Genomic DNA, 115,343 nt, shown 5'->3' with positions numbered 1-115,343 from the left:
ATTTCTAGCTTTGGCACCCAGCCTTTCACGGAGGAAGAATGTTTGATATTGATGAAGAGAAAATGGCAGCGGTAGTATCGAGCTATCAAGTTCCGGTAAAACCTAAAGTATTAAGTGAAATGCAAGAAATTATGGAAAGTGAAGAACCCGACATCAATCAAGTCGCAGATCTCATTTCCAGTGATATCGGTCTATCATCCGCCATATTAAAAGTAATTAATTCACCTTACTATGGGATGAGCCGAACAATATCAGAAATAAAACAGGCAGTGATGATTATAGGCTTGACCACGATTAATAGCCTAGTTACATCACTGTTATTAAAGTCATCTCTTCAAGGAAAAGCCTCTATTTCGTTAGAACGTTTCTGGGATGACTCATTAGACGTGGCAAATGCAATGTTGTTTATTGGCAATAAAGTAAAAGATAAAGTACCGGTTGATATGCTTTATACGGTTGGCTTGTTTCAAAATTGTGGTATTCCTCTCTTAGCGTTGAAATTTGAAGATTATAAAGAGGTACTCATTGAAGCAAATAACAAAGGATGTAACTCGGTTTACTTCGAGGAAGAAAAATACAATACTAATCATGCCGTTCTAGGTTATTACATTGCTTCTTCTTGGCACCTACCAAAGGAAATATGTGCAATAATTTTGCAGCATCACAACAAGGAGTACTTCGACACTATTTTAGGAGGAAATGAAGAACAAATTGCACTCGCAACGCTAAAAATGGCGGAGAATATGGTCGAACGAGTTAAACGTCATAGTGTTTCTCCTGATTGGGCCGATCTTGAATCAAAAGTGTTAGATGTGCTCGGTATTTCAACAGAAGACTACAACGATTTAGAAGATGACTTTTACGATCTATATGCTCAATCAAATAGTGATTTATAGATATCTGAGCTTCTAAGCCTCACACACCTCAGCTTACCCATGCTAATACTGCATAACTTGTTATCTTGGTTCAAGTTAATAGGAATATGATTAGCACTACAAATATTAAAATAATAGGCAGTAGCCCCCGGTAGTAGAAATCGGAGTTACTTGCCTTGTGTTCGTAATCTTCTTGATATGTTTTTTTGAGTAGTTCCGGTATGTAGTCGTGATAATTGTTCATTTTAGCCTCCTTACGTTTGTTTCTAGAGTCTTAAATTGATACTTTGATATCAATGAATAAACTCAATTGGTCAATATGTGATACTTGTTGGATGCGATGTTGATACTGAGGGAATATCGAGAAGCTAGATCAGGCCATTTGTTCTTTAATGAAGACACGATTGAAGGCGGCCGGACTCTCTTATAGAGATGTTGCGAAGCAGTTAGGGGTCTCGGAAGTCAGTGTAAAAAGGCTATTGAATATGAACCAACCTCTTTCTACTAGCCGGTTAGTTAAGTTGGCGGACTTGGCACAAATACCACTCTCTCTAGTCGTAGCTGAGGCAGAAAAGTTAGTTTGTCAGATATCGACATTTACATCTGAGCAAGACAAAGCCTTTTGTGATAAGCCAGAGCTTTACACAATATTTTCAGAAATATGTAGTAATAATGCGCAGTCATCTTCTCTGATGACTAAATATCAACTCGATGAAGCTTCGATATATCTCTATCTACGAGCGTTGGAAAATATTGGTCTTATTGAGATATTAAGGGGCAATGAGTTTAACTTGTTGGTTCCAAAACATATATGCTTTTCTGATTCGAATAAGTTTCCAATGTTCTTTAAAAATCAAATTATTGACAGCTTAAAGGATCAAGTACAAAACATTAACTCTGAGGATGCCTATTTTGTTACCGTTAAATTCAGACTGACTGCAGAAGAGTTCAAACAGTACAACGTAAAACTTGAAGAGCTGATGCTTGAGTATCTCAAAATCACTTTCGATAGAGATCAAACAACGATGAATACATGCGAATATACGATTGTGGATATGGGAGCAAAGGGGGCTTTTCATCCTGAACTTAAACAACCGAAGAAGTATCAAGGAGCTGGATAAATCTTAAGGGCGAATTGTCGGAGGACAATAAGATTGATCCGTTACTATACCTTGATGCAGGTGAAATTCAGTACCAGTTACACATAAAACGTGTATTTACGAAGCCTATGCCGTTAGGAGTGGCCGATGGCGAGTGATCCATAATGGCAATATGATTTACCTAAAAAGCGTTTTCGCAGATTAGGCTACTCTGTTAAGCACCGAGCACCTTTTGCCCTACAAAATGAGTTAATGTAATTATCCATCCAGTGGATATCAATTATCGGATCACAACAACACTCTTCCTGCCATCACAACGGAGCCAGGAATTATAATTATTAAACGTTTGATGGATAATTAATTGGAACCAATATAACGATATTTAAAATATAATCTAACTATTGGTATTGATTGATGCGATTTTATCTTTGCTATGTTTAGAATAGATTGCTGGAGACATGTTATGACATCAACTTTAGATTCAAGTTTTAGCGAAAATAAAAACCTAATAAAAAAAGAATTGGTGCCTTGTTTAATAAGCAACGGTTCTTACAATGGAACTATAAAAGAATCAATAGGAGCTCATATTAAGGAGATTAAGTATCCCGATGTAGATGTCTGTTGTACAATAACCATTCTTTATAGTAGTAAATTGATTGGATTACATTTATATCCTAGCAATCCGGACATGTTTTTTGAGGAAGCGTTCTCTGAGTTAAAAAAATTAGCACCAACTACAAATAAAAAAATCATTGATATCCTAGTTATAGGGAACACAAAGGCAAAGAATAAGATGTACTCTTATATGTCTAAGGAGGTACCAGATATTTATGGTTCGATAAAAATGCTCAAGAATATCTTCGAGATAACCAGTAAAGTTAGAGTAATACATGACCAAGGATGGTTCTCAGTTTTTAGAAGCAATAACAAACTTAACTATAGAAACTATGATACTGGAAATAATATAGAGGATTGGACAGTAGTTAAATCATCCTCACAAGAGATAAAATATGTATGAACAACTAACGATTACATAAATCTCACAAGTAAGAGGTATGTGACAAGATGTCAAAGGGTTTTGTTGAAGAAACGTAACAGTCGGAGGAGCAATTCCGTGGCTTTTACCTGAACCATCCACTAGAAATACCTTAGCTTGGATTATTGAATATGTAATATAAATCAATCATATATTAAGCTAGTCACCTTCTTTTTTCGATTTTCCCTCAATAAAACGATTCGATTATTTTGGGGGCCAGAGAGAGCTTGGTCAAAGGTGCTGGCTCAATATGAACCTTTCATACTTGCAATCAGATATGCTCAAACGCTCGTTTATGATTTAGTATGAAACGTTATTCCCCTTCCTTTCTTGATTAATAAAACTATAAAGGAATAATTTCTCCTAGAGAAATGGGAGGTGCTATATCTAACCTATTCGAGAATAAAAAGATCTTGAGCGAAAATGCAACCATGTCTGAACTAGCAAACGAAACTCTAAATACAGTTTATGCGCGCTTTTCATCTCGTGACATTGATAACAACGGCACGATAACGGTTGCTGAGTTTAAAGAATATTTATGCGACTGCCTATCAACAAAAGAAGTGGAAAATACCATCAAATGTATGGATAAAAACGATGACAAAATAGTTTGCTTTGCAGAATTTTTTACGCTAACAGTCTGTGACTGTTCGCCCTTCTAATTGAACGATGCGTCTTATTTCGACATCCGTATCACAATAAAATATACGGTAAAAACTCAGCATCTTTATAGGTGTTATAAATTATTTTTGTCAAATCTTTACAAAACCTCTGATAGAATCGACCAAATAAAGCTTGGTTTCTGGTACGGGAGTCATACCCAATTTTTTGATTCTCGCCAGAAAAAGTAAGTGCCCTTTGAAAGCCACTACAAGCACCTTTGAATGTTTAATCAATCAAAACGTTGGTTCTCAATTGTTTTTTCAGCCTCACACACCATTTCCCTACCTTGATAGGCGAGAACGAATAGTCTAAATCTGTATCGGCACAGTATTCAACGCCAACGCAACCTACTTTGGCTGTTGGTTGCTCCTCAAGGCTGATTACGTGGGTAACCATATTAAATAATCAATTCCATATCACAAAAATAGGATTGTTTTGCTATTTAATTCATTCATAGTTTTCATATTGATTTTATTGAACGCCGTCCTGTCTATCTATTTTTGATAACCATTAAACTTAAAAATAATAAAATAAATTGATACTTTCATTGGCTGTTTATTTAATTTTTGAATTATATTCAAATACATCATATCATAATCAATACATTATTTTATGTTATACTAGGAATTTAACATGACAACTCTTCTTGATTCTGTTGAAGATAATATTCAAGACATTCAGACATGCCCTGATTTTAATGATATTAAATCCTATAGAATAACAATTAGAAAAAATATTAACCTTCAATTTTGCCAACAAGTAGCAAACGTGATTACTCATAGGATGTCGATAGATAAGGATATCGACAACAATAACAAATCAAAACTAACAACTAAAACTACGAAGCCTAAATTAATTAATAGGACAAAAAAATCAAATATAAATAATATCAACAAGACTTACATTCAACATTATAGAAGAGATAAAATTAACAAAGTACTCAAGAAGTCATCAAGCATGATCTATGACAAAGACAAGAATAAAAGAAATGCAATTATTGATAGACAAATAAACGACATGAATGTCAAGTCAAATAAATTATATAGACAAAAGTTGAGCAACAATGAAGAAGGTTATTTTCTAGAAATCTTGACTCACGGAAGGCTAGTTTTATTAGAAAAGATTGGAAATTGCTATGATTTGAGCTGCGCAGTTATCTATTACATTTTGAGCAAATCTTACCACCCTATTTGCAATAAAAATGACGTTGCATTTTTTATTGATATCGTACAGTTGGGATCGGAAGACGAGGAGTATGATCATTGCTTTGTCGTACTTAACCAGCCATACAAAATTATATATAACGAAGAAAATAGTAATTGTTATGATGATTTGAGTGACTACAACTCTGACAACTATCAAGATAAAGATTACAACTCCGGGGATTATAAAATAGATTTTAATAAATGGAAGAAAAGTGCAATCATTATTGATATATGGCTTGGGATTGTATGTTCAGCGAAAGAATACCCTAACGAATATCAAGTCGCTTTGAAGTCTTTGAGTGAGAAAAAGTTTGTACCAAAAGACCAAAAAAATACTATGCCCGATGATGTACGTAAAGTAATCAAAAGGTCTATTATCTGGAGTTCATGAGGCATTGCTTTACTTTAAAATCGTATTTGTTTCAATTCACGGTTAAGCAAACGGACAATGCATGATGAAAAAATCACACTACACTGAAACACAAATCGTTAAGATCCTGAAAGAAGAATCAGGCTGGAAGGTTAATGAATCAACTTCATTGTGTATCTGGGGCCTCCCATTAAACAGCATACCCTAGAATTAATAATTCGACCATCTGGGAAATATATAGAATTCCTATGAAGGTTTTGTCCAAAACGAACTTAGAAGTGATCAATCTTTACTGCCACTGGCTAGGGTAAGTACGGCACGAAAGCCGTCATAAATGATCAAACTTTACCTATGAGTTTGTGACGATTCCCTACAATATGCTGCAAATTCTGATCAAACATTATTGTCCTCCGACACGAGTATACTCGATAAAAAATTATTAGTTGATGTCTCACCAGCAATAAATACCGTAAATGGCATTCTAATTTGTGCTATCGCGGCATCTTTCTTGTAAAATCTGACTCCATTTTCACTTCTTTAAACACCGGTGAGGAGAAAAGATCGTGAAATCAGATATGTACTCAACATTTGCGACGGAGTACGACGAAGCTATTCAGGATAATATTTACAACGCAAACTTGGAACGTCCAACTCTTCAATCAATGCTGCCAACGTTGGCAAATCTGAATGTTATCGATCTTGGATGTGGCTCGGGTGTTTATGCTCAATATCTTTTAGCTCAAGGTGCAACCAAAGTAACTTGTATTGACTATGCAGAAGAAATGGTCGAGCTGGTGGCAAGAAAAGCTCAGCAGGCTGGTGTGAGCGACAACGTTCATGCTTATGCTCAGGATTTATCTAAGGGGCTGCCAAATGAAGTCGACGTCAGTGCCGATTTGGTTATTTCCCCGCTAATGATACATTACCTCGAAGATCTAAATCCGCTTTTTGCCGATATTCATCGCGTGCTCAAGCCAGGAGGATCCTTTGTATTTTCTACCCATCACCCATTTGCTGACTTCGAGACCTCCAAATCAGGCAACTATTTTGAGCGTGAGTTAGTCCAACAGGTGTGGAATACCGTAGGCAAACCAGTGCAAGTTAGGTTTTATCGTCGCTCACTAACAGAAATCACCAATGCTCTGACACAAAATGGTTTGGTCATAACACAAATTTCTGAAGGTAATGTCGATGAAAAAGTAAAAGAAATGGACAGTGAGGTATACCAGTACTTATCAACGCACCCTAACTTTATCTTTTTCAAATGCCAGAAGAAGTAAGGCTTGAAAAGAATTGCTAAAGTAAAAAACGAGTTAAGTAAGTAACTTTTATTGCGGATCTAGCAGAACTCTAAAACCCAATAGCGTTCGCTCATAGGCTTAGCTAGACTTTGATTTGAACGTTGTGTTCATCGTGTGAATTTGCCTTATATTTTATCCATCTAGCGAATTCTACTAATCGGGGCTTTAGCCGTCATTGTGCGACATTAAGGGAATATAAAGGGTGCTACTAAAAAGCCGTTGGATTGATCGCTGGTTTGTTCCGGTAAATGCGAGTGCTTTGGCTGTTTTTCGTATCGGTTTTGGTCTTATTCTGCTCTGGGATATGATCCGCTACGGGTTCTTTCTAGATATAGACCGTTACTACCAGCAACCTGAATTTCTATTTTACTACTGGAACTTAGATTGGATACAACCGCTTCCTTCAGCAGCGATGCGAATTTTGTACGCCGCATTGGCGATAGCATCTGCTTATATTGCTATTGGTTTTTTCTACAGGGTCAACCTTCTAATCTTTATTCTTGGATTTAGCTACTTATTTTTGCTTGATGAAGCGCGATATCTAAACCACTTTTACATGGTTTGGTTGTTTGCGGTGCTAATGCTGTTTATGCCTGCTAATCGCCTTTGGTCAGTAGATGCTTGGCGTAAGCCTCCAGCAAGCCAGCTGGTTCCAAGCTGGTGCTATTGGCTACTAATTTTTCAGTTAGAGATCATTTTAATCTACGCGGGTTTAGTCAAGTTAAATCCCGATTGGCTAGCGCTGGAACCACTTAGAACATGGCTTTCTCGCCGATCAGATATGCCATTTTTGGGACCTTTATTTTTGCAAGATTGGGCCATAGCCAGTGCAGCTTATGGCGTCATTGTTCTGCACCTCATTGGTGGGCCATTGTTGTTGTGGAAACGTACCAGAATGTGGGTTTTTTTAATGTACGCTGGCTTTCACATCCTAAATCACTTTGTTTTTAGTATTGGTATTTTCCCTTGGATGACGCTTTTCACCAGCCTACTGGTATTTGGCCCAGATTGGCCGCTACGCGTTTGGGCGAAAGTGAATAGAGGCTTCAATCTGGCTCAAGTCGAGAATTTGTCGATTAGTAAAGTGCAAAGAGATAGCAAGTATCGCTGGGTCGTAGCGGGCATCGTATGCTGGTGTCTATTGCAAGTGTTGATTCCTTGGCGACATTTGGCTTATCCCAGCCGTGTTGCATGGAGCGAAGAGGGACATAGATTTGCTTGGCGTATGAAACTGCGAACCAAACGTGGTGATATCCACTACGTATTAAAATTTGCCGATGGTCACTTTAGAAGGGTAGATATACACTCGTACCTTAATCGGCGTCAGATTCGGAGTCTACCTTGTCAACCGGATATGATTTGGAAGTTTGCTCGTTTTCTACAGCAGCGCTACCAACAGCCAGAAAACGCGGTGGTCGCAGTCTACGCTAACGCATTTTGTTCACTTAATGGCCGTCCAGCTCAGCGAATTGTTGCAGCTAATACTAACTTGTTAGCAGTAGATTATGGTATTCAGCCCACCGAGTGGATTCTACCGCTGAAATACCCACTTCCAAGTAGAGACTAAATAGGCGAGGGTATCTACCTTATGCAGCACCAAGCTAAAAGCCAGCCAATTATCATCGTTTATGATGGTGAGTGCTATGTGTGTCAGTACTTTGTCCGTGGGATTCGCCTGCGTCAACTGAGTGGTGAATTGCGTTTGATTAGCGCTCGCGATCAGCAAAATGAACAAGTTCTATGGCTTAAATCTCAGGGGGTAAATCTCAATGACAATATGGCGGTCATTTATGGTGAGCAGGTTTTTGAGGGTGCTGCTGCAATGACTTGGTTGTCTGCAATGACCAGCCCATTGAGTGGGCTAAATCGGTTGCTTTTTGTACTGTTTAAATCGCCCCGCTTGGGAGCAATGATATATCCAATATTGCGAGCGGGAAGGTTAGTCCTATTGAGGTTACGAGGTCGCCTTCCAATAGACTAGCACTCTATTTTTCATGTGAATTGATTCGACGTTCAACACATATCTATTTTTGATAAAAAATTTCTCTACTCACAAACTTCTAATTTAACTTGGGATCTTGCTCACTTTTTATTTGCTACATGCAAATTGACACAAAAAAACACACGTGTGTATTATGTGTAAAACAAAAAATGAATCAGATAAGTAAAAACTTGCTGACTTGTAAAAAACAATAAAACCAATAACATAAGGAACCCTACAATGCTAAAAGGTATCTCTCCACTCATTAGTCCTGAACTGCTATCTGTATTGGCTAGAATGGGACATGGCGATGAAATAATTTTGGCTGACGCTCATTTCCCCGCAGAGTCGTTTAACGATCATGTGATTAGAGCAGATGGCTTGAGAATCCCCGATTTACTACAAGCCATACTTCCTTTATTTGAACTTGATGAGTATGTACCAAATCCACTTGTCATGATGGCAGCAGTCGAAGGAGATACGCTTGACCCTGATGTAGAGAAGAGTTACCTAAATTCAATTCATAAAACGAACCCCGATGTTGCTCCGATAGACAGAATAGATCGTTTTGACTTCTATACTCGAGCTGAAAAAGCGTTTGCTGTTGTTATGACAGGCGAAACGGCTAAATACGGCAATATTTTGCTGAAAAAAGGCGTCACTCCAGTAGAAACTGAAAAGTCGGAAATCAGCTATAAATTTTAACGACGCAATACGAGAGAATATGATGTTGTAGGTAGATATAAGTAATCAAAGCACGTTAAATCCGTGAGGAAAGCAGTGTCTACCTGCATCTATCGCTATCAAAAATATATCCAAATTACCTAGATTCCTTATTTTAGAGCTTTGGGTATATAGAGAGGATTATATGAGTTCGTTAATAATAGAAGAATCGGGCAAACCGAAATATTCGTCTGCCAGTACAACCCGTTTTCTGCCATTTATATTACTTTGTACACTGTTCTTTTTGTGGGCGGTGGCGAATAACTTAAATGATATACTTCTTCCCCAATTTCAGTCGGCCTTTAACCTTAACAATTTTGAAGCAGGCTTGATCCAAAGTAGCTTTTATTTTGGTTATTTTGTTGTTCCAATCCCTGCTGGGATAATAATGAATAAATTTGGTTATAAAGCTGGACTATTGTTTGGTCTGATGTTTTATGCGCTAGGTGCAGCAATGTTTATACCTGCTGCTCAACTTATCAACTACAGCTTATTTTTGTTTGCACTATTTGTTATTGCAGCAGGGCTAGGTTTCTTAGAAACAGCAGCTAACCCGTTTGTTATGGTACTAGGTCCAAATAAAACACAAGCTTTTCGTATTAATGCGGCTCAGTCTTGTAATGCGTTTGGTTCTATTATCGCTGTGGTATTTGGTCAATCGCTAATTTTAAATTCTATCCCACATAAAACCACTCAAGAGCTAGCTCAAATGACAGCAAGTCAAGTTGAGCATTATAAAGCATCTTTAGTCGGAGCAGTGGAGCTACCTTATATCATTATCACTGTTGTTGTTCTAATTATCGCGCTGGCAATTTTGGCAACAAAATATCCGGCTATTCATGAAAGTAGCCATGGTGATGATACAGAGCAAGAAAAGATCAAAGTTAAGCACGCGTTATCTAAGTTAGTTCATGCGAGAAACTGGCGCTGGGCAGTGGCTTCACAATTCTGTTACTGCGGGGCGCAAACGGCTATTTGGTCTTACATGATTCGTTACGCCATTGAAGAGATCTCGGTGTCACCCTCCAAAGGCGCGAATTTCTTAACGGCAACAATGGTATGTTTCTTTATCGGTCGTGTCATTGGTACGATGTTAGTAAAACGCTATAAGGAAGAAAAAGTTTTAGCGGCTTTTGCGTTAGCTTGTATCTTGCTTACAGGTATCTCTGCGATTGCTGGTGGAATGGTTGGCTTGCTTGCCATTGTTGTGAGTAGTGCATTTATGTCTATCCAATATCCAACAATTTTTGCTATCGGAATTAAAGGATTAGGTAAATACACTAAACTCGGCTCATCCTTTATTGTAATGGGTATCATCGGTGGTGGAGTCGTCACACCTTTAATGGGTTACGTGAGTGATTTGGCGAATCATATTCCTACGGCAGAGATTATTCCTCTTATTTGTTTTGTTGTAATTTTCTTCTTTGCCAAATTTAGAGCAAATCCAACAGTATCTTACTAACAGAGAAAAATTTAATAAATAATACACACGTGTGAAAAAATGTATTAGGAAAGAAAAATGAGTGATGTACGTGAACTAGAAAAAGTAAAAGCTATTGATCCAACGCTTGTACCATACAAAACCCTGCGCACCGGAGCAAAATTGCCAGTCGTCGGCCTTGGTACATTTGGCTCTGATCATATCTCCCATGAGCAAGTTGCAGACACCGTGAAACAGGCAATACGTTTAGGCTATCGTCACATTGATTGTGCTGCAGTTTATCAAAATGAACAGCAAATTGGTCGTGCTATTCGCGAGGCTATTGATGAGGGCTACTGCACTAGAGAAGAGCTTTTTATCACAGGCAAAGTGTGGAACGACTGCCACAGCGAAGTAGAAAAAGCCTGTCAAAAAAGCCTCGATGATCTGGGGTTAGAGTACTTAGATATGTACCTGATGCATTGGCCATTTCCTAACTACCATGCGCCGGGTTGTGACGGTGATGCAAGAAACCCAGATTCCAAACCCTTTAGCAAAGAAGCATTTCTTAATACATGGCAGCAGATGGAAAACCTTCACAAACAAGGAAAAGTGAAAGCGCTGGGTACGTCCAATATGACTATTGCCAAATTTGAAAAAGTTCTGCCTGAGATGAGTGTTCTGCCTGCAGTCAATGAAATGGAACTACACCCTTGTTTTCAGCAAGAAGCTTTATTCAACTTCTGTGTCGACAATCAAATTCAGCCTATTGGTTACAGCCCAATTGGATCGCCGGCAAGGCCAGAGCGCGACAGAACAGAGACTGATGCGGTAGATACTTTACATCCAGTGGTACAAAAAATTGCTCAACGTTTAGATGTTCATCCTGCGATTGTTTGTATTAAATGGGCAGTTCAGCGCGGTCAAGTGCCCATTCCTTTCTCAGTAAACAATTACATGAAGAACCTTGAAGCGGTAACTAAAGATCCACTGAGTGAAGAAGAAATGGAGCAAATGAAGTCTGTTGAATGCAATTCCCGATTAATCAAAGGTCAAGTTTTCCTTTGGGAAGGAGCAAATAGCTGGGAAGACTTGTGGGATCTCGACGGCGATATAGCGCAATAATAGGGCTTAAATAGGCGTTAAAATCAACAGTAAACCAAATGTGTGCTGGCTTACTACAACAGATAGAGCCAGCAAAATAGATTAAAGTAAACGAATACAAAGGGCTATGATTATGGCAAGTACAATGAAAGCAGCGTTCTTACCAGGTAACAGTACTGTAGAAATGAGAGATGTAGAAGTACCGACTCCGGGGCCAGGGCAAGTGTTGGTCAAAACAAAAGCATCGACTATTTGCGGTAGTGATATCCGTGCCATCTATCGCGAGCACTTAGGCAAAGGTCCTGAGGCATACCAAAATAAAATTGCCGGGCATGAACCTTGTGGGCAAATTGTCCACTGTGGACCAGACATGAAGCGCTTTAAAGAAGGCGATCGTGTAGTGCTATATCATATCTCTGGTTGTGGAGTATGTAATGATTGTCGCCGTGGATATATGATTTCTTGTTCTTCCCCGACTCGTGCCGCTTACGGTTGGCAACGTGATGGTGGTATGGCGGAGTATATTCTTGCTGATGAAAAAGACTGTATCTTATTGCCAGATGAATTGTCATATGTCGATGGCGCTCAAGCAGCGTGTGGATTTGGTACCGTTTATGAAGGTCTAGAAAAAATCGGAATCAGTGGTAATGATGCTGTATTAGTTGTGGGCTTGGGGCCAGTGGGCTTAGCAGCGCTCATGCTATGTAAAGCGTTGGGTGCAAACAAAGTTGTCGGTGTCGACACGGTCGAAGAACGTTGTAATGTGGCGAAAGAGCTTGGATTGGCAGATGCGGTCTTTGTTTCTGGTGATGATACTTTAGAGCAGGTTTTAGCGGAGACTTACCAACAAAAAGGCTTTGAGAAAACGGTTGACTGTTCAGGCCATACATTGGGTAGACAACTTGCTATACGCGCCACTCGTCAATGGGGCAAAAATGTCATGATAGGTGAAGGGGGAACGGTTGAATTTAATCCGTCACCAGACATTATTCATGATCAAATCTCAATTCATGGTTCTTGGGTAACAAGCAGCTATAGAATGGAACAACTTTTAGAACTGATTGTACGTTGGGGGATTCGCCCTGAAAACTTAGTGACTCACAGATATACGTTGGACCAAGTCAGCGAAGCTTATGAGCTAATGGATTGTGGTCAATGCGGTAAAGTCGCCGTGGTATTTGACGAAGAGATAAAGTAGTTCGTTAAGAACACATTTCCTCCCATAGTTTAATGAGTATAGATTAAGGGAGCGCAGTGTTGCGCTTCCTTAAGAACTCCTTTCTGTTTTTATTCCGAGAGATATTATGCGCAAAGTCAACGTACAACCTTTGACACTTGAAGCTTATAAACCGTTTGGTTCTTTTTCTAACTTAATCGATCCCAAGGATGAAAAATTGGGTGAGTCCCCAGTTGAGTTCTATCGAGATCAACTGCAATTGGATGTTGGCCTGAATAATTTACTGAGCTATTCCTGTTGTAGGGTAGAACACCGGCCCATGATCATTGATGTCCTTGAATATCACTCCAATTGTGCAGAAGTAGTATTGCCATTGGATAACGATATCCTACTTCAAGTTGCTCCAGCTACTGTTAGCAAAGACGATATACCATTGGATAAAATCCAAGTGTTTTATGTTCCTAAAGGTACAGCGGTCACTATTCGGCCAGGAGTGTGGCATTGGGGGCCGTTTACGGTGAACGATCAGCCAGTAAATATTTTAATTAATTTGCCAGAGCGCACGTATGCTAATGATTGTGAAGTTATAGAACTTACTGCTGATGAGCACATTGAAATTTGTTACTAGGATGTAAACCGAGCATTTTTTATTATCTACAACTTCCTCTTTGGCTCCAGCGAATAGATTCATGACAACGTTTTCGCTGGAGTATCCCTCTTTTTAATTAAACAACTCGTTAACATCTATGCTTATATTAAGAATCAAAGCACATATAATTCTACAAAAAATATAAACACTCTCAACGCTAAGTAGTGAAATTAGCTGCATTTTATCATATGCAACAGCTGTCTATTTTTAATCTTTTTATGTTTAAATTTTGTTAATTTTAAAATTTATCCAATTTTTTTTCAGAAAAAATTGAGACCGAAAATTTCAGATTAGCACCTTCCATATCTGTTTCTAAAACAACAAAATAGAGCAATTAAATCACCTAAACTTTGGAATGAATATTTGATAAATTTGCAATATGAAATAATGAAAAGTTATTTTGTGTGATGTTTATCACATCGCATTTTGTAAATTTACTGTTAGTATTTACCTCGAAACGTTTCACGCTTGTTACAAAGTTTTAACGAATCACACACAACAGAGGTTTTAGAAATGTTATCTAATATAGTGCTTAAGTTAAGAAACACTATGGACGGATATAAAAACACATTGGATGAGTTTATTAATGATCAACGTGGCGTAACTGCCGTTGAGTATGCAATTATCGCAGTAGCAATGACTGCAATCGTACTGGCTGTTTTCTCAGCAACAGGTGACGGATCTGTACGCGGAGCATTAGATGATGCAATGACCGCGATTACCACAAATATCGGTTCAGCTAATACGACTAACTAAGTCGTAATAGTCTGACACTAGTGATATGGCTATCTGGTATATGAAATGGTGGCTTATTTTAGCCGCTATTTCACTTTGGATTTGCTATCAAGATATTACTAAGAGGAAGATTACCAATAATTCATGTCTTGCAGTTTTATTTGTAAGTTCAATGATTGTATTGGAATTTGGAAACTACGGATCAATTAAACATACAGCAATAATATTTTTAGTGGGAATATTTTTATTCTTAATGAAGATTATTGCAGCTGGTGATATTAAATTAATTAGTGCTTTTTCAATAGCGATTTCATCAAAATACATATTACTGACTGTTATCGTTATTTTGTTTTTAGGTGGAGTTTTGGCTATTGGCCAAGTGATATGGATTAAGTCGAGCGGAAAAAGTATTAAAACAAATAACGGTGTTCCTTATGGAGTACCCATTTGTATAGGCTGCTTATTCGGTATTGCTGCGTCAATATAGGAACTGCTTGTGAAAACGAAAGTTATTATTCTGTCAGCAGTCATATTAGTTCTTTTAGGGTTATATGGCTTAGCGGGCAGCTTATCTAAACCTTCGGGTACTACAGCTCAAAAAGTGGTTAAACCCAAAATTTTGGTTTGGCGCTTAAAAGAAGATGTAGAGCCTGGAAAAATCATAAATCATAGAATGTTAGCTGTTGAACGGTTATCAGAGTCTGACGCTCACCAATTGGGTTTTACTAAAGATGTGAATCTTGATTGGCAGCAAGGTGCTGTATTCCGAAATAAGCTTGTAAAAGGAAGCTATCTTTCTAAACACGATCTTATACAGCCAAATCAAGACGGTTATGTTGAGTATGTGATCAGCGAAAACCGAATTCCTTATCCAATTCAAGTAAGTCAAGAATCAGTGTTAGGTGGTGTCATTAACCATGGTTCTTTGATTGATGTATTGGCGATGGTTGGTGCAAACAAAAAAATGCCCAGTGACTTGCGCAACAACGCTGTAAAAAGATCAATTTATATTAAGCCAGTCATTACGGCTGTAAAAGTACTACAGGTCAGAACAGCGAAGAAAACTGAGGCTAAACCGTCTTTTGAAAGAAATAGTAAAGAAAAAGTAACTCTCATTTTAGAGTTGACAAGAAAAGAAGCCGTCACACTTACTGTGGCAGAGAATATAGCGGACATTGAGGTCCATAAATCAATAGGGAAATATGATGCGTCAGAACTTCAAGCGGATTCTGGCGATATTCTACAAGGATTTAAATCTGTAACGGAATATCGTGCAACTGAAACGCTAATTAGGTAGGAGCTCTGAAATGAATCGTAACCTATATAAATTTTATTTAACTTTGATATTGTCGATATTTTCATTTTCGACGTATGCAGCAGGCGTAATTAATATGTCTGAAGGTGCGGCGAGAACAGTGTCAACTGATAACGACATAGCAACTGTTTTTGTTTCTAATCCTAAAGTGGCCGATTATCAAGTAATAAGCAAAAACAAAGTGGTTGTTTATGCCAGAGAAGCAGGCCAGAGTTCTGTCATTGTATTTGATAAAGATGGAAAAACGCTTGCAAGCAGAAGGGTTGTCGTTAACAAAAGCCTGCACAGAATTCAACAATATATCGCGGTAAATTACCCTGACACAAATGTGGATGTATTTAATGTCGGCGAACAGGTTGTGTTGAGTGGTGTTGTGTCAACGGAAGAGCAAAAAGACGAAATCAACGATATCGTTGGTGAGCTGCTTGCGAAAAAATATGAGAAAGGTGTTTTTGAAGTAAGAGTTGGCGCTAAAGATATCGAAATGGAATTTATGGAGCGTCGCAAGTACAAGAATATAGTTAACAACATTCAAGTTGCCGATACCAAACAGGTTAATGTAAAGCTTTCGATTGCAGAAGTGACTCAAACATTCTTGAAAGAGATTGGTGTTGAATATGGTACTGACGCAGCAGGTGTGTTCGTTAACCCAATCAATGATTTCCGAGCTTCAAATATCCTATCAGTTATCAATGCGGTAGACGACGACTCGATCGGTCAAATCCTTGCTGAGCCTAACCTATCGGTTATCTCTGGAGAGAGTGCGAGCTTTTTGGTCGGTGGTGAAATCCCAGTTGTTACGACAGTCGATGACGGTACTAACGTTATTTATAAAGACTACGGTATTCAATTGGATCTGATGGCGAAAGTAGAAAGAGATGACAAAATTACTCTAACTATGATTCCTTCAGTGAGTTCGATTGACCAAGTTTACAGTAATGACAACTATAACTTGCCTTCATTAAAAACTCGTCGCGCTAGAACTACGGTTCAATTGGGTGATGGTCAAAGCTTTGTTTTAGGTGGGTTACTGAGTACAGAAGATATCGAGAGTTTAACCAAACTTCCGTTTATCGGTGATATTCCAATTTTGGGTGCATTATTTAGAAACTCTGCGACAAACCGTAAGAAAACTGAGCTGGTTATTGTCGCGACAGTGAACCTAGTTAAGCCGGTTCATCCATCTCAAGTGCAATTGCCAATGATGAGACGAACCACGACCTTAGACCGCTTCTTCGGATTTACTGATGACAATAAATATCCTAAAGCGAGTGAGAAATGGTCGAAAGAGTTGTTAGCAACTGGAGGGTTTAAAAAATGATCAATTGGAAAATTTTATTACTAGTACCTCTGGCCGCTCTAACTGGCTGTACTGAAAAGGTTGGAGAGCGCGAAGGTTCATCGGTTGATATTTACCCAGTGACTTACTCAATTGCATTGGATAAACCGGTAAACTCAAATAAAAACAAGCTATTGGATGAGTTTGTTGCTGAATACGAACAGCAATTGCTAAACCATGGCGCTGAGATTCAATGGTTCACAAATTCAGGTAAAAGCTGGGCGAAGACTGTTCGCAAGACATTACTTTTAAAAGGTGTTCCAACACATCTAGTTGAAGTGACCAAAGGTGTTAAAGCTGATCAGCGTTTTGACTTGATGGTATTAACCACAACATACAAAACTCAAGTGGAGTTTTGCGATTACGCCGATGTGTATGACTCTGCGAAGGAAAAGCTTATGGTCGGCTGCTACCCAGAGAATAATCGTTGGATTTCAATGGTAAATCCTCAAAAGATGCTTGTTAATTTACCTGAGGCGAATATGCCTGAAACTCAGGTTACGACTGAGCCGAAGGCTGAAGTAGAGGAGTAACCTCCCCATGTTTGATTTAGTTGGTAATAAAGATTCAAAGCCGACTAAGGATGGTCAGCCAATCAAAGGAGATAGAAAGGCAACGGCACTATTTTATCAGACTGATAAATGCAAAACCTTCGTAGAAGAAGCATTTAGGTTTGAAGGTGTTGAACTTTCTAGTGCTCTTGAAGCTTCTGATGAGCTTATTGGTCAGTTTGTACGTGAAAATCGCTGTGAAACCGTTCTTCTCGAACTGACAGAAAGCGAAGACGTAGCTAAAGATATGAAGCGCATCTCTAACCTTTTGCCAAATGGCTTATCGGTCATCGTAATTGGTACAGAAGATACGATCCATACTGTTCGAAATCTTAAAGATATGGGTTTTTATTACCTATTCTGGCCTTGCTCTAAACAGGAAGTGATTGATTTTGTAAATAGTGTTGTTAGTGATGCGAATAACGAGAGCCTAAGCCCTGTTCGATTTGCTAAGCGTGTCGCAGTGTTAGGTGTAAAAGGAGGAGTAGGGACCTCCTTGATCACTGCCGAATTGGGTAAAGAGTTGTCAGAAAAGTACAACAGCTCTTGTCTAATTGTCGACCGCAATTTTGTTGGTGGCAACGTAGACATCATGCTTGGTCTTAAGCAGTTTAAAAAGCGTGAAGTAAAGTCGAGCGAAGTAAATACGAGCTTTGATGAAAGCTACACCATGAGTATGACTCAGCCAGTCAATAACTTGCTATCGCTGTTAGCTATCGAATCTGATGATTTAACGGATGTTGATTTAAAAGATTACATTGAGATTCAGCTCGAAACATTAGCCACTAAGAATAACTTTATTTTGGGTGACTATTCCGGTTCAGCTGCAATCAAGCAGGATATTAAGCACATCGCAAAATACGCTGACATGATTTTGTTGGTGATAGAGCGCAGTGTATCCGGACTGCGTGAAGCGAAACGCATTATGCAACTTTTAGAAGATAAGAATGCAAAAGGACGTGTTTTATTCATTGTGAACAATACTCGCCCTCAACGAGTGGCGAACGTAACAATGGAAGAAGTGAACAAGCACCTAAAACGTAAAATTGATGTCGTTTGCCCGTTTGAGCCAAGCCTAAGTTTAGAAGTTCTGAAAGGAAAAGGTATCTACAACTCAGGTCTCAACATCAGTGAAAGTATTAACCAAATAACCGCTTTGCTACTAGGCGAGTCCAGGGAACCAGCGAAGAAAAACTTATTGAACAGATTGTTTGCCCGGGGGTAGACCATGCTTAACCATAAGTCGATCTTTGTAAAGATCCGCGAACAGATATTTGATGCACTGGAACCAGATGCGGTTAATTCGTTAACCAAAGAGCAACTAAGTGAACAGTTGTCTGATGCTATCGATATGTTGGTAGCTCGCGAAGGCTGGTCTGTAGGAACGATGATCCGTTCTGAATACGTCAAAAGTTTAGTCGATGAGCTACAAGGCTTAGGTCCGCTACAGCTTTTGATGGATGATGACACAATCAGCGACATTATGGTTAACGGTCCAAATAAAGTATTTATCGAGCGCAATGGTCTCGTAATGGATACGGACGTCACTTTTATAGATGAAAAACAGCTACTTAATATCGCTAAGCGCATTGCATCGCGAGTTGGACGTAGAGTCGACGAGTCTTCCCCAACTTGTGACGCACGTATGGAAGATGGCAGTCGTGTTAACGTTGTTATCCCTCCAGTAGCGGTAGACGGCACATCTATTTCAATTCGTAAGTTTAGAAAAGATAGTATTTCCTTAGACGAGCTAGCAGAGAAGGGAACAATGACCCCTGAGATTGCGAAAATACTCAAGCTTGCTGCTAGATGCCGCCTTAATATTCTTATCTCGGGTGGTACCGGTTCAGGTAAAACCACTATGCTAAATGCTCTGTCTCAATACATAACAGAGCGTGAGCGTGTCGTTACGATTGAGGATGCAGCAGAACTAAAGCTGAATCAGCCTCACGTTGTTCGTCTAGAAACCAAAACAAACGGTACAGAGGGTAGTGGTGCCGTTACTCAGCGCGACTTGATGATCAATGCATTACGTATGCGTCCTGATCGAATTATCGTCGGTGAGTGTCGTGCTGGAGAAGCGTTTGAGATGCTTCAAGCAATGAATACTGGCCACAATGGTTCTATGTCTACTCTTCACGCTAACTCGGCGAAAGATGCATTAGCACGTGTGGAAGCGATGGTGATGATGGCGTCTGTCAATCTACCACTTGATGCTATACGAAGAACGATTACTAGTGCGATTGATGTTGTTATCCAAGTCAGTCGTCTATACGACGGGAGTCGTAAAATTGTCTCTATTTCCGAAGTCGTTGGAATGGAAGGCAGCAACATTGTCATGGAGGACTTATTTAAATTTCACCCATACGCGGATCACGAAGGCGGTAAAGTTCATGGTCACTATACCTCTTCTGGTCTTTTGCAGCGCTCAGCGCTTGTAGAAAACTCACGTTACTTTGGGTTGGAACAAGAGCTAATCGAAGCGTTTAAGATCAAGGAGGCAATATGAATCACTGGTTTTGGATTGGACTTATTGTTGTGGGCTTGCTGTTGTGCATATTTTTGCCGAGCAGAAAGAAACATACAGATTACTTACAAGAAGAGATGGGAACCTCTGGTTCTCTGGGCGCTAACCAAGCGGTTAACCTAAAATCTTTTACTGAAGAGTCCACGTTCGACAAGTTAAAAACTTTCTTCAAGAATACTCGTAGCCAAATAGGTAGCTATGCACCTTTAAAAGTATTGGTTTTTCTTATCGTGGTAGCGGCTTTAGGTGTATACATCAACCAGAACTTTGTACGTGGTAATCAAGTATTCATCGTCGTTTTCACTGAGATTGTTGGAATCATTATTGGTATCAAATGGTTGCGTAATAGAGAGCGCAAACATTTTGAAGATGCGTTTCCAGATGCACTTAATGTACTCGCAAGTGCAATGAGTACGGGTGAAAGTATTAACCAAGCGATCAAGTTTGTTGGTAACTCATTAGAAGGCCCAGTAGGTAATGAGTTTAAGTTGATGGCAGAACGTATCCAACTTGGTGAAGCCCCAGAGAGCGCGTTTAAAAAATCCCGCACCCGTTTCCCTTATCCAACGTTTCAGTTTTTTGTGATTACTTTGACTGCGAACATCAACCGAGGTGGTCAGTTAAAGGAAATCATTACACGATTAAATCGTATTATGTACAACAATCGAGCGATGGAAAAGAGAAAAAAATCAATGACTTCTGAGTCTAGGGCGTCTGCAAAGATCGTTGCGGTAATTCCTTTTATTTTCCTTTTCATACTGCAATACCTTAGCCCTGAAAACTATGAATTCGTTATGTTCAATGAATCTGGTAGACCGATTTTGTATTACGTATTAGCGAGTGAAGCGTTTGGCTTATTTCTGGTTTGGTGGCTGATGAATGGGGTAAACAAATGATGACTGGTCAAAATTTAATTTTCCTTGCAATGGCAGCGGTTTTCTTTGGAATAGTATTAGTTGTATGGATAGCTTATATCGTCGCAAGCCGTAGACAAGTTTTGAATCGCTATTCTTTGAGTGACGGTAGTTCTTCAAGTTTCTTTGATCAGGTAGAACAATTTTTACCAAACGCAGTGTCTACAAACACTGAGAAAATTGAAGCTAAATTCTATGCGGCTGGTTTTTACAACTTCCAGTATGCGCATCTTTATTTGCCTGCAAAATTCCTTATGGCGGTGATTGGTATTGGCCTAATTGCTTGGTTTGGTATGGGGAACTGGTCCACGATGATTGTCATTGTGGTTTGTGCTGGATGGCTTATCGTCTGCATATCTCTACCAGATATTTGGTTAGATAGCAGAACCAAAGCGCTTCGCGCCAAAATTTCCGATCAACTTCCATATCTATTAGATCTACTAGCGATGTGTATCCAGACAGGTATGACGATTGAGTCGGCTATGTCTTATGTAGGTAAAGAGTTGTATGACTTCGATATCGACCTCGCTCATATGCTAAAACGCACCAATGAACGAGCGCGTATTGTTGGCATAGAACAAGCGCTTGACGAACTTTACGAACGAGTGCCTACCAATGAAGTTCGAAGTTTTGTTATGACATTTAAGCAAAGTGTTAAATATGGTAGCTCAGTGTACGAAGTATTAACCACACTAGCTGCTGACATACGCGAGCTAAAAATGCTCGAGCTGGAAGAGAAGGTCGGTAAGCTATCGGCGAAGATGTCCGTCCCTCTTATTTTATTCATTATGCTACCAATCGTTATTTTGATTGCGGCTCCTGGCGTTATGAGGATGTTACAAGGTGTTTAAACAATATTTTACAGGTTTATTCCTGATTACAATACTGAGTGGCTGTGCGACAACGAGTCAATCTTCATATGACAATGAGTCAACTCGTGAGCTGGTGATGAAAAATAGTGGGAATTTCCAAGACTTAATTTCTCACTATAAAGAACTGCTTAAGCAAAAGGACACTCGTGATACCCGAGAGAAATTGGCGAATGCGTATATTAATTATGGCGATCCAGAGTCAGCGCTGTTTACCATTAGTGCGCTAAACCAACAGTCACCACATGTGAGTTCGTTGCTTATTCAAGCTTACGCTGAGTTTGAACTAGGTGATTTACCTAACTCCAAGCAATCGGCTGAGCAAGCTTATGCAATGGACAAGCAAAATGCGGAAATTGAAAACTTACTTGGTGTGATTTATGCGGCAGATGGCGATTTAGACCAAGCTCGAACTTTCTTTAATTTGGCGCGTACTCACTTTTATAGCGATATAAAAATTAAAAACAACCTCGCGGTGCTAGATATCATCGAGGAAAACTACTCGGGTGCGATCGACAAATTATTGCCTATCTATACCAACGATGAAGCAGATGAACAAGTGGTTGCAAACTTAACACTTGCGATGGCGAAGTCTGACAACTTTGAGTTAATGAAGCAGGTGTTAAAACCTAAGTTTAGCGACAAAGAAATTAAGCAGCGCTACATGTCACTACAGAAATTGCAAATGACAAAGCCCGAGAAAGTAGCGGTTCAGCCAGCTAAAGCGACAACAACGAATCAAACGGTGTCTGAAGGTGCGTTATGAGGTGGAGTCGACGAAAAAAGCAACAAGGCACTGCTGCTGTTGAGTTTGTGGGCGGTTTTATGGCCTTTTGGATATTGTGCATGCTTTGGGTAGAAATGAGTTTCATGTCCTATATATCAGCAATTAATGATTTTGTTATTACTGAAGCGGCACGAGAGGTTAAGACTGAGCAGGCTGGGTATTTACTAGCATATGAACAAGCGATTAGAGACAGCTCTGCACTTTGGGGTACGCTCATAGAGCCAACCAATTTTCGCTTATCAATCAATTATGTGCAGAATATTGCTGACTTAGAAGGTTTCATTGACCCCTGTGAAGTACCTGATGGTCAAAACGTGGCTGAATGCGGAAATGAGACGAACAGTGCGATTGCTGTTTACAACATCAACTATGATTTTAATCCGATTTTCACTTTCTTTATGGATGCAGACAACATTCTTAGACGAGAAGTGATTGTTATTCAGGAGAATCAACGTGACCAATTTGATTTCTAAACAAAAAGGAAATTTTACCGTTGAGTTTGCTGTGGTTGGCGTGGTGCTTTCACTGCTGTTGGTATTCAGCATGGATGTCATTCTTAAGCTGTCTTACAAAGGGAAATTGGACAGACTTTCATACTCTTTAGTTAATGTTGCGAAAGAACGTACGCAGTTATACGGAGAAGATTTTTCGATGACACAACCTGATGCTGCGGCATTGTTTAATATTGCTAGCAATTCATTACGCCGTACAACAGATGGCTTTGAACTTGATCGGCTAGGTATGGTTGTTGAAGGGCTAACTTTTGCTGGCATTGGTCAACCGAACGCGGCCAACATATTTACTATTGGTAATTACGATTGTGACTTACCAGAGAATATTGATGCGTTGGATGGCTTGTCTGTCGTGACAAGTTGGGGGCGCCAAGCAAGGTTATATCGAGTAACCCTCTGTTATGAAACAGATAATTTGTTTGGTGATGCATTAGGAGGAGAATTTACCAGGGTTAGGTCATCATCTGTAATAGTAGGTAGGTGATTATGAGCCTTACAAAGAGAAAAGTTCAGCGTGGTCACGCAATGATACTGTTTGTGATGATCATTCCTGCTTTATTCGGGATATTTACGTTGGCAAGTGACGGTACTCGAGCAATGCAAACACGTGCTCGTATTGCCGATGCGACTGAAGCAGCTTCTTTGGCAGTCGCGGCACACAATAGCGATGATGCAGACTTTAATGGCGAAATAGTGGAGGAGTACCTCATAGAGTACGATCCTTCGATTATAGCGATAACGAATATTCGAGTAGTCCGCTTAACCTGTGAGGAGATCCCCGAGTGCTTAGAGGGGTTGGAGCGTGGTGAAAGCCGGTATTTTGAATTTGATATAGATGCAACAGCGAATTTTCAAACTTGGTTTCCGGGTAATAATTCGATTGAAGGGTTTGGTGAGACGTTCTCTGCTAGTGCTGGAGCGAATTCATTAAAAATTGAGAGTCAGGGCATTGACGTTCTTTTAGTGGCAGATTTTTCCGGCTCAATGCGCAATGGCTGGTCGGGCAGCAACCAAGCTAAATATCGAGATCTTATTGAAATAATTAAGAACGTGACCGATGAGCTTAAAACCATGGATCAACTGGCCGACGATGATGTGGAGAACAGTATTGGTATTGTTCCATTCACTGGTAATACGCGCAGTTGGTCAGGGACAGAAAAAGATTATTGCTTCATGCGCCAAGAGGAAGTAGACATTGTAGGGAATGAAATTCAAACCAACTATGTGTTAACTCTTGAGAATCTGTTTGTAGAAAAAGATGACTGTGCCATGAAGTGGGACCCAAATCCAACGCGATGGCCACCGAATCCTTACCCATATTTTTATGATATTCCTCTAACCAGTCAATATGACGCATTTGATTTTGCTATTTCGACTTTTGAGCCTGGTGGGATCACTGCTTCTTACCAAGGGTGGATTCGCGGGGCGCAATTGTTAAATGAAGGGGAAAATGCTAGACGATTGATGATTCTGTTGTCTGACGGGCGCGATAATAATTTCAAAGCTGTCGATTCCGATTCAGCAGTAAGTGTGGCAAGAGGTGAAATATTACCTTCACAGCTGTTACGTTATCAAGACTCAAATAGGCAGACTTCAAACAATTTAGTTGATTTGGGTATGTGCGATTTAATTCGTACCGGGTTAACAGGGACGACACCATCAGGGCAACCTATAGAAGTGAGTCTTGCAGTTATTGGTTTTGATTATGACCCGAATTCTAACCAAGCATTAGTGAATTGTGTCGGTGAGGATAATGTGTACACCGCACAAAACCCAGATGAACTTTATAGCAAAATTATTAGCTTGATTTCTGAAGAAATTGGTCACCTTAAATAATAGATTTAATGACAGAGAAAAATATATGAACAAGTTTTATCTTTTTGGAAGCGCAATAATGGTGAGCGTTTCATTAATAACACTTATTCTATTTAGTTAGATATAGAGAGCGATAACTATGAATAAATTTTACCTTTTTGTGAGCGCAATATTTGTTAGCGTTTCTTTTATGACGCAAGCGCAAGATAATTTAAACCAGTCGATTGTGTTTTATTGTGGAACATCTGATGGTGAATATAAAAAAGAGATCCATGTGAGCAATGGTACTCGTGTACAGTTAAATCAAGGCGCATTCAATCAGATCCAAACCTTTGATAAATTGGAGCCTGACTCAAACTTGGTACATAATTTATTTGATCAGATGGGCGTCGACAAAAACTGTTCCGAGCTTCTATTAAGCCGCAGTAATACCAAGATGGTTGATGAAGGTCACGTACTGGCACGAGTATATTTTGACTTCGGTAAAGCAAATTTAACTGACCGTTCACAATATGTCCTTCAGGAATTGTTTAAAAAAGTTCAAGAACATCCACAAGTGTTGGATGTAGTAGGCCATGCTGATTCCGTTGGCTCAGAGGCCTTCAACTATGAATTAGGTCTGAAGCGTTCATACGCTGTTGCAAAGTATCTAATTGATCGTGGTATGAAACCAAAACAACTCCATATGACAAGTAAAGGTGAGATGCAGCCAATTGCTAGTAATAGTACTAGTGAAGGGCGTGAGAAAAACCGCCGAGTAGATATTCAGTGATTCGTTGTCTACTTACATCTCTTCATTTGATCGGAGGCGAGAAGGAATCTCCCCTCAGGTCGTCCTACTTTAGAAGCGTCCTTGTACCGCTAGCATTACACCATGAAAGACGGTGTACTGAGTAACCAATGCGGTGCCAATAATCCCAAAGCCAATATGTTGTTGCCATGGGTATATGAAAGCTTGCAACTCTAGTGGAATACCAACAGCATTACGGTTATCGACTGGGAAATTTGTGTTCCCAATTGTCCATAAGTCCTGCTGGCCGTCGAAATAACTTATGCCCGTAGAAGCAGATATATAGCCATTGGTCTTCCCAATAATTGTCCCGCGGTTAATCCAGCCATATTCCAGCGCATATTCTTCGCCATATAGGCTAAATTTACCGGTTCTATCAACCCCTATTGAGCTATCAGCATCCCAGCCTTGAGATTTAAATGTCAATAAACGATGTGGTTTTAACTGATAGTTAACTTCAAAATCAGTTGCTGGGCCATCACCTCTTTTGTTTTGTTGCTGATGGCTATTTAGTCCTCGATATTGGTAACCGTTAGTAACGCCCCAACCAAATGTCACCCATGTTTTTTGACCGGTGGTCAACTGATCGAATGGCTTAGATGGCGAATTGTTATCGATGGTTTTAGCTTGAGCATGAAATGCAACTAACAAAATACTGGCTAGTACCAAAGAAAAATAATTTCTGTTTTTAAAGGTGTGGCAGAATGAACTGGATTTAGATATTCTCATAATGGCTATTTCTTAAGTTTAATCTTATCTTATTGAATAATAAAGCTTCCTTGTTACTATCCTCTATCTTGGGCGCCATTTTATAGATTGATTTATCTTCACTCCACAGTAGTAACTACTCATTTATATTTTGGAAAATAATTCGTTCATGTCTATTGATATTTTTAATTTTAAGTCATTGATATAAATATAATTAGTTTTTATTAATTATTTTATGGCTAGTGATATGTGCTCATAAAATATCAGTAAAGAGAAATAGAATATCATTCCTTAAGTTTGTCTTAAGTTTCGCTCTTTAACTTTTCACATAATTGTTAATAGAGGGCTGAACAGTGAGTAAAGACTTCATAAAACACATTCAAAGATTGGAAGTGGTCGACCCAAGTCACCCTCAATGGAAGGAAGTGACTTATCAAATTCGTATTCGTTATAAACATGCATTTGGAGCAGAACTATGTTCTTTCATGCCAAAGTTTTTGGTAATGATGAAAGGCACTAAGGTTATTTCTATTTGTGGTTTTCAGAGTGCGGGAAATAAGCACTTATTCCTGGAACAATATTTATCTAAGCCTGCGGACATTGAATTAACAGAAGTATTTGATGAGAAAGTTCAGCGTTCGGAATTAGTTGAATTTGGTCAGCTTTCTCTATTTACCAAAGGTACATCGCCTCTTCACTTTTACATGATTACAGAGCTTTTAGTTTCTCAAGGATACAAATGGGGAATTTGGACGGCGACCGATCCACTGCATGCCTTAATGACGCGATTAGGTCTAGAGCCTCAAATAATCACAAGTGCGGATAAAGACTGCATTCCAAATGCTGACAAGATCTGGGGTTCTTACTATCAAACCAATCCAAGAATATTGGCTGGAAACCTTCAAGTTGGTTTAGAGCATTTGAAATCAATCTATGCCGACAAACAACGTAAGTTAACAGGGAGTTGATATGAACAAAATACTCGATGCATTGGATAAGCTGGCATCAAATAAACCCAACCACATAGCATTCATCGGACAAAATAGCCTCGGACACTACCAGTCAATGAGCTATTTCGCGCTGCAAAAAGAAGTGGAGACTGTTGCCAGCACATTTCGTGCGATGAAAGCGACTTGTATCGCTCTGAAGGCTGAGAATAGTTTGGATTGGCTAGTCATAGATTTAGCTGCGATGAAAGCGAAGGTAGCAATAGTACCCGTGCCGACTTTTTTTACCGCCCTACAAGTTGAACACACGTTGAAGCAAAGTGGTGCGGACACTCTGATTGGGGACTGGGCTAGCGATAGCGATGCTATCACTTGCGTGCGCAACTTATCGGTCTATCAACGCCAAGGAAGTGGGAAACCGAAATACTTACCGGGTACCAGCAAAGTCACTTTTACTTCGGGCTCCACTGGAGAGCCAGAAGGTGTATGCCTTAGCGAACAGAATATTGAAAAGGTGGCGTTAGCACTTGCTAGCTCTATGGAAGCGGATGGTGATATTCAGATGTCACTGCTACCTCTATCAACACTATTGGAAAACATAGTTAGCATATATGTGCCAATTTTACTCGGAATATCGGCGCAGATACACAACCCGGAATCCATGGGATTGAAGGGGTCGAGCCAACTTGATTTGAAGAAATTTGCAGGCGTGTTAGCTGAGTTGAAACCGAGTAGCATGGTTATCACGCCGGCTATATTAATAGCGCTAATTCAAATGGTTAATAAAAACCCATCCTTGGCCAAACCGTTTAAATTTATCGCTGTTGGCGGAGCAAGAGTAGCACCTGAATTAATTAACTTAGCGCACCAGATTGGGATACCTGCGTATGAGGGGTATGGACTGTCTGAGTTAGCGTCAGTCGTTAGCCTCAACACGGTAAAGCACTCAAAAGCAGGTACAAGTGGCCGCTTACTCAGCCACCTACAAGCAAGAGTTTCTAAAGATAACGAGCTGCTAGTAAAGGGCAATATCGCACTAGGGTATATCGATGAGCCGTTTGAAAATGAATGGTTTGCTACAGGAGACCTCGTTTCTATTGATAGTGATGGATTTATTACTATCGTTGGCCGTAAGAAAAACCAGATTATCACTGGGTTTGGCAGAAACATTTCACCTGAATGGATTGAATCACAAGCACAAGTATTTGCTCCAGGCTGTAGATTTATCGTCACTGGAGATGCGCAATCATCGTTGACAGCTGTTGTGGGTAACACGCTTGGTATAGAAGAAAAAATAGAAAAGCTAAATGAATCGCTACCAGATTATGCGCGCATTAAGCATGTGTTAATCGTAACCGATTTAAGCACTCGAGTGAGTTGGTTTACCTCCAATGGCCGACCCAAACGAAGCATCATCGAATCCTGGGTGAGTTGCTTGCGAAAGCAGTACATCTCTGATCCATGTGTTACCTCTAGAACCTTAGAAACCCAGTTTGAATATTAATTTTTTAGGAGACTCCCATGAACAACTTTTTTTTGCAGTTGAAACAGCAAACGTTACCAGCACAAAAAGCGATGTTAGAAGCACCAATTCTTGAGGTTTGTTTACGCGGTGATATCAACTTAGAGATGTATACCCGTTTCTTAACTCAAGCTTACCACCACGTTAAACATACGGTACCACTGCTCATGGCTTGTGGCGGAAAGCTGTCTCAACAGCAGGAGTCGATACGAGAAGCTATTGCAGAATATATTGAAGAAGAAAAAGGTCATCAGGAGTGGATCCTAAGCGATTTGAGAGCGTGTGGTGCGAATGCCGATTTGGTCAAAGCGAACCTTGGAGAAGGAAAAGCATGTCAAGCCATTGAATTAATGGTGTCTTACTTATATCACCAAATCGATCGAAATAATCCGATGGCACTATTCGGCATGGTCTGGGTTCTAGAAGGTACAAGTGTAGGTATAGGTGGGCAAGTTGCGGAAATTGTCAAACAATCACTCAATTTGCCTGATGAGGCAATGAGTTACTTAGTCTCTCATAGCTTGTTAGACCAAGACCATATCAGCTTTTTTGAAGATCTAATGAATAAAGTGACCGACGAACAAGATCAAAAAGCGATCATCGACTCAGCAAACACCGTGTTTTCTCTATACGGCGAGATGCTGAGAGGGTTGACCGCAGCACCTTTAGATGATGTGGCTTAGGAGAGAGAAAATGGATTTGAACAATGAGTTTGTTTTGTTGACGGGAGCGTCCGGGGGAATTGGCCAACAGATCGCTTTAGCTTTAGAAGCTCAGGGGGCACGGTTGATACTGGTAGCACGCGATGAAAAAAAGCTTGAAGAAGTTCGTGGTGCAATGGCTAACCCAGAATTGCATGACATTTTAGCGGTTGATTTACTGAGTGAAGAAGGCCGTGAACAGATAAATGTTTTTGCAAAGGATCAAGTTCGACAAAACAAGCAAATCAGTGTCGTGATAAACAATGCAGGTAGTAACCAGTTTCAATTTCTTGCCCAGAGAAGTGTTGAGTCGATCGAGCGTGAAATTCAACTGAATTTGGTCGCACCTATCGCCATTAGCCAAAATGCTTTGGGCTGGTTGAAACGGCCAGGAATCATTTTAAATATTGGATCTACATTTGGTTCAATTGGTTACCCCGGATACACAATATACTGTGCTTCGAAAGGAGGGTTGCATCGATTCAGTGAGGCGTTGGACAGAGAGCTAGATGGAGCGGCGATTCGAGTTCTCTATTTGGCACCGAGAGCAACGGATACAGAGTTAAACCCAAGGCAAGTTGTTGAGCTTAACCAAAAGCTTGGCAATCGTAGCGATGATCCTCAAGTGGTTGCGAATCACGTTGTTGATATGTTGCAAAGTGAGCGTGCAGCTAAGTGGATTGGCTGGCCAGAAAAGCTCTTCGCTAAAGTGAACCAACTTTTCCCTAAGGTGGTAAGTAACTCTATCCGAAAGCAGCAAGAAACCATTCATTACTTTATTAACCATATGGGTAAATAAAATGAGGGACAGCAACATGAAGATAGTAATTGTAATCGCTTTAGTTGTCGTGACTTTCTCGGTTCTAGGTTACCTAACACTGCAACTTTCTTGGAGTGGTGATACTCCCGGACATTTCTATGGCGCACATATTATCGAACATCTAAAACACAAAGGTGATGTTTTTAAATGCGCTCGCTTTTTTAGACATTGATTTAAACTTCGGAGTAAATATGAAGAACACAACAAACATCAGCATATTATTAGCAGCAGCAACTCTATTTAGCAGTTCGGTATTTGCCAAGGATGACTCGTTACTTAAGGTGCAAAAGGATTGGGCTGTTTGCCAGTACAAAACCAAAGGTAGCGATAAGCAAACTACATGTTTTGAAAAGGTGATACTGCAGAATAAAAGCGACCTACAAAGTCGTCCGAATGATCCCAAGTTAGAAGTCTGGCTGGCGATTAACAAAGCCTCGTTGGCTGGTGCCGAAGGTGGGCTAAGCGGCTTATCTCAAGCTAAGCAGGCTAAAAAGATTTTAGAGCAGGTGATTGAAAAGGCGCCGAATACTTTAGATGGCTCAGCGTATACAAGTTTAGGTTCGCTTTACTACAAAGTTCCTGGTTGGCCAATCGGATTCGGTGATGATTCCAAAGCAGAAAAACTACTTAAGAAGGCGTTAGAGGTGAACCCCAATGGCATCGACTCAAACTACTTCTACGGAGATTTCCTTGCTGAACAAGGGAAAAAGAAAGAAGCGATTAAATACCTAACCCGAGCGAAAAATGCTGCGCCAAGACCTGAGCGCCCAATTGCGGATATGGGGCGGCGTCAGGAAATTAGTGTGCTGTTAGAGAAACTAAAAAAGTAGCACTTCAGCGTAACAGAGTACACCTAGTGCTACTATTTTAGAAAGATACATGGACAAAATACCTTTGTCTATTTCTATTAAATTAGATATTGTTAAACGCTAAAAAGTGGTCATAGGGTACTGACTTTATAAGGAAATGAGGCGAATAAATGCGGTTACTGCTTGTCGAAGATGATGTTTTACTCGGGCAGTCCATGATGGAGTCCTTGACTCGTCATGGATACACAGTGGACTGGCTGGAAAAAGGCGGGGGCGTTGTCGCTGCCATGAACGTTGAGCAATTTACCGCTGTGATTCTAGATTTAACATTGCCAGATATCGATGGGCTCGATGTTTTAAAAAAAGTTCGTCAGGCGGGCTATGATTTACCAATAATGATCTTAACTGCACGAGACGATATCACCGACCGGGTTAAGGGCCTCGACTTGGGCGCAGATGAATATATTGGAAAGCCCTTTGCGTTGGAGGAGCTTTTAGCTCGATTACGGGTCTTAATCAGGCGTCAATCAGGTAGTGCAAATGAAATTATCCAAGTGGGTGATGTCTCGTTGTGTTTGTCAGAGCAGAGCGCAATGTATAACAATCAACCTCTAAAGCTGACTCGTAATGAGTTCAAAATCTTGTCTCATTTGATAACCAATGCTGGCCGGGTAATCAGTAAAGATCAATTGCAACAGTCGTTGCACGGGTGGGATATAGGCAGTAGCGACAATGCTATTGAAGTGCATATTCACAACCTTCGCAAAAAGTTGCCGGGTAAAGTAGTCAAGAATATTCGTGGTGTGGGGTATATCATTGAAAAGCAGTAAACCATTTTCAATAAAACGCCGATTAACTGTTTCTGTTATCGCTTTTTCGTTCGTATTGATCGTGGTGTCCCTTCTATTAAATGTATTTTCCGCAAAGCATGAAGTGGAAGAGGTGTACGATGCACGGCTAGGGCAGTCGGCAAAACTACTTCTGATTACAATTGCTTTCGAGCCGAATGATAAAACATTTTCTAAGCATCAAAAAATTTTCCAGTCTTGGATGTCCGAACTAAGAAAAAGTGCCCCGGGTGATGACGATGCTCCTACCGCCTATGGCCATCCGTACGAGGAAAAAATGCTGTTCCAAATCTATCAAGATGGACAGTTACTATGGAGCTCAAACCCGTCAATTGGGGCTTTTGATCATGACAAAGAATATTCTGGCTACGGTGATGTAAATAAAAATGGTACAGATTGGCGCTATTTCCAGCTACATATGCCGAATCAGTTTAAGCGCTCTGAATATGTCATAGTGGCAGAAAAACACAGTATTCGTACCGAGATGGTGGAAGAAATGGCATTTTCTAACGCTATTCCTCAGCTACTTATTATTCCTTGCTTGGTTATTTTGATTATTTGGTTAATCAACAAAAACTTTAAACCTGTTAAAGAGCTAAAATTGGCCATTGCTCAGAGAAGTGCGAATAAGCTTGATCACATATATGTATCGAACCAAACCGTTGAATTATCTCCTTTGGTCGACGCACTGAATGAGTTACTTAGTCAGTTAGAACAAGCATGGCAGAGAGAAAAACGGTTTACGCGAATGGCAGCTCATGAATTGAAGACTCCGCTTACGATTTTGCGACTCAACGCTGAAAATGCCATTCATAGCCAAAGCCAAGATGAATTAGCCCAAGACTTGAACAATATACTAAAAGGAATTGATAGAACCGATCGTCTGCTACATCAGCTACTAACGTTAGCCAAAGTAGAAAGCCTTACCGAAGTAAACAGGCAACATGTTGAGATTTCGTCATTAATACGGAATATTGTTGCTGACTTAGCCCCTCTTGCGTTGCGAAATCAACAAGATATCGGTTTTGAAGGCAGTGATGCTTTTATCGAAGGTGATGAGACCTTGCTTAGTATCTTATTCAGCAATTTGATCGACAATGCAATTCGTTATTCTGGTAGAGATAGTCAGATTAATGTGGAAGTTGTAGATGGAGATATGGAGATAGAAGTTCGTGTTTCCGACAATGGTCAGGACATAAGTGCCGAAGCACGAGAAAAAATATTTGATAACTTCTACCGGGCAAACTCTGAAAAAGGAGATGGAGCAGGGCTTGGAATGTCGATTACTCAAGATATCGCAGGGCTACACAATGCTAGGGTTGTGCTCTTGCCTAGAAACAATGACAGAAATACATTTGTCGTGTCTTTCAAAAAATAGTATCAAGATAAATACGTCTCGCAGAAACCTCTGATGATGAGCAAATTGTAAAAATGCTGAGAGGGAAAAGGTTTGAAGTCGCCATTATTATTGATGAAGGAGCATTCGAGCACTCAGCTAAAAAACAAGGATTCGATAATTGGGCTTATGCCCCTTATGAATTTGTTAGACGTTTGCCAAACTACTATGGAATGTCAAAAAAATCTCCCAATGCTTCGCAATACGACGCACTAAACAGCGCAATTAAGGAGATGGTTTCTTCGGGGCGTGTGAAAGAAATCTATATGAAATATAATGTTAAGCCCCCTGTGCAATAAACAGAGCTTTTACTAAAAGCGCAGTTGAGTCTTCGGTAAGGTAATACCTATATAGTATCTCTTAAAGTATAAGTATTACTTTGCTCCTTTATCATGATCCTCTGATGCATTGCGTTACCGCTAAAAAATCAATCAGCAATATTGCTGTAAAAGTCACCGAAAAAGGCCAACGTCCCCTAGTTAAAAGTATGCGTTTTGTTAATTATGGTTACGGATGTCATTGTTCCGTAAATCACTGTAAAAACGTTTTTTGCCTCAACGAATTAATTGTAAGCTCTAGCCTAGAATTCAAGCGTCTCACATCTGCTTCAACATAGAAAGGTCATGGTTGGAGCTAAACTAGGAGTTGGTATGAAGAGTTTTAAGCTAGGTTTAGGAGCTGCTTTTGTTGCGCTCGCGCTTTCAGGTTGCCAAACTGATTTACTTAGCCACGGTGAATCGTCGAGCAATAAAATCATTTATGTTGATCAGCATGCAACCTCTGGCAATCATGACGGAACAAGCTGGAATAACGCGTATGTAAATATACAAAATGCGTTGGCAGCAGCCAAATCTGGCGATCAAATCTGGGTAGCAGAAGGGACTTATTATCCAACGAGTGGTACAGACCGTTCTGACAGTTTTAAAATGGTCGATGGTGTTGAGCTAATAGGTGGTTTCTCTGGTACTGAAACCCTAGTGACGCAGCGTAATTGGCAGAAAAATAAAACCATACTAAGCGGTAATATTGGCGATAAAAACGATCAGAAAGATAATAGTTATCATGTCGTCATTGGTGCAAACAATGCTGTGCTAGATGGTTTTGTGGTTGAAGATGGTTACGCATTAGGTGGCTTACCCAAAATGCCACCACCAACAGGGGGTCAACAACCCATTCCCGGTAAAGGTCCAGCTAATCATACTTCACCTGCCGCGATTACTTCTGGTCCATCCAATGGTGTCGGTGCGGGATTATTGAATTATCAGGCTTCACCCATAGTTAGAAACACCATATTTGAAAACAACTACGCGATGAAAGGTGGTGCTGTTTACAATATGACTAACGTTGGACAAAGACCGAGAATAAATAATCCTAGCCCAGTATTTATTAACGCGACGTTTAGCAACAACTATGCTCAACTTCGTGGTGGGGCAGTATCGAACGACTTATCAACCGATCCAATTTTCATTAACTGCCAATTTGTATCAAACTCTACACCAGATAAAGGTGGGGCGATGTACAACGATTTCGGCAGCTCACCTATTATTTTAAACGGTAAGTTTACTCAGAACAAAGCCATGCGCGCTGGGGCCTTTGGTGTAGACGGTTCTTCTAGACCAGTATTGGTAAACGTGACCATTGAGAACAATCAGGTTTCCGATATTGGAGCGGGAATTTACCAAGGTTCTTACAATGCGGCAGATACCAACACGCAGAACATTACCTACGTTATCAAATCTAAAGTCATCAACAATCATTCATCAACCAATGGTGCGGGTAACTGGATGAATTGGGGTGATGATGATATCAAAACTTGGGGCTCAGATATCGGAAACTGGAATTATGGCAACACTATGAGTGTGCAAAAACAGAAAGAGTTTGCACCACTCGTTCAGTTGAGTGACACACTGGAAAAACTTCCGGCAGACGCTATTGCGCAGGGTCAGATTGCGCAGATCAAGAAGTATTTCCAGCATATGCCTATCCCTAAAGGGCCCCATAAAGCCGATGAAAAGCATACCTTTGGTATCGATTCACCCGTGATTACTCAGGTGAATATTTCTTCCAACATTATTTATGTCAATGCGAATGCAACCAATACGCTCCAAGATGGTAAATCTTGGAAAACGGCATTTCACACACTGCAAGCTGGTATTGATAGTGCCAGCAAGGATGGTGGACAGATTTGGTTAGCTCAGGGGACGTATTATCCAGCAAAAACAGATAGAACTAAGTCTTTTGTTGTTCCTTCTGGGGTAGCAATTTACGGTGGCTTCAAAGGTAATGAAACGCAATGGAACCAACGTAACTGGCGAGATTACCACTCAATCTTAAGTGGTAATATTGGAGACAAGAATACGGATACTGACAATAGTTATCATGTTGTGATTGGTAGCAAAGGTGCTCTAATCGATGGCGTGACCATCCAAGATGGTTACGCTAACGGGCCTGCTCGCCAAGGTTATGGTGGTGGCTTGCTAGCTTGGGGCTATGACCATTCAGTATTAGTGAAGAACTCAACCTTCAAAGACAACTATGCACGCGAGGGTGGTGCTGCATTTTTCTTTGAAAATAGTCGCAGCGATTTAACCAACGTGATATTTGAAAATAATAAAGCTGACTTTGGCGGAGCCGTTGCTGCACGCTTTGGGTCAAATATTGAAATCGACAACTCAACCTTCAAAGATAACTACAGTTCAGATAGAGCAGGTGCACTTCTTATAAACTATGGCTCTGACGTAAAAGTGAAAAACTCCCTTTTCACAGGAAACTACACGAAAGGAAATGGTGGAGCGGTATGGGTTGACGATCAGGCTTCCCAATATGGCGGAACTTTCCCAGTGATTACGGGGACGGCTTTTGTCAAAAATCATGCAGATTATTACGGCGGCGCTATTCATAATTTCAATAAAAGTACTTTAACCATCAAAGAGTCATTCTTTGATGGCAATACAGGCCAGTTCGGCTCATCAATAGCAAATACTGCAGGGGGTGTGCTGACAATGAAAGATACTCAAGTACCCGCAGGAACAGTATACAAAGCAAAATCTAAAGGCTGATTCGTCGTCTTTAATCTTTAATTTTTAATAGGTGTGCATCACGCTAGGTGGTGCACATTTTTTATTAATTCTTGTAGTACAAATAAACTGTGTTTAAATCATCTTTTACAAAAATACACTGTAAGTGACCAATTTTTCGAATTACTTTATTGGTGTTACTTCAGAGCGGTGATATATTGAGGCTTAAATATTATTTAATCTAGATATAACGTTGATATGACAAATTCTTTTAGTTCAATCTCTGGATCTAAGCGTAGTTTACATGTTCAAGTTGCCCGAGAAATTGCGCGTGGGATTTTATCCGGTGAGCTTGCAGAAGATTCTATTTTGCCTGGTGAAATGGTTTTATGTGAACAATTTGGTATTAGCCGTACTGCATTAAGAGAAGCGGTAAAGCTTCTGACTTCAAAAGGCTTGCTAGAATCAAAACCAAAAGTTGGGACGCGTGTTGTTAGAAGAGAATATTGGAACTTTCTTGATTCTCAATTAATTGAGTGGATGGATGGCCTAGCAGATAAAGATGCATTCTACTCTCAGTTTCTTGGCTTGCGCCGTGCCATTGAGCCTGAAGCTTGTGCGCTCGCAGCAAAGAATGCTACGGTTGATCAAAGAATCGCTATTTCTGCCGCTTTTCAAGAAATGTGTGATATTTCTTCCGCTGATGTGTTTGATCAGGATAAATGGATGGAAGTGGATATCCAATTCCATTGCTTAATTTTCAACTCTACTGGGAACGATTTTTATCTACCGTTTGGCAATATTCTAAATACGATGTTTGTTAACTTTATTGCACATTCTTCGCAGGGTGGAAGCACTTGTATTGAAGAACATAGACAGATATATGAAGCCATTATGGCGGGAAATGCAGAAAAAGCCCGCGAAGCATCTCGAAATCATCTTATCGAATCGAAACATAAGCTTGCATCTTAAACTTCATTCCTAATTTCCTTTCATTTTTTTCTAAATCGCAATTGCAATTGATCTGAATTTTCAGCTCAATTGCTAAATGTGATTCACTCAACGGAATTTATCTTTTCCTACTTTCAACTATTTCCATTGTTTATATTCGTTGATAGTCTACTTGTATTATAAAACTACCATATTAGTTTTGTGATATAGGAACTACGAGCAGGGAAAGGTAGTGATAAGAATGCCATGCAGTATTCCCTATTAACCAATAACGACATATAGAGGTGTACGATGGGACACGGAAAGTTAGCAGCAGTGGGAATCGCGCTTGCTTTGAATTGCTCAATGAGCGTAGCTGCGACAGTAGAAGTGATTAACCCTAGTTTCGAAACAGATTTCTTTGGCTGGACGGAAGTGGATCCTGCTGCTGTGTCATCAGTGGCTTATAGTGGTAGCAAATCGGCCAAGCTCCAAGGCTCAGGGGCCGAGCTAAGCCAAACTGTTGCGGTAGAAGCGGGTCAGGACTACAAACTAAAAGCGTATGTTAAAGGTGGTGCTTCAGTGGGCGTGATTGTTGGCAATCAAACCTATTCCAAAGCAGTCTCTTACAATGAATGGACGCCAGTAGAAGTTGACTTTAACGCAGATACTTCTAGCCAAGTAACCATTTATACAAAATACACAGATGAAGAAGGGCGCCTTGATCTGTTTAGCCTAACGTCTGACTCTTCTGGGTCTGTAGAACCACCCACGACTACTTTACCCATCGCTGACTTGAAATCTGGCGTTGCTCCGTCGGAAAACTTTGATCTTCTAGATTGGAAACTAAACCTACCAGTTGATAGTGATGGCAACCTATCAGGCAAGTCTGCAGAAGTGAAAGAAGATAGCTTGTCTAACGGATATGTTGATAGCCAATTCTTTTACACTGCAGCCGATGGTGGTATGGTTTTCCGTTCGCCAGTGGTGGGTGCAACTACATCATCCAGCACCAAATACACCCGTTCAGAGCTTAGAGAAATGCTTCGCAGAGGCGATACTAGCTATTCGACTACAGGTGTCGGTAAAAATAACTGGGTATTTTCTACCGCGCCATCCTCTGACCAAACTGCCGCTGGAGGTGTGAATGGTAAGTTGCAAGCCACTCTTGCCGTGAATGCTGTGACATCTACAGGGAATTCAAATCAAGTCGGCCGAGTTATCATTGGTCAAATTCATGCGAATAATGATGAACCAGCACGCTTGTACTACAGATTGTTACCAGGACATACCAAAGGCTCAATTTACGTAGCTCATGAGCCAAATGGAGATGCATCGAGTGATAGTGAAGTCTTTGTCGATATTATTGGTAGTCAGGCCGACAACGCTAGCGAGCCTTCCGATGGTATCGCACTAAATGAGTTATTTTTCTATGAGATTAACGTAACAGGAAACTCTTTAACTGTAACGATTAAAAGAGATGGGAAGCAAGACGTCTCTAAAACGATTGATATGACAACCAGTGGTTACGATGTCGGTGGGCAATATATGTACTTTAAAGCGGGTGTCTACAACCAAAATAACTCTGGTGATGCAGACGACTACGCACAAGCGACGTTCTACTACCTGAACAACACGCACACCGGATACAGCTACTAAGTTATAAAAATATAAGGCGGCTTAGCGAGAAGTTAAGCCGCTAACACTACATTCGAAATAAGCAAAGGTAAGCTCTGCTTTTGCAATTTACATAAAGTCAGCCTTTCAAAACTAAATTCATAGTTGTGAAGTATATGAATTGATCATTAGTCACAATATTCCAAAAACAATACGTTGAAATCAAGGGTTAGAGGTTTCCATGAAACTACGTAATTTACTAATAACTTTACCACTTTTATCTATGGGTATTGCCCATGCTCAGATGACAGACTATCAAAAACAACTTTCTAGTCATTTGGACCCTCATAAGGCTCCAGCGGAAAACTTTAACTTGACGATGTGGAAGATTAATTTACCTGACCAAGATAAACAGCCAGACAGAAAAGGCAAGACCATGGAAGTGTCTTCTGTGTTTCTTAATTATCCGAACAACCCTTATGTCAATCCGCATTGGTTCTACACTGATCCAGAAACTGGAGCAATGGTATTCTCCGCTCCAAACGCTGGGCAGACAACAATCAACAGCAAAAATACTCGCAGTGAACTAAGGGCGATGCTCGATCCTAAGCACCCGAATGCGTACAACGCACCTGCCACAAACTTTGTTGTGAAAGCGCACAAAAATGCCAACCAATACGGCGCAATCGGTGGCGAAATGAAGGCTGCTTTAACTGTCGATGCTGTGAGTACAAGTGGTAACGAAGATAAACAAGGGGCGTATTCAGTCGTTATTGGTCAAATTCATGGCTCGAATAACGAACCACTTAAAATTTTCTACCGTAAGCTTCCAAACCATTCCCATGGTAGCGTATTCTGGAATTACGAGATCAATCCTACAAACAAGAATGATCGATTCGATATCTCTCATGATGTGTTTGGAAAACATGATTTAAAAGCATCAAGCGCGGATCCTAAAGATGGTGTTAAGCTAGGCGAGCTGATCGAGTACGATGTCAATGTTGTCGATAATGTTATGTATTTAACATTTAAGAAAAACATTGGTGAGAAGAACGAGCTAGTCAAACAATATCAAGTTGATCTGAGCAAGCCGTATCCAGGAGAAGAAAAACTAGATACAAGCTATGCGCAAGACTGGATGTTCTTTAAAGCTGGAGCATACAACCAATGTAACCTTAAGACGAGTGGCTGTACAAATCGAGGTGTAGATTCAGGTGATTATGTGAAAGTTTCTTTCTATAAACTTGCTTTAAACCAGTAGGCTGTATCAGAAGCCCTTTCTTTTATCCCTCCTTAAATAGCTGCCTATTTAAGGAGGGACGTCAAATTTTAAACTGATTGACTTCTTAAAGTCCTTTTTAGCTTTTCATTATAGTCTTCTATATCTAACCATTCTTATCAGCAATAGATTAACAAAGTCGTTTGGCAAGTGATAAACGTGACGTATGCATTGAATTTGCAACATCTAATTTTATTTGTATTATTTATTAACTATATGTTAGTAGTCTGAATTTTCTATATCTGAAGCTTTTAGTTGCTTGGTTATAGATAAACTGGGCTTTCGCTATAAAATAAATTTATTCACCGATCACATTAAAAGTATATTGTAGTACAAATGAGCCTTGGGTGAGGGTAACCTTGGTGGCAGTTCAGGATGTACATAAAGGGACAATAAATGACTATAAATACTCTCGTCGTCTTTGCCTATTTTTTATTTTTGATTGCGATAGGTTGGATGTTCAGAAAGTTTACCACTAATACCAGCGACTACTTTCGCGGGGGTGGTAAGATGCTTTGGTGGATGGTTGGCGCAACTGCTTTCATGACTCAATTTTCTGCGTGGACGTTTACTGGAGCGGCTGGGCGCGCATTTAGCGACGGGTTCGTCGTAGTAATTCTATTTTTGGCGAATGCATTTGGTTATTTCTTAAACTACGTTTATTTTGCTCCAAAGTTTCGACAGTTACGCGTTGTCACGGCAATAGAGGCCGTTCGCCAACGTTTTGGCAAAACAACGGAACAGTATTTTACCTGGGCTGGTATGCCAGACAGTTTGATATCTGCAGGTATTTGGCTCAATGGTTTAGCTATTTTCGTTGCTGCAGTCTTTGATATACCAATGCAAGCAACCATTATAGTAACTGGTCTTGTACTAATGGTGATGGCGGTTTCCGGTGGTTCTTGGGCCGTTGTAGCATCAGACTTCATGCAGATGTTGGTGATTATGGCCGTGACCATCACTTGCGCCGTAGCTGCGTATTTCAAGGGTGGCGGTGTCACCAATATTGTGGAAAACTTCCACGGCGATTTTATGCTGGGTAATAATCTTAACTACGTCAGCATCTTTATTCTTTGGGTCGTCTTTATTTTTGTGAAGCAGTTTGGGGTGATGAATAACAGCATCAATGCGTATCGTTACCTATGTGCGAAAGACAGTGTCAACGCAAAAAAAGCGGCCGGTCTTGCTTGCGCACTAATGATTATTGGTCCATTGATTTGGTTCTTACCACCATGGTACGTGAGTGCATTTATGCCAGACTTCGCTCATCAATATGCCTCAATGGGCTCTAAAGCGGGAGATGCAGCATACCTAGCATTTGTAGAAAATGTAATGCCAGCGGGGATGGTAGGCTTATTAATGTCTGCTATGTTCGCGGCGACAATGTCTTCTATGGACTCTGGCTTAAACCGCAACGCTGGTATCTTTGTTTGTAACTTCTACAACCCGATTTTACGAAAAGAAGCCACTCAAAAAGAGCTAGTTGTTGTGAGTAAATGTACCACGATAGTGATGGGCTTCCTTATCATTGGCATTGGTCTGTTTATTAACTCTCTACGTCACCTAAGTTTGTTTGATATTGTACTCAACGTTGGTGCACTGATTGGCTTCCCAATGCTTATTCCTGTTTTATTAGGTATGTGGATTCGTAAAACTCCAGATTGGGCAGGTTGGGGTACATTGATTGTGGGCGGAATCGTCTCTTATATCTTTGGTATTGCACTTGGGCCACACAATATTGAGCATTTCTTTAACCTTCAGCAACCACTAAGCGCACGTGAGTGGGCCGATCTTAAAGTGGGTCTAAGCTTGGCGGCACATGTTGTGTTTACTGGTGGGTTCTTCCTAGTCTCAATGTTCTTCTACAAGGGCTTGTCTCCAGAGCGTGAGAAAGAAGTAGAGACATTGTTTACAAACTGGAATACGCCTGTGGTCGCTGAATCTGAAGAGCAGAACCAACTTGATATTAAACAGCGCCTTATGCTTGGTAAGTTAATCGCTGTAGCTGGGTTTGGAATTTTGGCTCTAGCATTGATTCCAAATGAACCTACGGGAAGGCTTCTGTTCTTACTTTGTGGCTCGATTGTTCTGGTGGTTGGCGCATTACTTATCAACGCGGCAAGAGAGAAGAACACCGTGGAGGACGCCATTTCCCAAGGTTGAAGTTAGTGCCACTTTCTAGGGTAAACCTATCCTAGTCAATGAATGCCGGATCTTCTTTTGTTAGAAGATCTGGTTTTGTGTTTCCTACGTCCACATCGCCCATATTCTGTCGTTTGGCGAATTGGATACTGAAGTCAAGACCTCCCAATAACATTGTAAGAATAGGCCAACTATGAGTGCTATCGATGGCGCAATCATCATAATCTACTTTTTATTTGTTGTTGTCGCAGCGTTTGTGTTTAAACGTTTTGCGACAACGTCTTCTGGATATATTCGAGGTGGCGGTGCGATGATGTGGTGGATGGCAGGTGCTACTGCATTCATGACTCAGTTTTCAGCGTGGACATTTACAGGAGCGGCTGCCAAAGCCTATCAAGATGGCTTAACAGTGCTTTTCCTTTTTTGGGGAAATGCGTTGGGCTTCTTTGTGGCAGCAGCGTTTTTTGCAAGAAAATATCGACAGCTTAGAGTCGATACTGCGATGGAAGTCATTCGCGTTCGATTTGGTAAATTATCTGAGCAAGTTTACACGTGGCTCAGTTTTCCTTTGGGGATTATTTCAGCAGCGATTTGGTTAAATGGCCTAGCTATTTTTATTGCAGCGGTATTTGATATCGAGCTCTACGTAAGCATTTTGGCAATAGGTGCAATTGTCATAATGGTTGCCATGAGCGGTGGATCTTGGACAGTATCGGCGACCAATGTTATTCAGTTAATTCTGTTGGTGGCGATCACTGTGACAGTTGGGGCTTTTGCCTTGGTTCACATAGGTGGCCCAGTTGAGCTCTATCAGCAATTTCCTCGTAACCCTGTGATGGGGGGAGAAATGCAATATCGGCAAATCTTTGCATTTTGGGTGTTTATGATAATGAGTAAGCAAACCGTAACAACGAATAATGCGCTTACTTGCTATCGATTTTTAGTGACGGTTAACGATAAAGAAGCAAGAAAAGCGGCACTCGTCGCAGGCTTCTTGTTTATTGTTGGGCCTGTTATGTGGTTTATTCCGCCATGGGTTGCAGCTACACAAAATATAGACTTATCTAGTTTCTATCCTAATTTGGGGCAAAGTGCCGACAACGCAGCCTATTTGTATTACATCGAATACTTTATGCCAAAAGGAGTGCTGGGCTTGGTGTTGGCAGCAATGATCGCTGCGACTATTGCTCCTATGACAACAGCACTTAATCGAAATGCAGGCTTTTTTGTTCGCAATGTCTATCAATCGATACTTAAACCCGCAGCAACTGATCGGCAGCAGCTTTTGGTAGGCAAGTGGGTGACATTGGCCTCAGGGCTGCTTTCTATCCTTGCAGCGCTTGCGTTTGCTTCCATCAATTCTTTCAGTTTTTTTGATCTGATGATGTTATTTGGCGCTTTACTGCAAATGCCACTAGCTATCCCTTCTCTATTAGCAATTTATATTCATAAAACGCCAGATTGGTCTGGTTGGGCTACAGTTGTTGTTGGACTCGCTGTCTCGTTGTTTATGGTATTTATATTTGATGTGAATTGGTTACTGCCATTATTTGATACGGCTCAGTTTACCCATCGTGAATCTGTTGATTTAGATGTGGCAGCGACTCTGCTTGCTCAAATTGTCGTTACGGGAGGTTTCTTCCTATCAACTAAGTTTTTCTATAGAGATCCCGTTGGCCAACGAAAGCAAGAGTTAGACAAGATGAAACACCACCTCAAAACACCCATTTCCTTGCAAGAACAAGCCAAGGTAGACGAGCGACAAGGTAAGTACCTCGGGCGTATCGCGCAAGTTATGGGTGCTATTATTGCAGCTTTAGGCGTTTTTTACAGCCGGCCGTCGGAGCAAAGCGTATTTTTCATTATCGGAGCAATGATTTTTTTGGCTGGCACGCATTTGTATAGAACTCGCAAGATAAAGCAAAGACAAGTGACAGAGTAACTTTCTTATCCAAACCTGAGGTTAAATTAGTTGCTGCTTAAGTAGGCTCTTAAGCAGCAGAAAGGAATTAAGCAAAAATATAGTTGTAAAGTAGGCCAGCTCCAATAGCCATGCCTAAGATAACCGTTAAAAATGCTGCAATCATCTGATTTTTAAAGATGGATTTCAACAGAATAACTTCAGTTAAACTTGCTCCAGCACTGCCAATAATTAACGCCATCACAGAGCCCAGCGCCATGCCTTTTTTTACTAAAGCGGCACTGAGTGGAATGACCGCTTCAGCACGAATATAAAGAGGAATGCCGATAATTGCAGCAACAGGTATCGCATACCATTTCCCATTTCCGGTAAATTCGGCTATGAGATCGGCAGGGATAAAACCATAAATGAATGAGCCAATCAGAATTCCGACCATAAGGTAAGGAAAAACTTGTTTGAAATCCTTCCATGTTGAAAACCAAATACGTACCCAGCGATTTGGCTGTTTATTGTCGACCATCACTGCCGCTCCTACACCTTGGTCACAGCAAGATATTTCAGCGGATGTATCTTGAGCAGCACTAGTATTTAGCGCGACATTAAGGTCTGCGTTAGTAGCACACTTGCTTGTATTTTTAGTCCCACAAGTTGATGCTTCTGTTGTTTGGTAAGCTTCCGGCTTGACATAACGCTCGAAGCCCAGCCTCTCTAAAATATATCCAGCGGTGACTGATACGAGCATGGCGACCGAGAAGTAAAATAACGCGACTTTCCAACTAAATGTGACCACAAACAAACCAATGATAACTGGGTTGAGTAGAGGACTACTAAATAGAAAAACCATCATCGGGCCAAACCCAGCTCTAGCGCGTAGCAACCCCTTTAAGAACGGTATTGTAGAGCAAGAACAAAACGGGGTGATGGCTCCAAGTAGAGCTGCGACTAAGTAGCCTTTGCCATTACGCGAACTCAGAATGGATTGGATTTTTTCAGGCGTAAGGAATTCTTGCAAAATACCAACAAGGTAACTGATACCAATAAAGAGGATGATAAGCTCTGTTGCTAAAAACGCGAACATGTTTAAAGCTTCTTTGCTCATAGCGATAATTTCACTACTCATAATGTTGTTCCCAATAGTTAAACAGCAACCAAAAGCTGCCTTAATTTCTGTATTTCGAAAAATATAGAAATTAAGGTGAATGATCAAGCTTTATTTCCATAAATGCAGAAATATAAGGCTAAGTTATTGATTGTTTATTGTCAGTTGAAGAAATTAATACACGGTGGCAATCTGGAGTGATGAAATACGGTTCAAAGCTGTATAAGAAGCGTTATATGCTCGGAGGAAAATGATGCGTCTGGGGAAGTTGTTCTTTTTCTGCGGGAAGATGGGAGCTGGAAAGTCCACAAAATCTAGGACCTTAGCAACGGAAAATAATGCCGTCCTAATCTCAGAAGACGATTGGCTATCAGCACACTATCCAACACAAATTCAAACGTTTGATGACTATATTAAGTACTCAAACCTCATTAAACCTTTTGTTAAAAATCACGTTCAAAAACTGCTAAACACGGGAGTTAATGTTGTTATGGACTTTCCTGCGAACACCATAAAGCAAAGAGCTTGGTTTACATCACTATGTCTTGAGGTAAATAGTGAGCATGAGCTTTGGTATTTAGATTTAACCAATGAGAAATGTTTGTCTCACATCGCGAGACGCAGGGTTGAGTGTCCAGAAAGGGCTCAGTTTGATACGGAAGCAGTTTTCCACCATGTAACTCAGTATTTTGAGGAACCTACCGTTAATGAAAGCCTAAATGTAGTGCGCGTGGAAGAGAGCACCCATTTGGGCGATAAGTATAGTTCTAATCTGGATGGAACGGTTTAGAACTATACAATTAAATCGTTTTTGTTCGTATTAAGTCGAAATAGGCAGAGCTTCTAACGGCATCGTTGGTGGAGGTATTGGCGGGTATTACGATAATGTGTATGCTTAGTGACTGGTAGTGTCACTTAAAAGTATCGGTTGTAATAAATCCCCACTAACTTGTCATAGCTTTTCTGGATACTTATGCGGATGTCTGCTTTATTACTGATGTGAAAGAGCGAGTCCCCATATAGGTTGTAGTTCCAGCCACTACCGTTCAAACTTAGTGAAGGAACGATTTTTAGGTGCGTTTTCCAACGATCAGACCCGCTATAAAGCACTCCGAGCGGAAGCTGAAAAGCGGAATCATCAGGGTAGGCGAGATCGACCTGTCCGCCGATCATAGTGTAGGCTGAAAGGCGATTAGATCGGCGTTCAGCCAAACCTAAATAGCCTTTGAAATATGTGCGGTAACACTCATCGCTAGCGCATTCGCTATGTTCAAGTGAGAGAGTTAATTGCCATGCTAAGCGATCGTTCTCAAACAGGTCCACATCATTAGTGTTGAGTGATGCAACATTTAGGAAATCTAGCTTTTTAAGGCGTAGCTTCTCTTCAGTGATGTGTAACTCAGTATCCATAACCGTAAGAACAGAATCTTTTAGCCGTGCCGCGTCGATGGACAAAAAATCGTAATACGCACTATAACCCCTTAGGCTGACATACTCACCATAATCGTCGCTATAACCTCCACCTATACCAAGATTAATGGGTAGCTGAGACATATGAGGGGGGGAGGCTTTACTCTTCGGCCAGTCCACGCTAAAGCTGTCCAACTGTAGTCTTGCCAGCAACAACTTGTGCTTTTGTTCCTTGTAGCTGTTATTAGGCTCTTTTCTTGTGACCAATAATAATTCTGTGTACTCGGTTAACACATCTAGAACCTTTGCTTTTTCGTAGTCAGAAAAATCACCGGACTGCATGAATGTCTCCAGTTTTGAAACATCTTTGGCAATGGAGAGTGCCTGCTGTTTTTCTGCATCACTGAGGGCAAGGTACTTATTTTGAATGCGGCTATACTTCGATTGACGTTGATTGACCCTTTTAACCAAAGGTTGTCCATGATGTTGAACGTCAGGGATAGCATGGAATATATCAATGGGCATGTCCCAAGGCTGAAGTCCGGTATCGAGCGGCTGCTCCAGAACAATATTTAAAATGTCTTTAAACGCTGTAGAGCAGTTATCGCTTAGGAAGTAATAATTGAATTCAATGTCCTCTAGCTCAAACAGATGCGCCTGTATCAGCGCCACTTCTTGTTTTGTCAGGTTAAGTTCGTATTCCCATAGCTCCCTCTGCTCGTTCTCAGCATAATTGCCAGTATGAAGATAGTAAGTGGCAGTGGTGTAAGTGGCACTGTAGCCACCAAATATTCCGTACAAAACATACTTAACGGGGTTGTCGTCAGGATGCGCATCTGCCCCAAAGTTAATACCCGTATCGAGCAGTTCGATATCCGTGCTGTGGTCGCCCTGACGGTTAAATTTCATCATCAGGTGACCAAAAAAAGAGGCAGGGTTTCCAAGATACCCGGTTACATAAACAAGGCTGACCGACTCAGTCTTGCTGTGCTGAATCCATTGTTGATAGTCTTCGCAGTCTTGTAAAGACAGCGCTAAATTTGAGTGGACGTTGTCTTTAACCCATATGTAACGGGCAGGGTAGCGACAATGTGCCATTGACGATGGTGTAGAAAAAGCGTTGAGAGTCGCAGTTAATTCTGCTGCTGCATTAACGCTGCCATTTTCGGAAAGGAAAAAGTCAGGGCTGGAGATAGTACTGCTGCCATGTTTAAAATGCAGCAGTTTGGACCACTGATCTATTTGTTTTTCACTAAGTGAAGCTGAACCTGACGCTGGCCAAGAATACATTAGCGCGACAGAGAAAAATATTCCCAAACAAGGTGACACGCCACAGCGTATCATGAGTTTGTTGATGAGAGCTAAGACGCCAAGCACTGCTGTGAAGCATGTTTTGCCACAATACGGTAATAACTGTCAGCCTTCTCATGATGAGGCATGTCAGCATAATTATCATTTGCCAGTACTTTTGCAAAATCACTTCGGATGCTTTGACGTACTGCCTGTTGATCTTTTTGTCTGCATTCAAGGATATTCAGCATCGCAAGCATATGTTCGCCTTGACCTTGTACTGTCTCTTGTTCCAACTCTGGGTAGGTTCTGTCGATAAACTGTGCCGCCGCATAAAATGGGCCCTTGCAAGAACCAGGTGTGGAATAATAAGAGATAGATGCGGTAGTACCTAAGTCGAACGTGACATTGGTGGTGACGGCAAGCCAGCCATTCGCATAGCCGTTGGCAATCCAGTGCCCTAAACCACACCCCTTATAGATACCATCTAGAGAAGCGTTGGCAGTTGGCAGATAAGCAACAGCTATTAATAGCAAAGCAAAGATTCTGCTTTTCAAAATAGACTCCTTGTCTAAGTTGTTTTGAGTAGAGCAAATTAATAATCCACCTCATGCTTTAAACTCTAGAAGCAAATGAGAAAAAGTAAAAAAAGAAACTTATTTAACCTCAGGTTTGGATAAGAAAGTCAACAACACCCAATATTTCAATTAAATATAAAGCGGAATGGCTCAGTACGGTTATTTATGGCGGGTTATTGCTCTGAAAGCATAGCTTTAAAACATCGATGAGCTTCAACTTTGCTCGCTATGCAGTTAACAGCTCAGATTAATGCTGATAATATTACGGCTTAAGCGAATACTAAAAAATAATAACTTAATGACACAAAGCAGTGTGCAACGTAAGGCTAGAAATAGAAAAGTTGCTGGAATAACCACTATCACAACCCTAAAGATCATTTTGGCTATGCTACTAGTCATATTGGTTGCTGTGGGTGCTGTGCTTGCAAAAAAAGTCATGCATCGCAATAACGTAAAACATGAGAGAGTGTATGGCTCTTGGGTTGAAGTCGGTACTCCGGCTTACAACACCGACGTAATTAAAATCAACAAAGTTGGGGTATATAAAAACTCACATCTAATTACGACTCACTTCGATTTTAATGGCCGTCAACTGTCACTCAATACTGGTAATGGTCGTGTCGTGTATGTGCTGGACAAAAAAGATCCGCATGTACTGAAGAGAATTGAACCGCGCTTGCCTCAACAACAGTTGGTGAGAAAGGGTTATGAAGGTACCGTTGAGGTTGACGTTACGGGTTATATGAGGCAGAAAAAGGTGAGCCGCTATTTTAGTGACGACAAGCACCCAGTCGATGAGCAGTTAAAGCAACTGCATCAGAGTAAATTAGATAGCGCCGGTGAATAATATGAATTCCGGGCTAGTGCATAGTAGATAGGGCTTACTAAAACCCCCGACGTTTCCAAAATTGTCCTTCGTCGCGGGCGACAACGTTAAATTTCTTTTCCGCGATGACTTTACCGTCCAGCTCAATGTGCATATGCCATTCGCCGAAGTTACTTTCAAGGCCATTCATTGGGTCAAGTAATTGGATAGTGTCGCCTAGATAAAATTCCCAATCATTATTATTGATGTGCTCTTCTCCATCAAATGGTGCCAGCACTTGGCCTTTTTTGCCTAGCACACCGGGATGGTTGATGCAGTAATAAATTTTGCTACCTTTTGCTTTTTTAATATTTACGATGAAGCCGAACTCAATGTCTTCATCTGCGGGGACAGTATTCGTAAATTCTTGAACTTTAGGTAGGTCCTTAGACTTTGAATCCCAAGTTGAGTAGATACCATACGACAGAATTTCGACGACAGGAGAGCGTTTGGCCATGTTGGTGAAGCCTCAGTTGAGAAAGCGACTAGCGGTAACCTCATTCGATTAGGTTACCGCTGTTTAAAGAGATTCTAGAAGGTTGTTTCGTCCAAAGTCAAAATACCGGAAGTGGCATCGTATTCAATGATTTCAGCGTAACGAGCCCATTCGATAAAGGTTTCAAATACACGTTTTGCTTCATCATCACTAAAGTGATCTTCAAGCTCAGTAAGGAATCGCGCTTCATGAACCGTGTGATTTGGACGTTCTTTCAAAATACGAATGACATGGCGAGCTAACGGAATATTCTTCACTAACAATCTTGAGAAAGTCACTTTACGATCTGTGATTTCGGCTTCTACAAACTGTTTACCCAGAGCAGTCATAGTGATATCACCGTCTGAAACTTGAGCAAGGCCAAGTACTGATAATATCTCTAGAATCGGGAATAGGTCATCAACGTCGAGGCGAATATGGTCTGCAAGCTCAGGTAAGTCAAGAGCGGTGCCTTGCTCTTGGATTTCTAGCGCTTCTGCTAAAAGGCCAGTTAATTCTTCAATATCCGCATCTGGCAGGCGATAAGCGATGGTTAACGCTTTGCGTCTGTTCATACGCTCACGCAGCTCGTTGGTTTCGGCTGTAGTCATCATACGATATACTTCATCGATGAGTTCCGTCACCGCAGAGTCCTGACTGTTACGCGGGTGAGGGAGGTCAACCGACAGTTCACCTCGAATAAAGCCCGGGTTGCTACCAAAAATGATAATTCGATCAGCAGTTAACACGGCTTCCTCAATGTTGTGGGTTACATAAAGAATGCCTTTCATCGCACTGTTCTTTTCCCACAGCTCTAGCAAGTCGTCGCGCAGGTTCTCTGAGGTTAAAACGTCTAGAGCAGAGAATGGTTCATCCATCAGCAGTAAATCAGGCTTCAATACTAACGCTCTGGCAAAGCCGACACGCTGGCGCATACCACCAGAGAGTTCGCGAGGGTAGGCGTTTTCAAAACCGTCCAAGCCGATCATATCGACAGCTTCAAGTGCTAGCTTGCGGCGCTCTGAGCGAGACATATCACGAGCTTCTAATCCAAGTTCTACGTTTTGTAATACTGTTAGCCATGGCATCAATGCAAAGCTTTGGAACACCATAGAAATATCGCGCACAGGGCTGCGAACAGGTTGATCACGATAAAGGACTTCGCCGCCACTTGGCGCTGTTAAGCCCGCGATGATTCTCAACAAGGTCGATTTACCAGAACCCGACTTACCTAACAGAGCGACGATTTCACCCTCTTTCATAGTGAAGTTTACGTTTTCTAAAACCAGTAGCTCTTGCTTGTCTGGCTTTTTGAATGCCTTTGAGATTTGTTTGACATCAACAATGATGTTGCTTTTTGACATCGTTAATTCCTTACAATTTATTCGAGCTAGTAGCGGAAACGTGTTTCAGCGTAGCGGTATAGCCTGCGCCAGAATACTCGGTTGAACAGTGTTACCCAAACGCACATTACCAGTACGCCAAGCGCTATTTTTGGTAAGTTACCCGAGCTCGTATTTTCTGCGATATAAGCGCCTAGACCGGTTGCAACCAACTTAGTGTTACCCCAAACCATGACTTCGGCAACGATACTTGCATTCCAAGAACCGCCAGCCGCCGCGATGGCACCAGTGACGTAGAATGGGAATACCGCAGGAATAAGATATTTAAACCACTTGGAAAAACCGCTGATTTGCATATTCTGAGCTGCAAACTTAAGCTCTTGAGGGATGGCCGAAGCGCCAGCAATCACATTAAATAAGATGTACCACTGCGTCCCCAACACCATTAAAGGGGCAGACCATATTTCAACATTTAGGTTGAAATGGATGATGGCGATAATGAATATCGGGAAGAATAAGTTAGCAGGAAATGCCGCTAATATTTGCGCAATTGGCTGAATTTTCTGTGCGAGGCGAGGGCGTAAACCTATCCAGATACCAACCGGTAGCCAGATAAAAGAGCAAAGCAATATTAAAGAGAAAACGCGAAGAGCGGTATAAAAGCCCAGCAGCAACACATGCAGAGTTTCGTGTAAGCCTATACCTTTACCCTTGTAGATAAAGCTCCAAGTGAAGTAAACAAAAACCACGGCCATCACCGCAAGCGCACCATACCACAAACTCTTATTTAGCTTGCTGTACTCTACATTGGCCATACGGTGAGAGGACTTCTTGTACTCTTTTTGCTTGAAGTAGCTGATATTTACAAAGTTGTTGGCCTGATCGACACACACGTTCGAAAATGCTTGCATCCAGTGTGCGCGTTTAAGAAGGCTTAAGAACCACGAGCTTGAACCTTCTGAAGGTAAATCAGAGACAACAAATTTTTCCGACCAAGTCACGAGAGGGCGGAACAATAGCTGATCGTACATTAGGATAACCGCTAACATCGCCAAGATGGCGTAAACCATTGCGGGTACGTCACTTGTGTTGATCGCTTGTTGGATGTACGAGCCGATACCCGGCAGCATTACTTCTTTGTTGCCGACTGAAATCGCCTCTGAAGCTACTACGAAGAACCATCCGCCAGACATAGACATCATCGCGTTCCAAAGCAGGCCGGGCATTGCAAAAGGCACTTCCATCTTCCAAAACTTTTGCCAGCCAGAAAGTTGGTACATATCTGCTGCTTCACGAAGCTCTTTTGGCACGGTTCTTAGTGACTGGTAAAAGCTTAGTGTCATGTTCCACACCTGAGAGGTGAACACAGCAAAAATAGCAGCGAACTGAGGGCCTAATAATGATCCTGGAAAAAGTGAGACAAAAAAGATGATCAAAATAGATAAGTAGCCAAGAATCGGTACCGATTGCAGGATATCGATAATTGGAATAATTATCTTGCCTGCCCGTTCACTTTTGGCGGCAATCACACCAACAATAAAGCTGAACACGAAAGATAACGCTAACGCGATAAACATTCGCAGAACAGTCTCTAAGGCGTATTCAGGTAGCGCCCAAGGACTAAGCGAAATCGATATTTGATCGCCAATATTAAAAGGGCCTGCCAGCTTGGCACCCGCCCAACATAGGGCAATCAAAGATGAAAAAATTAGCAATAATGCAAACAAGTCCCATTGACTTGGAAGTAACCTGTTTGATGGTTGGCTATACAATGTACGCATGGCTGAAAGCTCCGGAATGCCTGTCGTCAATGCGGTGGAAAATTTTAAATTACTTTTGTTGCGTAGCGAGAATACTTACAAGAATGAACGCTAATGCAAGGTTAAGTCGTTGATATTATAGTAACAACAAGTAATTCGCGCGAATGTGTATGCCCTTTCTAGCCAATTGGAGTGTTATTTGTTCTAGAGAAAGATTCTCGCTTATAAAACCACACTCACCATTCGAGAAAGAGCGGATCAACTCGGAGGGTTTAGAGGTTGTACGTTATGGTAATAGCACTCAAATCGAGTATCTATACTCGGTGCGAAATGAATAGTACGTTTGCTGTATGAAGCTTTTATTGCAACGGCGAAGCCCTCTCCTAGGCTGGAAAGTCCTTTATTCGACAATGAATTGTAAAATAAATGCATACCCATGACTTCTACTTATGGCCGGAGGCCCCGTAATTTGAGGCGGAAATGTAGCACTATTTTCTTGTGTTGTATAGGGAAATCCACTTTGTATTCACGTTAAAAATCGGGGAGTAATCGACGGCCAATTAAAATAGGAGTTGAGTTCTAAACAAGCTTTGCTCTCCAAGAGTTTCTGACATGAGTAAAGTCTTTGAAACTAACGCTACACATGGTGTAAATACATCATATAAAATACTCAGTGAAATCGAATACTTTGATGGAGGAACATCAGGGTTTCGATAAGAGCGACAGACTAGCGAGAAAAACATGCAAGAAAAGAAAACCTATACGTTTGAAGTTGAAATCACAGGCAGACACCTTGAAACGGATGAGAAGCTTCTTGCTTTTGCAGAGAAATGCACACAAGCAGGTGTTTATGACTACGAGCCTTTGATGGTCAATGGAAGCACGTATCTTCGCTCTACATGTGTGGCAAATAATGCCGATGATGCGTTTGCGCAGGTGACTCGCGATATTGAGTCAATGGAAGGCGTGCAAGTTAAACGGGGTGGTGACATGAAGATAGGTTCAAACGATTGGACAAACTTAATGGAAAAACTAAAAGGCAGAGAAGAGCTTTGAGCTCAAATGTCGAGTAAATGATGCTCAAGTTATTGGGCTTGAGCTCCCTCAGGAACAATGACGGGTAGATTGGTACAACCAAAATCCAAACCAAACTGGCTCAATATACAGGTTAGCTGCTCGCACACCGCCAACAATTGTTGATTCATACGCTGGTTGTAGCGCGCTAGCATTATGAGGTTTGAAGAAAGATTCATTTTAATCCTCTAGCAAATAACGCTACAAATGAAGTAAATTTGAAAGTGTTTACGAAGCTGAGAACAGTTCACCTTCATTTTTCATGGACTTAAATTCGATAGGGTTACCGCTGTAGTCTAGAACAAACATGGTTTTTTGTTGGCCAACAGTATTTTGATACCTAACCTGAGGCTTAACGATAAAATCGATATTGTTCTTTTCGAAAATCTGCATAACTCGCTCGAATTGTTCATCAGTCAACACACAACCGAAATGTGGAATGGGCACTTCAACTCCATCTACAAGTCCACAGTAATCCAGCTCCGGTATGTTCGTACTAATATGAGCTGACAGCTGGTGACCGAAAAAGTCAAAATCGATCCACGTTTCTGTCGAACGACCTTCCTTGCAACCTAGCATATCCACATAGAATTGACGTGTACTTTTGAGATCCTTTACTTTAAATGCATAGTGAAAACTGTTCACAGTTCTTCCTTGTTAGTCTTGTAACTATATGATTTAGGGTATGAAGGCAATTATTAAATAACGCCAGAAATATTGATACAACGGTGAGCTCAATCTAACATGTTTTTGCTCATTTTTACGTTTAAAGATATTCGCACGGTAATCGCCTTGATCGAGCTGAGCTTGTTGAGCTCAAAGTGAACGTTCTACAATCCACCCAAGGGAAACAAAAGCTGAAACTGTTCACTTCAAGTCTGATAAACTCCCATTAAAATTATTTCTTCTAGGAACCCCAATGAGCCAAGAGCAACCGAATAACCCATTACATGGTTTGACTTTAGAGAAGATCCTCGTGCGTTTGCAAGAGCACTACGGTTGGGAGAGGTTGGATGCAGAAATTCAAATCAACTGTTTTTACAATAACCCATCAATCAAGTCATCGCTAAAGTTCTTGCGCAGAACACAATGGGCAAGAGACAAGGTTGAAGCTCTGTATATCGACACCTTCTGTAAGTAGGGAATCATTGATTCCTGCCTAAAGATTTTTTAAGCGCCTGTACGTCAGGCAGCAAAGAGTAGCTTGATTGAAAGTTAGGCAGGGAGGCGAGCTAGTCTGTTGTTAGGAATGTTAAATAAATACAGGGATTTATCGAATGGAATTAAAGTGTCACTGTGGAAACGTTAACTTAGTAGTCAACTCTCTACCTAAAGAAATTGGTGAATGTAATTGCTCTATTTGTCGTCGTTATGCAGCGGCTTGGGCGTATTTTTCTCCAGAACAAGTTCAAATCAGCATGAATGAAAAAACAGCTTTCTATTGTTGGGGTGACAAAGAAGTAGAATTTCATCGATGTAACTCGTGTGGTTGTTTAACGCATTACATAACAACGCAGAAATGTTCCGAAGATATCTTGGCTGTAAATATGAGAATGGCTGAAAATGATGTGCTTTCCAGTATTCCAGTTCGCAAGATCAACGGCGCATCGTACTAATTTCGTTTCAATGCGGTTGTCAGTTTTCTCAGTCGCATCAGGTCTGAATTAGTACACATTAGGGTTGAAGTCATTGGGAACTCAAAGATTGTTTCACGATCATTAAATGGTTCTTCTTCCCATAAAATCATTGTTTATCTCGATTGCGGATTTTGGCTTTGCGTTCTTCCATTTGAGATTGAGCAGTTTGGTGTTCAACGAAAACAGATTCGCCAAAGTCAATCTTTTCAAACGCTAAGTTTACTTGTTCTGTTAGCCATGCATCGTGAGACAATGTTTTTCTTTGTTGTTCTAGGCGTTTTGTTTCCTCATCAACATGAAATTGAATTCTAGTGTCTATAATGTATTCCTTTTTTTCTGTGCTTACACCTTAACATCCCACAATGCCTTGGCTATTCAATTTCTCAAGTGTTTGCTTGGTCTTATCTCTTAACATATCTCTGAGCAGCCTAACGGTAGGGGTAATAGATTGACGACTTGGTAAAACTAGCCAAAGCTCGGTTGGTGTGGGTTTGTAGGTCGGCATTATTGCGACGACCTTTCCGGACAAAAGATCTTGTGACATATCAAGGCTAGATTTTATGGCAATGCCTTTGCCGCTAACGCACCAACGCCTAACAAGGTCACCGTCGTTAGAGCCACGGTTGCTGGTGAGTTTGACTTTATGACTGCGTTTTTCTTCATTAAATACCCACTCGTTTTGAAGAATGTCATGCAGCTGATAGCACAAGGCGTTGTGATTTAATAGTTCGTCCGGTGTTGCTGGCGTTCCATTTTCGTTTAAATACTCAGGGCTGGCACAGAGTACCCTTGATACGTCGCAAATTTTAAAACCATACATACTGGCATCGGTCGGAGCGCCGTAGCGCAGTGCCATATCAACCGAATCCCGATAGAAATCGACATTGCTGTCACTGATGTGTGCACTGAGCGAAACGTTTGGGTATTGCAACAAAAACTCATCCAGCCAAGGAGCAACGATATTTCTACCTAAATCGGATGAAAGAGCAATGCGGATCGTGCCGTCTATAATGCCGAGATCTTCTTGCAAGTTCATCTTTGCTTTTTCAAGCATCTTCAACGCTTCTTCACACTGAGGGAGGAATCTTTCTCCTGCTGCGGATACCTTCAAGCTTCGGGTCGTGCGAATGAATAACTCTGCTCCTAAAGATGCTTCAACCCGCTTAATCGCCGCACTGGCGGTTGCGGTGCGCATATCTAGGCTCGTTGCAGCAGCAGTGATACTGCGAAACTCTGCGACCTTTAAAATTACCCGTAAATCCTCAATTTGCATGATGAAACCTTTCTAACTTAATCTTATTGTCAAATTATATTTGATAATTATTCAAATTATAGCCTGTTTATCATTAGTAATGACCGCACTATTATGTACCTCATACAAACGCTGCTCTTGCTCAGAACTAGAGCTCACTAATTGCAAAATGAGGAGTCCATCATGACTAAGTTAACTATCGTTGCGAATATCGTTGCCAATGAAGATCAAATCGAACATGTAAAAAACGAACTGCTAAAACTGATTGAAATTACCCGTGCCGAAGAGGGTTGCATCAACTACGACCTTCACCAAGACAATGACAACCCAGCCCATTTTATGTTTTATGAAAACTGGTCTTCACGTGAGCTTTGGCAAGTTCACATGAACAATCAGCATCTGGCTGACTACATGAAAGCAACGGAGGGATGTGTGGCAAGCTTTACGCTTAATGAAATGACTCAAATTGGTTAAGTAATCGTAGGGGCAGTACCTTGAGCGATAGCTGAAATTTGTCACAACCTAAAAAGCCAGCGATCACTCGCTGGCTTTTGCCAATTTGATTCTATTGTTGATGTTCTAGCAATTGCAGGCGAACGTTATCTTCAATAGACTTCGATTGATTGGTCGCGTAATCAAAGTAAATCAATATCGCTAAGCCTTTCGCGACTTTGATACCGCTTTGCCACGCCTCATGGCGCAAATGGCAGGAAGAGTTACCAACCTTTTCGACAAAGGTTCGAACTTCGACATCTTTACCCCAATACGTTTGAGCTAACAAGTCAATCTCGATACGAGCGATGATAAGTGGCCAGTTTTTAACTTCTAAAGACGGGTGAAAGATTTCGAATATTGGGAGTCTTGCTTCTTCAAACCAAATAGCAAACGCGGTGTTATTGATATGGCCTAAAGCATCGGTGTCAGTAAAACGCGGAAAAATTTTGGTTTTAAACATGATATCTAACCTATTTATGGTTTTAAGGCGAGTGAGACTTTTGAGCTAGGTTGTTTGTTGAGATTCTTGCAAATGGCCCAGCCAGCTTGAGCGACTTTTTCTAAATCAACGCCAGTTTCGATTCCTAAACCACGACAAAGGTAAAGTACATCCTCTGTCGCTACATTACCTGATGCACCTTTCGCGTATGGGCAACCGCCTAAACCGGCAACACTGCTATCAATGACTGTGACCCCTAGAGTGATTGCTTGGTGGATATTTGCCAGTGCTTGGCCCCAAGTGTCATGGAAGTGGACAGCGAGTTGTTCTACGGGAACTTGCTTGTTTACTGCTTTCAACATCTCACTAATTCGGTTAGGTGTGCCAGTACCGATGGTGTCACCGAGGGAAATTTCATAGCAGCCGAGATCATGAAGTTTTTTTGCAATAGAAGCCACTTGCTCAGGATCAGTTGGGCCATCATACGGGCACTCAATAACGCAAGATAAATAACCCCTTACACGGATATTATGCTTTTGGGCTTGCTCCATTACTGGTGCGAAACGTTCAAGGCTTTCAGCAATTGAGCAGTTAATATTTTGCTGACAGAATCCCTCGGATGAAGAGGTGAAAATTGCCACTTGGTCCACTCCAGCCTCTAGCGCTTTTTCAAAACCTTGTAAGTTCGGAGTGAGTGCAGAATAAATGACACCGGGCTGTCGAACCATACGCTCCATAACCGCTTTGGAGTCAGCCATTTGTGGCACCCATTTAGGAGAGACAAAAGAGCCTACCTCAATGTGGGATAAGCCTGTTTCCGATAAGCTTTCGATCAAATTAATTTTGGCATTGGTCGACACGACTCTTTCATTTTGCAGCCCATCTCTTGCGCCCATTTCAACAATGGTGACTTTGTCAGGATATTTGCTTGCACTAGTCATCTGTTCAATGCTCTTCAACTTGAGGAGCCCAATTTGGCGAACGCTTTTCAAAGAAAGCGTGCAACCCCTCTTGGCCTTGTTCGGATACGCGCGCATTCGCAATGAGCTGGCTGGTATATTGAATCAGATCTTGATCAATAGGGGAGTGTTCACACCTTAGACATAAAGCTTTGGTGTTTTTGATTGCCTCTGGGCTGCTGTTCAATATCAACTGGGTTAGCTCAAAAAGAAATTCTTCCTGTTCTGTTTTTGAATCGACGACTTTATGGATTAAGCCGAGCTGCAGCGCTGCGGTACTTTCAAAACGTTCGCTCGAAAGCATATAGCGTCTGGCCTGCCTTGAACCAATTGCACGGCAAACATATGGGCCAATGGTCGCGGGAATCAATCCTAGTTTAACTTCGCTAAAGCAAAAACTGCTGTTTATGGTAGCAACCGCAATATCTGTGCAGCAAATCAACCCAAGAGCACCACCAAAAGCACAACCTTGAATCAGAGAAACAGTCGGATGAGGAAAGGTGTCGAGTTCGTGCATAAGCGATGCGAGCTGTTCAGCATCTTGCAAGTTCTCGCTGTGAGTTTTATTTGCCATAGATTTCATCCAGCCAAGATCTGCTCCGGCTGAAAAGTGCTTCCCTTTGGCACGCAGTATTAGGCAGCGTATCGTTGAGTCTGCCTTTAAACTTCTTAAATGCGTGAGGATCTGACGAATCATGCCATCATCAAAAGCGTTGCTTTTATCGATTCGGTTGAAGGTAAGTGAGGCAAGACCCAGTTCGTCAATATGACATTCGACATGCATTGGTTCTGGACTATCGTTAATGTTCATATATCCCCCCTACATTCTGAAAATACCAAATTGACTATCGGGTATTGGCGCTCTAAGAGAAGCTCTAAGCGCTTGCCCTAAAACGGTTCTTGTCGTTTTTGGATCAATAATGCCGTCATCCCATAAACGAGCACTCGCATAATAAGGATGGCCCTGACTTTCGTAGGTTGCAATGATCGACTGCTTAAATTTGCTTTGCTCGTCGTCTGACCATGCTTCTCCTTGCCTAGATTTGATGTCATTTTTGACTTGGCTGAGCACTCCGGCTGCTTGTTCTCCCCCCATCACAGATATTCGGGCATTCGGCCACATCCAAATCATAGTTGGGTCGTAGGAGCGGCCACACATTCCGTAATTACCTGCGCCGTACGAGCCACCAATAATGACGGTAAATTTTGGTACGTCAGCACAGGCTACGGCCATGACTAGTTTGGCTCCATGCTTAGCGATACCTTCTTCTTCGTATTTCTTCCCGACCATAAACCCAGTGATATTTTGTAGAAACAGCAGGGGGATTTTCCGTTTGGCGCATAACTCAATGAAGTGAGCGCCTTTTTGAGAAGACTCGGAAAACAAAATGCCGTTGTTGGCGATGATGCCAATTTGCTGACCGTAGAGTCGGGCAAATCCACAAACTAATGTAGAGCCATAAAGAGCCTTGAACTCATCGAAGTCTGAGTCATCAACAATTCTGGCAATAATTTCTCGAACGTCGAAAGACAGCCGAAGATCAGCGTTGACAATGCCATACATTTCCTCTGCATCAAATCTAGGTTCTAAAACTTTCTTAGAAGGGACTTGGGAGGGTAACTGGTTGATATTAGATACCGCTTGCCTAGCTAATACAAAAGCATGCTCTTCATTGTTGGCGTAATAATCCGCGACACCAGATTTTTTGCAGTGGACGTCTGCGCCACCTAGCTCTTCGTCTGTGACCACTTCACCAGTGGCGGCTTTGACAAGCGGTGGGCCGGCTAAAAAGATCGTGCCTTGTTGTTTTACGATAATAGAGACATCGGCCATTGCGGGAATGTAAGCACCGCCAGCGGTACAAGGCCCCAACACAACGGCAATTTGTGGAATGCCTTTGGCAGACATTCTGGCTTGGTTGAAGAAGATTCGACCGAAATGATCTTTATCTGGAAAAACTTCAGCTTGATGAGGAAGATTGGCACCACCAGAATCCACCAAGTACACACAAGGCAGCTGGCACCGCTCCGCGACTTCTTGCGCTCGTAAGTGTTTTTTCACTGTCAGGGGATAGTAAGTTCCTCCTTTAACAGAAGGATCGTTGGCGAGCACCATGCATTCGATATCGTTGATTTTACCAATACCTGCGACCACTCCTGCGCAAGGGATGGAGTCCTCATACACTTTCCATGCGGCAAATTGGCCTACTTCTAAAAACTCTGAGTCAGGGTCTAATATTTTTGCGATACGCTCACGTACGGGCAACTTGCCTTTTTTTCGCTGACGCTCAATGGCAGCTTTTCCACCACCTTGCTTAATCTTTTCAATATCAGCGTAAAGTGTATCAACTAGCTCTTGCATCACTTGCTGATTCTTTTGATATAACGGTGCATCTTTTTTTACTTTAGATTGAAGAACAGTCATGGTGAATCCTAAATCTAAGTGGAGGAGTTATCGTGATTCGTCAAACAATTCACGACCAATAAGCATTCGTCTTATTTCTGAAGTGCCCGCGCCAATTTCATACAGCTTGGCATCACGCAATAATCTACCAGCTGGAAACTCATTAATGTAGCCGTTGCCACCGAGTAATTGAATCGTATCGAGTGCAATTTTGGTTGCCAGCTCTGCGCTATATAAAATAACACCAGCCGCGTCTTTTCTTGTGGTTTCACCGCGATCACAGGCTGCTGCGACGGTGTAGACATAGGCTCTGGCTGCATTACTCTGGGTGTACATATCAGCGATTTTGGCTTGAACTAACTGAAACTCTCCTATGGATTGGCCAAATTGCTTGCGATCATGAATATAAGGAACAACAAGGTCTAAGCAGGCTTGCATGATTCCGAGAGGGCCAGCCGCGAGTACCACGCGTTCGTAGTCGAGACCACTCATCAATACCTTGACGCCTTGATTTAACTCTCCAAGTACATTGGATTGCGGTACACGACAATTTTCAAACACAAGTTCACAGGTATTGGAGCCACGCATACCAAGCTTGTCGAGCTTTTGAGCGTGACTAAATCCAGCGAATTTTTTTTCAACGATGAAGGCTGTAATACCGTGTGCACTTTTGCTCGGGTCTGTTTTAGCATAAACAACAACAACGTCGGCATCTGGACCATTAGTGATCCACATTTTGTTGCCATTTAGAATAAACTCGTCACCGTCTTTATCGGCTCTAAGCTGCATACTCACTACATCAGAACCGGCGTTAGGTTCACTCATCGCAAGTGCGCCGATGTAACTGCCATCAATGAGCTTGGGCAAATATTTCTCTTTTTGCTCTTCTGACCCGTTACGAAAAATTTGATTCACACAAAGGTTGGAATGAGCACCATAGCTTAAGGCCACGGAAGCTGAAGCACGACTGAGTTCTTCCATCGCCACGACATGAGCGAGGTATCCCATTCCTGCGCCGCCGTACTTCTCATCTATTGTGACACCAAGCAGCCCCATGTCTCCCATTAATGGCCACAATTGGTTTGGAAATTCGTTGTTTATATCGACTTCTGCAGCAATTGGAGCAATGTGCTCCTGTGCGAAAGCATTGACGTGTTCACGTAGTAATTTTACCGTTTCATCCAGTCCGAAATTAAGCGGGGTATAGCAGTCTTTCATTGACGCCTCCAAGGAGTCGAATCTTTGGTTAAGATGCTTTTTTATTGTTCACTTTTTTATCTTCTTCACTGCGGTTTAATGCTTGTACACAGCGCTCGCGGGCATTGTTTAACTCTTGCATGACTACATCGATATCTTTCAGTTGTCGTTGTAGTTGCTGTTGTTTTTCATCAATGATATCCAGCATTTTCAAAAGTTGGGTATCACATTGATTGGTATCATAAAGCTCAAACAGTTCTCGAATTTCGTCAAGAGAAAAGCCCAGTCTCTTGCCTCTTAGTATTAGTTTTAATCTTATCTTGTCACGACGTTGATAAACCCGCATTTTTCCATTGCGAGTAGGGTGAATTAATCCTTGTTCTTCGTAGAAACGAATGCTTCTCGTCGTTACGTCGAATTCATTTGCTAACTCGCTGATCTTAAAAGTTTCCACCAAATACTTTCCCCCAAAGTTATGTCATCTATGAAGATTGCTTTTGTCAAAGCAGTGGCTTAGTTAGAGTCACTGTAAAAAGATGATGACATTCACAAATAAAAATAAATCAATGTAATTAATTTGTTTCTTTACGTTTACGTTAATGTTAGTGCTATGCTTACGTAAACGTCAAGAAACGAAGTGGCAAATTGATTACTTATTTTCAATAGAGGGCACAAAATGGACAAGGCCATCTGGGTAGTATCAGCAAAGCGCACACCTCTTGGGTGTTTTCAAGGTAAATTGCAACCATTTTCAGCACCTGAACTTGGTTCAATTGCGATTCGGGCAGCGATAGAAAGTGCCTCAGTTTCTCCACAGAATATCGACGAAGTGATCATGGGATGTGTGCTACCTGCGGGGTGCGGTCAAGCGCCAGCAAGGCAGGCGGCCCTCGGTGCAGAACTGCCCAATAACATACCGTGCAGTACTCTCAATAAAGTTTGTGGGTCTGGCATGAAAACAGTCATGATTGCTCATGATCTAATAAAAGCGGGCTCTATTTCGACAGCAATAGCAGGTGGAATGGAAAGCATGACAAATGCCCCATATCTGCTTAAAGACGCGCGGAATGGCATGCGAATGGGCCATAAATCAACGCAAGACCATATGTTTTTAGATGGCCTGCAGGATGCGTATGAGGGAGAGTTAATGGGTGTCTATGCCCAGCAAATTGCAGACAAGCTCGAGTTTAGTCGAGAGCAAATGGATGAATGGGCAGCTTTATCCGTACAAAGAGCCGTTGAAGCACAAGCTCAGAATTTATTTGATGACGAAATTGAACCAATAACGTTGTCGGCAGGAAAGAAAAAGTCCCAAGAGCTGTTCAGCTATGACGAGCTACCTCCATCCATCAATCTCGAAAAAATCCCCAAGCTTAAGCCAGCATTCGCCAAAGAGGGCACGGTGACCGCAGCCAACTCCAGTGCGATTTCTGATGGAGCCTCAGCTTTAATATTGATGGATTCAGATGTAGCAAAAAAACAAGGCTTGAAACCCCTTGCGATTATTAAAGGTCATACGACACATGCTAGAAAGCCGTCTGAATTTACCATTGCACCTGTTTACGCCATTGAGCATCTGCTTTCAAAGCTGGATTGGGGTATCGAAGAAGTCGATTTATGGGAAATAAATGAAGCTTTTGCTGTGGTAACTCAGATTGCTGTGAGCCAATTAGGACTTAATAAAGACAAAGTTAACGTTAAGGGCGGGGCATGTGCGTTAGGGCATCCAATTGGTGCCAGTGGCGCTCGAATTTTGGTCACGCTTATTCACAGTTTGCGCCAATTGCAAGCTCTTGGAGTTGGTGGAGACAGTTCGAACAAGAAAGTACTACGTGGTATTGCATCCTTATGTGTTGGTGGCGGTGAAGCCACTGCTGTAGGCATAGAGATACCGTTGAAGAATAAAGGATGAGAAGTCATGACTAAGCCAGTTGCATTATTTATTGATGGTGAATTTCGTCAGTCTGAAGCCAACGAGTGGATTGATGTTACCAACCCTGCTACCAACGAAGTGATTGCGAAGGTTCCTTGTGCGACAGAAGGGGAAATATCGCAAGCGATTGGGAGTGCAAACGTTACGTTTCGATCATGGAAAGAAGTGGCAGTGCCAGAGAAAGCTCGCCTCATGCTTCGATATCAACACCTCCTAAAAGAGCACCATGATGAACTCGCGAAAATACTGTCTGAAGAGACTGGCAAAACGACCGCAGATGCCAAAGGTGATGTGTGGCGAGGGATTGAAGTTGTTGAACAAGCCGCTAATATTGCCAGCAATATGATGGGGGAAATGGTTGAAAATGTTGCCACGGACATTGATACCTACTCGATGATTCAGCCGCTAGGGGTGTGTTGTGGAATTACTCCGTTCAACTTTCCAGCCATGATTCCATTGTGGATGTTCCCTATTGCCATCGCCAGTGGTAACACGTTTATTTTGAAGCCTTCCGAGCAAGTTCCACTTACTGCAATGCGTCTGGCGGAATTATTCGAACAAGCGGGTGCACCGAAGGGGGTATTGCAAATTGTTCATGGCAAAAAAGAGCAAGTTGACGCTCTATTGGCTCACCCAGATATCAAAACGATCTCTTTTGTTGGTTCCGTCCCCGTCGCACAGTACATATATCAACAAGGCACCAAACACTTTAAACGTGTGCAAGCATTTGCTGGCGCAAAAAACCATATGGTGGTGATGCCGGATGCGAATAAAGAGCAAGTGATTAGCAACTTGGTTGGATCGTCAGTTGGAGCGGCTGGACAACGCTGCATGGCGATATCTGTTGCAGTGTTTGTCGGTAGCGCGAAAGAGTGGGTAGCCGATTTAAAAACAGAGATGGCGAAAATTCAACCCGGTAAATGGGATGACAGCACTGCAGCCTATGGGCCACTGATTAGCCAACAAGCACAACAACGTGTATTGCGCTTGATACAGGAAGGGAAAGATCAAGGCGCGATATGTGAGTTAGATGGAAGTGAGTGTGAAGTTAAAGATAGACCTAATGGAAACTGGGTTGGACCTACCATTTTTAGCAACGTTTCGGTGGACATGTCCATTTATCAGCAAGAAATTTTTGGCCCTGTTTTGCTTTGCTTGGAAGTTGACACGTTAGAAGACGCAATAGAGGTTATTAATCGCAACCCTTATGGAAATGGTACATCCATATTCACCGCGAGTGGGGCGGCTGCACGCAAATACCAACATGAGATATTGGTTGGGCAAGTCGGGGTAAATGTACCAATTCCAGTTCCACTACCGTTCTTCTCATTCACTGGCTGGCGTGGCAGCTTTTATGGTGATTTACACGCTTATGGTAAGCAAGCTGTCCGTTTCTATACAGAAACAAAAACAGTCACTTCGCGTTGGTTTGATGATGATATTCCGACTGGCCCAAACTTAACTATTCAATTGAAATAATTGGTTTGTAGCAATTAGGGGGAAAGATGGATTTCGAACTCAATGAAGATCAACGTGCATTTGCCGATGCTGCCAGCCAGTTTGCATCTGAGCGCTTAAGTCCCATGGCTGCGGAGTGGGATGAGAAGCAGTTTTTTCCAAAAGATATTTTACGTGAAGCAGGGGAACTGGGTTTTCTGAGCCTATACACGCCTGAGCAGAATGGTGGACTAGGATTAAGTCGCTTGGATTCATCGATAATTTTTGAACAACTCGCGCAAGGTTGTACGTCCACCACTGCATTTATGACTATTCATAATATGGTGACCTGGATGATTGCAAGCTTTGCGACGGATGACGTTAAGTCTGAGATTTGTCCAAAGTTAGTCTCCGGAGAATGGCTTGGCTCTTATTGCTTAACTGAGCCCAATGCTGGCTCAGATGCGGCGTCACTAAAAACCAGTGCGAAAAAACAAAACGGTAAGTACATCTTAAATGGAGGTAAATGTTTTATCTCTGGCGCTGGTGATACTGAAGTTTTAGTTGTTATGGCAAGAACGGGTGAAGATAGCGCGAAAGGCGTGTCCGCTTTTGTTGTTCCCGCTGAAGTAAAAGGGATTAGTTATGGGCGCAAAGAGCCCAAACTAGGCTGGAATAGTCAACCCACCCGTACCGTTAGCTTTGACAATGTTGAGATACCGGAAAGTCACCTTTTAGGACAGGAAGGTGAAGGCTTTGTGTTTGCTATGAAAGGGTTAGATGGCGGCAGAATAAACATTGCTACCTGCTCTATTGGTACCGCTCAACAAGCACTCGCTCAAGCAGCGCAATACATGCAAGAAAGAAAACAGTTTGGTCAATATTTAGCACAGTTCCAAGGGTTGCAATTTAAGTTGGCGGACATGGCTACAGAGCTTGTGGCAGCTCGTCAGTTAGTGCGATACGCAGCTAGTAAGCTTGATAGACAAGATCCAGAAGCGACTGCTTACTGTGCAATGGCAAAGCGGTTTGCTACTGATGTGGGGTTTAAGGTTTGTGACCAAGCTCTCCAGCTCTACGGAGGCTATGGCTATATTAAAGAGTACCCGTTAGAACGCTATTTTCGAGATGTTCGTGTCCATCAAATTTTGGAAGGGACAAATGAAATTATGCGTTTAATTATTGCCCGTCGATTACTGGCTGAAGGTACTGAAATATTGTAGCTGGCCGAAGAAAACGAACTTCTATATGAGGAACATTAGCCATGGATATTGAGCAAAGTGACGCAATCTTAGTTGAGATTAAAGACCATATTGCTGTTCTCACTATGAACAACCCTCCAGCAAATACTTGGACAGAAGCTAGCTTAAAATATTTATCTCAGATAGTGACTCAACTGAATCTCAATAAAGATATTTATGCCTTAGTAATTACAGGTAATGGAGAAAAGTTTTTTTCTGCGGGCGCGGATTTAAATGTCTTTGCAACAGGTGATAAATCTGTCGCATTTTATATGGCTCAGGTATTTGGAGAGGCGTACGAAATGCTTTCTTCATTTAGGGGAGTTTCCATCGCAGCTATCAATGGCTACGCGATGGGAGGGGGATTAGAGGTTGCACTTGCTTGTGATATTCGAATCGCAGAAGAGCAAGCCCTTATGGGTTTGCCTGAAGCAAAAGTGGGGCTTCTGCCTTGTGCGGGTGGCACGCAAAATTTAACAGCCCTAGTTGGTGAAGGATGGGCTAAGCGCGTGATTTTATGTGGTGAGCAGTTATCCGCCGAGAAAGCCTTGAACATTGGACTCGTGGAAGAAGTGGTTGAGAAAGGTAAGTCGTTCGAGGCAGCGATTAAACTGGCTGAAATGGTAGCGAATCAGTCTCCTTCTTCTGTCGCCGCTTCCAAGAAGCTGATTCAAAGCAACCGTTCCTCAACATTGCAACATGGTTTAACCAAGGAAAGGGATTACTTCATAAAACTGTTTGATACCGAAGATCAGATGGAAGGGGTCAATGCTTTTCTTGAAAAACGCAAACCAGTCTGGAAAAACCAGTAGTAGGAGAGGTTATGGCAGATAACGTCAGGTTTGAAGAGCTAGCATGTGAAGTGAGTGATTGCCGTATTGGAGTGATCACATTGGATAATCCGTCATCCCTAAATGCTCTGACCTATAACATGCTGCAGCAGCTAAAAAATCAGCTTGAAAGATGGCAAGCGGACAACGCAATTGTTTGTGTGTTTATGCAAGGATCTGGAGAGAAAGCTTTCTGTGCTGGTGGTGATGTGCGGACGATGTATCATGTTATGAGTACTGAAAGTAATACTGAAATAGAAAAATTTTGCACGCAATATTTTACTCTTGAGTATCAGTGTGACTACCTCATCCATTCTTATCGCAAGCCGATTATTGCTTGGGGGGATGGCATAGTGATGGGGGGCGGAATGGGTTTGTTTATGGGAGCTAGCCACCGGATAGTGACCGAAACATCTAGACTAGCCATGCCAGAGGTTACAATTGGCCTGTATCCCGATGTGGGCGGTACGTGGTTTTTGAGCCGCTTGGAACCGGGCATAGGTCTTTTCCTTGGTTTAACGGGCGCTAGCGTAAATGCCAACGATGCGATTACGGTTAAGCTGGCCGATCACTTTATTCTTGCTAAACAAAAGCTTCAATTGCTTGATCAACTGATGCAGCTCGATTGGCTAGTCAGCTCGAATCATGAATCATCAATCAGCGATCTACTGGCAAATTTATCACAACAAGTCATAAGCCAAATTCCTCAAGGGCATTTGATGCCTTATTTCAGTCAAATTCAATCCGCATGTCGTGACGCTGAATTGAGCTCAATCGTTGAAAAAATCCATGCAATAGAAACAGATCAAGAAAGTGAAGATAAGTGGCTAGTGAATGCGAAAGCTGCCTTAGATGCTGGCAGCCCAATTACCGCTCATATCTGTTTTCGGCAAGTGACTCAGTATCAATCGTTATCACTTGAAGATTGTTTTCGCTTAGAGCTGACGTTGTCGGTAAGAAGCAGCACGTTGGGAGAGTTTAAAGAAGGAGTGCGAGCACGGCTTATCGATAAAGATGGGAAACCCAACTGGAAGTTTGACTCCATCATGCAAGTCGATACTTCAGTGATAGACACTTTATTTAAATCATTGTGGCCTGCTGAGAGGCATCCTCTCGCGCAGCTTAACGCTTAGTTAATTGGTTATCACTTCATCAGGAGAAAGTTCATGAGCACCATTGCATTTATCGGACTTGGGAACATGGGCAGTCCAATGGCGGAAAACTTAGTTGCGGCAGGTCACGTGCTGCAGGTTTTCGATCTCGACAAATCAGCGACGCAAGTCGTCGAAAGCCAAGGAGCGAAGGTTTCCCCTTCAATAGAGCAAGCCGTTCAAGGAGCGGATACTGTTATCACCATGCTACCAGCAGGACAACACGTTCGATCGGTGTATCTTGGTGAGGCAGGGCTGCTGAATCTCGTTTCAAAGGATACATTTCTTATCGACTCTTCAACCATTGACCCGGAATCAGCGCGAGCTGTTGCCCACGGAGCGACTCAAAGCGGGCTAGATTTCGTTGATGCCCCGGTTTCTGGGGGGGTAGCAGGAGCAAAAGCAGCTACTTTGACATTTATTGTAGGGGGCTCAGACGCAGGGTTTGAAAAAGCGAAACCTATTTTGCAGCATATGGGGAAAAATGTATTTCATGCAGGTAAGGCTGGAGATGGACAGATGGCGAAAATCTGCAACAATCTACTGCTTGGTATATTGATGTCCGGTACTTGTGAAGCGCTCAACCTAGGCATAGAAAATGGCCTAGACCCTAAAGTGCTCTCAGATATTATGCTGCAAAGCTCTGGCAGAAACTGGGCGTTGGAGTTGTATAACCCATGCCCTGGGGTGATGGAAAATGTACCCTCAAGCAATCAATTCCAACCCGGTTTTATGAGCAAATTAATGCTTAAAGACCTAGGGCTTGGAATGGACGCTGCGGCTCAAAGCCAGTCAGCTATTCCTATGGGTGCACTGGCAAGAAACCTGTATGCGATGCACAACGCAAATGGGAATGAACAACTCGATTTTTCAAGCTTGTTTGAGTTTTACCAACGCCAAGCAAAATAGCAAATAGTAAGAAAAGGAGTTCTACGATGGAGCTAATGCATAGTGTTGTTGCTATCACTGGGGCAGGGCAAGGGTTGGGTCAAAAGATGGCGCTTACACTTGCTGAAGCCGGAGCAAATATTGCGCTGCTAGATATGAATGTGGAAGCGCTAAAATCGACTCAGGAGCAGTGCTACCAGCTTGGGGTAAAAGCAGAAATATATCCCGTCAATGTGACCAATGAGACTGAAGTTGAAACGACATTTAGCAAAGTAATTGGTGATTTTTCAAAGCTTAACGGACTGATAAACAGTGCAGGTATACTGCGCGATGGGCTGTTGGTTAAAGTTAAAGATGGTGAAATCAGCAAAATGTCGTTAGAGCAGTTCCAGTCTGTTATGGACGTTAATACAACTGGCACTTTTTTGTGTACTCGCGAAGCCGTCGCGGCCATGGTCAAAACCGAAAGTAAGGGCGTGATTATTAACATATCCAGTGTCGCGAGAGCTGGCAACATGGGGCAAACGAACTACGCAGCGTCAAAAGCTGCCGTTGCCACTATGGCCGTTGGGTGGGGGAAAGAGCTTGCTCGCTATGGTATTCGCGCGGCAGCCATTGCGCCGGGGGTCGTGCAAACTTCCATGTCTGAACAACTTAAACCAGAAGCGATAGAGCGCTTAGAAAAAATGATTCCTGTAGGCAGGATCGCGCAAACCGAAGAAATGGCTCACGCTGCCAAGTTTATATTCGAAAACGATTATTTTACTGGACGGGTTCTAGAACTTGATGGCGGGTTACGGATGTAGCTTAATTTGTTTCGTTCATCTTTAAATTCTCAATTATAAAACAGCTTATGGATTAGCTCCGGCTCAACATGCTTTTGTTACTATACTCAACGCAGCAGATTAACGTGACTGCGTTTTCGAATTACACATAGCCTTTAAGGTGTTTTACTAGGCTGATTTTTGGAAGTTTGTGCTATCGGTAACAGGCATTTTTATGAAATCAAAAGCCGTACTCTTATGTCTTTTAGTCGGGTTCACCTTCGACGTTTCCGCTGAAAAAATAGAAATTTTAGCTTGGAATCGAATAAAAGTGGGTAATCCCGGTTTGTATGCCGTTTTAAAACAAGCTTTAGACAATACGAAAGCGGAATATGGTGACTACCAACTCGTCGATACAGAAAGGATGGAACAAGGGCGGGTAGTTAGAGAGCTGGTCAACAACAAATATGTCCATATTGCGGCTTTTGCTCCTGACGCTTCAAGGGAAAGTGAATTGCTACCCATCCGAATTCCGGTTACAAAAGGGCTACTTGGCTTTCGAGTCTGTTTAGTTAAGTCCGATAATTTGGATAAATTTCAGGGTATTAGAACTCTATCTGACTGGAAAGAAAAAAATATCACGATAGGGCAAGGTACTCACTGGCCAGATACCACGATATTGGAATCCAATGGTATATCGGTTATAAAATCGTCTCAATATACTCCATTATTTGAAATGCTAACTCGAAAAAGATTCGACTGCTTTTCTCGTAGTGTAAGTGAAGTGTTGCCTGAGTACGAAAAATACAAACATCTAGGTTTAGAAATCGAACCTCATATACTTTTGGTTTATCCGTTGCCGACATTTTTCTTTGTGAGTAAGAAAAACCCCGTTTTAGCTGAGCGGATCAGGAAAGGAATGTTGCTTGCACTCGAGAGTGGTGACTTGGATAAAATCTTTTTAGATCACTATTTAGAGACAATAGAAAAACTGAACCTCGACAAACGAGTTTATATTCGATTGGATAATCCGTTTCTTACTTTTCAAACTCAGCAAGCTCTAAAAAATGAAAAGCTTTTGTATCAACCCTACGAAAATAGCAAGGCTGACGGAGATTAGAGTTTTTCGATTTTTTCTATAGGTTGGCGTTTCTTTGTAGTAGGTGACACAGTTTATTAATCTGCGTAGCGATTAAATGTCTTTGGATTAGAAAAAACTCCAGCTCAAATGATCAACACGCTTTAGACTAAATGTCCGACTTCAACTCTATTTCTCCCATTCTGTTTTGCCTGATATAAGGCTTTGTCTGCTACATCTATGGCATCAACAATGGATTCGACTTTTTCGTTTAGAGTAAAAATCCCCATGCTCACTGTCATGGAAATGTCGTAGCCTAATAAAACTTCACTTTTGGGAACTTGAGATCTTATTCTTTCTGCGATGTTGAACACTTGGGTTTCATCGCTTTCAGGTAATATGATGGCAAATTCTTCTCCGCCAATTCTGCCAAGAATATCAGTCTCACGTAAGCAAGATAGGCAGCTATGTACGCAACTAACGATGGCTTCATCTCCTACTTTGTGGCCATACTGGTCATTAATTCGTTTAAAGTTGTCTATATCGAGGATAACAACTGATAGAGAACGCTTATAGCGTTTGAATAGCTTGAACTTCTCGGATGCCTTATTAAATAAGTCCCTACGATTACTGATGTTGGTTAAGGGATCGATTGTGGCTAACATTTCTAAGTGCTGGTTAGCTTGCTCAAGCTCTATTGTTCTTTTTCTTACCCGACTCTCCAGCTCAGTATTCAATTGGGTTAACTCTGCTTGAACCTTGTAACGTTGACTAAACGTTTTATTGATCTCTTTAACTAGGGTTCCTATTTCGGATGTTCTGTGACCTGGCGGTGTCTTGAGAGTAACTTTGTTGCTAACTGATTGATGACGCAGCGCGTTGACTAAACCAATAAGCGGTTGCGTAATGTAGGCGTACGTAGCGAGGAATAGGGCAACAAATATGATTAAGGTCCCAATTAAAGAGCTAATGATCTGAGAGTTCATTCGGTTGTAAAAAGGAAGTAACGCGATGTTGTAATCAACAGTGACAATTAACGTTCCCATTTTAGTGTCATATGTTTTATTGAACAGCTCCTTAGAAAAGTGTTGGTGAGCATGAGGAAATACTAGACTCGATATCCAGCCTGATCGATGAGTAGATTCGCCATGTCGGGAAAAAGTGGCAAACTCTAAACCCAAATCATCAATAATAATTCCCTTTACAACAAACGGGTAGGAGCGAAGCCCTTGCAATATTTCCTTTGCATTTATTTCATTGACGTCAAAAATTGCTTGGCTCGCGGGGCTGGCTGCCGTATTCAAAATACTGGTTATATTTGTCTCTATTTCAGCTTTACTTCTGTTTAAGTCACTCCAAAGGTTGATGAGTGCTTGAGACACAGCAACGACTAACGCAAGGCAAAAATAAATAATGGCTAGTCGAGTTGAAATAGAATTCATGAACTTCAGGGTGCGTTGAAAGTATTCTTTTAAGAGTAGAATGAAAAAGACATAAATACATTGCAGGCTGTATATTCACTTGCCAACATATACTCATGTCTTTAACTGTAGAAGCTTACGCCTTTTCTGGTAGAAAGCTTTTTAAGAAGAGGCTTTTGTTTTATCTAAGTCAGTTTTCTTGCTTTGAATCATGATTAATCATCTGTCTCATAGGTTTCTGCGCTAAGGGTTCCGTTGAGCAAGGTCACTTCTACATCCCCTCTAATTTGGGTCGTGGTTATAATTTCACTGCCTTCTATAGGAAATTTGGTCATCAACAGTGATTTGATGCTTTTCGAGGTTTTATTTGAAAGGCTGTAGTTATGAAATGGCGCTTTTTTCATCCAGTTTTCAATGTTTCCAGCGATAAGTATGTGAGTAATCGAGCCAGTGCATTTTGCTGATTCTCTTTTTAATTGCTCAACGGCAGCTTCCAATGTACTTTCCATCGTTGTCCTAAACAGGTGAAGTCCGGCAATACCAACTTCGTAGGCGACAGATATGCTGATGCATGTATCGATACCCGGATAGCGAATAGTATTTAAGTGGAAACCCACCGCCTGCTTAAGGCAGCTATTGCCCATCCCATTTGACATCAATTCTGGTACGCTACTTACTTGTACTTGGCTTTCTAATGTTGCAGTCATCCTAATTCCTTTTAGTATTCGATTGTTCCTAAGCAAAAGATAGTAGTAAGGTTGCATATAGTGCGAATTGGGTGAGTGAAAATCTAGGTTGATTCTCATATGAAAATGCTACTTTAGTATAATTGCGCATTATTCGTTTAACGGGGTCACATTTAAATCCGTACTTGATTCCATAACGAATCGAGAGCGCACATGGCGCATGGTCTAATATCTATGAGCACTTAAATTAGAACCAAACGTTATAAAAAAATTAAAGAGTTACGGTTTTAAATCTTGTGTTAGACCTAATATCTTCTAGAGGTAGTACCAAACACAATTAAGGAATCACAATGACGAACGAATATGTACCTCCAAAAGTTTGGACAATGGATGACGAGAATGGTGGAGAGTGGGCGAGCATCAACCGGCCTGATTCTGGTGCCCGCCATCAACAGGAATTACCCGTCGGTAAGCATCCTCTTCAGCTCTATTCTTTAGCGACTCCTAACGGGCAGAAAGTGACCATTATGCTTGAGGAGCTTCTAGCGCTGGGGGTTCAAGAAGCGGAATACGATGCATACTTAATTCGAATTGGCGAAGGCGATCAGTTTTCGTCTGGATTCGTCGATGTTAACCCGAACTCTAAGATTCCAGCGCTCGTCGATAGGTCGAGCTCGGAGCCAATTCGAGTGTTTGAGTCGGGCTCTATATTGCTTTATTTAGCGGAGAAGTTTGGTCATTTTCTGCCTAAAGATCCTGCCCAGAAAACTGAGGTAATGAATTGGCTGTTTTGGCTTCAAGGCTCTGCCCCTTATTTAGGAGGGGGCTTTGGACACTTTTACGCTTATGCCCCAGAAAAATTTGAATACCCAATTAATCGCTTTGCAATGGAAGCAAAGCGTCAGCTTGATGTGTTAGATAAAAGGCTAGCAAACAATCGATACCTAGGTGGTGACGAGTACAGTATTGCAGACATTGCGACTTGGCCTTGGTATGGAAATCTGGCTATTGCAAACTCATACAACGCGGGTGAATTTTTGGATGTAGAAAGCTACACAAATGTTCAGCGCTGGGCAAAAGATATTTTCTCACGTGAAGCCGTGCAGAGAGGGCGAATTGTGAATCGCCCAATGGGTGAAGAATGGGAGCAATTGCTAGAGCGTCATAGTGCGTCAGATATTGATGAAGTTTTGGCGAAAAAACCACAATAGCTAAGGCACAATTGTCGATTAAGGGCGAGCTTTGTTCGCCCTTTCTATTTTCCAAACATTTACTTTCCAATTTCAATTAAAAAATCTGAGATTATGTTTATATAGTCGTCAGTTTTCTCTAGTAGTGCTAGGTGCGAAGCTTCTTCGATTATCTTAACTCTAGAGTTTGGCAGTAAGCTTGAAAAATATGTTGTTGACTCAGGGGTCGCTTCGTCTTGTTGACCACATACAAATAGAGTAGGGATGAGTATCTTATGTAGCCTTGCAGTAGCATCGTACTCCTTTAACGTACCTGTCGGATAAAATTCACTAGGTCCCCACACATACTGGTAAATACTTTGATTAGAGTTATTTATCGCGTTAACAACGTTGTTTGGAATAGGATCGAGCATACATGCAAATCGTTTGAGGTATTCCCAGATCGCTGCCTTGTAATCTGGGCTCTGTGTTGTTCCATGTTTTCATGCGTAGACAGTATGTTTTGGACGTCTTTGGGCAATGTCAAACGCAAGCGGTCCGCATCATCTTTCCACATTTTAGAATTTAGGCATGGGCTTGAAAATATTGCAGCTTCTACTCCATCTGGGTTCGTGAACAAATACTCTGCCATTAGAGTGGCTCCCCAAGATCCGCCCAACAATATAACTGATCTAAGCCTAATTCTTCTCTCAGTCTAACGATTTCTTCGATAAATCTAGGGATACTCCATAGCGACAGATCATTCGGTCTATCAGAACGCCCCCCTCCTAGCTGGTCATAAAATATCACTTGTCGATTTTTAGATAATTTAGATAAGGGCTCAAACATAAGGTCGTGAGAGCCTCCAGGCCCACCATGCAAGGGTGAGGATAGGAGTCTTAATATTGGTTCCAACTCTTTGCCAATATATTTTTCCTCCAGTTACCTCAACGAATCCACTTTCCATTTTCTATCTGCCTTAATTGACCAAAATGTTTCGCTAGTCTATTTAACAAAGCAAAAACTAGAGATAAATTCTCGGATGGAATTTTATATATTGGAAAAGAGAGTGATGTCAATAATTATATTAATGTAATTTCAATTGCAGTATACGATTCTATTATATACGGTACAGTAGAACTGATTATTTTCATTAAATCAATAAACTGATAATTACGGTATATTACACTATAAATTCAGTGGCTGAAATTTAATCATTTAATCTACTTCTTAACAAGGGTGGAATATTTTTTATTGAATTTAATTTATATAGTTTTGACATAACCCTGTCTTTTGCTTTGAAGATAATATGTAACTATATATTTCCTTTGACACTACGTATGGAGAATAATAATGAATATTAAGAAACTGCCTTTAATGATTTTTGGTACAGGGCTATTAATTACTGGATCCGCATTTGCTCAAGATGCTTTATCACTGCCTGGGTATTTTGGTAGCTTAAATAATAATACGGATTATGTCGTAGAATGTTCTCAAGTAATAGGCGGCTATTGTGCCAATAATCCAATGCCAGCAAACGGTTATATACAGATGCTTCCTGATCCAGGATCGCACGAAATTCGTGGGCACTTTATGGTGTTTGACAAGCAAGTACCTGGTAAGTATGTGGATGATATTGTTTTTGACTACAAAGAAAATAGTAAACTTCAATGGGCATTCAAAACTTCATCCCAATACAACAAATTAACGGTAAAACAATATACTCCTGATACCATTGTATTGGAAAAAACACAGCCAACTAGTCGAGGGTAATGTGGGCTCACTTTCGTCTATAAAAATGAGTAGTATATTGCTACTTGGAGTTGCTGCTATATCTGGATGCAGCAGTTTAATACCAGCTAACAAAGGAAAAATCACTTATTCATCTTCTGAAGCATCAATTCGCAACCAAACCGGATATGAAGTGGAATGTGCTCAAGTAGTGGGTGGGTATTGTAGTTCAAGCCCAGTACGTAATGGGAGTGTTATTAAATTATTGGCTGATCCTTCTAGCTCTATAGTGCGTGGGCATCTCATGGTGTTTTCTCCTAATCAACCTGGATACGTTGACAATATTATATTTTCCTATCAAAAGGAGTTGGGTAAATGGCGATTCTCGAATATAGAATCTTTGTATTCTAAAACTGTCATTCAGAGTAATACATTGGCAAAGGAAGCGACATTATCTAAGAAAAAAGCTGTCTTGCAGCAAGAGTTTAGATATTTTCCCAAGTCAGATAATATTGAAGTTATAAAAGGTGGAAACACTACGTTATAAATTGATTACAATACGAAATAACTAAATATAAGGTGATAATTTGCTTTGACTTCGTTGCTCATCGAGCAACGAAGGTTTAATCGCCTGAGTACTTTTTTCTTTTTCTCCAGCTGGGCACTTGGAAGTTATCCGTTTAGCAAACGGTGAGTGGGCGCCTTTTCAGTCGCAACAACTTAAACATGGTGGATTCGTTTCCCATGTCATTTCAGAAGTCTTTGCTGTTGACGCTATTTGTTACGTTATATATATCTGCAGCATATGCTGAGTTAAGGCAACAGAGCTACATATTTTGGTAACTCGGTCCTCCACCACCTTCTGGGGGTACCCAAGTTATATTTTGTGAAGGGTCTTTAATATCACATGTTTTGCAGTGAATGCAGTTTGCGGCATTTATTTGCAACTTTGGCTCGTCATTGACTTTGATAATCTCATACACACCTGCAGGGCAATACCTTTGGCTCGGTTCATCAAATCGCGGTAAATGGTTTTGTATTGGGGTGCATGGGTTTTCTATCACTAAGTGACACGGCTGGTTTTCTTCATGCTGAGTTCCGGAAAGGTAGATGGAAGAGGGTTTGTCAAAGCTCAACTCGTTGTCAGGCTTAGGATAGTCGATTGGGGTCGATTGGTTAATTTCGATAAAAGATTCATGGTCAAGAGCATTATCTTTTATCGTCCAAGGTACTTTTTTTCCAAAAGAAGGCAGCCAGAGGTTGTGCTCACAAGTTGCTATTAAACCTCCGCCTAAATGGCCAAATTTGTGAATAGCAGAATTAAAGTTACGAGAGTTTTCTAATTCTTCGTATAGCCAAGAAGACTCGAACAAAGACTGATAATCGGCGATATCTGATGGTGTCTCTTTTTTGAGTTGTTCAAAGACGGCTTCTGCCGCCAGCATACCGGATTTCATCGCGGTGTGACTGCCTTTAATCTTGGCGCCGTTTAGTGTTCCCGCATCACAGCCAATCAGCAACCCTCCGGGAAACTGTTGTTTGGGTAATGAGCTAAGCCCACCTTTAGTTATCGCCCTAGCTCCGTAGGCAATGCGTTGTCCGCCTTTTAGATGTTGACTAAAAGCAGGGTGGTGTTTAAGTCTTTGAAACTCATCGAACGGGCTTAAATAAGGGTTGGAATAATTTAAGTCGACAATGAGGCCAACCGCTATTTGATTGTTCTCTAGGTGATAGAGAAAGCTGCCACCAAATGATTTGGATTCGCTTAGCGGCCAGCCAACAGAGTGAATAACAGTCCCTGCTTGATGTTGTGTTTCTGGGACCTGCCACAATTCTTTTAGGCCAATGGCGTAGTGCTGCGGTTGTTTTTCATGGTCGAGCTTATACTTTTCAATCAGTTGCTTGCCAATATGACCGCGAGCTCCTTCTGCGAAGATTGTGTACTTCGCTTTTAACTCCATTCCGGGTTCAAAGGTTTGCTTTTGCTCACCATTTTTATCTAAGCCCATATCCGAGGTGTTGATACCGGTCACGCGACCGCTTTCATCAAAATTCGCAGAAGCTGCTGCAAATCCAGGAAAAACTTCTACGCCGAGAGCTTCTGCTTGCCTTGCCAGCCAACGACATAACTCTGCCAAGCTGATAATGTAGGTTTGCTGGGAGTTGCGCATAGGCTTTGGCATTAACAAGTGCGGGATTTTTATACTGTTATGTTTTCCAGCAAAATATAAAAACTGGTCGTGGTCAACAGGTGTATGAATTGGAGCGTCTAGCTCTGACCAATTTGGGAAGAGTTCTACTAAAGCTGTTGTTTCGAAAAGAGCACCTGAAACAATATGTGCTCCCACCTCAGCGCCTTTTTCCACCACGCAAATCGACAAGGGATTGCCAGATTCTTTACTCAATTGAGCGAGCTTACAAGCAGAAGATAACCCTGCTGGACCGGCCCCAACAATGACGACATCGAATTCCATGCACTCTCTTTCCATAATGTAAATCTTCTCTTACATTGCAAACTTAGAAATAACTATAGTGCAGTTGACGTAAACGTAAACTTTACTAAGCTGAAAAAGTGACCTGGTTTTCTTTTTTCTGTTGATAGTTGCTTCATTACAAATCCAAATATTGGGTATACAAAACTATCAGTAAAGCAGAGTTTTTTATTTATAAGGACGATAACGTGAAAATCTTAGTAGCAATTAAACGAGTAATAGATCCGTACGTGAAAATTCGAGTAAAGTCTGATGGCTCTGGCGTTGAAAATAACAATGTGAAAATGGCGATGAATCCTTTCTGTGAAATAGCAGTAGAAGAAGCAATACGGCAAAAAGAAGCAGGGGGAGCTGAAGAAGTTATAGTGGTTTCAATTGGTGAAGAGAGTTGTCAGGAGCAGCTTAGATCTGCGTTAGCATTGGGTGCAGACCGCGCTATTCACATTAAAAGCTTTTCTCCAGAGCCACTTGCTGTTGCGAAGCTGCTTAAAGCGATAATGGAAAAAGAGCAGCCAAGGCTAGTACTGTTAGGTAAACAGTCGATAGATACCGACAACAATCAGGTTGCACAAATGCTTTCTGCTATCACCGATTGTTCATTAGGAACATTTGCTTCCAACTTAGAGTTAGACAACGACTATGCTTTGACCACTAGAGAAGTAGATGGTGGTTTAGAGACGTTAAAGCTTAGTCTGCCTGCAGTGATTAGTACTGATTTACGTCTCAATCAACCTCGCTATGCTTCATTGCCAAACATTATGAAAGCAAAACGTAAACCTTTAGATGTGGTAACGCCTGAAGAGTTGAATGTTTCTATACACTCGAGCCAAGAAATTTTAGGTATTGCTTCGCCGAAAGAGCGTCAATCTGGTGTGCGTGTTTCTAGTGTTTCTGAACTGATCGATAAACTAAAAAATGACGCGAAAGTAATATGAATGTCGGCAATGAATAGGCTTGGAGTGAAACTATGAGTGAAAATACGTTATCTGTTTTGGTTGTGGCTGAACATAATGGGTCTGATCTAACCATCGACACTTTACGCGCTATTGGTGCTGTCAGAGATCTAGTTAACAGTGCAGAACTTGCTGAAGTTGATCTGCTTATATTCGGGCACCACTGCCAGAATGTTGTAGGGGCTGCATCTAAAATTGAGCATATTCGCAGTGTCCTCGTTGCTGATGCAGGAGAATTTAAACATGTATTAGCTGAGAGCGCCTCTGCATTGATTGCCGAGATAGGGAGTAAATATACGCACATCGTTTCTGCTGCAACTACATTTGGCAAAAATATTTTACCTCGAGTTGCCGCTTTATTGGATGTAGGCCAATTATCAGATGTTATTGAAATTGAAAGTGCAGACACTGTTATTCGACCCATTTATGCAGGTAACGCACTTGCAAGAGTAAAGTCTAATGATCCTATTAAAGTGATTACCATTCGAGGTTCAGCATTCGAAGCGGTGAGGAGCAGTGATGTCGCTTGCGCTGAAATACGCAGTGTTGAATATGAAGTTTCCAATACTCTTTCCGAGTTTGTCTCCATTGAAAAAACGGAAAGTGAACGTCCTGAATTGCCAGCAGCAAGAGTGGTGGTTTCGGGTGGACGTGGGCTTGGTAGCAAAGAGAACTTCGAAAAAGTAGAGAGGCTTGCGGACAAATTAGGTGGTGCAATTGGCGCTTCTCGCGCCGCGGTTGATGCGGGCTTTGTTTCCAATGATCTTCAAGTGGGCCAGACAGGTAAAATAGTGGCGCCGGAGCTTTATATTGCGATAGGTATTTCTGGAGCAATTCAGCATTTAGCTGGAATGAAGGATTCAAAAGTTATAGTCGCAATCAATAATGATCCTGAAGCGCCTATATTCCAAATAGCTGATTATGGTTTGGTAGGGGATTTGTTTGAAATATTACCTGAACTTATTGATTCAATTGATTGAGCTGAGCTCCACTAGGATCACTAGATCCTAGTGGAGCTACAAAGTGAAGTAGTGTTTATCTCACTCTGGCTTATAATTTTTTCCTAGATAGCTCTGTTGAATTTCTCCTAACTTTCCTGTGTAGGTGAGAATAATAAGAGCTTGGTTTAAATCAGCGAGCAATTTGGTGGCTCTTGGACTTTTCTTATTTACAGCAACGTGAAAAGCCTTATCGCTTATAGTTGTGTATGCGACGTTTGTAGCGTTCGGGTAGAGGCCTTGATTAATACCATATTGGATAGGTTCAATCTCGCTTAGAAATATTTTACATCGTTTTTTACGAAGAAATTCAAAGACAGTATTCGAATCTTTTAATTCTTTGATTTTTTTATCGAATTTATAATTTCTGTAGTTGTAACCTAATATGCCGCAAGCCTCATTGTCTTTTAAACTCTCTAGCTTTGGAGGTGTAGAATATTCATTCTTCGAATAGAAATAACCAATATTTACAGCGTAAAGAGGAAATGCATAGTAGACAAAATTAGTGCGTTCAGGTTTGAAGCTCACAGACAGGGCAACCTCGCACTTTGCATCTGCTGAAGCCAAGTTTTTCATAACGCGTTTCCAAGGAATGTAATGGAATTCATAGTCATAACCAGCGCTAGAAAATATCGCTGCGGCAGAATCGGGAATAATACCGATAAATTTGTCCTTAACGACCTTACCATCTTTTCGCTCCCACATTTCGTAAGGGATCCATTCTGTACCGTTACCCATACAGATTCTAACAGGCTCAGCAAAACTAGAAAAAGAGATGAGTAGAATGAGTAAAACGAATATTTTCATCTTTGACTTCCTTGCCATGACAACGGTTATATTGTAGACGAAAATAAAATACTTATATGATGCCTAGTTACGTATAAAAGTATCAAATTTATTACTTTTCCGATGCTTAAAAAAGCAGAGGTTACGATTTACTAGCCTCTGCTTAAAGTGTGATTACATATTTTTTGCATGGGGAGCTACGAGCAGTCTTTAGCTATATAATTATCTAAGTAATCGAGTAACTGAAACTTAGTTGAAGGCTCCATATATTTACAGATGTCTTCATCACTACGAGACTCGAGATTGACATTCATCATCCCTATTATTGATGAGGGCAGTGATAGTGCTTTGTTATAGTCAAAACATAAGCTAATCGATTCTTCTGGATAAGCTTTGCAGATGTCTTTTTGTAATTGTTTATCTACGGAAAGTTGAGATAACTCGAGTTCTAGTAAGTTTGATTTAGTGCCACACTGGTAATTCTGAAGAGTAACTGATGTATCCTTTACCAACTCACACTGTACACCTTGAGCTGACGCCCATGAAGTAAAAGATAAAATGATTAAAAAGTAGCAGGAAAATCTTAATACTATATTTAAAGGTAGTTTATACATATTGACACCCTCCCTTTTATACCCATTTTAATTGGTATGAAAAGTATAAATTTACTTTCCTAATTATCACTGTGGTCTTTTTCTTGAAAAAGTTAAACAAGAGTATATGAAATGTGATTTTTTGCTTGTGTGTAGTAGTATTTGGATTTTATGATAATGGTCCGATTCAGATAAAATAAAACTTGCTGGACATACCAAAACTCTGAATCCAATTTAGAGCCTAAATTATACTTGTAAACAAACAACTAAAGAAATTCATATAAGCAAGGAAATAATCTGACAGAAACCGGGTTAAAGTTTGGTAACTGTCAGATTTGATATAATTGAAACTAGTTTTGTGTCACCACGTCATAACATCTAGTAAGAGAATGCCACTGTACTACTCCTTGGTTAGCTAGTACCAAATCACAATCTTGCTGTAATGTGAGTGTCACCTTGGTGTAATCCAAATTATTGGCACCCCCATCACCTTGTTGCCAAACACTAACGCCATTTGCATTGTATATCATTAGAAGTCCGTCGGGTCTAAATGCAAAAGAGTCTCCCTTTTTATTGGTACCAGATGTCGTACCTGATGACCAAAGGGCGTTGCCAGTTGTATTATATAAGACGAGGTTACCATCATCTTGCCAGTCGAGACTAGCGCTGCTGTTATCTAAGATTTTACCAGTTTCATTAATGGATAATTTATTTGTATATTCTCCGGGTGAAGATGGGATGGGTAAATGTCCCTTATAAACTAACGGAGCTGAATTAGCTCTATTATCCTTAATCGTGAAGTAAAGATCAGCGTTGTAACCACTATTTCCATTGTAGTAATACGCGAAGTTATTGGCACCAGATGCGATTTTAAAATAATCGGGTGTGGTAAAGTAATTATATGTATCGTTACTTAAAGCTTGTGTAGCGTACACGTGACTTGGGTCATATAAGAGATCATTTTTGAAATGCACATATGATGTCTCTTGTTTTGAAGCTCCTTGGTCTTTACATAACCAAAACTCTGAGCTCCAGCCTTTTTGAATCGCTGGAGTTTTTGAGCCTCCTCCTATATATGAAAATACTGTACTTATAGGGTTAATTGTGACGTTGCTGTGAGCTTTAGCAAAGCCACTTCCATATGGCGAGTCGCAGTTTTTATCCGATGAGACATATATATCACTGTCAGTTTTGTTATTTATATGGATATTAGTCCACAATGTTTTAGAACCTGCGTTTGCATTTGCTGATATTAAACCAGATGATAAAAGCAATGCAGTAATCGCTACTATGCTTTTTCTCATAATAAACTCCTTCTATACTACGAAAATCCAAGTATTGACCGTAATAAAATACTGCTAGTAAGAAATACTAATTCTTATTGGACAATAAGTTAATTTAACATTCATTTTCAATGCAACTTTAACACTAGTATCGTGTTAGTAGTCAATACTGAAAGCGGGGGCCTGTAGCAAAGTATTTTTTAATATCTAAGATATAGGGCTGCTAGAAGTTCGCTTCTAGAGCGCACTAAAAAAGAATGATTGCAATCATGAAATATGTCAATTACATGGGTTTCAGGAGAAATAGTGAACGATTTCATGCTTATATTACTAGTTTATACTTTATGAATATCTCCCGAGCCGTAATACTTACTTGTTCCTCTCAATAAACATTTTATTGAGCTTGTAGTGAATAACTGAAGATTTGATGAAAAATATAAATTGAGGTTAGGTCTTCAAAATGAATTTATCTGCTATATTTTTGTTCTAAAGTAGTTTTGAATTATCTCCTAATGCATTGAGCTAAGCTTTGCGTGCATTTGCTGATAAGAAATATCAATAAGGTCGACTACAGAGTGCTTTTCAGCTCCGTTTCCAGAGGCAATGCCAAAATCAAAGCTAATTTCATATTTTGATTTGGATTCTTTATTGGTGTTCACTAGCGCTTGTTTTAATCTATTCATTGCCGTAAGTGCGACTCGTTCAATTGCACCGACCATAAAGACAACAAATACGTCATCATCAATCCTAGCTAAGATGTCAGAGTCCCTAAAGATTTGCATCATTGATTTGGCGAATTGTGATAAGGCTGAGTCTGCTTCATTACTACCTTGGACTGCGCTTATTTTACCTAATGCATTGAATTTTATGTACGCCAGTGAAAAAGGATATCGACCAAACTGACAATAACGCAGCGCTTTCTCTGCAAGGCATGAAAATCCACGTCGATTAGAGAGTAAGGTGACTTCATCAACGGTTACGCTATAGCTCAGCGATAACTCTTGTTCTATCATCTTTGCTAAATCAGATAAGTCTTTTATTTGAGTTTCGCTTAGTTGCCTGGGTTTGTCGTCTATGATGCAAAAGGTTCCTAATTTAAATTTGCTATCGTAAATTAGAGGAACGCCAGCGTAAAAACGAATATTGGGCTCTCCGAGAACTAGAGGATTACGTGTAAAGCGAGGATCTGTAGCGGTGTCTGTCACGATAAGAGGTTGGCGATCAAGAATTGTGTGGCCGCAGAACGATATATCTCTAGAGGTTTCCGCTACTTTTAATCCATAGCATGACTTAAACCACTGTCGGTTCTTATCGACCAAACTCACAGCAGCAATAGGCACGTTAAATAGGTAGCGTGCCAAACGTGTCACTCTGTCAAATCTTTCTTCTGGAAGAGTATCTAATATCTTTAAACAGTGTAAGGTTTGTAGGCGTTCTTCTTCGTCGCTTGGCAAAGGGGGCTTAATCACTTGCTAAACTCTCTCTTTACTTAATTTCTATACTAATAGTATAGATTGCGGCGCAACTTTTTAGATAAAATTGATAATTTTATGAGTACATATCACATAGAGTAATTGTCTGATCTTAATGGATTTCTGATATTGAAGCTAAATTATACCTATAAAGTGGTATGTTATTTGGGTGCTGTTTTAAATGACGGTCAATCGCACTTTAAGCTCTGTTGTTGAAAGCTCTGTTTTGGTGATATTTCAAAACAAAAACATTGCAAAAGATCACAGTGTCTAATTGGGAAAAATTTTATGCCAGTCTTTTACTTGCTGATTGAAAAAGCCAGATTGAATATAGGCTTGTTCAATTTTGCCTTCTGAGCGTAATTGTCTTATTCCTAGATTCAACAGTTGCAAAAGTTGTTCACCATTCTTTATTTGTTTGGAAACACCAAACATCCTCTTACCTAACAGCCCAACTTTAATCCCTTGTATTGGAATCAAGATGATACCGTCATATTCCTGAATCAACTGTTTATGGCTAGTAAATTCCAATAGAGTGAAGTCAGCTCTGGCCGCATAGACCTTCCTAAAAATAATCTTTTTGATACTGGCATTCTCGATATTTTTTATGCCCATAGTTTTTAATGTGTTGAAATCGATAAACCAGTTGTGTGGCATGACAGCGATATAGTTTGTGAGTTCTTCGAGAGTCTTCACGTTGTGTAATTTGCTGTTGGTTGGGTTGATGTATACACCTTTCTGAAACTCTCCCTGACGAATAATGTCATCGGAAAGGTAAAACTGGTTGTTGGCATTCTCTTCTAGCCACATTGTTTCTGCAGGTATATCAATGTTCCCCTGTCTGGCTTCTATTAAGGCTCGTGCGTAATTAGGATATGATTTTATTTCTATTTCACCTGTATATCCTCCAAGCCTAAGGGCCTGGCAAAGTAGGATAAGTTCTACTGTTCCACGGTTGGCGTATTTGGAGGAAAAATCTTCAATTGATAAACATGGTTTGCTGCCAACCCAGTCTCTGTAAGATTTATGAATAAGCTCGTTTGACCCTATTTTTAATGTCTGGGACTGAGTAGAGAAAGAGCTTAATAAAAAGGTTAAAACGAGTAAGCGCCACATTTTAATTAATTGAAAAATTGATTCTATTAAAAGTGTAGATTGAGATCGTCGGAATAGATATGTCGGTTATTTTTCTTGAATACCTGAATAGATATTTACGGTACTGCGCGTTCAGAATTGCACTTTTGAATTTGGAGGTGAAGGCTAAGCTCTTTGGTATGGTTCGATCTCTATCAATATACTCGGTAGCTATGGCAGTCCGTCTATGGAAAGCTATCTTTAAAAGAGCGGTTTTTATGGAGGAAAAGCCTTGAAGGTTGCTGTTTTAGTGTTTCTATTGGCGCCCTTTATCATTTTGGCACCCCGTTTTTCAATTTCTACTGAGCAACAAGAAGTGACGGTTGCCACTTATGATACGTTGCCACCCTTTGCCTTTAGAGATAAACAGGGGAAACTTACGGGTGTCTATATAGACATTGTTAGAAAGGCAGTATCGAGAATGCCTGACTACAAGCTTACATTTAGAGTGCTTCCATGGGCTAGAGCAAAACATGAAGTTAAAGAAGGTCGAGTATTCGCTATTCTACCTCCGTATTTTCATGCCCATGACTGGTTAACTGACGCTGAACCTAGGCGGCCTTATATTTGGCCCTATTCACTTCCTTTGATTACGCAGTTCGATGTGATCATCTGCGACCAAAAAGCTCTGCAAACGCCACGAGCAAAGTATCCAGATGACTATCAGGGCGTGAAGTTCGTGATGTGGCGTGGCGATGGTCGAGCTGGTGTTGAATTCGATCAGATGGTCAAGAACAAGCAAATAGAGTTGGTACTAGTTAACAATATTAAAGACACGATTCCTGCACTTCTAGTTAGAAAGGCAGAGTGTACAATCACCTCTAAAATTCCTTTTACTTGGTATGTGAAACAGATGAAAGATTCCGGAGAGTATCGTGAATATGATATTCGGGATGTAGTGTTAAAGCAGGCTGCAATAGTTTCTGTAAATGAGGGTTATCTAGGTTATACCGATATTGAAGCTGAGAAGAACTATCCCTACAAAAAGGATTTCTCCATCAAATTTGATATTGAGATATTTAAAATGAAAAAAAGTGGCGAAATTCAGAAAATAATAGACTCTTACACCAAGGAAGAGTGACCTTTCATAGCTGAGTAAATTTTACGCTGGAAAACTAATGCCCCACACAAGCGAGGCATTGTATTGTGTAGAAGGAGAGGGGTTTTCTAATCGCTTGTACTTTGTAAATGTTCAACCAACACTTTGGTAAATCGAGCCGCTTCTCCACCAGTACATGCACGGTGGTCAAATGTAATCGAAAGAGGCATCGCTTTCACGGTTGTTGGTTTGCCGTCTTGGATGATAACTTTATCCATAATACGTCCAGCCCCGACTATTGCAACTTGGGGAGGGGAGACTACCGGAGTGGCAAATATTCCAGCTATTGCGCCAAAATTCGAAAGGGTAATAGTCGCGTGTTGTAGCTGTTCTCTACCTATTTTTCGTTCACGAATGCCTTTGACTGTCGCATCTAACCATCCGCGAATAGCGTCAGGCGAAAACTCGTTGGCATGTCTAAGCACTGGAACGTAGAGCCCGTGAGAGCTATCGACCGCGATACCGATATTGACTGTGCTATGGACGCAGCGTGTCATTGTGTCGGCATCAAACCAAGCATTGAGGGCGGGTTCTTTTTGACAAGCATAAACAATCGCTTGAATTAAACGTATGGATATATCCTCTTTGGGTTTCCAGTTAAGCAGCACCGCTTCTTCTGTAATAGTGACAGAAGCAACATTATGGTGAGACTCGGTCATGGTATTGACCATTGTCCTTCTCGCACCTTTTAGAACTTCGGTCCCAGGTATTTGTTTTTCATATTGGTCATAGACATCGGCATCCAATATCAAGTTTTCTGGACCACTGCCTTTAACCGAACTTAAGTCTATACCTAATTCTTGGGCGAGAAGTCTAGCTGAAGGTAGGGCAGTAATAATTTTGTCTGGAGAGTTACTTTCGTCACTGCCAATCCAAAAGTCGTCAACATCAACTTGATGAGTTTGGCTCGACACGTTACCTACGACGGTGGCTGCATCTTTTTTAGCACTAGAGCTCGAAGTTGTTGCTGATTCTAATTCTTCGATTTCTAACAGAAGGCTGCCGACGTTGATAAGTTCTCCTTCATTTCCGTGCCGGCTGACTATTTTACCGCTGTATGGGGCTGGAACTTCGACGATAGCTTTAGCGGTTTCTACTGTCAGAACAATCTGATCGACTTCAACGGTGTCACCAACATTGACATGCCATTGTACTATCTCTGATTCAGCGAGACCTTCACCCAAATCTGGTAGCATAAAAGACTTCATTTCCAACCCTCCATCAACTCTCTTGCCGCGAGAATAATGTCGTCTTCTTGAATCATAAAGTAGTCTTCGTTCCGGTAATAAGGCATAACCGTATCCATTCCTGTTACTCGTTTCGGTGGCGCTTTTAGCAAGCACATTGCAGTTTCGACGGTACGTGAGACAATTTCTGCACCCACTCCACAGGTTTTACTCGCTTCGTGGACGATTAACAGCCGCCCTGTTTTTTCCAATGATTTCAATATAGTTGACATATCAATCGGCTTGATGCTTGCTAAATCAATGACCTCAGCTTCAATGCCTTGTTTTGATAAACTGTTTGCAGCTTGTAGAGATTCAATCACGCATGCACCCCAAGTGACTAAGGTAAGGTCCCGGCCTTTCCGCAGAGTAAAACAGGTATCTAGGGGCAGAGCTTGGCCATTGTTTTCTACATTAGATTTAACGGTTCTGTATATGCGCTTTGGCTCGAAGAACATCACTGGGTCGTTACTACGAATAGAGGATAAAAGCAGTCCATAGGCTCGTTGTGGAGAAGAGGGGATAACAACTCTGAAGCCCGGGATATGGGCAAAAAGTGCTTCAACACTTTCAGAGTGATGTTCCGGGGCATGAATTCCTCCTCCAAAGGGAGCTCGGAATACTGCTGGGCAGGTTAGCCGACCACGAGTCCGGTTTCTCATTCTTGCCGCGTGACAGACGAGATGCTCTAGAGCAGGAAAAACAAAACCTTGGAACTGGAATTCTGCAACTGGCCTTAACCCTTGTGAAGCCATACCAACAGATACGCCGCCGATTAATGCTTCGGCCAGAGGTGTGTCTATCACTCGCTTTAATCCATATTTCTCTTTTAGCCCAACGGTTGCACGGAATACACCGCCGTTGTCACCCACGTCTTCGCCTAAAACAATCACACTAGGGTCATGATCCATTTCATAGTCAAGGGCGAGGTTTACTGCTTCAACTAATGTCAATTCAGCCATGATTCCCTCCTTGCATGCGCATTGCTTTGTTTATGATGAAGTCGCGTTGTTTTTGCATTTCGCTATTGGGTGATTCATACAGATAATCGAAGGCGGTTTCGGGAGCTTGGGAGGTCGTATTTAAGTAATTATCAACAGCTTTTTCGACTTGTAGTTTACACTGTTCTAACCACTGATTTTCATCTTCTTCGGACCACGCGTTTTGACTTATTAAGTAGGTTTTCAATCGACTTATAGGTTCATATTGCCAAGCTTGCTGAAGTTCATCTTCACTTCTGTATCGTGTGGCGTCATCTGCGGTTGTGTGATCGCTAAGGCGATAACTTATCGCTTCAATAAGTGTTGGGCCTTTCCCTTTCCGCGCACGGGATAAAGCGGTTGTGATGGCGTCATACATAGCAACAACATCGTTGCCATCAACAGTGATGCCGGGCATACCAGCCCCTTTGGCTTTTTCAGATAGAAACTCTGCGGCGCATTGCAGTTTACGAGGCACAGAGATTGCCCATTGGTTATTGTTGACTACAAACACTAAAGGTACGTTCCATGCTCCAGCGCAGTTGATGGACTCTAAGAAGTCGCCTTTTGATGTGGCGCCATCGCCACAGGTGACCAGAGATGCGTGATGATGGCCCTCTATTTTCAATGCTGCCGCCACGCCCACTGCATGAGTGCATTGGGTTGCAATAGGAACGCAGAAAGGGAGATCTCGGCAATGTTGACCATCATCCTTAGGATGAAAATCGCTACCACGTTCATCTCCGCCCCAATACTGTAAGTTCTTTTCCATAGGGATACCGCGAACCCACATTGCAGGCATATCTCGGTAATAGGGAACGAAGACATCGTCTTGCCTTAGACCTTTACCTATCGCTATGCCGATTGCTTCTGAACCAAGGTGGGAAGGGTATGTGCCTAATTTGCCCGTACGTTGCAGAGCGACAGCTTTGTTGTCATAAACACGTGTTAGTACCATGTCTTTGTAGAAAAGGGTTAACGTCGGTAAGTCGGCCCATTCGGGAAGTTGGGTGATGCAGTTACCGCTGTGATCGATAAACCGATGCATGGGTAAAGCCTGTACATTCATCTCTAGCTCCTTGTGTATTGCTTTTAACAAGCAATTGGATCACGTGAAACGTTAAACAGTAATACCGAGAATCATGGGTGTTATTAATTTTCGTATAGTTTACATACAAAATACTATTCTGGAAAACCATCAAGTGTTGCTTTATCTTGCTGCAAACTAGAACTTATATAGTGATGAATCTTGGTATAACCAGATATCTTAAGTGTAACTAAAATGTTAACCCTCTGCATGAGATCGAGAAAAGATGATCAGTAAAGTAATTCTTACACGCTCCAAAAACAGTCGAATATTTCAGTTTCTGAATCTGTAAATGTTAAAAACTGAAAAATATCACTAGATAAGACCAAAAAATCATCACATTATGATGCGCAAAATGTGACCCCAGTAGCCTTTCTTCCTTCGAAAGCATGACCTATTTTTCTATCAATCTACTACATTAGACAATTTGTACGACAAGAGATTAATCGAAAGTCGTAGATAAAAAGTACCCCCTTACTAAGACTATTCTTACCTTTGAGACAGGTACTTTGGAATAGCCTCGTGCGTCGTTGACTTGTAAATTTCATGAGAATATTTTGTTTGAAGAAGGTTAATTATTTCTAACTCTTGAAATACTCGTGATAGGCGTAATGAGAAGGGTAAAATTATGACAAATAGTAGTGCGTTTAAGTTATTAAATGTTAGCCCGAATGCATCCAAGGCGGATATTAGAAAAGCCTATAAAGTGGCTTGCTTGAAATTTCATCCAGACCGTAATCCTAGTGGTATGAATGCCATGATTGCTATCAACGAAGCATACAATTTTCTTAAGAACAAAGTGAAGTAAACGTTTAGTTGTTTGTATATTTACACTTTGCTTGTTGAAACTTCTAGGTTTGGTTGTGTATCGTCACTGTCATAAATAATTGGGGTAGATAATTCAATTTAAGTGATGGGTATGTTTCGGTGTTTCAGTTAATTCGCAAGCGTTTAAACTTGAGGGTGTTAACCAGCCTAGCCTTACTGGGTTTATCTGCTTGTAGTGCTACTCAAAATACTCAAGATAGCAGTGAACTTAAGCATAGCTCGATTCACTACTTAGAGTACTCAAATAAAAACGGGCAGCACAAACCAGTTATCATCTTACTAAATGGATTCGGAACCGATAGTTACGATTGGCCAACAGCATTTATTTCCGCCCTGCAAAAACACTATTTTGTTTATGCTGTGGACTACCCGGGAATTCTTTCTGTTACACCCACTTCTCATTCGACGTTCGATTTTTACAGCTTAGCTAGCAAAGTAAATGCGTTGATTCGACAGATTGAGAAAAGGAGATCAGTTTCTCAGGTGGATTTGTTGGGCTGGTCGTTTGGAACGATGGTGGCGCTGAGCTATGCAAACTATTATCCGAGTACAGTAAGACATCTCTTTATTGTATCGGGTCGTCCGGGTGGAGGACTTGACTCTCACATACATACCGCCAGATATACTCAAGTATTGAAAAATATGGAATTGCTTGGAAAAGGGAAGGAAACCACCTTCAGAAAATGGCAGACACAATCTGACTTAATCGACGATATGTTTCCTCGTGGTGAATGTGAAAATGGTATTTTCTCTCACAATATTTGTCGCTCTACATGGCTCGATTTTGGATTAGATCGTGTGAAGCACGGTTTCTTACCCAAACAGGTGATTCGCTCTGAGCATCAGTTAGCCAGCCACTGGAATGATATCAACAGTGGCATGTGTTGGAATCAGCTCCTCAAACGTAACAATTGTGCTCAGCTAAATATACCTACAACCTTTATTCATGGTTTGAAAGACGATTTTATTAACTATCACAATGCATTGATTATGAGTAAATACTTTTCTAGGGAAAAAGTAGATCTACTGAAAAATGCTGGCCATGGGGTGATATATCAATATCCGAAAAAAGTCGCGAATATAGTGGTAGCTAGTTAGGCTCAGCGGCTTATTGTTAATCGTAGCGAATAGTGACTGATAAACTCTACTTTCCAATCGAATTTAAACTAAGAAGAACTGTTTTGCGTTACTCCTTTCTTGTAAATTACTTTATCTCCATTGGGGTGAACCACTTCAATATCGCCATTTTTCTCAAAGATTGTTTGTGTACCATTGGCACTTATAATTCGGACTAATTGATTTTCGGTGTAAACCTCTTTAGTGCCATTACTATATACGTAAGTTTTAGTATTTTTGGCATTATCAATAATCGTTTTATTTACATATAGGGTTGTGTCTTTATTGTTGTTGTCGTTCTCTACTATATTTACAGTAGTCACTTGGCGCATAGGAGGTGGAAGTAACACCAGTCGCTGAGGGCCTGGAGGGCTAGGAACAACGATAACGTCTGCATAGGCTATATTAGCTAATAATATTCCAAAAATAGAGGATAAAGGTAAAATTTTCTTAAGCATGAGTTAGGCCAACGGTTAGAGATAATATTAAAAATACGGAGTTATAAGAAAAAAACAATAACTATCTAATGAAATTTTATTACCATAAAATAACTAAAGATAATTAACCCAACTTTAACCAATGAAACTATAAAATAGTAAGTTTTATGTAAAGAACTCTTAATTGAAGAATGAGTCTTTACATAAATTAGCCCTGTTTATTTTTCCCAAATTAACAAAAAATTATTTGCTGGCATTGGAATTTTTTCTATCAAGCTCAAGTCTTTTGCCCAATTGTCTAACTGTTCGATATCTCTGATACCACCAAACCCTCTTTGTCGCAAAGATTCATCAAACTCTTTGTTGCTGTCGGTAGTAAAGTCACCATTAATTTTCATTGGCCCATATTGGCAAAAAACGCCACCCGTTGGTAAATTACTTGCCACCAGATTCATCATTACCTCTGCTTCATGAGGTTGCATTATATGAGTAGTATTCGCAGTAAACACTCCATCTATCTCTATCTTGGGCCAACTATCTAACCCGATTGTCAAAGGAAGAGGAAGGTTGACATTGTTTATTGAAGTGTCAGCTATCCAAGCCTCAATGCTAGTGTGATTTTCTTGTAGGTCGCTAGTATGCCATATCAAATGAGGCAAATGCTTTGCAAAAAATACGGCGTGTTGACCCGTTCCAGAGCCTATTTCTAGCACATGATGACAGCCTTTAAAATGGGTAGAAAGCTGAGTGAGAATGGGTTGCTGATTTCGTTCACAAGATGGGCTAAATCGTTTTGACATGTTACCTACTCAAAGGGTTAGATTATTTTATAGTTTTCCTAAATTGGAAAGCGAAAGCAAGCCTTATAATAAAAATTGATGTTTAATAATAAGAAATAGGTTAACGTATAGTTGAAATAATACTCATTAAGTATTGGATATGAATTGAATTCATTTCACTCTTATTTTTTAATAAATAGATTATCATTCTGAAAATTAATGAAACAGATTCGTTGAATGCTTGAGGGTAGTATCGATTTTATGATTGGGAAATTTACTTATCTATTTAGTTGCAATGTAATGATCCTCTGGTACAAGTAGAATGATATACAAAATATCTATATGTTTTCGTGTTGTTATTTTTCTATTTTGTCTAATATATCAAAAATCGTAATAACTTAGAGAATAATTGCTTCTATTTTAAATTAAATTCATATAATGAGAGTACAGTTGTTCGAGCTGAAGGCTCTCTCTATAAATGTGAAGAGTACTTTAGGTTAAATTATTTTAGGTATCCTATAAGTGTAATAATTTATAGTAGCGGGGATAAAAATTAAATGGAGGGGAATAGAAAAGGAATGATGAAGATTAAATATATTTATTACCTTTGTCATAGTTTAATAAGCACTATTTAGGATCAGTTTATGAAATTTATCACAGCGATTTTGCTTTTAACTTCACTCTCCAGCTTTGCTTATGGAAGGGATTTCTCGATTCATGTAAATGGCAATTTTTTATCAAATGATACAGCCATCGTGTGTCGAGATAATGACAACCTTGTCGGTATAAATGGTGCTCACCATGTATGGAAAATAAGTCCAGTCGTTGTTAGCAGGGAAAACATGAGCTACTGTGGAGACAGAAGCAATGTGATTCACTCAGCATTTGACTTTGATAATATTCCCGCAGGCCGGAAAAGCACGATTTCCTGCAATCTTTATGAATATGACTCTAAAGCGTGTAAAGTTGGAAACGAATTGAGCCAGATAGATATAATGGCGCGGCCTAACCCTCAGAATTTAGGGTCGCTGAAAGTGTCGTGCTCTAAACATACATCCAAGTCATGGAACATTGATTGTTATATAAAATCTAGAGACGAATTTGCCGAAATTGTACTGGCATCACATGCCGGAGAGGTCCAACATCATGTGAAATTATAAACAAGTTCAAATAAAAGAGCTGTGCTCAGTTGCTCTATCGAGGAACGAGCACTGCTTTCATTTAGCGCTAAGCTCTTCCATTTCCTCTTATCCCAGTACTTTGCAAACAGTCACTTTAATTATCATATATATCAATAATAAAGATTAATTATCCAAATGAGTTATTCCTCACGCTATCAAGTGGAAGACTGATTCTCACCTGCTAAATTTACAAATGCGAGTTTTTACTAAAACGATACAGGCTAGGATATTTAATATGCTCAGAAGCAAATTAATGAAAACTTCTATTGCGGCAAGAATTTGGCTGATACTGCTACTGTTTGCTATTGCCTTATTTACTAGTGTCATCTTTGATGCGAGAAAAACTCAGCAATTAATGCGTAATAACTATGAACGCGGTGTCGTCAACTTGGTCGAAAGTGCGCAAGGAATTGTTCAGCATTATTACAAACTAAGCATGGAAGGGACGCTCTCTAAAGAGAAAGCACAGAGCGAAGCTCTCAAAGCTGTTTCAGCGATGAGATTTGATGGTGGCAACTATATTTTTGTTATCGATAAGGATGGTGTGGAAATCGCTATTCCCATTAAATCATTACTCGGTAAAAACGTAATGGGTTTAAAAGACTCAGAAGGTAAGCTTTTCGTTGTCGACCTTTTCAAGACGGCGAAGAGTGGTGGAGGGTTTGTTGACTACACTTGGAAACAGCCAAATAGTGATGAAATTAAGCCTAAGACGAGTTACGTAACCTACTTCAATGAGTGGGGCTGGTTAATTGGCAGTGGGATGAACATGGCTGCTTTGACCAGTGATGTTCAGTCTGCTAAAGCTAGCTCGTTTCAGCAAGCCACGATTATATGTGCAATTTTGGCGATAGTTATGGTCTTTTTCATTAAATCGATTACAGCTCCTTTAAAGAAAACGGTTAATGCGATGAGAAACCTTTCTAAGGGTGAAGGGGACCTTACTCAGCGATTACCTGAAGATGGTTCGCCTGAGTTAGCTGACTTATCTAGAAGCTTCAATCAGTTTGTTGCATCAATTCAAAATATTATGAAAAGTATTAAAGAACTTGGGAACCAAGTTTCAACGTCGTCTGTTCAAGTAACGGAGTCAATCAAGAATATTGATTACAGCTTGGGTCAACAAAAGTCAGAGGTTGATGAATTAGCCACTTCTATGAGTGGTATGTTGTCCACGGTAGAAGAAGTGACTGCACGAACTGTGGAGGCAAATGAAGCGAGTAGCATGGCTATGAACGAAGCAAAAAGCAGCCAAGTTATAATACGTAAGAATGTCAATGAAGCTTCTTTGCTAGCTGAGGAAATACACAGTGCTAGCGGAGTAGTGACAAAGCTTTCTGAAGACGCTAAGAATGTTGATACGGTTTTAGAGGTCATTCGTGAAGTTGCCGAACAAACCAATTTATTGGCGTTAAATGCTGCTATCGAGTCTGCTCGAGCGGGAGAACACGGGAGAGGGTTTGCGGTGGTCGCAGATGAAGTAAGAACCCTTTCCGTTCGGTCTCAAGACTCCACCATCGAAATCCAGAATATTATAGAGAAACTACAACAAGATGCCGAAGTGGTCGCGAACACTATGAACCAGAGTGCTCAGAAAGCGACAGGTGCATCCACGTTGTCTAATCAGGCTGGCGATGCGCTCGATAAAATTGACGCTGAAGTGAAAAAAATAGAGCAGATGAACAGGTATATTGCTCAGACTTCGGAAGATCAAACCCTTAGGGTTAAAGATGTTAATCACAACGTTGAAAGTTTGAGAGAGATGTCAGCCAGTGTCTCAAGTGAATCTTCTCAAATGGCTAATTCCAGTGAAGAGCTCAAAAGTATTTCAGTCAAGTTAGTTCAAATGATCAGTCGATTCAAACTAGCTTAATATCATTGATTTCAAAATAGTCCACCAGCCCCAAAACTTTTACTTAAATTTGGGGCTTTTTTTGTCTCAGACAGACGAGCAATGTTTTATCAACATTATTTGTTCAATCTAGGAAAAATGCCTTTACCTTGCCCTTGGGTCAACAGCTATTGTCCTATGCCAGAAACATAAAATAGTGTAGGGATAAGTGATGGGATTAATAATTATGTTGGTGCTGATGGTTTTGGTGATGTTTATTACCGTAACGTTTATGAATAGTAAACCGACGAAAAAGGACGAATGAATAAGCGAATACGATAAGTCTAGTATTGAGTGTATATTTCGCTAAAATGAGCAGCTTTGTAATTAGACTTGATAAATCCGGTGAGCAGCTTATGTCTCTAGTGTCTTCTATGCGTTTACTTCGCTCTTCAATACATCCTGATCTAGCCAACTTAGATGGCAGTATGTTTTATCGTAAAGCAGCACGTGGAATTGTACTAAAAGGTGAAAAGATTCTGATGTTATATACCACTCGCTATGATGACTATACGCTGCCAGGCGGCGGTGTTGATCTCGGAGAAGATGTAGTGCAAGGGCTAGTTCGTGAATTAAAAGAGGAAACGGGCGCTAAGAATATACGCAATATCGAACCTTTTGGTATTTATGAGGAGTTTCGTCCATGGTACAAGCCGGATTACGAGATAATGCATATGGAGTCACATTGTTTTGTATGCACTATTGAAGGTGAGTTAGGTGAGACTTCATTGGAAGACTATGAAATCAATAACGGTATGACACCTAAATGGGTAAATATTTTTGATGCAATTGCTCATAATGAGCAAACGATAGCAAGCAGTGATAAGAAGGGCATGTCTATTGAGCGAGAGACGTATTTGCTTAAACGAATTGTTGAAGAGTTATTGCCTGCGAAAGGTTTACAGGAAGTAAGTTAATTGTAATCTAGAATAACAAATTCCTAAAACGGTGAAACCCCGATGTTGGTAGCATCAGGGTTTCGAATTTTTAGATTTCTCGGTTGGTAAAGCCGATTATCTTATATGCAAAAGGTTGGATTTTATCCGTTTAATTCCTTGGTAGGGAATTAGATGCGGATGAAGTCCATGTGCTCAACTTTTGGCTTGAAAGCGTGGCGTTGAACATCTTGTGGCTTAACCTTAACTTCTTCGCCGCCGATCACTAAAGTGATTGCTTCGTAGAATTCTGGCTTGTCCATTTGGTTCATAACATCGTCATGATTTAGGGCGATAGATACAGGGGCTGCTTCACCACCGTAAACAACTGCTGGGAATTGGCCAGCGTGACGTAGGCGGCGGCTCGCACCTTTACCTAGCTCAGTACGTACTACTGCTTCAAATTTCATAGTTTTACTCTCAAATTAGTAAAAATTAACTCGCTCATTAAGCAATGCGACCTTGCTTAATGGGTGGGCTTCGATAGCTCTTATATAGAAACCATCAAAGTGAGCGCGGATACTATCATTCAATTGGTCTATGAGCAACAATATTCGACTCGTTTTCCCTTGTTTGTAAGAGAAGATTCAATGTATTACTTCACTCTTCTTCCCTGATGGAAGTATCTATAAAGTAGGTCGCGAAATCTATAGCTGTTTGTCGGGAATTAAAATAGATGCTACTTGGATCAGGTGTGGGGCAAAGCTATTTGGTAACATTTTGATCTAAAACAAGTTATTAAACGAGGTGGTTAAGTGTAACGGTTCAACTATTGTGCCAACAAGATTGATGCTCACACCAATTAAGATAAATGTCATAAAGCTGCATTATGGTTTGTCAGCATATGAACTGAAAGTGAACTGTATTATCACGATTGGTTAAGTGGGGTTAGCGTAAATTTTATTAAAAGCTAATCAATCGATGTTAGGAGTAGGCGATGAGTAAATTAAGCATAATTGTAATCACTCTCAATGAAGAGAAATGCATTGGCCGGCTCATGGAAGATTTAAGCAAACAACACTTCAGGGACTTTGAGGTGATACTAGTAGATTCGAACAGTGAAGATGCTACGTGCGAGGTTGCTGCTGCTTATGAGGCAAGTTTGCCTTCTTTAACCATACATAGAATGGATACTAGAGGAGTCAGTTTAGGCAGAAATACAGGTGCCAAACTAGCTCAACATGAACGTTTACTTTTTTTAGACGCTGATGTTCGTTTGGGCTCAACGTTTTTAACAACCGCAATGAATCAATTGGAAAGCAGAAAGCTAGAAGTTGCAGGCGTTTATATGGGAGCCAAGGATCTCGCATTTATCCATAAAGTGGGATATTCACTATTTAACTTTGGTTTGTTCGCAACCCAATTTGTTTTCCCTACAGCCGTTGGAGCATGTATTTTTTCTACTAAGCGTGCGCATGAGGAAATTGAAGGGTTTGATGAAAAAATTGTTTTGTGCGAAGACTGTGATTACGTTAAACGTGCGAGTAAAACGTGGCGTTTTCGGTTTCTGCATTTAACTTTTGGTTTTGATCCGAGAAGGTTAGATCAAGACGGGATATTCAAGATGGGAATGACTTATCTGAAAGCGAATGTCAGACGCCTTTTTTTTGGTGAAATGAGAAACAACGAGATAGAATATAAGTTTGGCCACTACAATCGCTAATTGGCATCTAAATAGTCTTAGCTTATCCAAATTTGCGGTTAGATAGTTAATTGATGTTTGAAAGTTTCGGACTTTTTGTCGGTGCGTTTCTGGACGCACTAATAGGACCTAATCTATTTATTCCAGGCGAACCATTTTTATTGGCTGCAGGCTATCAACTCCACCAAGGTAGTTGGGTTGGAGTTGTTGCTGTCGTGCTTGGTAGTTTCCTTGGCGATCAAACCAGTTTTGCGTTAGGAAGGTTTGTTGGAACCAAAGCGCAAAGAAAATTAGTCAGATGGAAGCCAAAAACTCGCCGAGCAATTGCTCGATGTCGAGTGTTGCTACACAGGCGAGGCAACTTTGTCATGGCTTTCGCGCGCTTGCTTGGGCCCGTTGCTTGGGTTGTACCTTTTGTAGCAGGTTCCCATAACATAGGTTGGGGCCGTTTTACTTTTTATTCCTCTATCGGGTTGGTGCTTGGCGTTGGACAGTTTATTCTGTGGGGCTATTTGCTTGCAATGGGAGTCAGTCAGTTTTCACTATTGGATGTGTTTGAACAATTTATTCAACAGCACCAAATACTAGCAGTATTCGCAATATTGGTTTTGTTTGTAGTAGTTGCAAAATTCATTCTTAGAAGGCGTAGTGCTAAAGGTTAGATGAAATATAGAGTTTCTCTTGGAAAATCCTCGCATTGATATCCCTTTATAACACTGAATGGTTGATCAAAAGATGTTGAAGCTTTCCTTTTCATTATGTTGGGTACTTCAACGTTCCACACGAGATAGAAATTAACGTCGCAACAACTTTGGTTGGTAAAAATCTACCTAATTTTTTACTAGTTACGTTGGCATAAGTGACTTGAGTCTTAGGCAAGTTTGAGCGTTAATGTTGCCTTCAATCCCCCCATTTTTCCTTTTTCCAACTCTAAATTGCCTCGATAGCTGTGAGCCATTTCGCTGACAATATTGAGTCCTAATCCAGATCCTGGCGTCGTTTCATCTAACCGGACACCGCGTTGTATCACTTTCTCTAAATCTTGTTGGTTTATTCCAGGGCCATCGTCTTCAATGTAGATTTTCACGATATCTGTTTCAAGTGTCTCACTATAGACACGTATAATGGATTTTGCCCATTTGTAGCCATTTTCCAGTAAATTACCGACCATTTCATCCAAGTCGATGGGGTCGACAGATACTTCAAGATCTGTGTCTAGTTCATTAATTAGAATAACGCCTCGCTCGGAGTACACTTTATCGAAAGCTAGAGATATAGCGTCAATGCGTTCACTAACAGGAGCTTTGACGGCAAGAATGTTCATCGAACCAGCCATTCGGGCTCTTCCTAAGTGGTAGTCAATGTGATTTTGTATTTGTTCAACAGGAGCAATTAAATTCTTTTGTTCCTCTTTAGACAGTTGAGACACTTCATTTTTGAGTACAGACAAGGGAGTTTTCAGTGCATGGGAAAGGTTACCAGCATGATTTCGCGCTCGCTCTAACAGTTCCTGGTAATGGAAAATAAGGGCATTGAGATCATGAACCAACGGTGATACTTCATGAGGGTAGGTTTCATCTAACGCATTTTGTTCACCTGATTTTAGCAGAGCGAGTTCTCGCTGCATTTTATTTAGTGGTCTTAACGACCAGCCCACTTGTAAGCGGATCAAAACTAAAATACCGGTGAATAACGAGCCAAGAATCAGCCAAAGTTGCCCAGTTAGTTGCTGAAGCGTTCTCTCTATGGGGTCCTCATCAGAACCAATAGTGACGGATACAGGGTTGGGAAAATCAGGTAAATATATATCCTGCTTAATATAAATGAGCTTTTCTCCCCGAGCACCTTTCACTACGGTTCGAAGTGGTTTCTTATCAACCTGAAAATGCTTGTCCCAAAGTGATCGAGAACGTAGAGTTTGTTTACCCGTATGAATTGACCAATATAAGCCGCTATATGGGCGATTAAATCTAGGATCTGATAACTGTGTAGTTAGGACCAACTTGCCATTACGAGCTTCAATGTTAGCAGCAATTTGATCCATAGAGAGGTTCAACTGACTTTTCAAATCATTGATTAAGTAATCTCTTACCAGCAGCGGAATACCAATTCCTGCCGCAATGATCATGGTGCTTAGCCACAATATTGCAGCAAGCAGTAGTCTGTTTTTTAAGCTTAATCGTTGAATAAAGCTCTGCTTAGCCGGCATTCAATTGATACCCTAATCCTCGAACGGTTTTGATGACTTTTGGCGCGACTTTCTTACGAATACGTCCAATGAATACTTCGATGGTGTTTGAGTCACGATCGAAGTCTTGCTTATATATGTGTTCGACCAATTCTGTTCGGGATATGACTTTTTCCGGATTATGCATAAAGTAGGCTACCACTTTATATTCCAAAGCAGTCAGGCTAACAGCTTGACCTTGCCAAAGAACTTTTGAGGTTCGAGTATCTAAGCTTAAATCACCAATTTGCATTACTGGCGACGCGTTGCCTGATGCTCTGCGCAAGTGTGCGCGAATACGAGCAATGAGCTCTGCCATTTCGAATGGTTTTGTTAAGTAATCGTCCGCGCCAGAGTTTAGACCTTCAACGCGTTGAGATAATGTATCTCTAGCACTGAGAATAATGACTGGAGTGTTGATGTTTTCATCTCGAATGCCTTTGAGAACCGTAAGACCATCTAGTTTGGGTAATCCGAGATCTAAAACAATCGTGTCCCATTCTTCAGAAGTCGCACGATATAGAGCGTCAATACCATCTTGTGAGAGTTCAGGTACCCATCCATTTTGTTCAAGAGTTTCGATGATTTGCTCGCCTAAACGTGGCTCGTCTTCTACAACTAGTATTTTCATTTGTTGGGTGCTCTACCTTTTGATTATTTCGAGGATATTATGGCCTTTCACTTCCATCAAAGCCAGAGTAGTGGCGTTGTAAGTCACTTTTACAACGTTATGATTATGAACCAATTTCAATTCGTAGAACCACTGCCCATCATCTTCTTCAAGCTCCACTTTTATCACTCGGCCGTTTAATTCATTGTCCACGGCGTCGTACAGTTCAGAAAATGGCCTGATAAGCCCTTTTTGGACAGCGTCATAAACCTCATCTTGGTCTTCATCAAACTTGACACTTGCCCCCGGCTTGTAGGCATCTTGCACCAGTTCATGGCCATTCTGAGAACTACTGTCAGCATAGGCTGGCGCCATATAAATACCAAATAATAAAGAGGCAGACAAAATGGTAATATTTCTAATTGGCATAACGAGACCCATAAAATAAAGTAGGTCTAATATAAACTAACTTAGATTAATCGAAAATGAACTACACCCCATAAAACTTACGGTGTATACCACCATTTTGCAGGAATGTTGGAAAATCCACTGGTTAAATTTGGCGTATCGATTCTAATGTGCACTCGATTGTGTAAGTGGGCTTTTGAGAATGCGTCTTTAAAATAGGCATGCTCATTCAGCAAATTCTGCAGGCTACCATCGTTAAGCGCTTGTTCAAGCCCCACTTGTATTTTATTAGCTAACTCCTCATTGTCTTTATTTACATAAAAAAATCGCCCGAATGGGTAAATAAGAGAGACGTTTTCGTCAATGATTAACTCGGGGTAGTTCGAACCAAACTTATCGAGAAATGCATAGACTTCGTTGGAACCAAGTGGAAATATCTCGAACCGTTTACCCGCAACCATACCCATAAGGTTGGATATTTTGCTAGAGGTAATCACTTTTAATCCAGCCTTCTCTAAAATATCAATATCCCCCCAACCACTGCCTTGACCGAATAAGAAGCGCTTCAAATCCTCAATGTTTTGTACTTTACCCAGAGCGCTAGCGTTATCTTTGTGAATGATAAAAAGGCGCCACCCGAGAATACCTCGATCGATAGGCAGATATATGGGCTTAAAGCGCGCTTCTAGTTCCGGTTGAAATCCAGAGTCAAATACGTCGACTTGGCCAATTTCGACCATGTACTTTGCTCGGGTCTGATTAACTTCTTGCTTATCCACGTAAATTTCAATATCAGGTTCGGAGTGTTCTAGTGCTAACTTGAGTACACTATATCCAATAGACTCTTTACCTATACCATCGATGTTGGGGTAAATGACTTTTTGAGCAAAGCTTATTCCTGAAAAACCCGTGATACAGGCAAACACTAGCAATTTAGTTATTGTTGACGATCTGGTCATAGCTAAATTTCCTTATAAACAGCCTCAAAAGCCTTGGCGATATTTATTGCTCAAATGATGCTCGCGCAAGAGAGGTTTTGTGACTCACTATAAGGATAGTCGCTTTAGCTAGTAAGGAAACTGGCACTTCTATCTTTGTTAGATTGATAGGAGGCGTGGATAATGGCAGCCATTCGCCTCTACTTTTCTATCAACTCTTCCTCAAAAATCTTGTCCCTGATCTTCCAGAACCGGCCTGACTTGCGGGCAATGATAAATTGCGGGGGACGGAACCTATGTTGATTCCGCACAACTTTAGTCGGTGAGTTTTCTTCAAATGGACGATGTTTATCAGCTAAGTGTGGGCGAACAAATTGATCTTGAAAAGTTTGCTTTTGTTTTTTGCTGGAAAGCGACCAAAACTCATGAACTTGAACGTCTTCAGCTCCCAAATAAGTCACCTTTACGCTGTTTTTGTTCTTGTCGTTTTTAAATGTGCTTAACTCCATATCTTCACATTCAAAAACTAGGGCATCTTTTAGGTTTAATGCTTCTTTAAGCTTTTTGTCTGGATCTACGAGTGTTGCATCACACTCGTGGCAAATTCTCGCAGCGATATCGTTGTCTGCACCACATTCGTTACAATACTTAGCTCGGAAACGATATCCACAATGTTCGCGTTCTTTTGTTTCTTCATCGACAAAGTAGCCTTGGCAGCGCCTCCCAAAGTGTTCGAGCAAAAATCCGTTGCTATCTAGCTTGCCCCAGAAATTATTGTTGAACCCGCAGGCAGGGCAGGGAACCGTGACAATTTCACTATTGGGATCTGGCTTGGCTTCTCCGACTTCAGGTTGGTATAGGTCATAGTTATTTCCAGCGTAATCCAGTACCAAGCACTCAGTTTTTCCTGGAGAAAGCCTTAAACCTCTGCCAACAATCTGTTGGTATAAACTAACAGACTCGGTGGGCCTGAGAATGGCGATTAGGTCGACATGTGGAGCGTCGAAACCAGTGGTAAGCACGGATACATTGACGAGATATTTTATCTGTCGAGACTTGAATCGTTGGATTATGTCATCCCGCTCAGGTGTTGGTGTATCTCCAATAACAATCTCGGATTGCGAATCTGGCAAAAGGGTATGAATTTCCTGAGCATGTCGGACGGTTGCGGCGAAGATCATTACACCTTGTTTATTCGTTCCCATTTCAATAACTTGCGCAATAATTTGCGGTGTTGCACGTTTGGATTGCTCAATGATCATATCCATTTCTGCTTCTTTGAACTTTCCTGTGTTCGCTGGCTTTAATTGGGAAAAGTCGTAACTCAGAACAGGAGCGTCCACGAGCTTTGCAGGCGTGAGAAACTCTTCATCTAATAAGTAATTAATTGGTAGCTCAAAAATGCAATCACGAAAAAAACGTTTTTCTTCAGTGCGAACCTGCCCTCGGGTATGGTATTGATAAATCCATCCCATACCCAATCGATACGGCGTAGCAGTAAGTCCTAAGATTTTTATCCCTGCATTGAACTTGCTTAGGTGAGTGATAACTTTCTGATAACTGCTATTTTTGTTGTCTGGTACACGATGACATTCGTCGATAACGAGAAGGGAATATTGGTTTTTAAATTCATCTAGGTTGCGCGCTACGGATTGAACAGAGGCAAAGACGACTTGTTGATCAGTCTCTTTGCGCCCAAGTCCAGCTGAGAATATCGCGCCATTCAGCCCATACCCTTCATACTTTCCATGATTTTGTTCAACAAGCTCTTTTACATGGGCAAGAACTAGCACTCTTCCTTTAGCGAGCCGAGCAAGTTCTGCAATAACAAGGCTCTTGCCCGCACCAGTGGGTAGGACAATGACGGCTGGTGATGTGTTTTGACGAAAGTAGTGAACAACAGCTTTAACGGAGTCTGCTTGATAAGGACGAAGAGTGTACATAGATAAAGCTAATCAAAGGTCAGAAAGATTAAGAGTTAGATAGTATACTAACTTAGCTCGTTCGGTATATACATAAACTAGGACATGTTAATCTTTTACTCTTTGTTGCAGGCTCCTCACTCAGAATGACTAAGCTTCTTCACCTGTGCCGTGATTAAAAGCCTTGGAATTCGGGCAAAATTCAAACTCAAAAGATCAACACGGTCTAACTGAAACTCGCATCAGTAGGTCGCTTAAGTATATAATGCCGCGCTAAATTGGGGTGAGGTCAGTATGCGATTAGATAAGTTTTTGTGCGACGCTTTGGGTGCAACGCGCAAAGAAGCAAGTAAAATCATTAAAAGTGGTGATGTGTCAGTAAACAGTGTTGTTGCCAAGAGTGGCGCGCTGAAGATATCGGACAGTTGTCAGGTCGAATGGCAGGGTCGTGAAATTGCAAAACAAGGTCCGCGATATATCATGCTCTATAAGCCAGAAGGTTTTGTTTGTTCACACGAAGACGGTTTCAACCACACGGCTTTTGTATTGCTTGATGAAGTCAAAATGGAAAACCTGCATTTCGCTGGCCGTTTGGATGTTGACACGACAGGTTTAGTACTAATTACTGACGATGGGAAATGGTCACATAGAATCACCTCACCAAAGCACAAGTGTTCAAAGGTATATCGAGTGTGGTTGGCCGATCCTATCCAACCAAATTACATCGAGCAATTTGCCAAAGGCATTGAATTAAAAAATGAGAAAGAGCCAACATTACCTGCAGAGCTTGTCATTGTAGACGAAGCTGAAAATGAAGTGTTACTGACGATTCAGGAAGGAAAATATCATCAAGTGAAAAGAATGTTTGCCGCACTTGGGAATAAAGTCGAGCACTTACATCGAGAACAAATTGGTGGCCTTGCACTAGATGATGATTTGCAACCTGGAGAGTATCGATATCTAACTCAAGAAGAAGTCGATAGCTTTTACATTTAAATTTCTAGAGTGCTCTTTATGTTATTTAGTCGCTAACTTTTTCTAAATCAATGACTTTGCAATGTATTTGTACGATAGGCATACTCGCAGCTTGAGATAGGCTGCGCGTAAGCTCTATTGTTTTGACAATATCGTTCGTCTCGATTTTGTTAGCGTTGCTTATCCTCCCATCATTCGTCATGTCTGTGTCAACGACGCTTGGACATAAGCAACAAACTCGTACATTAAATGGTAACAGTTCCTGATATAAGGATTCACTATAACTGACTAGTGCAGCTTTAGAGGCGGAGTAGGCAGCAATTTTAGACACGGGTGAAATACCAGCAGCCGAACCAATGAGGTACATTTCTCCAAAGCCTTGTTGTTTCATTCGGCCTGCAACTAGATTACTGCAAGACATGGCTGAAGTGAGATTGATATTCACTAGCTCAGCAAGTTGTATGCTGGTAAGTGAAATGTTGCCAGGGTACAAAATGCCAGCGCTGTTAACGAATACATCCAGCTGTTTTAGCGTACTTAATATTGCTCGTATCGTGTTTTCAACCTCTAGCGGTTGGTTGAAATCCACTACATGAGTTTCGATGTGAGTATTGGGGGACGTTTCTAATATCTCTGATCTTGCTTTTGCCAAGTTTTGCTCGTTTTTAGCGAGCAAAATCAGGGAATACCCTTGGTTTGCAAAGAAATGAGCAATTGCTTTGCCAATTCCACGGCTAGCTCCAGTGATAAGTGCATGTTGAGTCATGTTGCCTGCCAATTTAGTTATTTTTTAGTACCTTACACCCGAGGTAAGCGAGCTGTAAAGTCACTCTAGGCTTGCTTTGCCATGTAAGTCTATTTAGGTAATCAATCATTTGATTAAAAATGTTTGTATTCCTCCTAGACAACGTATAGCATTCCCCACCTTAAAATATTCGCTGTTTTTATTTGTTGGGGTTTTCGGGATATGTTCGGCTATAAAATCTGTAGAATGAATGTAAATGTCACAGGAGTTATTAAGTTTTGTGTTTCATCTACGGTACTTTGTCTAGTTAGTCTTCAAGCTGCTAATGCTGCTGGTTTTTACGCAACGGGAAGCCTTGGTTTCGCCGTCCAGAAACCACCAAGTGAAGGCTCTGCAAGTATTGGTACGGCGTCAGACATTTCGGAAAGGGTTGCCGCAGGGTATCTTCACACCATCAATGAAAAGTGGGATGCGGGTTTAGAGGTCGGATATTCCTATTTTGGTACGGGTACGTTTCATAGAAATTTGGCTACCTTTAACATTACAACGTCCGCGAGTGACGTTAGCGGTGTTGTCGCTTACAAGCTTAACCCTAAATGGACTTTACTAGGAAAAGCTGGTATTTCTCACATTCGTTCTGATGTACATACGCAGCTTCCGCATACAGAGTTCGATAATTATGAACACGATGTTAAGCCAGTTGTTGGCTTCGGAGCTCGCTATCAACTTGCAGGAGCTTTTAGCCTTGAAACATCATTGACGCATTACTTTGGGGATACTTCTGTCAATCTTTCTGATCCATCTGACAATATTGTCCCGATCGTCAATCAGCTTTTAGTTGGCATTCATTATTCCTTCAACTAGACCAGATATACACTCGCATCAAATAACCCAAACAGTTCGAACACTGTTTGGGTTTTTTCATTTAACTATGGCGAGGTATCGAATTTATTTGGCTCCATACCATTGGGTCCATGTCTGAAACATCGAACAAAGAAAAGCCAGCGAGGTGGTTGCGTTTAACAATGGATAAGCCATAGGAAAAGGTTTGTGCGTCTTCGATAAAGATATAGCTGTATGTATCGTTATCAGTAAACATCAGATATGGAACCTTTGATTCGTTATCCCATTTAGGTTTGATATTAAATTGTTTCATGACGCCGACGACGTCTGAGTAGCGTAGGTGTTGATCAATAGGGCGGCCAGTAGAGGCATCTGGGGCTGGCTTCCAATAGCCAGAGTAAGTTGGAATACCTAGTGATAATTTGTTGGCTGGGATGTATTTAAGTGCATATTTTACCACTTTTTGTGTCCAAGGGTATGAAGCAATAGGGCCTGGAGGAGTCAATGAGCTATGTTGGTTATAAGCCATCACGGAAACAAAGTCGCTTAGTTTAGATAAGGCTTTGTAGTCATAAGCGCCCGCCGAGTGTACGTACGTATCTTGGTTTAAGGCATCGGCAGGGACATCCGTAGTCCTCGGGAATACTGCTACGCTGATCGTTTTGTGAATATTGTGCATCGCGGTAGATAGTTTTTTATAAAAGTCTGTAAAACGATCTTTGTCTCTAAATTCAATTCCTTCAAAGTCAACTTGTATCCCGGCAAGGTGATATCTTTTGCTCACTTCTACGATACGGCTAATGAGCATGTCTTGCGCATCGTGATCGGTTAACAACTCATGCAGCACTCTAGAATCAAAGCCAGTGTTTGTAACCATTGCGTCCAATTTTATATGATTATGGTGAGCAAATTTGAGTAGTTTAGGGTTTATTGAGCCCCAAAGTGCGCCGTTACCATCAGCAACAAAGGCTTGAGTAATAATGATATCGAGGTCGTTTTTGTGCTTTGTCAATGTATCAATGAGCTTGTGCTCTTTTCCATAATCTAGGGCTTGATTGAATCTCAATACGTAATAGATTTTTTCCATGGCAAAGGTTTGGCTGCTAAAAAAGACAAGCAGCAGAGAAAACAAAACTGCGTTAATGCGCTTCATAAAAATTCCAAGTAATACCTGAGTTAATCAATATGTTCCTATTGAAGTGTGTTCGATAGGGTGGGAGAGTCGTTGAGCAAAAAATTGAGAATTCCTAGCAAATTAAAATTCGTACAATATTGCGTTAGCGATTATTGAGTTGTGTCAGCTAAATATCAGGCGTGATGTTACGAAATAGAAAACTAAGTTATACATCTGTGCGCTTACCATAGATCAATTTAGGAAATAGATTATTTCCTAATAGGAACTAGTGATTTGCATTTATATGGTGGATAATATCCTCAGTCAGCATATCTGAACTCATTTTCATCAGTTTATCTACAACTTTTCTAAGACGAAACTAAGGCTTGGTTAGTCTTTGTATCGCTGTTGTTTCTTACTTTTTTGACTGTTCGCTGACCTTAACTAAGATCTGGTGGTCTTTGAAGGCTGCTCTATTTTTACCTCTTTCGTGCTGAAAGAGGTATATCGCTTGGCTTTGCTAAACAGTGCTTTGCTGCCAGATCTGAATTTCTAAAGTAAATTTGTATTTTGGAGTAATATGCTAGCGAAATCTCATGCTGCCGCAGTGCAGCCTAACCCACTGTCATTTTTTATATTTATCGCATTGGGTGCGATCAGTGCGCTAACGCCGCTCGCTATCGATATGTATGTACCAGCGATGCCTGCGATCGCAAAAGATCTTATGGCGGACACTGGTGCAGTTCAATTAAGTTTAACTGCCTATGGTGCAGGTTTTGCGCTTGGGCAACTTTTCCATGGTCCAATTTCTGATAGCTACGGTCGCCGACCAGTGCTGATCGTGGGTGTGCTGTGTTTTGCTATTACTGCGATGTTGACGGCAATGGTTCACAGTATCGACACACTCAACTTTTTGCGTGTGATACAAGGCTTGTCTGGAGCAGCGTCTGCTGTAGTGATACAAGCAGTGATTCGAGATATGTTTAATAGAGAAGACTTTGCCAAAGCGATGTCTTTTATCACGCTTGTTATGACGTTAGCCCCACTGGTTGCTCCAATGTTAGGTGGCCACCTTGCAATGTGGTTTGGCTGGCGTTCAATTTATTGGGTGCTGGCGGTTTATGCTATTGCTGCTTTGGTTATGGTTTTCTACAAAATTCCAGAGACGTTACAAGTACACCAACGTCAACCTCTAAACTTTAAAACCACGCTGAAAAACTACGCAACGTTGGTAAAAAATCCAACTTCTATTGGGCTTATCCTTTCAAGTGCATTTTCCTTTGCAGGAATGTTTGCCTTCTTTACCGCAGGTTCATTTGTTTACATAGATATCTACGGCGTTTCACCAAACCAGTTTGCCTACTTATACGGCTTAAACGTTATCGCTTTGATTATTTTAACGACGTTAAATGGTCGAATGGTGAAAGTTCTTGGCTTGCATCTAATGCTACGAATAGGCTTAGTATTGCAGCTATTAGGTGGCATTGGGCTTTTAGTTGGGTGGATATTAAACTGGGGACTTTGGGGCACCGTACCTTTTGTTACTTTGTATATTGGAACCATATCCGTTATCGGAAGTAACTCTATGGCATTGCTTTTGAGCGGATACCCGACGATGGCTGGGACGGCTGCGTCATTATCTGGTACTCTTCGCTTCGGAATGGGAGCTGTCGTAGGTGCTGTTGTCGCCGCATTACCGGGTTTAGCGGTTTGGCCAATGGTTTGGGTAATGTCTGGTTGTTCGATACTCTCTATTGCATTTTATTGGACATTTGGAAAGAAAGCGTAGTGGCTGAATATATTTTTGAAATAAAAGAGGTGGTAGAAACCGCACTGAATGAGTTATCCGAGCAACACAAAAGTGGCAAGTTAGTCGATGCGCCAGTATCGAACAACCACTTTCTGGTTCGCTGGATTACTAAGTCATTAAAAACACAAAGATTCTCTCGCAGTGTTTTTGATGATCTTTCTAAGTGGCAAAAAATGGGACGCTCTAAAGGCAATGATGCAGCCATCAACTTTACCTTTAGAAAAATTTCTCAGCTATATGGTGAATTTTTTCCTAACAACCAAGAGAAAAGTCAGCTCCTTGATAGCCAAGTTGAGAGTTTTCTCGATGACATGGAAAAGTTGGGCTGGGAGGTTTCGACGTCAGAGGAATTAACCAGTGGTGTAAAAGTCCAGCTTTACACCGAAAGTCAAAACTCTTTGGCGCTTTGCTCTCAGCAGTGTGATTCATGCTTTGAAGGTGAGCAATTGGTGAAGCCGATGAGTTGGTTCGTACGAGGAAACCACCAAGAGTTTATTGAAAATGCGTATAAAGCGGGATTCTTGGTTCACAAGGTCACCGATTATAAGTCAGCGGTGAAATATCACGGAGAGTATCTAATATTCCCTGCAAATAAAGGGGATCGATTAGCAGAAATACCGCTGAACATAAATGGTGAAATAAGCTAAGCCTATTTGTTTAATTTGGCCTTTTTGATTATTGCTTTGACCATACCCTTAAAAATAAACATGTGGGCAGGCATAAATGTAAACCAGTAGAGTAGCCCACGGAATCCTTTTGGATGCCACCACGCAGTAACATTGAGCTGGCGTTGGTGGCTTAAGTCTTTAATAGTGAACTCTAATCGTCCTAAGCCGGGCCCTTTCATACCAAAAAATAGTGAAAGGAATCGATTAGGTTCACAACGAATGACCTTCCAAGAGTCAATGTAGTCACCAACTTTAAGGCTATCTTTGGATGGTGAACGTCTAACGGGTATTTTTCCACCTGCCAATACATCTAGCCATTCTCGGGTGCGCCATAAAATATCAGCAAAGAAGTAACCACTTTCTTTACTACCAATCGTTTTCACTACTTGCCAAAGCTCTTCGCTCGTTAAATCGGTATCGATTGTTGCGCCCGTATGTTTAGCATAATAGCCAAACCCAGGCTGCCATCTTTTCAATGCTTCAGGTTCAAAGCCCCAAACGTTGCTTCTGAGAAACTTTCCTTCACTTGCGATTGTCTCTTCAACCATCGCTTGGTAGGAAACGAGTTTTTGTGGAAACAACTTGTTGATGGTTTTAGTGTTGGCAATGAAGTCATGTTCAATGCCGGCTAGCAGTGCTTTACCAATGCTAGAGGGAACAGATGTCACCCATTTCAACCAATAGGATGCGAGTTGAGGAGTAAGAAACCTTGTAGAGATTAGCCTTGTAGACTTTCCTAATTGAGCGTTAATTAACTTAAACTGGTTTCGGTAGGACAATATATCAGGACCACCAACTTCATATAGGTGATGTTTGTTTGGTTTTACTTCAGCGAGTTTGAGTAAGTAGTAATTTAAATTGTTTAACGCTATCGGGTTGGCTTTAGAATCTACCCATTTGGGTGTGATTAAAATAGGCAGGTTGTAACAAAAATCTCTCATAATTTCGAATGCTGCAGACCCCGGGCCAATCACAATACCAGCGCGTATTTCAATGATAGGAACATCAGTTTGCCGGATGATATCCCCGGTTAATTTTCGAGCGTGTAAGTGTTGGGAATGGCCAGATTTGGGTTGCAGAGAACTCACATAAATAACATGTTTCACATGGCTTTTGATTAACGCACTTTTAAAATTTTCCGCTAAGGATATTTCGTATTTGAGGAAATCATGTCCTTGAGCCATTCCATGTACGAGAAAGTAAACAATGTCGAACTGTGCAACGAGTTGTTCTGTTTTCTCTAAGTCTTTCAAGTCTAAATATACTAATTCAATATTCTTTTCTGGGGCGGTGCGAGCTTTTAAATAGTCAATATTTCGCGCCGCTCCAGTGACGTTGTAACCTTTACTGGCAAGTACACTAAGTAGCTGTGAGCCAATGTAACCAGAAGCACCTAATACAAGAATATTTTTCATTAAATGCCCTTACCCTTAGTGACGAAGGAGCCCAATTTAATCGTTACGGAAATAACTTTATTTTAAACGCAGTATATTATAGTTTCTAACTTTGAAGATAATCTTTTCATATTTATCATAGGGTTGAATCAGTTAATGTTCCTGTGGCAGCGTCCAGAACAAAAAAGAAGTAGAGAAACTGTTTGCATAGGGTGTGATCTAGCGTGCAAAATACTTTCTCAAGGAAGTGATTTAGTGTAGATTCACTATCCGGTAAATGGCGACGGCGAGATTTTAGATGTTACAGCTTAAGGACCTTTGTAAAGGTTATATAGATGGTGGAGAGTTTCATCCAATTTTACAAGGTGCAGAGTTGTCGCTATCGCAAGGAGAGCAAGTTGCTTTAATGGGAGAGAGTGGTTCAGGGAAAAGCACCTTATTGAACCTGATAGCGGGTCTCGATACCGCTGATACTGGGGAAATTATGTTTCCTGGATTCAGTATGCATACCGCAAGAGAAAACAAGCGTACGGCTTATCGAAGAGGCAATATTGGTCTCATTTTCCAACAATATAACCTTCTTCCAACTCTCAACATTGAAGACAATATTCGCTTTTGTCGCCAGCTAAAGGGGTTACCAGAAAATAAAGAACTGTGGCGTCAAATCTTATCTGTTCTCGACCTTATGCCACTACTAAATCGCTTCCCCGAGGATGTTTCGGGTGGGCAGCAGCAACGCGCGGCTATTGCAAGAGCGTTGTATATGGAGCCCAAAATATTGCTTGCAGATGAGCCGACCGGTAGCCTTGATGAACGAAATGCTGAAGCGGTCATGCGACTGTTAACAAGCTTAACCCGTCAACTTAAATGTACGCTTCTGCTAGTGACTCACAGTGAAAAAGTCGCAATGCATATGCAGGGGAAGATACGTTTACAGGGAGGCGTTCTTCATGTTATGGCCCATAGTTAAAGCGCTACTGGGTCACTATCGTCGCTACCCGTTTCAGCTGCTGTTAGTATGGTTAGGTCTGACTTTAGGTGTTTCCTTGTTGGTTGGCGTAACTTCAATTAGTAAGCACGTCCGTCTAAATAGCGACAAGGGAGAACAAATTTTAGCGGATCCTTTGCCCTTTAAAGTTCGCGCTAAAAAGCCGACTGATTCTATTCCCTATAATTTCTATACTCAACTTCAACAGGAAGGCTTTACTCAATGTGTGCCTTTCAAACAAGTGCCTCTCAGTGCCGCCGAAAAAAGGACGGTAACCTTTGTTGGTGTCGACCCTAATATCACTATTCCAGTTCGAGAAGTAACGGTTGCCGAGCATATATACAAGCTAAACGATAAAGGAGCACCTTCGCCAATAGTAGTGAGCTCAAATTTAGCGAAGAATATTGGATTAAACAATGGAAGTTATCTGTCGGTTTTAAATGGCGAGAAAGTCGGCCCAGTAGTGATCGATAACTGGGGAGTTCTCGATAGTAACGAAGTCATTAGCAATTCGTCTGTTTTTAGGAATGTGGATGGTAATGGCGGTGTTTCGCAAATTGCATGTGGAGAGATGGAGCCAGATAAAGTATTTGTATTAAAGAAAATGCTCCCAACGGGCCTAGTACTATCACGCAACTCACGTAGCGAGCTGGAATCTATCACCAAAGCATTCCATATGAATCTTACCGCCGTAGGTATGCTGTCTTTCCTTGTAGGGTTGTTTATATTTTATCAAGCAATGTCGTTATCTATGGCTCAACGTCAGCG

At 41.1% G+C, this 115,343-nt stretch carries 114 protein-coding genes and 2 pseudogenes (1 of these 116 only partly in view); 75 read left to right on the top strand and 41 right to left on the bottom strand.

Features of this window, described 5'->3' with window-relative positions:
- The first annotated feature begins 38 nt into the window (after positions 1 to 38).
- The 27 genes from ACM2FC_RS14105 to ACM2FC_RS13975 all read left to right on the top strand — a co-directional run bounded on the left by ACM2FC_RS14105 (position 39) and on the right by ACM2FC_RS13975 (position 25,740).
- Complete coding sequence (locus tag ACM2FC_RS14105; protein ID WP_498481586.1) at positions 39 to 896, top strand: HDOD domain-containing protein; 858 nt, start codon at positions 39 to 41, stop codon at positions 894 to 896.
- A 371-nt stretch (positions 897 to 1,267) separates the two neighbouring features.
- Positions 1,268 to 1,996 (top strand): helix-turn-helix domain-containing protein, encoded by a 729-nt coding sequence (locus ACM2FC_RS14100; protein WP_498481585.1) that lies wholly within the window; start codon positions 1,268 to 1,270, stop codon positions 1,994 to 1,996.
- A 442-nt stretch (positions 1,997 to 2,438) separates the two neighbouring features.
- Positions 2,439 to 2,993: a hypothetical protein gene (locus ACM2FC_RS14095; RefSeq protein WP_498481584.1), complete on the top strand. Its 555-nt coding sequence runs from the start codon at positions 2,439 to 2,441 to the stop codon at positions 2,991 to 2,993.
- A gap of 449 nt (positions 2,994 to 3,442) precedes the next feature.
- Positions 3,443 to 3,673 carry an EF-hand domain-containing protein gene (locus tag ACM2FC_RS14090; protein ID WP_498481583.1) on the top strand — a complete coding sequence of 77 codons (231 nt, stop codon included), beginning with the start codon at positions 3,443 to 3,445 and terminating at the stop codon, positions 3,671 to 3,673.
- A 634-nt stretch (positions 3,674 to 4,307) separates the two neighbouring features.
- Entirely contained in the window at positions 4,308 to 5,270 is a 963-nt protein-coding gene (locus ACM2FC_RS14085) for a hypothetical protein (protein WP_498481581.1), read from the top strand.
- Positions 5,271 to 5,812: 542 nt separating this feature from the next.
- Positions 5,813 to 6,529 carry a class I SAM-dependent methyltransferase gene (locus ACM2FC_RS14080; RefSeq protein ID WP_498481580.1) on the top strand — a complete coding sequence of 239 codons (717 nt, stop codon included), beginning with the start codon at positions 5,813 to 5,815 and terminating at the stop codon, positions 6,527 to 6,529.
- 223 nt (positions 6,530 to 6,752) lie between these two features.
- Positions 6,753 to 8,117 carry an HTTM domain-containing protein gene (locus ACM2FC_RS14075; protein ID WP_498481579.1) on the top strand — a complete coding sequence of 455 codons (1,365 nt, stop codon included), beginning with the start codon at positions 6,753 to 6,755 and terminating at the stop codon, positions 8,115 to 8,117.
- A 21-nt stretch (positions 8,118 to 8,138) separates the two neighbouring features.
- Positions 8,139 to 8,531 carry a DCC1-like thiol-disulfide oxidoreductase family protein gene (locus ACM2FC_RS14070; protein ID WP_498481578.1) on the top strand — a complete coding sequence of 131 codons (393 nt, stop codon included), beginning with the start codon at positions 8,139 to 8,141 and terminating at the stop codon, positions 8,529 to 8,531.
- Between the two features lie 240 nt (positions 8,532 to 8,771).
- Complete coding sequence (gene fucU / locus ACM2FC_RS14065; protein WP_498481577.1) at positions 8,772 to 9,236, top strand: L-fucose mutarotase; 465 nt, start codon at positions 8,772 to 8,774, stop codon at positions 9,234 to 9,236.
- 163 nt (positions 9,237 to 9,399) lie between these two features.
- A complete protein-coding gene (fucP, locus tag ACM2FC_RS14060; RefSeq protein ID WP_498481576.1) occupies positions 9,400 to 10,716 on the top strand; it encodes an L-fucose:H+ symporter permease in 1,317 nt (438 codons plus the stop codon).
- Positions 10,717 to 10,773: 57 nt separating this feature from the next.
- Positions 10,774 to 11,799: an aldo/keto reductase family protein gene (locus ACM2FC_RS14055; RefSeq protein WP_498481575.1), complete on the top strand. Its 1,026-nt coding sequence runs from the start codon at positions 10,774 to 10,776 to the stop codon at positions 11,797 to 11,799.
- A gap of 112 nt (positions 11,800 to 11,911) precedes the next feature.
- Complete coding sequence (locus ACM2FC_RS14050) at positions 11,912 to 12,976, top strand: zinc-dependent alcohol dehydrogenase family protein (RefSeq protein WP_498481574.1); 1,065 nt, start codon at positions 11,912 to 11,914, stop codon at positions 12,974 to 12,976.
- 106 nt (positions 12,977 to 13,082) lie between these two features.
- Positions 13,083 to 13,583 carry an ureidoglycolate lyase gene (locus ACM2FC_RS14045; RefSeq protein ID WP_498481573.1) on the top strand — a complete coding sequence of 167 codons (501 nt, stop codon included), beginning with the start codon at positions 13,083 to 13,085 and terminating at the stop codon, positions 13,581 to 13,583.
- 570 nt (positions 13,584 to 14,153) lie between these two features.
- Entirely contained in the window at positions 14,154 to 14,360 is a 207-nt protein-coding gene (locus ACM2FC_RS14040) for a Flp family type IVb pilin (protein WP_498481572.1), read from the top strand.
- Between the two features lie 40 nt (positions 14,361 to 14,400).
- Positions 14,401 to 14,826, top strand: a complete 426-nt coding sequence (locus ACM2FC_RS14035; RefSeq protein ID WP_498481571.1) for an A24 family peptidase — start codon at positions 14,401 to 14,403, stop codon at positions 14,824 to 14,826.
- Between the two features lie 9 nt (positions 14,827 to 14,835).
- Complete coding sequence (gene cpaB, locus ACM2FC_RS14030) at positions 14,836 to 15,636, top strand: Flp pilus assembly protein CpaB (protein WP_498481570.1); 801 nt, start codon at positions 14,836 to 14,838, stop codon at positions 15,634 to 15,636.
- A gap of 10 nt (positions 15,637 to 15,646) precedes the next feature.
- Positions 15,647 to 16,975 (top strand): type II and III secretion system protein family protein, encoded by a 1,329-nt coding sequence (locus tag ACM2FC_RS14025; protein WP_498481569.1) that lies wholly within the window; start codon positions 15,647 to 15,649, stop codon positions 16,973 to 16,975.
- The gene (locus ACM2FC_RS14020; protein ID WP_498481568.1) at positions 16,972 to 17,526 is read left to right on the top strand and encodes a hypothetical protein; all 555 of its coding nucleotides are present in this window, start codon (positions 16,972 to 16,974) and stop codon (positions 17,524 to 17,526) included. The genes ACM2FC_RS14025 and ACM2FC_RS14020 overlap by 4 nt, the downstream gene beginning before the upstream one ends.
- A gap of 7 nt (positions 17,527 to 17,533) precedes the next feature.
- A complete protein-coding gene (locus tag ACM2FC_RS14015) occupies positions 17,534 to 18,769 on the top strand; it encodes a CpaE/TadZ family protein (RefSeq protein WP_498481567.1) in 1,236 nt (411 codons plus the stop codon).
- A 3-nt stretch (positions 18,770 to 18,772) separates the two neighbouring features.
- On the top strand, positions 18,773 to 20,053 hold the full coding sequence (locus tag ACM2FC_RS14010; protein WP_498481566.1) for a TadA family conjugal transfer-associated ATPase: 1,281 nt from the start codon (positions 18,773 to 18,775) through the stop codon (positions 20,051 to 20,053).
- On the top strand, positions 20,050 to 20,967 hold the full coding sequence (locus ACM2FC_RS14005) for a type II secretion system F family protein (protein WP_498481565.1): 918 nt from the start codon (positions 20,050 to 20,052) through the stop codon (positions 20,965 to 20,967). The genes ACM2FC_RS14010 and ACM2FC_RS14005 overlap by 4 nt, the downstream gene beginning before the upstream one ends.
- Positions 20,967 to 21,836, top strand: coding sequence for a type II secretion system F family protein (locus tag ACM2FC_RS14000; RefSeq protein WP_498481677.1), 870 nt, complete (start codon positions 20,967 to 20,969; stop codon positions 21,834 to 21,836). Before ACM2FC_RS14005 ends, ACM2FC_RS14000 begins: the two co-directional genes overlap by 1 nt.
- On the top strand, positions 21,829 to 22,620 hold the full coding sequence (locus ACM2FC_RS13995; protein WP_498481564.1) for a tetratricopeptide repeat protein: 792 nt from the start codon (positions 21,829 to 21,831) through the stop codon (positions 22,618 to 22,620). The genes ACM2FC_RS14000 and ACM2FC_RS13995 overlap by 8 nt, the downstream gene beginning before the upstream one ends.
- On the top strand, positions 22,617 to 23,114 hold the full coding sequence (locus ACM2FC_RS13990) for a TadE/TadG family type IV pilus assembly protein (RefSeq protein WP_498481563.1): 498 nt from the start codon (positions 22,617 to 22,619) through the stop codon (positions 23,112 to 23,114). Before ACM2FC_RS13995 ends, ACM2FC_RS13990 begins: the two co-directional genes overlap by 4 nt.
- A complete protein-coding gene (gene tadF, locus ACM2FC_RS13985; RefSeq protein ID WP_498481676.1) occupies positions 23,089 to 23,637 on the top strand; it encodes a tight adherence pilus pseudopilin TadF in 549 nt (182 codons plus the stop codon). Before ACM2FC_RS13990 ends, tadF begins: the two co-directional genes overlap by 26 nt.
- Positions 23,638 to 23,639: 2 nt before the next feature.
- On the top strand, positions 23,640 to 24,989 hold the full coding sequence (locus ACM2FC_RS13980) for a TadE/TadG family type IV pilus assembly protein (protein ID WP_498481562.1): 1,350 nt from the start codon (positions 23,640 to 23,642) through the stop codon (positions 24,987 to 24,989).
- 118 nt (positions 24,990 to 25,107) lie between these two features.
- Complete coding sequence (locus ACM2FC_RS13975; RefSeq protein ID WP_498481561.1) at positions 25,108 to 25,740, top strand: OmpA family protein; 633 nt, start codon at positions 25,108 to 25,110, stop codon at positions 25,738 to 25,740.
- Between the two features lie 69 nt (positions 25,741 to 25,809).
- Here the strand turns inward: ACM2FC_RS13975 and ACM2FC_RS13970 are convergent, their stop codons facing one another.
- A complete protein-coding gene (locus tag ACM2FC_RS13970) occupies positions 25,810 to 26,487 on the bottom strand; it encodes a hypothetical protein (RefSeq protein ID WP_498481560.1) in 678 nt (225 codons plus the stop codon).
- A 332-nt stretch (positions 26,488 to 26,819) separates the two neighbouring features.
- Between ACM2FC_RS13970 and ACM2FC_RS13965 the strand changes: the two genes are divergently transcribed.
- From ACM2FC_RS13965 to ACM2FC_RS13895, 15 genes are all read left to right on the top strand, one after another.
- Positions 26,820 to 27,434, top strand: coding sequence for a thermostable hemolysin (locus tag ACM2FC_RS13965; protein WP_498481558.1), 615 nt, complete (start codon positions 26,820 to 26,822; stop codon positions 27,432 to 27,434).
- Between the two features lies 1 nt (position 27,435).
- A complete protein-coding gene (locus tag ACM2FC_RS13960; RefSeq protein ID WP_498481557.1) occupies positions 27,436 to 28,917 on the top strand; it encodes an AMP-binding protein in 1,482 nt (493 codons plus the stop codon).
- Between the two features lie 17 nt (positions 28,918 to 28,934).
- On the top strand, positions 28,935 to 29,618 hold the full coding sequence (locus ACM2FC_RS13955) for an iron-containing redox enzyme family protein (protein ID WP_498481556.1): 684 nt from the start codon (positions 28,935 to 28,937) through the stop codon (positions 29,616 to 29,618).
- Positions 29,619 to 29,628: 10 nt separating this feature from the next.
- A complete protein-coding gene (locus ACM2FC_RS13950; RefSeq protein WP_498481555.1) occupies positions 29,629 to 30,435 on the top strand; it encodes an SDR family oxidoreductase in 807 nt (268 codons plus the stop codon).
- 16 nt (positions 30,436 to 30,451) lie between these two features.
- Positions 30,452 to 30,628, top strand: coding sequence for a hypothetical protein (locus ACM2FC_RS13945; protein WP_498481554.1), 177 nt, complete (start codon positions 30,452 to 30,454; stop codon positions 30,626 to 30,628).
- Between the two features lie 19 nt (positions 30,629 to 30,647).
- Positions 30,648 to 31,286 (top strand): tetratricopeptide repeat protein, encoded by a 639-nt coding sequence (locus ACM2FC_RS13940; protein ID WP_498481553.1) that lies wholly within the window; start codon positions 30,648 to 30,650, stop codon positions 31,284 to 31,286.
- A 149-nt stretch (positions 31,287 to 31,435) separates the two neighbouring features.
- The gene (locus tag ACM2FC_RS13935) at positions 31,436 to 32,095 is read left to right on the top strand and encodes a response regulator (RefSeq protein ID WP_498481552.1); all 660 of its coding nucleotides are present in this window, start codon (positions 31,436 to 31,438) and stop codon (positions 32,093 to 32,095) included.
- Positions 32,082 to 33,491, top strand: a complete 1,410-nt coding sequence (locus ACM2FC_RS13930) for an ATP-binding protein (RefSeq protein ID WP_498481551.1) — start codon at positions 32,082 to 32,084, stop codon at positions 33,489 to 33,491. Before ACM2FC_RS13935 ends, ACM2FC_RS13930 begins: the two co-directional genes overlap by 14 nt.
- 53 nt (positions 33,492 to 33,544) lie before the next feature.
- Complete coding sequence (locus ACM2FC_RS13925) at positions 33,545 to 33,808, top strand: hypothetical protein (protein ID WP_498481550.1); 264 nt, start codon at positions 33,545 to 33,547, stop codon at positions 33,806 to 33,808.
- A 351-nt stretch (positions 33,809 to 34,159) separates the two neighbouring features.
- The gene (locus tag ACM2FC_RS13920; protein WP_498481549.1) at positions 34,160 to 36,568 is read left to right on the top strand and encodes a hypothetical protein; all 2,409 of its coding nucleotides are present in this window, start codon (positions 34,160 to 34,162) and stop codon (positions 36,566 to 36,568) included.
- Between the two features lie 216 nt (positions 36,569 to 36,784).
- The gene (locus ACM2FC_RS13915; protein WP_498481548.1) at positions 36,785 to 37,498 is read left to right on the top strand and encodes a FadR/GntR family transcriptional regulator; all 714 of its coding nucleotides are present in this window, start codon (positions 36,785 to 36,787) and stop codon (positions 37,496 to 37,498) included.
- Between the two features lie 270 nt (positions 37,499 to 37,768).
- Complete coding sequence (locus tag ACM2FC_RS13910) at positions 37,769 to 39,115, top strand: polysaccharide lyase family 7 protein (RefSeq protein WP_498481547.1); 1,347 nt, start codon at positions 37,769 to 37,771, stop codon at positions 39,113 to 39,115.
- 199 nt (positions 39,116 to 39,314) lie between these two features.
- Positions 39,315 to 40,334 carry a polysaccharide lyase family 7 protein gene (locus ACM2FC_RS13905; RefSeq protein WP_498481546.1) on the top strand — a complete coding sequence of 340 codons (1,020 nt, stop codon included), beginning with the start codon at positions 39,315 to 39,317 and terminating at the stop codon, positions 40,332 to 40,334.
- 414 nt (positions 40,335 to 40,748) lie between these two features.
- Positions 40,749 to 42,515 (top strand): sodium:solute symporter family transporter, encoded by a 1,767-nt coding sequence (locus ACM2FC_RS13900; protein WP_498481545.1) that lies wholly within the window; start codon positions 40,749 to 40,751, stop codon positions 42,513 to 42,515.
- A 172-nt stretch (positions 42,516 to 42,687) separates the two neighbouring features.
- The gene (locus ACM2FC_RS13895; RefSeq protein WP_498481544.1) at positions 42,688 to 44,436 is read left to right on the top strand and encodes a sodium:solute symporter family transporter; all 1,749 of its coding nucleotides are present in this window, start codon (positions 42,688 to 42,690) and stop codon (positions 44,434 to 44,436) included.
- Between the two features lie 67 nt (positions 44,437 to 44,503).
- Here ACM2FC_RS13895 and ACM2FC_RS13890 read toward each other — a convergent pair whose 3' ends face one another.
- On the bottom strand, positions 44,504 to 45,535 hold the full coding sequence (locus tag ACM2FC_RS13890; protein WP_498481543.1) for a permease: 1,032 nt from the start codon (positions 45,533 to 45,535) through the stop codon (positions 44,504 to 44,506).
- Positions 45,536 to 45,767: 232 nt separating this feature from the next.
- Between ACM2FC_RS13890 and ACM2FC_RS13885 the strand changes: the two genes are divergently transcribed.
- The gene (locus ACM2FC_RS13885; protein WP_498481542.1) at positions 45,768 to 46,304 is read left to right on the top strand and encodes a P-loop nucleotide/nucleoside kinase family protein; all 537 of its coding nucleotides are present in this window, start codon (positions 45,768 to 45,770) and stop codon (positions 46,302 to 46,304) included.
- A 125-nt stretch (positions 46,305 to 46,429) separates the two neighbouring features.
- Here the strand turns inward: ACM2FC_RS13885 and ACM2FC_RS13880 are convergent, their stop codons facing one another.
- Together ACM2FC_RS13880 and ACM2FC_RS13875 are read right to left on the bottom strand one after the other, a co-directional pair.
- Positions 46,430 to 48,214, bottom strand: a complete 1,785-nt coding sequence (locus ACM2FC_RS13880) for an Lnb N-terminal periplasmic domain-containing protein (RefSeq protein ID WP_498481541.1) — start codon at positions 48,212 to 48,214, stop codon at positions 46,430 to 46,432.
- Between the two features lie 71 nt (positions 48,215 to 48,285).
- Positions 48,286 to 48,771 carry a DUF3015 family protein gene (locus tag ACM2FC_RS13875; protein WP_498481540.1) on the bottom strand — a complete coding sequence of 162 codons (486 nt, stop codon included), beginning with the start codon at positions 48,769 to 48,771 and terminating at the stop codon, positions 48,286 to 48,288.
- A 319-nt stretch (positions 48,772 to 49,090) separates the two neighbouring features.
- On the opposite strand from ACM2FC_RS13875, the gene ACM2FC_RS13870 reads away from it, so the two are divergent.
- Positions 49,091 to 49,639: a DUF2850 domain-containing protein gene (locus ACM2FC_RS13870; RefSeq protein ID WP_498481539.1), complete on the top strand. Its 549-nt coding sequence runs from the start codon at positions 49,091 to 49,093 to the stop codon at positions 49,637 to 49,639.
- A 37-nt stretch (positions 49,640 to 49,676) separates the two neighbouring features.
- Here ACM2FC_RS13870 and ACM2FC_RS13865 read toward each other — a convergent pair whose 3' ends face one another.
- The 3 genes from ACM2FC_RS13865 to ACM2FC_RS13855 form a co-directional block, all read right to left on the bottom strand.
- Positions 49,677 to 50,114 (bottom strand): DUF3859 domain-containing protein, encoded by a 438-nt coding sequence (locus tag ACM2FC_RS13865; protein WP_498481538.1) that lies wholly within the window; start codon positions 50,112 to 50,114, stop codon positions 49,677 to 49,679.
- 74 nt (positions 50,115 to 50,188) lie between these two features.
- The gene (locus tag ACM2FC_RS13860; RefSeq protein ID WP_498481537.1) at positions 50,189 to 51,496 is read right to left on the bottom strand and encodes an ABC transporter ATP-binding protein; all 1,308 of its coding nucleotides are present in this window, start codon (positions 51,494 to 51,496) and stop codon (positions 50,189 to 50,191) included.
- Positions 51,497 to 51,522: 26 nt separating this feature from the next.
- Positions 51,523 to 53,256 carry an ABC transporter permease gene (locus ACM2FC_RS13855; protein ID WP_498481536.1) on the bottom strand — a complete coding sequence of 578 codons (1,734 nt, stop codon included), beginning with the start codon at positions 53,254 to 53,256 and terminating at the stop codon, positions 51,523 to 51,525.
- Positions 53,257 to 53,976: 720 nt separating this feature from the next.
- On the opposite strand from ACM2FC_RS13855, the gene ACM2FC_RS13850 reads away from it, so the two are divergent.
- Positions 53,977 to 54,291 carry a hypothetical protein gene (locus ACM2FC_RS13850; protein WP_498481535.1) on the top strand — a complete coding sequence of 105 codons (315 nt, stop codon included), beginning with the start codon at positions 53,977 to 53,979 and terminating at the stop codon, positions 54,289 to 54,291.
- A 29-nt stretch (positions 54,292 to 54,320) separates the two neighbouring features.
- Here the strand turns inward: ACM2FC_RS13850 and ACM2FC_RS13845 are convergent.
- Positions 54,321 to 54,410, bottom strand: a pseudogene (locus tag ACM2FC_RS13845) (DinB family protein); the annotation flags it as partial.
- Positions 54,411 to 54,537: 127 nt separating this feature from the next.
- Positions 54,538 to 54,954 (bottom strand): VOC family protein, encoded by a 417-nt coding sequence (locus ACM2FC_RS13840; RefSeq protein WP_498481534.1) that lies wholly within the window; start codon positions 54,952 to 54,954, stop codon positions 54,538 to 54,540.
- Between the two features lie 274 nt (positions 54,955 to 55,228).
- Here ACM2FC_RS13840 and ACM2FC_RS13835 point away from each other — a divergent pair, with 274 nt between their 5' ends.
- Complete coding sequence (locus ACM2FC_RS13835; protein ID WP_498481533.1) at positions 55,229 to 55,450, top strand: VF530 family protein; 222 nt, start codon at positions 55,229 to 55,231, stop codon at positions 55,448 to 55,450.
- 136 nt (positions 55,451 to 55,586) lie between these two features.
- The gene (locus tag ACM2FC_RS13830) at positions 55,587 to 55,925 is read left to right on the top strand and encodes a GFA family protein (RefSeq protein ID WP_498481532.1); all 339 of its coding nucleotides are present in this window, start codon (positions 55,587 to 55,589) and stop codon (positions 55,923 to 55,925) included.
- A 127-nt stretch (positions 55,926 to 56,052) separates the two neighbouring features.
- Here ACM2FC_RS13830 and ACM2FC_RS13825 read toward each other — a convergent pair whose 3' ends face one another.
- Together ACM2FC_RS13825 and ACM2FC_RS13820 are read right to left on the bottom strand one after the other, a co-directional pair.
- Complete coding sequence (locus tag ACM2FC_RS13825; RefSeq protein WP_498481675.1) at positions 56,053 to 56,265, bottom strand: damage-inducible protein J; 213 nt, start codon at positions 56,263 to 56,265, stop codon at positions 56,053 to 56,055.
- Positions 56,266 to 56,295: 30 nt separating this feature from the next.
- The gene (locus tag ACM2FC_RS13820) at positions 56,296 to 57,219 is read right to left on the bottom strand and encodes a LysR family transcriptional regulator (RefSeq protein WP_498481530.1); all 924 of its coding nucleotides are present in this window, start codon (positions 57,217 to 57,219) and stop codon (positions 56,296 to 56,298) included.
- A 162-nt stretch (positions 57,220 to 57,381) separates the two neighbouring features.
- Here ACM2FC_RS13820 and ACM2FC_RS13815 point away from each other — a divergent pair, with 162 nt between their 5' ends.
- Complete coding sequence (locus ACM2FC_RS13815; protein WP_498481529.1) at positions 57,382 to 57,672, top strand: putative quinol monooxygenase; 291 nt, start codon at positions 57,382 to 57,384, stop codon at positions 57,670 to 57,672.
- A gap of 91 nt (positions 57,673 to 57,763) precedes the next feature.
- On the opposite strand, the gene ACM2FC_RS13810 is transcribed toward ACM2FC_RS13815, so the two are convergent.
- Genes ACM2FC_RS13810 through ACM2FC_RS13785 form a run of 6 tightly spaced genes read right to left on the bottom strand, consistent with a single transcriptional unit; the run spans position 57,764 to position 63,146 of the window.
- Positions 57,764 to 58,153 (bottom strand): acyl-CoA thioesterase, encoded by a 390-nt coding sequence (locus ACM2FC_RS13810; RefSeq protein WP_498481528.1) that lies wholly within the window; start codon positions 58,151 to 58,153, stop codon positions 57,764 to 57,766.
- Positions 58,154 to 58,167: 14 nt separating this feature from the next.
- Positions 58,168 to 59,073, bottom strand: coding sequence for a hydroxymethylglutaryl-CoA lyase (locus tag ACM2FC_RS13805; protein WP_498481527.1), 906 nt, complete (start codon positions 59,071 to 59,073; stop codon positions 58,168 to 58,170).
- Positions 59,074 to 59,077: 4 nt separating this feature from the next.
- On the bottom strand, positions 59,078 to 59,902 hold the full coding sequence (locus tag ACM2FC_RS13800) for an enoyl-CoA hydratase-related protein (protein ID WP_498481526.1): 825 nt from the start codon (positions 59,900 to 59,902) through the stop codon (positions 59,078 to 59,080).
- Positions 59,903 to 59,911: 9 nt separating this feature from the next.
- Positions 59,912 to 61,516, bottom strand: coding sequence for a carboxyl transferase domain-containing protein (locus ACM2FC_RS13795; protein ID WP_498481525.1), 1,605 nt, complete (start codon positions 61,514 to 61,516; stop codon positions 59,912 to 59,914).
- A gap of 27 nt (positions 61,517 to 61,543) precedes the next feature.
- The gene (locus tag ACM2FC_RS13790; RefSeq protein WP_498481523.1) at positions 61,544 to 62,713 is read right to left on the bottom strand and encodes an isovaleryl-CoA dehydrogenase; all 1,170 of its coding nucleotides are present in this window, start codon (positions 62,711 to 62,713) and stop codon (positions 61,544 to 61,546) included.
- 28 nt (positions 62,714 to 62,741) lie between these two features.
- Positions 62,742 to 63,146 carry a MerR family transcriptional regulator gene (locus ACM2FC_RS13785; RefSeq protein ID WP_498481522.1) on the bottom strand — a complete coding sequence of 135 codons (405 nt, stop codon included), beginning with the start codon at positions 63,144 to 63,146 and terminating at the stop codon, positions 62,742 to 62,744.
- Positions 63,147 to 63,368: 222 nt separating this feature from the next.
- Here ACM2FC_RS13785 and ACM2FC_RS13780 point away from each other — a divergent pair, with 222 nt between their 5' ends.
- The 8 genes from ACM2FC_RS13780 (at position 63,369) to ACM2FC_RS13745 (ending at position 72,056) form a co-directional block, all read left to right on the top strand.
- Complete coding sequence (locus tag ACM2FC_RS13780; RefSeq protein ID WP_498481521.1) at positions 63,369 to 64,604, top strand: thiolase family protein; 1,236 nt, start codon at positions 63,369 to 63,371, stop codon at positions 64,602 to 64,604.
- Positions 64,605 to 64,610: 6 nt separating this feature from the next.
- Positions 64,611 to 66,104 carry a CoA-acylating methylmalonate-semialdehyde dehydrogenase gene (locus ACM2FC_RS13775; protein ID WP_498481520.1) on the top strand — a complete coding sequence of 498 codons (1,494 nt, stop codon included), beginning with the start codon at positions 64,611 to 64,613 and terminating at the stop codon, positions 66,102 to 66,104.
- Between the two features lie 26 nt (positions 66,105 to 66,130).
- Positions 66,131 to 67,285, top strand: a complete 1,155-nt coding sequence (locus tag ACM2FC_RS13770) for an acyl-CoA dehydrogenase family protein (protein ID WP_498481519.1) — start codon at positions 66,131 to 66,133, stop codon at positions 67,283 to 67,285.
- A 41-nt stretch (positions 67,286 to 67,326) separates the two neighbouring features.
- Positions 67,327 to 68,115, top strand: coding sequence for an enoyl-CoA hydratase (locus ACM2FC_RS13765; protein WP_498481518.1), 789 nt, complete (start codon positions 67,327 to 67,329; stop codon positions 68,113 to 68,115).
- An 11-nt stretch (positions 68,116 to 68,126) separates the two neighbouring features.
- A complete protein-coding gene (locus ACM2FC_RS13760; RefSeq protein WP_498481517.1) occupies positions 68,127 to 69,266 on the top strand; it encodes an enoyl-CoA hydratase/isomerase family protein in 1,140 nt (379 codons plus the stop codon).
- A 33-nt stretch (positions 69,267 to 69,299) separates the two neighbouring features.
- Positions 69,300 to 70,193 (top strand): 3-hydroxyisobutyrate dehydrogenase, encoded by an 894-nt coding sequence (mmsB, locus tag ACM2FC_RS13755; RefSeq protein ID WP_498481516.1) that lies wholly within the window; start codon positions 69,300 to 69,302, stop codon positions 70,191 to 70,193.
- 26 nt (positions 70,194 to 70,219) lie between these two features.
- Positions 70,220 to 70,978, top strand: coding sequence for an SDR family oxidoreductase (locus ACM2FC_RS13750; protein ID WP_498481515.1), 759 nt, complete (start codon positions 70,220 to 70,222; stop codon positions 70,976 to 70,978).
- A gap of 193 nt (positions 70,979 to 71,171) precedes the next feature.
- Positions 71,172 to 72,056: a transporter substrate-binding domain-containing protein gene (locus ACM2FC_RS13745; RefSeq protein ID WP_498481514.1), complete on the top strand. Its 885-nt coding sequence runs from the start codon at positions 71,172 to 71,174 to the stop codon at positions 72,054 to 72,056.
- A 122-nt stretch (positions 72,057 to 72,178) separates the two neighbouring features.
- Here the strand turns inward: ACM2FC_RS13745 and ACM2FC_RS13740 are convergent, their stop codons facing one another.
- Both ACM2FC_RS13740 and ACM2FC_RS13735 read right to left on the bottom strand, forming a co-directional pair.
- Positions 72,179 to 73,456 carry a GGDEF domain-containing protein gene (locus tag ACM2FC_RS13740; RefSeq protein WP_498481512.1) on the bottom strand — a complete coding sequence of 426 codons (1,278 nt, stop codon included), beginning with the start codon at positions 73,454 to 73,456 and terminating at the stop codon, positions 72,179 to 72,181.
- A gap of 194 nt (positions 73,457 to 73,650) precedes the next feature.
- A complete protein-coding gene (locus tag ACM2FC_RS13735; protein WP_498481511.1) occupies positions 73,651 to 74,142 on the bottom strand; it encodes a hypothetical protein in 492 nt (163 codons plus the stop codon).
- A gap of 329 nt (positions 74,143 to 74,471) precedes the next feature.
- Between ACM2FC_RS13735 and yghU the strand changes: the two genes are divergently transcribed.
- A complete protein-coding gene (gene yghU / locus ACM2FC_RS13730; protein WP_498481510.1) occupies positions 74,472 to 75,332 on the top strand; it encodes a glutathione-dependent disulfide-bond oxidoreductase in 861 nt (286 codons plus the stop codon).
- Between the two features lie 59 nt (positions 75,333 to 75,391).
- On the opposite strand, the gene ACM2FC_RS13725 is transcribed toward yghU, so the two are convergent.
- The gene (locus tag ACM2FC_RS13725) at positions 75,392 to 75,724 is read right to left on the bottom strand and encodes an alpha/beta fold hydrolase (protein WP_498481509.1); all 333 of its coding nucleotides are present in this window, start codon (positions 75,722 to 75,724) and stop codon (positions 75,392 to 75,394) included.
- A pseudogene (locus ACM2FC_RS13720) lies at positions 75,685 to 76,139 on the bottom strand (alpha/beta fold hydrolase). Before ACM2FC_RS13720 ends, ACM2FC_RS13725 begins: the two are co-directional and overlap by 40 nt.
- A gap of 504 nt (positions 76,140 to 76,643) precedes the next feature.
- Here ACM2FC_RS13720 and ACM2FC_RS13715 point away from each other — a divergent pair.
- Complete coding sequence (locus ACM2FC_RS13715) at positions 76,644 to 77,063, top strand: hypothetical protein (protein ID WP_498481508.1); 420 nt, start codon at positions 76,644 to 76,646, stop codon at positions 77,061 to 77,063.
- Positions 77,064 to 77,088: 25 nt separating this feature from the next.
- Positions 77,089 to 77,568, top strand: a complete 480-nt coding sequence (locus ACM2FC_RS13710; protein ID WP_498481507.1) for a hypothetical protein — start codon at positions 77,089 to 77,091, stop codon at positions 77,566 to 77,568.
- A 280-nt stretch (positions 77,569 to 77,848) separates the two neighbouring features.
- On the opposite strand, the gene ACM2FC_RS13705 is transcribed toward ACM2FC_RS13710, so the two are convergent.
- Positions 77,849 to 79,510, bottom strand: a complete 1,662-nt coding sequence (locus ACM2FC_RS13705) for an electron transfer flavoprotein-ubiquinone oxidoreductase (RefSeq protein ID WP_498481506.1) — start codon at positions 79,508 to 79,510, stop codon at positions 77,849 to 77,851.
- A 191-nt stretch (positions 79,511 to 79,701) separates the two neighbouring features.
- Here ACM2FC_RS13705 and ACM2FC_RS13700 point away from each other — a divergent pair, with 191 nt between their 5' ends.
- Together ACM2FC_RS13700 and ACM2FC_RS13695 are read left to right on the top strand one after the other, a co-directional pair.
- Complete coding sequence (locus ACM2FC_RS13700) at positions 79,702 to 80,448, top strand: electron transfer flavoprotein subunit beta/FixA family protein (protein WP_498481505.1); 747 nt, start codon at positions 79,702 to 79,704, stop codon at positions 80,446 to 80,448.
- Positions 80,449 to 80,480: 32 nt separating this feature from the next.
- Positions 80,481 to 81,446 (top strand): electron transfer flavoprotein subunit alpha/FixB family protein, encoded by a 966-nt coding sequence (locus tag ACM2FC_RS13695; protein ID WP_498481504.1) that lies wholly within the window; start codon positions 80,481 to 80,483, stop codon positions 81,444 to 81,446.
- 60 nt (positions 81,447 to 81,506) lie between these two features.
- Here the strand turns inward: ACM2FC_RS13695 and ACM2FC_RS13690 are convergent, their stop codons facing one another.
- The 5 genes from ACM2FC_RS13690 to ACM2FC_RS13670 all read right to left on the bottom strand — a co-directional run bounded on the left by ACM2FC_RS13690 (position 81,507) and on the right by ACM2FC_RS13670 (position 86,714).
- The gene (locus ACM2FC_RS13690; RefSeq protein WP_498481503.1) at positions 81,507 to 82,271 is read right to left on the bottom strand and encodes a substrate-binding periplasmic protein; all 765 of its coding nucleotides are present in this window, start codon (positions 82,269 to 82,271) and stop codon (positions 81,507 to 81,509) included.
- 176 nt (positions 82,272 to 82,447) lie between these two features.
- Complete coding sequence (locus ACM2FC_RS13685; RefSeq protein ID WP_498481502.1) at positions 82,448 to 82,864, bottom strand: hypothetical protein; 417 nt, start codon at positions 82,862 to 82,864, stop codon at positions 82,448 to 82,450.
- Between the two features lie 329 nt (positions 82,865 to 83,193).
- Positions 83,194 to 84,147, bottom strand: coding sequence for a hypothetical protein (locus ACM2FC_RS13680; RefSeq protein WP_498481501.1), 954 nt, complete (start codon positions 84,145 to 84,147; stop codon positions 83,194 to 83,196).
- A 488-nt stretch (positions 84,148 to 84,635) separates the two neighbouring features.
- A complete protein-coding gene (locus ACM2FC_RS13675) occupies positions 84,636 to 85,595 on the bottom strand; it encodes a GAF domain-containing protein (protein WP_498481499.1) in 960 nt (319 codons plus the stop codon).
- Between the two features lie 273 nt (positions 85,596 to 85,868).
- Positions 85,869 to 86,714, bottom strand: coding sequence for a type 2 periplasmic-binding domain-containing protein (locus ACM2FC_RS13670; protein ID WP_498481497.1), 846 nt, complete (start codon positions 86,712 to 86,714; stop codon positions 85,869 to 85,871).
- 250 nt (positions 86,715 to 86,964) lie between these two features.
- On the opposite strand from ACM2FC_RS13670, the gene ACM2FC_RS13665 reads away from it, so the two are divergent.
- Positions 86,965 to 87,813, top strand: a complete 849-nt coding sequence (locus ACM2FC_RS13665; RefSeq protein ID WP_498481496.1) for a substrate-binding periplasmic protein — start codon at positions 86,965 to 86,967, stop codon at positions 87,811 to 87,813.
- An 86-nt stretch (positions 87,814 to 87,899) separates the two neighbouring features.
- Here the strand turns inward: ACM2FC_RS13665 and ACM2FC_RS13660 are convergent, their stop codons facing one another.
- Genes ACM2FC_RS13660 through pdhA form a run of 3 tightly spaced genes read right to left on the bottom strand, consistent with a single transcriptional unit; the run spans position 87,900 to position 91,106 of the window.
- A complete protein-coding gene (locus ACM2FC_RS13660) occupies positions 87,900 to 89,039 on the bottom strand; it encodes a dihydrolipoamide acetyltransferase family protein (RefSeq protein WP_498481495.1) in 1,140 nt (379 codons plus the stop codon).
- Positions 89,036 to 90,019, bottom strand: a complete 984-nt coding sequence (locus ACM2FC_RS13655; RefSeq protein ID WP_498481494.1) for an alpha-ketoacid dehydrogenase subunit beta — start codon at positions 90,017 to 90,019, stop codon at positions 89,036 to 89,038. Before ACM2FC_RS13655 ends, ACM2FC_RS13660 begins: the two co-directional genes overlap by 4 nt.
- Positions 90,012 to 91,106 (bottom strand): pyruvate dehydrogenase (acetyl-transferring) E1 component subunit alpha, encoded by a 1,095-nt coding sequence (pdhA, locus tag ACM2FC_RS13650; protein ID WP_498481493.1) that lies wholly within the window; start codon positions 91,104 to 91,106, stop codon positions 90,012 to 90,014. Before pdhA ends, ACM2FC_RS13655 begins: the two co-directional genes overlap by 8 nt.
- Positions 91,107 to 91,752: 646 nt before the next feature.
- Here pdhA and ACM2FC_RS13645 point away from each other — a divergent pair.
- Positions 91,753 to 91,932 (top strand): J domain-containing protein, encoded by a 180-nt coding sequence (locus ACM2FC_RS13645; RefSeq protein WP_498481492.1) that lies wholly within the window; start codon positions 91,753 to 91,755, stop codon positions 91,930 to 91,932.
- A gap of 119 nt (positions 91,933 to 92,051) precedes the next feature.
- Positions 92,052 to 93,050, top strand: coding sequence for an alpha/beta fold hydrolase (locus tag ACM2FC_RS13640; protein WP_498481491.1), 999 nt, complete (start codon positions 92,052 to 92,054; stop codon positions 93,048 to 93,050).
- 68 nt (positions 93,051 to 93,118) lie between these two features.
- Here ACM2FC_RS13640 and ACM2FC_RS13635 read toward each other — a convergent pair whose 3' ends face one another.
- Together ACM2FC_RS13635 and ACM2FC_RS13630 are read right to left on the bottom strand one after the other, a co-directional pair.
- On the bottom strand, positions 93,119 to 93,526 hold the full coding sequence (locus tag ACM2FC_RS13635; RefSeq protein ID WP_498481489.1) for a hypothetical protein: 408 nt from the start codon (positions 93,524 to 93,526) through the stop codon (positions 93,119 to 93,121).
- Positions 93,527 to 93,723: 197 nt separating this feature from the next.
- A complete protein-coding gene (locus ACM2FC_RS13630; protein ID WP_498481488.1) occupies positions 93,724 to 94,305 on the bottom strand; it encodes a DUF938 domain-containing protein in 582 nt (193 codons plus the stop codon).
- Positions 94,306 to 94,928: 623 nt separating this feature from the next.
- Between ACM2FC_RS13630 and ACM2FC_RS13625 the strand changes: the two genes are divergently transcribed.
- The 3 genes from ACM2FC_RS13625 (at position 94,929) to ACM2FC_RS13615 (ending at position 98,273) form a co-directional block, all read left to right on the top strand.
- Positions 94,929 to 95,444: a hypothetical protein gene (locus ACM2FC_RS13625; protein WP_498481487.1), complete on the top strand. Its 516-nt coding sequence runs from the start codon at positions 94,929 to 94,931 to the stop codon at positions 95,442 to 95,444.
- A gap of 256 nt (positions 95,445 to 95,700) precedes the next feature.
- Positions 95,701 to 97,338, top strand: coding sequence for a methyl-accepting chemotaxis protein (locus tag ACM2FC_RS13620; RefSeq protein WP_498481486.1), 1,638 nt, complete (start codon positions 95,701 to 95,703; stop codon positions 97,336 to 97,338).
- A 392-nt stretch (positions 97,339 to 97,730) separates the two neighbouring features.
- Entirely contained in the window at positions 97,731 to 98,273 is a 543-nt protein-coding gene (locus tag ACM2FC_RS13615; RefSeq protein WP_498481674.1) for an NUDIX hydrolase, read from the top strand.
- 149 nt (positions 98,274 to 98,422) lie between these two features.
- On the opposite strand, the gene rplY is transcribed toward ACM2FC_RS13615, so the two are convergent.
- Positions 98,423 to 98,701: a 50S ribosomal protein L25 gene (gene rplY, locus ACM2FC_RS13610; RefSeq protein WP_498481485.1), complete on the bottom strand. Its 279-nt coding sequence runs from the start codon at positions 98,699 to 98,701 to the stop codon at positions 98,423 to 98,425.
- 527 nt (positions 98,702 to 99,228) lie between these two features.
- Between rplY and ACM2FC_RS13605 the strand changes: the two genes are divergently transcribed.
- Complete coding sequence (locus ACM2FC_RS13605) at positions 99,229 to 99,954, top strand: glycosyltransferase (RefSeq protein ID WP_498481484.1); 726 nt, start codon at positions 99,229 to 99,231, stop codon at positions 99,952 to 99,954.
- 53 nt (positions 99,955 to 100,007) lie between these two features.
- On the top strand, positions 100,008 to 100,595 hold the full coding sequence (locus ACM2FC_RS13600) for a DedA family protein (protein WP_498481483.1): 588 nt from the start codon (positions 100,008 to 100,010) through the stop codon (positions 100,593 to 100,595).
- Between the two features lie 209 nt (positions 100,596 to 100,804).
- On the opposite strand, the gene ACM2FC_RS13595 is transcribed toward ACM2FC_RS13600, so the two are convergent.
- The 5 genes from ACM2FC_RS13595 to radD all read right to left on the bottom strand — a co-directional run bounded on the left by ACM2FC_RS13595 (position 100,805) and on the right by radD (position 106,059).
- Positions 100,805 to 102,142 (bottom strand): ATP-binding protein, encoded by a 1,338-nt coding sequence (locus tag ACM2FC_RS13595; protein ID WP_498481481.1) that lies wholly within the window; start codon positions 102,140 to 102,142, stop codon positions 100,805 to 100,807.
- Positions 102,132 to 102,791 (bottom strand): response regulator transcription factor, encoded by a 660-nt coding sequence (locus ACM2FC_RS13590; protein ID WP_498481480.1) that lies wholly within the window; start codon positions 102,789 to 102,791, stop codon positions 102,132 to 102,134. Before ACM2FC_RS13590 ends, ACM2FC_RS13595 begins: the two co-directional genes overlap by 11 nt.
- A 12-nt stretch (positions 102,792 to 102,803) precedes the next feature.
- Positions 102,804 to 103,199, bottom strand: a complete 396-nt coding sequence (locus tag ACM2FC_RS13585) for a PepSY domain-containing protein (protein WP_498481479.1) — start codon at positions 103,197 to 103,199, stop codon at positions 102,804 to 102,806.
- A 77-nt stretch (positions 103,200 to 103,276) separates the two neighbouring features.
- Positions 103,277 to 104,137, bottom strand: a complete 861-nt coding sequence (locus ACM2FC_RS13580; RefSeq protein WP_498481478.1) for a transporter substrate-binding domain-containing protein — start codon at positions 104,135 to 104,137, stop codon at positions 103,277 to 103,279.
- Positions 104,138 to 104,316: 179 nt separating this feature from the next.
- Positions 104,317 to 106,059: a DNA repair helicase RadD gene (gene radD, locus ACM2FC_RS13575; RefSeq protein ID WP_498481477.1), complete on the bottom strand. Its 1,743-nt coding sequence runs from the start codon at positions 106,057 to 106,059 to the stop codon at positions 104,317 to 104,319.
- A 273-nt stretch (positions 106,060 to 106,332) separates the two neighbouring features.
- Between radD and rsuA the strand changes: the two genes are divergently transcribed.
- A complete protein-coding gene (gene rsuA / locus ACM2FC_RS13570) occupies positions 106,333 to 107,034 on the top strand; it encodes a 16S rRNA pseudouridine(516) synthase RsuA (RefSeq protein WP_498481476.1) in 702 nt (233 codons plus the stop codon).
- 25 nt (positions 107,035 to 107,059) lie between these two features.
- Here the strand turns inward: rsuA and ACM2FC_RS13565 are convergent, their stop codons facing one another.
- Positions 107,060 to 107,779: an SDR family NAD(P)-dependent oxidoreductase gene (locus tag ACM2FC_RS13565; protein ID WP_498481475.1), complete on the bottom strand. Its 720-nt coding sequence runs from the start codon at positions 107,777 to 107,779 to the stop codon at positions 107,060 to 107,062.
- A 201-nt stretch (positions 107,780 to 107,980) separates the two neighbouring features.
- Here ACM2FC_RS13565 and ACM2FC_RS13560 point away from each other — a divergent pair, with 201 nt between their 5' ends.
- Positions 107,981 to 108,622: an outer membrane beta-barrel protein gene (locus ACM2FC_RS13560; protein ID WP_498481474.1), complete on the top strand. Its 642-nt coding sequence runs from the start codon at positions 107,981 to 107,983 to the stop codon at positions 108,620 to 108,622.
- Between the two features lie 61 nt (positions 108,623 to 108,683).
- Here the strand turns inward: ACM2FC_RS13560 and ACM2FC_RS13555 are convergent, their stop codons facing one another.
- Positions 108,684 to 109,754 carry a glycosyl hydrolase family 18 protein gene (locus ACM2FC_RS13555; protein WP_498481473.1) on the bottom strand — a complete coding sequence of 357 codons (1,071 nt, stop codon included), beginning with the start codon at positions 109,752 to 109,754 and terminating at the stop codon, positions 108,684 to 108,686.
- Positions 109,755 to 110,295: 541 nt separating this feature from the next.
- Between ACM2FC_RS13555 and ACM2FC_RS13550 the strand changes: the two genes are divergently transcribed.
- On the top strand, positions 110,296 to 111,504 hold the full coding sequence (locus ACM2FC_RS13550) for a Bcr/CflA family multidrug efflux MFS transporter (protein WP_498481472.1): 1,209 nt from the start codon (positions 110,296 to 110,298) through the stop codon (positions 111,502 to 111,504).
- On the top strand, positions 111,504 to 112,172 hold the full coding sequence (locus ACM2FC_RS13545) for a DUF2913 family protein (RefSeq protein WP_498481471.1): 669 nt from the start codon (positions 111,504 to 111,506) through the stop codon (positions 112,170 to 112,172). The genes ACM2FC_RS13550 and ACM2FC_RS13545 overlap by 1 nt, the downstream gene beginning before the upstream one ends.
- A gap of 2 nt (positions 112,173 to 112,174) precedes the next feature.
- Here ACM2FC_RS13545 and ACM2FC_RS13540 read toward each other — a convergent pair whose 3' ends face one another.
- Positions 112,175 to 113,608, bottom strand: a complete 1,434-nt coding sequence (locus tag ACM2FC_RS13540; protein ID WP_498481470.1) for a DUF2867 domain-containing protein — start codon at positions 113,606 to 113,608, stop codon at positions 112,175 to 112,177.
- Positions 113,609 to 113,885: 277 nt separating this feature from the next.
- Here ACM2FC_RS13540 and ACM2FC_RS13535 point away from each other — a divergent pair, with 277 nt between their 5' ends.
- Together ACM2FC_RS13535 and ACM2FC_RS13530 are read left to right on the top strand one after the other, a co-directional pair.
- Entirely contained in the window at positions 113,886 to 114,557 is a 672-nt protein-coding gene (locus ACM2FC_RS13535; RefSeq protein ID WP_498481469.1) for an ABC transporter ATP-binding protein, read from the top strand.
- Positions 114,538 to 115,343 carry the 5' portion of an ABC transporter permease gene (locus ACM2FC_RS13530; RefSeq protein WP_498481468.1) on the top strand. Its footprint extends 1,648 nt past the window's final position, so 806 of the gene's 2,454 nt are visible here — the first part of the coding sequence; its start codon is at positions 114,538 to 114,540; its stop codon lies beyond the right edge, outside the window. The genes ACM2FC_RS13535 and ACM2FC_RS13530 overlap by 20 nt, the downstream gene beginning before the upstream one ends.

This window comes from Vibrio sp. A37 (assembly GCF_059777565.1).
Note: the sequence above shows the minus strand (reverse complement) of the source record. Positions and strands in the feature narration are given on the sequence as shown.

Excerpts from the sequence above, each read along its gene's own strand:
- ACM2FC_RS14105 (WP_498481586.1), top strand. The coding sequence starts at position 39 with ATGTTTGATATTGATGAAGAGAAAATGGCAGCGGTAGTATCGAGCTAT.
- ACM2FC_RS14100 (WP_498481585.1), top strand. The coding sequence starts at position 1,268 with ATGAAGACACGATTGAAGGCGGCCGGACTCTCTTATAGAGATGTTGCG.
- ACM2FC_RS14095 (WP_498481584.1), top strand. The coding sequence starts at position 2,439 with ATGACATCAACTTTAGATTCAAGTTTTAGCGAAAATAAAAACCTAATA.
- ACM2FC_RS14090 (WP_498481583.1), top strand. The coding sequence starts at position 3,443 with ATGTCTGAACTAGCAAACGAAACTCTAAATACAGTTTATGCGCGCTTT.
- ACM2FC_RS14085 (WP_498481581.1), top strand. The coding sequence starts at position 4,308 with ATGACAACTCTTCTTGATTCTGTTGAAGATAATATTCAAGACATTCAG.
- ACM2FC_RS14070 (WP_498481578.1), top strand. The coding sequence starts at position 8,139 with ATGCAGCACCAAGCTAAAAGCCAGCCAATTATCATCGTTTATGATGGT.
- fucU (WP_498481577.1), top strand. The coding sequence starts at position 8,772 with ATGCTAAAAGGTATCTCTCCACTCATTAGTCCTGAACTGCTATCTGTA.
- fucP (WP_498481576.1), top strand. The coding sequence starts at position 9,400 with ATGAGTTCGTTAATAATAGAAGAATCGGGCAAACCGAAATATTCGTCT.
- ACM2FC_RS14055 (WP_498481575.1), top strand. The coding sequence starts at position 10,774 with ATGAGTGATGTACGTGAACTAGAAAAAGTAAAAGCTATTGATCCAACG.
- ACM2FC_RS14050 (WP_498481574.1), top strand. The coding sequence starts at position 11,912 with ATGGCAAGTACAATGAAAGCAGCGTTCTTACCAGGTAACAGTACTGTA.
- ACM2FC_RS14045 (WP_498481573.1), top strand. The coding sequence starts at position 13,083 with ATGCGCAAAGTCAACGTACAACCTTTGACACTTGAAGCTTATAAACCG.
- ACM2FC_RS14040 (WP_498481572.1), top strand. The coding sequence starts at position 14,154 with ATGGACGGATATAAAAACACATTGGATGAGTTTATTAATGATCAACGT.
- ACM2FC_RS14035 (WP_498481571.1), top strand. The coding sequence starts at position 14,401 with ATGAAATGGTGGCTTATTTTAGCCGCTATTTCACTTTGGATTTGCTAT.
- ACM2FC_RS14025 (WP_498481569.1), top strand. The coding sequence starts at position 15,647 with ATGAATCGTAACCTATATAAATTTTATTTAACTTTGATATTGTCGATA.
- ACM2FC_RS14020 (WP_498481568.1), top strand. The coding sequence starts at position 16,972 with ATGATCAATTGGAAAATTTTATTACTAGTACCTCTGGCCGCTCTAACT.
- ACM2FC_RS14015 (WP_498481567.1), top strand. The coding sequence starts at position 17,534 with ATGTTTGATTTAGTTGGTAATAAAGATTCAAAGCCGACTAAGGATGGT.
- ACM2FC_RS14010 (WP_498481566.1), top strand. The coding sequence starts at position 18,773 with ATGCTTAACCATAAGTCGATCTTTGTAAAGATCCGCGAACAGATATTT.
- ACM2FC_RS14005 (WP_498481565.1), top strand. The coding sequence starts at position 20,050 with ATGAATCACTGGTTTTGGATTGGACTTATTGTTGTGGGCTTGCTGTTG.
- ACM2FC_RS14000 (WP_498481677.1), top strand. The coding sequence starts at position 20,967 with ATGACTGGTCAAAATTTAATTTTCCTTGCAATGGCAGCGGTTTTCTTT.
- ACM2FC_RS13990 (WP_498481563.1), top strand. The coding sequence starts at position 22,617 with ATGAGGTGGAGTCGACGAAAAAAGCAACAAGGCACTGCTGCTGTTGAG.
- ACM2FC_RS13980 (WP_498481562.1), top strand. The coding sequence starts at position 23,640 with ATGAGCCTTACAAAGAGAAAAGTTCAGCGTGGTCACGCAATGATACTG.
- ACM2FC_RS13975 (WP_498481561.1), top strand. The coding sequence starts at position 25,108 with ATGAATAAATTTTACCTTTTTGTGAGCGCAATATTTGTTAGCGTTTCT.
- ACM2FC_RS13970 (WP_498481560.1), bottom strand. The coding sequence starts at position 26,487 with ATGAGAATATCTAAATCCAGTTCATTCTGCCACACCTTTAAAAACAGA.
- ACM2FC_RS13960 (WP_498481557.1), top strand. The coding sequence starts at position 27,436 with ATGAACAAAATACTCGATGCATTGGATAAGCTGGCATCAAATAAACCC.
- ACM2FC_RS13955 (WP_498481556.1), top strand. The coding sequence starts at position 28,935 with ATGAACAACTTTTTTTTGCAGTTGAAACAGCAAACGTTACCAGCACAA.
- ACM2FC_RS13950 (WP_498481555.1), top strand. The coding sequence starts at position 29,629 with ATGGATTTGAACAATGAGTTTGTTTTGTTGACGGGAGCGTCCGGGGGA.
- ACM2FC_RS13945 (WP_498481554.1), top strand. The coding sequence starts at position 30,452 with ATGAAGATAGTAATTGTAATCGCTTTAGTTGTCGTGACTTTCTCGGTT.
- ACM2FC_RS13940 (WP_498481553.1), top strand. The coding sequence starts at position 30,648 with ATGAAGAACACAACAAACATCAGCATATTATTAGCAGCAGCAACTCTA.
- ACM2FC_RS13935 (WP_498481552.1), top strand. The coding sequence starts at position 31,436 with ATGCGGTTACTGCTTGTCGAAGATGATGTTTTACTCGGGCAGTCCATG.
- ACM2FC_RS13925 (WP_498481550.1), top strand. The coding sequence starts at position 33,545 with ATGCTGAGAGGGAAAAGGTTTGAAGTCGCCATTATTATTGATGAAGGA.
- ACM2FC_RS13920 (WP_498481549.1), top strand. The coding sequence starts at position 34,160 with ATGAAGAGTTTTAAGCTAGGTTTAGGAGCTGCTTTTGTTGCGCTCGCG.
- ACM2FC_RS13915 (WP_498481548.1), top strand. The coding sequence starts at position 36,785 with ATGACAAATTCTTTTAGTTCAATCTCTGGATCTAAGCGTAGTTTACAT.
- ACM2FC_RS13910 (WP_498481547.1), top strand. The coding sequence starts at position 37,769 with ATGGGACACGGAAAGTTAGCAGCAGTGGGAATCGCGCTTGCTTTGAAT.
- ACM2FC_RS13905 (WP_498481546.1), top strand. The coding sequence starts at position 39,315 with ATGAAACTACGTAATTTACTAATAACTTTACCACTTTTATCTATGGGT.
- ACM2FC_RS13900 (WP_498481545.1), top strand. The coding sequence starts at position 40,749 with ATGACTATAAATACTCTCGTCGTCTTTGCCTATTTTTTATTTTTGATT.
- ACM2FC_RS13895 (WP_498481544.1), top strand. The coding sequence starts at position 42,688 with ATGAGTGCTATCGATGGCGCAATCATCATAATCTACTTTTTATTTGTT.
- ACM2FC_RS13890 (WP_498481543.1), bottom strand. The coding sequence starts at position 45,535 with ATGAGTAGTGAAATTATCGCTATGAGCAAAGAAGCTTTAAACATGTTC.
- ACM2FC_RS13885 (WP_498481542.1), top strand. The coding sequence starts at position 45,768 with ATGCGTCTGGGGAAGTTGTTCTTTTTCTGCGGGAAGATGGGAGCTGGA.
- ACM2FC_RS13880 (WP_498481541.1), bottom strand. The coding sequence starts at position 48,214 with ATGTATTCTTGGCCAGCGTCAGGTTCAGCTTCACTTAGTGAAAAACAA.
- ACM2FC_RS13870 (WP_498481539.1), top strand. The coding sequence starts at position 49,091 with ATGACACAAAGCAGTGTGCAACGTAAGGCTAGAAATAGAAAAGTTGCT.
- ACM2FC_RS13865 (WP_498481538.1), bottom strand. The coding sequence starts at position 50,114 with ATGGCCAAACGCTCTCCTGTCGTCGAAATTCTGTCGTATGGTATCTAC.
- ACM2FC_RS13860 (WP_498481537.1), bottom strand. The coding sequence starts at position 51,496 with ATGTCAAAAAGCAACATCATTGTTGATGTCAAACAAATCTCAAAGGCA.
- ACM2FC_RS13855 (WP_498481536.1), bottom strand. The coding sequence starts at position 53,256 with ATGCGTACATTGTATAGCCAACCATCAAACAGGTTACTTCCAAGTCAA.
- ACM2FC_RS13850 (WP_498481535.1), top strand. The coding sequence starts at position 53,977 with ATGCAAGAAAAGAAAACCTATACGTTTGAAGTTGAAATCACAGGCAGA.
- ACM2FC_RS13835 (WP_498481533.1), top strand. The coding sequence starts at position 55,229 with ATGAGCCAAGAGCAACCGAATAACCCATTACATGGTTTGACTTTAGAG.
- ACM2FC_RS13830 (WP_498481532.1), top strand. The coding sequence starts at position 55,587 with ATGGAATTAAAGTGTCACTGTGGAAACGTTAACTTAGTAGTCAACTCT.
- ACM2FC_RS13820 (WP_498481530.1), bottom strand. The coding sequence starts at position 57,219 with ATGCAAATTGAGGATTTACGGGTAATTTTAAAGGTCGCAGAGTTTCGC.
- ACM2FC_RS13815 (WP_498481529.1), top strand. The coding sequence starts at position 57,382 with ATGACTAAGTTAACTATCGTTGCGAATATCGTTGCCAATGAAGATCAA.
- ACM2FC_RS13810 (WP_498481528.1), bottom strand. The coding sequence starts at position 58,153 with ATGTTTAAAACCAAAATTTTTCCGCGTTTTACTGACACCGATGCTTTA.
- ACM2FC_RS13805 (WP_498481527.1), bottom strand. The coding sequence starts at position 59,073 with ATGACTAGTGCAAGCAAATATCCTGACAAAGTCACCATTGTTGAAATG.
- ACM2FC_RS13800 (WP_498481526.1), bottom strand. The coding sequence starts at position 59,902 with ATGAACATTAACGATAGTCCAGAACCAATGCATGTCGAATGTCATATT.
- ACM2FC_RS13795 (WP_498481525.1), bottom strand. The coding sequence starts at position 61,516 with ATGACTGTTCTTCAATCTAAAGTAAAAAAAGATGCACCGTTATATCAA.
- ACM2FC_RS13790 (WP_498481523.1), bottom strand. The coding sequence starts at position 62,713 with ATGAAAGACTGCTATACCCCGCTTAATTTCGGACTGGATGAAACGGTA.
- ACM2FC_RS13780 (WP_498481521.1), top strand. The coding sequence starts at position 63,369 with ATGGACAAGGCCATCTGGGTAGTATCAGCAAAGCGCACACCTCTTGGG.
- ACM2FC_RS13775 (WP_498481520.1), top strand. The coding sequence starts at position 64,611 with ATGACTAAGCCAGTTGCATTATTTATTGATGGTGAATTTCGTCAGTCT.
- ACM2FC_RS13770 (WP_498481519.1), top strand. The coding sequence starts at position 66,131 with ATGGATTTCGAACTCAATGAAGATCAACGTGCATTTGCCGATGCTGCC.
- ACM2FC_RS13765 (WP_498481518.1), top strand. The coding sequence starts at position 67,327 with ATGGATATTGAGCAAAGTGACGCAATCTTAGTTGAGATTAAAGACCAT.
- ACM2FC_RS13760 (WP_498481517.1), top strand. The coding sequence starts at position 68,127 with ATGGCAGATAACGTCAGGTTTGAAGAGCTAGCATGTGAAGTGAGTGAT.
- mmsB (WP_498481516.1), top strand. The coding sequence starts at position 69,300 with ATGAGCACCATTGCATTTATCGGACTTGGGAACATGGGCAGTCCAATG.
- ACM2FC_RS13750 (WP_498481515.1), top strand. The coding sequence starts at position 70,220 with ATGGAGCTAATGCATAGTGTTGTTGCTATCACTGGGGCAGGGCAAGGG.
- ACM2FC_RS13745 (WP_498481514.1), top strand. The coding sequence starts at position 71,172 with ATGAAATCAAAAGCCGTACTCTTATGTCTTTTAGTCGGGTTCACCTTC.
- ACM2FC_RS13740 (WP_498481512.1), bottom strand. The coding sequence starts at position 73,456 with ATGAATTCTATTTCAACTCGACTAGCCATTATTTATTTTTGCCTTGCG.
- ACM2FC_RS13735 (WP_498481511.1), bottom strand. The coding sequence starts at position 74,142 with ATGACTGCAACATTAGAAAGCCAAGTACAAGTAAGTAGCGTACCAGAA.
- yghU (WP_498481510.1), top strand. The coding sequence starts at position 74,472 with ATGACGAACGAATATGTACCTCCAAAAGTTTGGACAATGGATGACGAG.
- ACM2FC_RS13725 (WP_498481509.1), bottom strand. The coding sequence starts at position 75,724 with ATGCTCGATCCTATTCCAAACAACGTTGTTAACGCGATAAATAACTCT.
- ACM2FC_RS13715 (WP_498481508.1), top strand. The coding sequence starts at position 76,644 with ATGAATATTAAGAAACTGCCTTTAATGATTTTTGGTACAGGGCTATTA.
- ACM2FC_RS13710 (WP_498481507.1), top strand. The coding sequence starts at position 77,089 with ATGAGTAGTATATTGCTACTTGGAGTTGCTGCTATATCTGGATGCAGC.
- ACM2FC_RS13705 (WP_498481506.1), bottom strand. The coding sequence starts at position 79,510 with ATGGAAAGAGAGTGCATGGAATTCGATGTCGTCATTGTTGGGGCCGGT.
- ACM2FC_RS13695 (WP_498481504.1), top strand. The coding sequence starts at position 80,481 with ATGAGTGAAAATACGTTATCTGTTTTGGTTGTGGCTGAACATAATGGG.
- ACM2FC_RS13690 (WP_498481503.1), bottom strand. The coding sequence starts at position 82,271 with ATGAAAATATTCGTTTTACTCATTCTACTCATCTCTTTTTCTAGTTTT.
- ACM2FC_RS13685 (WP_498481502.1), bottom strand. The coding sequence starts at position 82,864 with ATGTATAAACTACCTTTAAATATAGTATTAAGATTTTCCTGCTACTTT.
- ACM2FC_RS13680 (WP_498481501.1), bottom strand. The coding sequence starts at position 84,147 with ATGAGAAAAAGCATAGTAGCGATTACTGCATTGCTTTTATCATCTGGT.
- ACM2FC_RS13670 (WP_498481497.1), bottom strand. The coding sequence starts at position 86,714 with ATGTGGCGCTTACTCGTTTTAACCTTTTTATTAAGCTCTTTCTCTACT.
- ACM2FC_RS13660 (WP_498481495.1), bottom strand. The coding sequence starts at position 89,039 with ATGAAGTCTTTTATGCTACCAGATTTGGGTGAAGGTCTCGCTGAATCA.
- ACM2FC_RS13655 (WP_498481494.1), bottom strand. The coding sequence starts at position 90,019 with ATGGCTGAATTGACATTAGTTGAAGCAGTAAACCTCGCCCTTGACTAT.
- pdhA (WP_498481493.1), bottom strand. The coding sequence starts at position 91,106 with ATGAATGTACAGGCTTTACCCATGCATCGGTTTATCGATCACAGCGGT.
- ACM2FC_RS13645 (WP_498481492.1), top strand. The coding sequence starts at position 91,753 with ATGACAAATAGTAGTGCGTTTAAGTTATTAAATGTTAGCCCGAATGCA.
- ACM2FC_RS13635 (WP_498481489.1), bottom strand. The coding sequence starts at position 93,526 with ATGCTTAAGAAAATTTTACCTTTATCCTCTATTTTTGGAATATTATTA.
- ACM2FC_RS13630 (WP_498481488.1), bottom strand. The coding sequence starts at position 94,305 with ATGTCAAAACGATTTAGCCCATCTTGTGAACGAAATCAGCAACCCATT.
- ACM2FC_RS13625 (WP_498481487.1), top strand. The coding sequence starts at position 94,929 with ATGAAATTTATCACAGCGATTTTGCTTTTAACTTCACTCTCCAGCTTT.
- ACM2FC_RS13620 (WP_498481486.1), top strand. The coding sequence starts at position 95,701 with ATGCTCAGAAGCAAATTAATGAAAACTTCTATTGCGGCAAGAATTTGG.
- ACM2FC_RS13615 (WP_498481674.1), top strand. The coding sequence starts at position 97,731 with ATGCGTTTACTTCGCTCTTCAATACATCCTGATCTAGCCAACTTAGAT.
- rplY (WP_498481485.1), bottom strand. The coding sequence starts at position 98,701 with ATGAAATTTGAAGCAGTAGTACGTACTGAGCTAGGTAAAGGTGCGAGC.
- ACM2FC_RS13605 (WP_498481484.1), top strand. The coding sequence starts at position 99,229 with ATGAGTAAATTAAGCATAATTGTAATCACTCTCAATGAAGAGAAATGC.
- ACM2FC_RS13600 (WP_498481483.1), top strand. The coding sequence starts at position 100,008 with ATGTTTGAAAGTTTCGGACTTTTTGTCGGTGCGTTTCTGGACGCACTA.
- ACM2FC_RS13595 (WP_498481481.1), bottom strand. The coding sequence starts at position 102,142 with ATGCCGGCTAAGCAGAGCTTTATTCAACGATTAAGCTTAAAAAACAGA.
- ACM2FC_RS13590 (WP_498481480.1), bottom strand. The coding sequence starts at position 102,791 with ATGAAAATACTAGTTGTAGAAGACGAGCCACGTTTAGGCGAGCAAATC.
- ACM2FC_RS13585 (WP_498481479.1), bottom strand. The coding sequence starts at position 103,199 with ATGCCAATTAGAAATATTACCATTTTGTCTGCCTCTTTATTATTTGGT.
- ACM2FC_RS13580 (WP_498481478.1), bottom strand. The coding sequence starts at position 104,137 with ATGACCAGATCGTCAACAATAACTAAATTGCTAGTGTTTGCCTGTATC.
- radD (WP_498481477.1), bottom strand. The coding sequence starts at position 106,059 with ATGTACACTCTTCGTCCTTATCAAGCAGACTCCGTTAAAGCTGTTGTT.
- rsuA (WP_498481476.1), top strand. The coding sequence starts at position 106,333 with ATGCGATTAGATAAGTTTTTGTGCGACGCTTTGGGTGCAACGCGCAAA.
- ACM2FC_RS13565 (WP_498481475.1), bottom strand. The coding sequence starts at position 107,779 with ATGACTCAACATGCACTTATCACTGGAGCTAGCCGTGGAATTGGCAAA.
- ACM2FC_RS13560 (WP_498481474.1), top strand. The coding sequence starts at position 107,981 with ATGTTCGGCTATAAAATCTGTAGAATGAATGTAAATGTCACAGGAGTT.
- ACM2FC_RS13555 (WP_498481473.1), bottom strand. The coding sequence starts at position 109,754 with ATGAAGCGCATTAACGCAGTTTTGTTTTCTCTGCTGCTTGTCTTTTTT.
- ACM2FC_RS13550 (WP_498481472.1), top strand. The coding sequence starts at position 110,296 with ATGCTAGCGAAATCTCATGCTGCCGCAGTGCAGCCTAACCCACTGTCA.
- ACM2FC_RS13540 (WP_498481470.1), bottom strand. The coding sequence starts at position 113,608 with ATGAAAAATATTCTTGTATTAGGTGCTTCTGGTTACATTGGCTCACAG.
- ACM2FC_RS13535 (WP_498481469.1), top strand. The coding sequence starts at position 113,886 with ATGTTACAGCTTAAGGACCTTTGTAAAGGTTATATAGATGGTGGAGAG.